Genomic DNA, 115,343 nt, shown 5'->3' on the forward strand with positions numbered 1-115,343 from the left:
CCAGCGCGGACCGCCAGTGCGCCAAGGCTTCCCGGGGGTCCTGGCGGTCGATCCAGCGCAGGTAGTCGCCGAAGGGGCGACGGGTGGGCAGCGGCTGGCCGGCGTGGGCGGCGAAGACGTCGTTGAGGACCTGGAAGACGCTCCAGCCGTCGAGCAGCACGTGGTGGAAGGTCCACACCACCCGCAGCTCGGTGTCGCTGATCCTGGCCAGCACGATCCGTTGCAGCGGCGGCTCATCGAGCGCGATGCCGGCGGCCCGGTCCTCGGTGAGCAGCGCGTCCAGCTCGGCCTGGCGCCGCGCTTCGGTGAGCTCGCGCCAGTCCAGGTGCCGGACCGGGACCCGGACCTGGGTACGCACCACCTGCACCGGTTCGGGCACGCCCTGCCAGACGATGTGGCTGCGCAGCACCGGCAGCCGGTCGCTGACCTGCTGCCAGGCCTCGGCCAGCCGCCGCGGATCGGGGATGCCGTCCAGGCGGAAGGTGAGCTGCTGGAAGTAGACGCCGGTGTCGCCCTGGGCCAGGCGGTGGAACACCATGCCGGCCTGGGTCGGGGTGAGCGGGTAGATGTCCTCCACGTCCCGGCCATCCCCGGCCAACATGTCCACAGTGGACTGGTCGAGGCGGGTCAGCGGGAAGTCGGACGGGGTGCGGCCACCGGCGCCGGGCCGGGCGCAGTGGTCGATGATCTCGCCGAGCGCGGTGAGCAGCTCCTCGGCCAGGCGGCGGACGGTGGCCTCGGTGTGCCGGTCGGTGGAGTAGAACCAGCTGAACTCCAGGAACTTGCGGTCCACCCGGCCGACCACGTCCAGCAGGTGCGGGCGGGTGGCGGCCGGATCGGCGTCCAGGGCCAGCTCGCTGTGCAGCCCGTCGAACAGCGCGGTGGCCGGCGCGTCGAAGGCGCCGAGGTAGTTGAAGCTGATCTGCGGGCTCGGCGGACCGGCCAGCCGGTCGGTGAGCCGGTGCAGCGCGCCGTAGGACAGGCCGCGGTGCGGCAGCGCGCGCAGCTGCTCCTTGACCCCCTTGAGCGTGGCCGCCCACTCGTTGTCCGGTGTGGACAGAGCGACCGGGAACATGGTGGTGAACCAGCCGACCGTGCGGGAGATGTCCAGGTCCGCGAACAGCTCCTCGCGGCCGTGGCCCTCCAGGTCGATGAGCACCCGGTCCTGTCCGGTCCACCGGGTGAGCACCCGGCTGAGTGCGCTGAGCAGCACGTCGTTGACCTGGGTGCGGTAGACCGGCGGCACGTCCTGGAGCAGCGCGCGGGTCCGCGCCTCGTCCAGCCGCACGGTCACCACCTCGGTGCTGGCCACGGTGTTCGGGCCGGTGCGCTCGACCGGGAGGTCGGTCCGGCCGTCGATCGCGGACCAGTACTCGGCATCGGCGTCGAAGCCACCGGCGGCGGTGTGCTCGCTGAGGCGGATCGCCCAGTCCCGGAACGAGGTGGTCTTCGCCTCCAGCCGGATCCGCTCGCCGCGAACGGCCTGCTCGTAACCAGCGGCCAGGTCCTCCAGCAGGATGCGCCAGGACACACCGTCGACCACGAGGTGGTGCACGGCCAGGAACAGTCCGCGCCGGCCGTCCGGCAGGTCGCGGATCTCCGCGCGCAGCAGGGAGTCCCCGTCCAGGGTGAGCGGCCCGCCGGCGACCGCGGTGTCCCCGACCGGCGCGTTGTGCTGCTGCCAGCCGGATTCGGTGCGCCGGTAGCGCATGCGGAGGGCGTCGTGCTGTTCGACCAGCGCGGACAGGGCCGCCTGCAAAGCACGGTCGTCGATGCCCTCGGCGAGGGCCAGGGTGAGGTGCTGGGCGAAGTGCTCCGGCCGCTCGGGCTGGATCTCGAACAGCCAGTGCTGGATCGGGGTCAGCGGCGTCTCACCGGTGACCGGGCCCTGCCCGATCCGGCGGGTGGCCACCGCGGTGACCTGCGGGGCCAGCGCGGCGATGGTCTGGTGCAGGAACACCTCGCGCGAGGTGAGGTGCAGTCCGGCGGCACGGGCCTTGGCCACCACCTGGATGCTCAGGATCGAGTCGCCGCCGTGGGCGAAGAAGTTGTCGGTCACGCCGATCCGGTCCAGGCCGAGCACCTCGGCCCAGATGTCGGCGAGCACCCGCTCGGTGGCGTTGCCGGGGGCCACGTACTCGCCACCGGCGACCGCGGCCCAGTCCGGCGCGGGCAGCGCACGACGGTCCAGCTTTCCGTTGGGGTTCAACGGGAGCCGGTCGAGCTGGAGCACCGCGGCCGGCACCATGTACTCGGGCAGCCCGCTGCCGACGAAGGCGCGCAGCTCGGCGGAGTCCACCGCGGTCTCGGCCACCACGTAGCCGACCAGGCGCTGGTGCCCGCCGTCGGTGCGGGCCACCGCTACCGCCTCGATGACCGCCGGGTGCCGCAGCAGCGCGGCCTCCACCTCGCCGAGCTCGATCCGGAAGCCGCGGATCTTGACCTGGTCATCGGCCCGGCCCAGGTACTCGATGTCGCCGTCGGCGTTCCAGCGCACCACGTCCCCGGTGCGGTACATGCGTTCGCCGGGCGCGCCGTAGGGGTTGGCGATGAACCGGTCGGCGCTCAGGCCGGGCCGGTGCAGGTAGCCGCGGGCCAGGCCGCGCCCGGCCAGGTACAGCTCGCCGGGTACCCCGATCGGCACCGGACGCAGGTTTCCGTCGAGCACGTAGGTCTGGATGTTGCTGACCGGCTTGCCGATCGGCGGCGTACTCAGCTGCTCGCTGCCGTCGGAGTACCAGGCGGTGGCGTAGACGGTGGCCTCGGTCGGGCCGTAGATGTTGGCGATCCGCCCGCCCGGCAGTGCGGCCTGGATCTCCCTGGTGGCGTGCGCGGACAGGCCCTCACCGGCCAGCACCACGTGCTCGGCGGAGACGGTCACCGCGCCCTGCGCCAGCACCTGGGCCAGTGCCGAGGGCACCGCGCTGACCAGGCTGGCCCGCCACGGTTCGGCCCGCTCCTCCCCCAGTGCCAGCACATTCGCGACCACCTCGATGCGGCCGCCCAGCACCAGCGGGCAGAAGATCTCGAACACCGAGACGTCGAAGTTGAGCGAGGTGGAGGCGACCACCGAGGACAGCGCGGCCGGGCCGAAGTCGCGGGCGGCCCAGGCGGTCAGGTCGGCCAGGCTCTCGTGCGCGATCACCACGCCCTTGGGGCGGCCGGTGGAGCCGGAGGTGTAGATGCTGTAGGCGGCGTGCGCCGGATCCAGCGGGAGCAGGCGGTCCGCATCGGTGATGTCCACATCGGACAGTGCGGTCAGCTCGTCCGCGATCCGGTCCAGCTCCTCGGCGGTGAGCACCAGGATCGGGTTGGCGTCGGCGAGCATGAACTCGATCCGGTCGGCCGGGTAGGCCGGGTCGATCGGCAGGTAGGCCGCGCCGGACTTCAGGATGGCCAGCAGCGCGACGATGGTCTGCTCGGTGCGCGGCATGGCGATGCCGACGAACCGCTCCGGCCCGGCGCCCTGGCCGATCAGCCAGCGGGCCAGCCGGTTCGCCCGCCGGTTCAGCTCGGCGTAGGTCAGCTCGCGGCCGGCGTGGGTGACCGCGACCGCCTCCGGGGTGCGCGCGGCCTGGCCGGCGAACAGCTCCGGGTACAGCGCGGGGTCAACCTTCAGCGCGGTGTCGTTCCAGCCGCGCAGCACCTGCTGCCGTTCGGCATCGGTGAGCAGCGGCAGCTCGCCGAGCGGGGCCTCCGGGCTGGCCAGGATGCCGTTGAGCAGGACTTCCAGGTGCTCGGTGAGCCTGGCGATGGTGCTGCTGTCGAACAGGTCGGTGTTGTACTCCACCGCCACGGTCAGCCCGTCGGCGCGCGGCCAGAACTCGCACACCAGGTCGAACCGGGACCGTGGGCGCGGCAGGTCCTGCTCGGCCAGGCGCAGCTCACCGATGGCGCGGGGCCGCACGATCGCGTTCTGCAGCACCACCAGGGCCTGCACCAGCGGGGTGCGGCTGGCATCCCGGTCCAGGCGCAGCTCCTCCACCAGGCGGTCGAACGGGGCGTCCTCGTGCGCGAAACCGGCCAGCACGGTCTCCCGCACCTGGGCCAGGAACTCGGTGAACGGCAGCTTACTGTCCACTGTGGACCGCAGCACCACGGTGTTGACCAGGAACCCGGCCAGGCGTTCCAGCTCGGCGCGGTTGCGGCCGGAGGTGGCGGTGCCGACCGCGATGTCGGACCGGTTGCTGTAACGGGCGAAGAGCACCTGCACCGCGGCGGTGAGCAGCATGAACAGCGTGACCCCTCGCTCACGGCCCGCCGAGGTGAGCTTGTCGACCAAGGTGGCCGGCAGCAGGTGGCGGTGCACCGCGCCGGGGTTGGTGCGCACCGGCGGGCGCGGGCGGTCGGTGGGCAGCTGCAACGGCTCCACCCCGGCCAGCCGCTCCCGCCAGTAGGCCAGCTGACCGGCCAGTTCCGGGCTGCTGAGCCGGTCCTGCTGCCAGGCCGCGTAGTCGGCGTAGCGCACCGGCAGCTCGGGCAGCCGCGGCTCCCGGTGCTCGGTGGCGGCCCTGTACAGCTCGGCCAGCTCCTCCACCAGCAGCGCCACCGAGGCGCCGTCGGTGACGATGTGGTGCTGGCACAGCAGCAACACCTGGTCCTCGGCGGCCAGCCGGACCAGCAGGGCGCGGGTGAGCGGGCCGCGGCGCAGGTCGAAGGGCCGGTCCAGCTCCTCGGCCAGCACCGCGTCCAGGGTCGCCGGATCGGCCTCGGCGGTGGCCAGCGGGATGACGCCGGTGGCGGCCACGACCTGTTCGGGCACGCCGCCGGACTCGGTGAAGGTGGTGCGCAGCGACTCGTGCCGGGCGGCCAGGGCATCCAGGGCGCGGCGCAGCGCGTCGGCGTCCAGCGGACCGGTCAGGCGCAGGCCGACCCCGGTGTTGTACTCGGTGCCGCCGGTCAGGTTGTCCAGCACCCACATCCGGTGCTGCGCCGAGGACAGCGGCAGCGGCCGGCCCACCGGCGCCGCCGGGATCATGGCACCGTCCACAGTGGACGGCTCGGGCAGCGCGGCGGCCAGCTCGCGGATGGAGCTGGTCTCGAACAGCAGCCGAGGGGACAGCTCGACGTCGAAGGCGGTCCTGATCCGGGCCAGCGCGCGGAAGGCCAGCACCGAGTCGCCGCCGAGGGCGAAGAAGTCGTCGGTGACCCCGATCTCGGGCAGGCCCAGCACCTCGGCCCAGATCCCGGCCAGCACCCGCTCGGTCCCGGTGCGCGGCGGGATCGCGGACTCCCCGCCGGGCAGCGGCCCGGTCGGCGCGGGCAGCAGGTTGCGGTCGAGCTTGCCGTTGGGGCTCAACGGGAGCGTGGCCAGCACCAGCAGCACGGCGGGGACCATGTGCGCGGGCAGCGTCTCGGCCAGCACGGTACGCAGGTGCGCCGGGTCCGGCTCCTGCCCCTTGGCCGGGACGATGTAGCCGATGAGCCGCTTGAGGCCCTGGTCCTCGCGGGCCACCACCACGGCCTCGGCCACCGTGGGCTGCTGCCGGAGCAGGCTCTCGATCTCGCCCGGCTCGATCCGGAAGCCGCGGATCTTGACCTGGTCGTCGGCCCGGCCGCGGAACTCCAGGTCACCGGCCTCGGTCCAGCGCACCAGGTCGCCGGTGCGGTACATCCGCTCGCCCGGCGCGCCGAACGGGTTGGGCGGGAAGCGGTCCGCGGTCAGGCCGGGCCGGTTCAGGTAGCCGCGGGCCAGCCCGATGCCCGCGAGGTACAGCTCGCCGTCAGTCCCGGCCGACACCGGGTTGAGCGACTCGTCCAGCACATAGGCCCTGGTGTTCCGGATCGGGCGGCCGATCGGCGGGATGCCGCCGGGCGTCAGCGGATCGCTCCAGGTGGCGACCACGGTGGACTCGGTAGGACCGTAGGAGTTGATCATGCGACGGCCGGGCGCCCACCGGTTGACCAGCTCGGCGGTGCAGGCGTCGCCACCCACGATCACGGTGCGGAAGTCCGGCAGCGCAACGCCTTCCGGGATGGTGGCCAGGGCCACCGGCGGGATCAGCGCGTGCGTGATGCGGCGCTCGGCGAGCACCTCGGCCAGGTGGTCGCCGAGCAGCGGGCCGGGCGGCGGCACCACCAGCGTCGCCCCGGCAGGCAGCGACATGCACAGCTCCAGCACCGAGGCGTCGAAGCTGGGCGAGGAGAACTGGAGCACCCGGTCACCCGGATTGACCTGGTAGTGCTCGATTTCCGCTGCCGAGAAGCCGGCCAGCCCAGCATGCGTGACCACCACGCCCTTGGGCTTTCCGGTGGAGCCGGAGGTGTAGATGACGTAGGCCGGATGGTCGAAGGCCAACGGGCACAGGCGGTCCGCGTCGGTCGGCGCGGTGTCCGGCAGGTCCTCCGGGGTGGCGGCCAGGAAGTCCTCGTCGATTACCAGCGCGGGCGCGGCGTCGGCCAGCATCAGCCGGATCCGCTCGGCCGGGTAGGCCGGGTCGACCGGCAGGTAGGCGCCGCCGGCCTTGAGCACCGCCAGCTGCGCCACCACGATGTCCACCGAGCGCGGCAGCAGCAGCGCCACGATCCGCTCCGGCCCGACCCCGAGCCCGATCAGCCGATGGGCCAACCGGTTCGCCCGGTGCTCCAGCTCGGCGAAGGACACCGGGCCCTCGTCGTCAACCAGCGCGGGCGCCTGCGGGGTGCGGGCGGCCTGGTCCTCGACGAGCTGCGGCAGGGTCGCCTGCCTGACCGCACACGCCACACCGGTCGACTCAGTCGCGGTGAGTGACGACGGCAGGGCGTGAGCGGGCAGGGACACCTCGCGTGCGGACATGAACTCAAAACCTTTCAGGCGCGGCAAAAACCACGCCAGCAGACGGCGTATGCTGGGGCAGGGCGGAACTGCGGTGAAGCGGGCCGGATCGCGCCGCTAACAGCGGTTGCTACCGACCTCACGCCGGGCCAGTCGGCCGGAAACCTGAATTCGATCGAGGACTCCGGTCACCGGGTCGCGAAGAAAACGACCAGGGTGCACGAGTTGTCCCGATTCCCAGTCCTGCTGGGCGAACATGAGCCCTTCGTGCGGGGTGAGCCTGGCGACGATCTCGCCGTCGATGGCCAGTCGCAGCGTGGCGTCCTCGGCCGGGGTGACGGTGTACTCGGTGTCGCCGTTGCGGTAGCTGCCGAAGATCTCCGGCGGCACGGTGGCCCGCTGCCCCGGCACCTCCAGCCGGTAGCTGCCCACCTCGATGCCTGCCCCGGCCAGCTCCTCCACCAGTTCCGCCCACAGGCCGATACCGGTGTTGCCGTTGCTGGTGAAGGCGATCGCCTGGCCGCTGTCGGCGTTGACCCGCAGGTGCGCGTCGGTGCCGTCGGCGTTGCCGTCGTGACCCACCCACTCCCGCACGCCCTCACGCCAGACGCCGAAGCCGAGGCCCCAGCCGTCGGCCAGGCCGATCGGATCGGCTCCCGGCTGGATGCGGCGCATCTCCGCGGCCAGCTCGGCTGGCAGCAGTTCGGGCAGTCCGGTGGTCTCCGGATCCAGTTGCAACAGACCAAAACGGAGCAGGTCGGCGGCACTGATCGCGAGCGCGCCGGCCGGCGCCTCGCCCAGCACGAGTGACTGCACCACCGGCCTGGTGCGCCCGTGCGAGGTGTTGACCGCGTGCCCGCTGGCGACGTTCGCCGAGGTCAGCGGGTTGGGCGCGACCACGAACGACGGCCTGATGCCCAACGGGCGGAGCAGGATCGACTCGATCGCCTCCCACCAGCTCATGCCGGTGACCTCTTCGATGAGCCGTCCGACGACGGCGTAGCCGAGGTTGGAGTAGGAGAACCCGGCACCCGCGGGCAGCACCAGTTCGGGGGTGCGGCAGTGCTCGGAGACATAGCGGCGCAGGGACATCGTGGCAGCGACGGCCGAGTCCGGGCCGGAGGCCAGTCCGCTGGTGTGGCTGAGCAGCTGGCGCAAGGTCAGTGGAGCGCCCAGTTCGGGCAGATGTTCGGTGGCCTCGGTATCGAGCTCGAGGTCATCGTCGGCCACCAGCAGCATCGCCAGCGTGGCGGTGAATGCCTTGGTGACCGAGCCGATCGGGAAGGCGGTGGCCGGATTTACCGGCTGTCCCCCACCGTAGCGCAGTTCGCCGGCCTGGGCAGTGTGGGTTTCCCCGTTGACGTGCACGGCGAGCTGAGCGCCGGGGACCTGGTGCTTGCGAACCAGGGTGGACAGGGTGCGGGACAGCCACTCGGCCTCAATGGTGACTTGTGCCACGCAGGCGTCGCGGTATGACGACATGGAACGACAGACCCCTCATCGGTGACATGACTCATCGGGCCGCGACTCCCGAAGGCAGATCAAACGCATAACGGGGGCAAGAATGCAACACGACCCCCCGTGGTCAATACCGCCAGACGGACTAGCGACCGCCAGGCGACAAGAGACCCGGCACACATGGGCCAACTATCAGTAAATAAATTGGGCCGAGAAGCACAATAGAACGAAACAAGATTGAGCCAAGCGGGTGCGTTTAGGTCCCTTTTTCGGGGACAAAGCGGTAACTCTCCGAAGTCAGAACCACCCAGAGTGACGGTCATCTCGCCCGATCATGTTCCTCTCTAGGTAAGGGCCTGTGACTGTGACGATCGCGGCACGGTTTCCGGTTAACGCACTGATTTCGATCTGTACTGAAGCAACAGGCCTCAACGACACTTGATTAGCGATTGACCTGGGCATTGCCGCCAGACGGGCTGGCGGCATCATTCCCGGATGGCCGGTCGGTTCGAGGGCGTGCAGGCGGGGACCAGCCACGGTGGCGTGCACTTCAACCAGGTCCCGCAGCAGGCAGGCGGGCCGCGGCGGTACGGCGTGGTGCCGTCCAGGGTGGACTGCTTCCAGGACCGGGCGGTCGCCGGCAGGCTGACCGGGACCAGCGTGCTGTCCGGACTCGGCGGCGTGGGCAAGACCCAGCTCGCCGCGCACTACGCGGAGTCCATGGCGGACCGGGTCGCCCTGCTGGTCTGGATCACCGCGACCTCCCGGCAGGCGGTACTGGCCGACTACGCGATGATCATCGCCGACCTGACCGGCTACGAGTCCGCCGACCCGCTGTTGCCCGCCAAGCGTTTCCTGTCCTTACCTGGCGAACTCACTGGAGTCGTGGCGCACACCTGAGGCCCGTCGGTCCAGCTGACCGATGAGCTCGACCCGGCGGGACCGGCGAAACCCTTGCTGGAACTGGCGAGTGTGCTGGATGCCAACGGAAATCCGCCGCGGTGTTCACCAGCGAAGCCGTTTGCACCTACCTGGATTGGGTCCGGTAGGTCAGTTCTCGCAACCGGGCCCGCACCCTGGCCAGTCCCTCGGCGGTCGGCTCGATCAGCACCCGTCGCCGGTCGCCGGGATCCGGCACGCGGACCACGCACCCGGCCGTCGTCAGCCGGTCGATCATCCGGGAGACCGACCCGGAGGTCAGGCCGACGTGCGCGGCGAGACCGGTGGCGGTGTTGGGGCCGTGTTGGTTGAGGGCGTGCAGGCAGTCCAGGTCGGTGAGGGTGACGCCCGTGTCGGCGGCGATCTCGGCGTTCAGCTGGGCGGTGGTGTTGCCCCAGTCCGGGAGGGCGGCCAGGACCTGTTGAGCAGCTTTGCCCATGCGCTTCTTGAGGATGCCGTGGCGGCGCAGTACGCGGTACTGCCCGCGGCGGCGCGGGACAGCGATGTGGTGGCGGGGTGCGGGGCGGTGCTGGTGGCGGCGCGGTCGGTGGCCGAGCTGGCCGGGATCGGTTACGTGCACGCCGAGTTCTGCCCGGCCGCGTTGCCGTGCTCGCGGCTCGCGCCCGCGCCGTGGCCGGGGTGGCCGCGCGAGACGGGTGACCCCGATCAGCTGTGGGCGGCGGACGCGCGGCGCTGGAACGAGGTCCGGGGGCCTGCGCTCAACGCGCACCGGGTTGCCGCTGGGCTGGCTCCGGTGGCGGCGGTGCGCGAGCACGTGCTGACCGAGCAGCCGTTGCTGGCCGCCGACCCCCTCCTGGCACCGGGTCCTCCCGCGGCCCGCCAGATGGGCGCCTGGCTGTTGCCGGATGAGCGGGCGTTACCGGCCGACGTTGAATCCTTTATCCGGGCGGGCGAGCCGCCGATCTACTTCGGGCTGGGCAGCTACTCCGGGGTCGACGGCGCGGACGCCGGGCCGGCGATGGTGGCGGTGGGGCGGCGGGCGATCATTTCCTGTGGCTGGGCGGGGTTGGCGGGGCCGGGAGGTGCCGCCGACTGCCTGGTGATCGGCGAGGCCAACCACCGGGGTCCTGTTCGAGCAGGTGGCCGCCGTGGTGCACCACGGCGGCGCGGGCGCCACCAGCACCGCTGCCCGGGCCGGGGCGCCGCAGGTCGTGCTGCCTCAGCACTACGACCAGCACTACTGGGCCGGGCGGGTCGAGGCGCTCTGGATCGGCGCGGCGACCCCGGACCTGCGATCACTGGACGTCGCGCTGAGCCGGGCGCTGTGTCCGGAAATTGCCAGCCAGGCCCGCGAGGTGGGCGCCGACGGTGCGCGGAAGGCCGCGCAACTCGTGTTGACAAGGAGTACGCACGTTACCTGTAGATAAAAAGTTTGAAGCGAATACAAATGTGAATACACAAACGTGATACACTCACAAAAAAGTTTAGCGTTCACCCAGGAAAAAGCGTCGCGACCGGGGAGGCCAGGGAGAACGAGACCCGCAGACCATCGGAACACAAAAGATGTCCACCGCCAAGTCGGCGAACTTGTACTCCGATCAGGGTGACACCCGATGTCATCCACCGCCATCGACCTCGGGAATGCGATGAACACTCAGCTCCAGGTACACCACCTGACGCACACCAGCACCCGTGAATTCAAGGTCTACCTCATCGATCCGGAGCCGGTCGTGGCCCAGGGGCTGCGCGCCGCGTTCTGGGACCAGTCCGACATCTACCTCTCCGGGTGGGCAGGCAGCTGGGAGCAGGCCGCCAGGGGTATCGCGGTCGAGACCCCGGACGTGCTGCTGGTCGAGATCGCCGCCACGGGTCCTACCGGAGACGGAGTCGAGGTCATCCGCAAGGCGGCCAGGGTGTTCCCCCGTATCCCCTTGCTGGCCTTCTCCAATGACCGGAACCAGGTGGTCAGGGCGCTGGAGGCGGGGGCGCGCGGGTTCGTGCTCAAGTCCTCCGGCAGTGCGGAGCTGATCAACGCGGTGCGCGGCGCCGGCAACGGCGGCACCCCGATCTCCACCTCGCTGCTGCCGCAGCTGGTGGCCAGGGTGCGTGACGGCGGCAGCACGCCGAGGCTGTCCGCGCGGGAGCTCCAGGTGCTGCGGCTGGTGGCCACCGGGAATCGCACCGGGGAGATCGCGCAGCGGTTGTCGGTGACCGAACCGACGGTGAAAACGTACTTGCAGCGCATGTTCACCAAACTCAAGGTCAGCGACCGCGGTGGCGCGGTAGTGGCAGCGCGAGCGGCGGGGCTGCTCCCTTAAGCGAAATACCGGCAAAACGGCGGCCTGGGCCGCTCCGGCGGCAAAACCGCACGAAGCGACCCAGGACACGAAGCGTCATGCGCGCTGTGCGTCCCTTTTCATGGAGAAACTGGCCGCCAGCAGCGCGACACCGATCACCGCGACCACCACGTTGGCCGCGGGCTGGTACTCACTGAAGGTCCTCATCAGGAACCAGTCCTTCCCGTTGACCTGACGGGAGATGAAGGACCCCACCCCGTTCACCAGGGCGATCCACCCGAAAACCTCCAGCGTGACGCGCATGTCCACTCCCCTGCTCCGCGACCCGTGACCGAGCCGCTGGACTTCCCTGCATTGCCTGCTCAACGCTAGGCAGCGGGGGCATGCGCCCGAGTCCACAGCGAGGCGGATCCGGCCATCACCTGCCAGTCGTAGGAACCGGGCTCAGGCGTCCTGCTTGCGCAGCACCTCGAAGATGCTGGCGAACCCGTTCTGGCCGTACCCGGCGTCCACCGCGCGGCGGAAGATCGTCGCGACCGTGGCCGGCAGCGCGGTGTCCACGCCGGAGTCCCGCGCGGTCTCCAGCACGTGCTCGGCGCTGGCGGTGTTCATCAGCAAGGACGCGTCCGCGCCGGGGTAGTCGCGGGCGTCGACCTCCTTCGAGGTCTCCTCCATGAAGATCGGCCCGATGTCGGCGGCGTTGCGCGCGTAGGGCAGGTACTCCATCGCGCTGATCCCGTTGGCCTTGGCCATGGCCAGCGCCTGCACGTGCGCGGTCATGTTGGTCCAGAAGATGGTGGCCATGAGCTGGTAGTACAGCGGGGCCAGGCCCTGGTCCTCGCCGCGGTAGTCCGCCGCGGTGATGACCTCCAGGGTCTCCCGGTGCGCCTCGAACAACTCCTTGGGGCCGCTGTAGAAGCTGGCCGCGCCCTCGGTCGCGATCAGGTACGGCGGCACCTGCACGCCGCCGGTCAGGTAGGCCGCGCCGTGCCCGATGGCCCATTCGGCCGCGGCCCTGGACTTCGCGGGCGTGTCGGAGCTGAGGTTGATCAGCACCACGCCGTCCAGGGCGTCGGTGGCCTGTTCCAGGATCGCGTACATCGCGGTGTGCTCGGTGAGGCTGAGGATCACCGGTCCGCCGGCCTTGAGCGCCGCGGCCACCGTCTCCGCGCGCACCGCGCCCTTGGCCACCAGCGCGTCGGCCTTGCTCGCGGTTCGGTTCCACACCGTCACCTGGTAGCCGCGGTCCAGGTAAGCCGCGGCCATGGCCTGCCCCATCGGCCCCAGACCCACGATCGTCACTGCCTTCCCCACAGGGATTCCCTCCTCTAGAACGAACGCTCTACTTAGTGATCGAACCGTAGCACACACTAGAACGAACGCTCTACTTAGTAGGATGGGGCGGTGACTGAGGCACTGGGCACCCGCGACCGGATCGTGCACACCACGTCGAAGCTGATGCAGCGACAGGGGTACGAGGGCACCGGCATCAAGCAGATCGCCAGGGAGGCCAGCGCCACGCTGGGCTCGGTATACCACTTCTTCCCCGGCGGCAAGCAGGAGCTGGCGGTGGCCGCGGTCCGGCACGCGGACGAGGAGTTCGCCGAGATGCTCACCGAGATCCTGGGCGCGCACGAGGATCCGGCCGAGGCGGTGTACCAGGTGGCCGCGATGAACGGGACCTACCTGCGGGACTCCGGCTGGGAGGAGGGCTGCCCGGTCACCGCGACCGCGCTGGAGACCGCGGGCCGGGTGCCGGAGATCCAGCGGGCCTGCGCGGAGACCTTCGCGAACTGGGAGCGGCTGGTCTTCGAGAAGCTGAAGTCCAGCGGCTACCGCGAAAAACTGGCCCGGGAACTGGCCGGCACGGTGATCAACGCGCTCAGCGGCGCGGAGGTCTCAGCCCAGGTCACCCGCAGCGTGGAACCGCTGGAGACCACCGGCCGCCACCTCAAGCGTCTGATCGAGTCCTACCGCTAGGTCTGACGGCTCAGGCGTCGGCGAAGTTGGCCAGGCTGTGCACGGCTTCCCACAGCCAGCGGGCGTGGTCGTAGCGCGGGCGCAGGTCGGCTGGGGGTTCGGGCAGCTCGTCGTGCAGCAGGACCTCGGGCACCCAGGTGACCGCGTAGGCCACCCGCAGGTTGAACAGCACCGCGTTCCAGTGCCGCAGCGTCTCCGGGTTGTCGTGCAACACGATCGGCGCGCCGTCGACGGGCAGCACGTTGATCGCGTGGTCCACGCCCTGGCGCAGCCAGCAGAGGAAGTCGGGCTCCCACAGCAGTCTGGCTTCCTCGGGCAGGTCCTCCTCCAGGTTCATCCGGAGCAGGAACTCCAGCGCGGGTTCGTTGCTGGGGCCGGTGGGCAGGGGCAGGCCGAGCTCGGCGCCGAGCGGGTAGTCGGTGGTGTACTGCGCGGTCCGCCAGTCGATCAGCGCGGCGAACTCGGTCAGCCGCTGACGTAGCCATTCGACCTGGTCAGCCCCGCAGTACCCGATTATCGTGCTGTCGACCCGGTCCCAGAAGATCACCACTTGTCCCTCGTTCGCGTGGGTCCCCACCCCATGTTCATTCATACACCTGGCCGCCGTTCGTCGGTTCCGCGGCCACTGTGTGCATCGCCACCATGACCGTATGAAGTGGCATCTGCCCAGCTCGGCTCTTGCGGTTGTGACAGTTCTGGCCTCCCTGCTGACAGTTCCGGCGCCGGTGCAAGCGTTTACCGATGACTGGCGGGGGCCGTTGAGCACCCGCGGCCGGTACGTGGTGGATGCGGACGGAAACCGGTTTCGACTGCGCGCCGGGAACTGGCACGGCGCCAGCGGCACCTACAACGGCAGCGGCGAGGTCACCGATCCGGCCAACCACCACGCCGGGGAGATGAGCGCCGGCATTCCGCTCGGCCTGGACCGGGCGCCGCTGGCCGAGCTGATCGGCAGCTTCCAGGCGTTGGGGCTCAACAGCATCCGGCTGCCGTTCTCGAACCAGATGATCCACGAGACCGCCCCGGTGCCCGATCGGGCAGTGGCGGCGAACCCTCAGCTGCGCGGAAAGACGCCCCTTGGTGTTTATGACGCGGTGGTGGCCGCGCTGACCGCGGCGAGGTTCGCGGTGTTCCTGAACAACCACACCACGACCAGCCGCTGGTGCTGCGGGGTGGACGGCAACGAGCGCTGGAACACCGCGCAGACGGCGCAGCAGTGGGAGCAGGACTGGCTGTTCATGGCCGGCCGCTACCGGTCCAACCCCCGGGTGGTCGGCGCGGACCTCTACAACGAGGTGCGGCGCAACGTGCTCGACGATCCCAACTGGGGCCTCGGCGATGCCAGGGACTGGCACGCGGCGGCGCAGCGGGCGGGCGACCGGATCCTCAGCGAGGCCAACCCGGAGCTGCTGATCGTGATCGAGGGGATCAACTGGTTCGGCATCCCGGTCAACGGCCTGCCGCATGGGCGGCCGACCCTGGAGCCGGTGCGCACGCTGTCGAACACCTTGGTGCGCTCGGGAAAGCTGGTCTACGCGGCGCACTTCTACGGCTACACCGGGCCGAACCACAGCGGGGCCACCGGGATCGGCGAGACCAGCGATCCGCGCTACCAGGACCTGAGCCGGGCCGAGCTGGCGGAGGTGTTGCGGCGGCAGGCTTTCTTCGTCACCGAACAGGGTCAGCACTTCACCGCGCCGGTGTGGGTCAGCGAGTTCGGCGTGGGCGGCAGGGAGGAGACCGGCGCGAAACCCAGGGCCTGGTTCGAGAACTTCGTGGACGAGCTGGTCAAGGCGGACGCGGACTTCGCCTACTGGCCGCTGGTCGGCTGGCATGAGAACCGGCGCGGCAACGGCTGGGCGCTGGCGCACTGGGACGCGGCGGGCAAGCGGATGTTCCTCGACGACGGCGACGACTGGCGCGCCCCGGCTTGGCGCAGGCTGATCACCGCCGCTGGCCGGACCGGGCCGGTTCCCGTTGTGCCGCAATGGCGGCAGCTGGCCATCGACCACGGCGACCTGGTGCAGTCGGTGCGGATGCGCGGGCTGCCGGACTGGGACCCGGGCGCGCGCAAGGCGGTCTGCCCGGACGGTCAGCGACTGATCGGGCTCAGCCACACCGGCAACCGCGGCCTGTGCACCGACTCCGGCGGCACGCTGCCGGTGCCCGCCGGCCACCAGGTGGTGACCGACGAGCGGTTCGTGACCGCGGACTGGGCGAGCGGCTACACCAAGTTCCAGTGCCCGGCCGGTCAGCCGGCCATCGGCTACAGCGTGCGCGGCGCGGCGGTCTCGGCGCTGCTGTGCGCCCCGGCCGGCCGGTCGGCAGGCGGGCCGGACCGCACGGTGTGGTTCGACCGGGGCGACAACCGGGCGAGCACCCGGGGCGGGGAGTTCGCGCCCGGGCGGCACAAGGGTCAGTGCGGGGACGGCGAGGTGCTGGCCGGGGTGGCCTGGACCGGGCGGATCGGCTCGGCGCGCACCCCGGACGCGCTGCTCTGCCGGGGGTTCGCGGAGCCCTCGAGCTGACGACCGGCGACAAACTTGACGTCGCTCTGACGTACCGAATATTTGATGCGCACGGGGCTGGGATTCACGTCACTTGTTTAGGCTCGAACCTGGCAGAAACTGCCTGTTATGGTGATTTTCGGTCGAGAGAGGGAGTGGCGCAGCTCTCACCCCTCGGCCGACTGAGTAGCCCGTCACCCTAACGGGCTATCCACTGGGGACTGGGGATGGGGTGAATCCTGCATGGCCTTGGCCGAGCGGGACGGACAGCTGGACTTCCTGCGACGATTACTCGCCGACACGGCGGAAGGCCGGGGCCGGGTCGCGATGGTGACCGGGCCGGTGGCCAGCGGCAAGACCGAGTTGTTGCACGTGTTCGGGGAGAACGCGCGCGCCGCCGGTGCCCTGCTGCTGACCGCGACCGGGACCCGCGCGGAGCGGAACATGCCGCTCGGCCTGCTGCGCCAGCTGCTGCGGGGTGCGGCACTGGCGCCGGAGGCGCTGGCCAGGGTGCTGGCGCTGCTGGACGAGGGCCAGGCCACCGCCACCCGCACCGAACCGGACAACGAGGTGACCGAGCGGGTCCAGGCGCGGATCGCGCACGACCTGGCCGACACGCTGCTCGCGCTGTCCCAGGACTCGATGCTGGTGCTCAGCATCGACGACGTGGACCACGCGGACGTGGCCTCGGTCCGGGTGCTGGTGGACCTGACCCGCAGGCAGCGCGCGCACCGGGTGCTGGTGCTGTTCACCGAGCTGACCGGCGCGGCCCCGGCACACCCCGCCTTCCGCACGGAGTTGTTGCGGCAGCCGCACTTCCGGCGGCTCCGGCTGACCCCGCTGTCGGTGCGCGGGGTGGCCGAGATGCTGGCGCAGGAGCTGCCCGGCGCGGTGCACCTTGCCGCCGACTGCCACGAGCTGACCGGCGGCAACCCGCTGCTGGTGCGCGCGCTGGTGGAGGACCAGCACTCCGCGCTGACCCCCGGCGGGTTCAGCGTCGGCGAGGCGTTCAGCCAGGCCGTGCTGGCCTGCCTGCACCGCAGCAACCCGTCGCTGCTGCGGGCGGCGCAGGGCATCGCGGTGCTGGGCGACACCGAGACCGAGCCGCTGGCCGGGCTGCTGGAACTGGCTCCGCAGACGGTGGCGCAGGCGGTGGACACCCTGCTCGGGGCCGGACTGGCCCGGCGCGGCGGGTTCCGGCATCCCGCGGTGGGCGCCGCGGTGCTGGCCGACCTGTCCGCCGCCGGCCGCGCCGAGCTGCACCTGCGGGCCGCGCACCGGCTGCACCTGGCAGGCGAGCCGCCGACGCCGATCGCCGAGCACCTGCTGGCCGCCGGAGGCATCAGCGGGCAGTGGGCAGTGCAGGTGCTCTGGTCCGCCGGCGAGCACGCGCTGACCGAGGACCGGGTGGAGTACGCGGTGGAGTGCCTGGAGCTGGCGCACCGCAGCAGCACCGACGACCAGAACCGGGCGACCATCCGGATGATGCTGGTGGGCCTGGCCCGCAGGGCGAACCCGGCGGTGGTGGCCCGGCACCTGGCCGAGCTGACCGAGGCGCTGCGCAAGGGCACGCTGAACACCAGGGACGCGCTGACCTCGGTGCGCTGCCTGCTGCTGCACGGCCGCAACGACGAGGCCGCCGAGGCGCTGAACCAGCTGAGCGCGACGGTCGGGCAGACCGACCGGCAGACCGCGCTGGAGCTGGCGGTCACCCGGGAGTGGATGTACAGCATGCACCCGCCGCTGCTGTCCAGGCTGCCCGAGGCCGAGCTGGCGCCCGAGGCGATCGCCCTGGGCGCGGTGCGGGACCCCCGGCTGCAGACCGGGCTGGCGCTGCGCCGGGTGATCGCGGACGGTCCCGAGGAGACCGCGATCATGGACGCCGAGCAGGTGCTGCAGGGCTCCCGGCTGTCCGAGAAGACCTTCGACGCGCTGGTCTCCGCGCTGATGGTGCTCTACTTCGCCGACCGGCTGGACAAGGCGCTGCCCTGGGCGGACGCCCTGCTGGCCGAGTCGGCCGAGCGCAACGCGCCGGGCTGGCACGCCATGTTCGCCTCGGCCAGGGCCGCGATGGCGCTGCGCCAGGGCGACCTGCCCGGCGCCGAGCTGCACGCCCGCGCCGCGCTGCGGCACACCACCCCGCACACCTGGGGGGTGGCGGTAGGGGGTCCCCTTGGCAGCCTGATCGTGGCGCTGACCGAGATGGGCAAGCTGGCCGAGGCCGAGGAGCTGCTCAACCTGCCGACCCCGGACGCGATGCTGGAGTCGACCTTCGGCCTGCAGTACCTGTCCGCGCGCGGCCGCTGCCACCTGGCCGCGGACCGGCTCTACGCGGCGCTGGGCGACTTCCGGCGGTGCGGGGAGCTGATGGCCGAGTGGGGCATGGACCGCCCCTCGTTCGTACCGTGGCGCAGCGACGCCGCCGAGGTGCTGATCCGGCTGGGCAAGCAGCACGAGGCGCGGGCCCTGCTGGAGGAGCAGCTGGCCATGGACTGCGGTGGCCGGCCGCGGATCCGAGGGGTCGCGCTGCGGCTGCTGGCCTCGATCAGCGAGCCGCACCGGCGGACCCAGCTGCTCACCGAGGCGGTTGAGCTCTCCCGTGCGGGTGGCGACCGGTTGCAGCTGGCCAGGGCACTCGGCGAGCTGAGCAGGGCGCAGCTGGACGCGGACTCCACCCAGGCGCGGATGACCCTGCGCCGGGCCTGGCACCTGGCGCGGGAGTGCCAGGCGGCGCCGCTGTGCGAGGAGCTGGTGCCCGGTCAAGCCGGCGTCGAGGCCGAGGCCCCGCCCGCCCCGGTGGAGGTGGACGCGGATCGGATGACCGCGCTCTCCGACGCCGAGCAGCGGGTGGCCGCGCTGGCCGCACAGGGGCACACGAACCGGCAGATCGCCAGCAAGCTCTGCATCACGATCAGCACGGTCGAGCAGCACCTGACCCGGGTGTACAAGAAGCTGAACGTGACCCGGCGGGCTGACCTACCGGCTGGGCTGCACAGTCCAGACGCGGCGGTAAGTGCATAAAACCCCCAGGGGTGGCGGGACGGCGAATGGGTTCTTAGGGGCTCGTAGGGGTTAAAAGTAGGGGGGATCCCCGGCCTACGATTTTCCGGAATCAATTCGCCGTTCATTCGCCGTCGCATTGTGCGGCGAGACCCCTGGGGGTTGTCATGCCCGCCTACAAAAATGAAGAAGGAATTCTGGTCGGCAAGGTCGAACCCTGCCGCATGGTCGATCTGCCCGAGCACAACGACCCGCGCGGCAACCTGTGCGTGGTGGAGGCGGGCAAGGAGATCAAGTTCGACATCAAGCGCGTGTACTACCTGTACGACCTGCCCGCGACCACCATCCGCGGCGCGCACGGGCACCGCAACCTGGAACAGCTGATCGTCGCGGTGCACGGCAAGTTCGACATCACCGTCGACGACGGCGAGTACCGGGATCGTTTCCACCTGGACAATCCCAGTCGCGGTCTCTACGTCGGCCCGATGGTGTGGCGGAACCTGATTAACTTCTCCCCCGGCGCGGTCGGACTGGTACTCGCCTCCACGCACTACGACGAGGCCGACTACTACCGCGAGTACGCCGACTTCCAGCGCGACGCCAGGAAACTCTGATGACCGTTCCCTTTCTCGACCTGAAGGCGCCGCACGAGGAACTGCGCGCCGGTCTGGACGCCGCCTACCGCCGGGTGCTGGACTCCGGCTGGTTCCTGCTGGGCCCCGAGCTCGCCGCCTTCGAGGCCGAGTTCGCCGCCTACTGCGAGGCCGAGCACTGCGTGGCCGTGGGCAGCGGCTGTGACGCGCTGGAGCTGGTGCTGCGCGCCCTGGACATCGGCCCCGGCGACGAGGTGATCGTGCCCAGCGCGACCTTCATCGCCAGCTGGCTGGCCGTCTCCGCGGTCGGCGCCACCCCCGTCCCGGTTGAGCCGGACGAGCAGACCCAGCTGATCGACCCGAAGCAGGTCGAGGCGGCGATCACCGCGCGCACCAAGGCGATCATGCCGGTGCACCTGTACGGCCAGCCGGCGGACCTGGACGCCCTCGGCGAGATCGCCGCGGCGCACGGGCTGCACGTGGTGGAGGACGCCGCGCAGGCGCACGGCGCGCGGTACAAGGGCCGCCGGGTCGGCGCGGGCTCGCTGGCGGCGGGGTTCAGCTTCTACCCCGGCAAGAACCTCGGCGCGCTGGGCGACGGCGGCGCGGTGGTGACCTCCTCGGCCGAGCTGGCCGACAAGCTGCGGCTGCTGCGCAACTACGGGTCGCGGGTGAAGTACCAGCACGAGATCCAGGCGACCAACTCCCGGCTGGACGAGCTGCAGGCCGCGATGCTGCGGGTCAAGCTGCCGGCGCTGGACCGCTGGAACGCCCGGCGGCAGCAGATCGCCGAGCGTTACCTGCGCGAGCTGGCCGGGATCGACGGCCTGGCGCTGCCGGCGGTGGCGGAGTGGGCGGAACCGGTGTGGCACCTGTTCGTGGTGCGCTGCCGGCACCGCGCGGCGGTGCAGGAGCGGCTGACCGCGGCCGGCATCGGCACGCTGATCCACTACCCGGTGCCGGTGCACCGGTCACCGGCATACGCCTCGGGGGCCTGGGGCGAGCTGCCGGTGGCGGACCGGCTGGCCGAGCAGGTGCTGAGCCTGCCGATCGGCCCGCACCTGCCGGATGAGCAGGTGGACGCGGTGATCACGGCGGTCCGGGCCGCCTTCGCCGCCGAGTAGGGGCCGCGGCCCGGATGTGTGCCGGCACCCGGGCCGCACCCCCAGCACCGGGTGCCGCGCCGGTCTCGGCCCGGCCCCAGCCCTCAGCTCCGGCTCTCAGCCCCGGCCGAGGTCGGCGATCTTGCGGGCCAGCAGCGCCCGTTCCTTCTCGTTGCCGCACAACCGGATCGCCCGCGCCAGCTCCGCCCGCGCCTCCTCGGCGCGCCCCAGGCGGGTGAGCAGCTCCCCGCGCACGCTGGGCAGCAGGTGCGAGGTCGGCAGGGCCTTCGCGGCCACCAGCTCGTCCACGATCGGCAGCGCCGCGGCCGGGCCCTGCGCCATGGAGACCGCGACCGCCCGGTTGAGCTCGACCACCGGCGAGGGCGCGACCCGGGCGAGTGCTTCGTAGAGCAGCACGATCCGCGCCCAGTTCGTCGCCGCCACCGACTCGGCCACGGCATGGCACTCGGCGATCGCGGCCTGCACGCCATAGGCGCCGAGCCCGCGGCCGACCCGCTGGGCGCGGGTCAGCGCGGCCCGGCCCCGGCGGATCGCGGCCTGATCCCAGCGGCCGCGGTTCTGATGTTCCAGCAGCACCGGTTCGCCGTCCGGGCCGATGCGGGCGGGGAAGCGCGCGGCGGTCAGTTCCAGCAGCGCGAGCAGTCCGAGCACCTCGGGCTCAGTGGGCATCAGCCGCGCGAGCACCCGCGCCAGGCGCTGGGCCTCGCCTGCCAGGTCGACCCGGATCAGGTCGCTGCCGGAGCTGGCCGAGGACCCCTCGGTGAAGATCAGGTAGACCACGCTGAGCACCGACCCCAGCCGCTCCGCCCGCTCCCGTCCCGACGGCACCTCGAACGGCACCCGCGCCGCGGCCAGGGTCTTCTTCGCCCTGGTGATCCGGGCCTGCACGGTCGCGGTCGGCACCAGGAACGCCCTGGCGATCTCATCGCTGGCCAGGCCGCCGACCACGCGCAGGGTCAGGCTCACCCGCGCTTCCCTGGACAGCACCGGGTGGCAGGAGATGAACATCAGCGCCAGCACGTCGTCGTCGAGCTGGTCCGGATCCCACAGCACGTCACCGGTGTCCGCGGGTTCGCTGCCGGCGTACGCTCCGCCGTCGTCCAGGTCGCGGGCGAAGGCGGCGTACCGGTGGTCGAGCGCGGCGCGCCTGCGGAAGGCGTCGATGGCCCGGCGCCTGCCCGCGGTGAGCAGCCACCCCGCCGGATTGCGCGGCACCCCCTCCCGCGGCCAGGTCACCAGCGCCTCGGCCAGCGCCTCCTGGGCGAGGTCCTCGGCCAGCGCGAAGTCGCCGGTGCCGCGGGCGAGCGCGCCGACGATCCGCGCCGACTCGATCCGCCACACCGCGGCCACCGCCGCCCGCCCGGTCGGTTCAGCCATCGCTCAGAGCTGCCCAGTCGCCTCGCGCCACGCCCGCTCCTTCTGGATCCACACGTTGTCCTGCGGGAACTCCTCGATCGAGGTGATCCGCCGGATCTCGCACTTGGCCCCCGGCCCGGTCATCGGCGCCCGCCGAGCCCACTCCACGGCTTCTTCCCTGGACGCCACGTTCACGATCCAGAAGCCGCCGAACAGCTCCTTGGTCTCGCCGTAGGGACCATCGGTGACCACCGGCGGCTCGGTCGAGTAGTCGACGACCACCCCGTCGGCGGTGTCCAGCCCCTCGGTCGCGACCAGGACACCGGCGCGGATCATCTCGTCGGCGAACTTCCCCATCGACTCCATGATCTCGCCGAAGTCGACGTCCTGGTACGCCTGGAAGGTCTCGTCGGTGGCGCGCATGATCAGCATGAACTTCATGGTGGAACTCCCTGGGTCGGTCGGGGTCCGGTGGACCCGTTCACTCCTAGGTCGAACGGGGTGGGCGGGGGATCGACAGGGGGTGGGGATTTTTTGGGCGGCTTGGGGAGCGTAGGGCGGGACCGGTGGATCTGCCGGTGGCGAGGCTGGGTGATCGGCTGAACGGCTGGCGGGGCTTGTCTCCTTTGCCGCTCGCTGCGCTACCCCGCCGTCCTGCCTCTCCTGTCCTGCCTCTCCCACCACGTCCCCTCCCCCTCCCATTCGCTCCCCTCCCCTACCTCCCGCCAGCTTCCCTTTAAGACGACCGGTCATATTGAGACGACCGGTCATATTCAAGAGCGGCCACCGTCGGGCTGAATATGACCGGTCATCTCAATGTGACCGGTCGTCTTAAAAGGCAGGGCTTGAGAAGAGGGGGCGAGAGGGCGGGCGGAGAGGCGGGCGGAGAGGGGCGGGCGGAGAGGCGGGCGGAGAGGGGCGGGCGGAGAGGGGCGAGAGAGAGAAGAGCGGAGAGAAGAGGGGCGGGATTGAGAGGAGGTGGGAGCGAGAGGCAGGGCGGGAGCGAGAGGGGCGGCAGTGAGCCGGCGCTGGAGACGGAGCCCTCCACCCAAGCCAAGGGCCCGGACGCATCCCCGCGTCCGGGCCCCATCAACCAATCCAGCCAATCCGGCTACGGAGCCACCACAACCGACCCCTTCAGCGGCAGCTGCGCCGACGACCCGCCAACCTGCACCGTCCGCACCCCCGCCCCCGTGACCCACCGGTCAGCAGCCGAGTTCCAGTACTTCAACCGCTGCGCGTCCACCTTCACCGTGACCCGCTTGCTCTCCCCCGGCAGCAGCTCCACCTTCGCGTACCCCGCCAGCGCCTTCTCCGCCTGCGGCGCGCTCACCAGCGGGCTCGCGCCCAGGTACACCTGCGGCACCTCCTTGCCCTTCCGGATTCCGGTGTTACGCAAGGAGAAGCTCACCTCCAGACCATCCGCGACGACCTTGGTCGCCAGGTCCGTGTAGGTGAACGAGGTGTAGGACAGCCCGTGGCCGAACGGGAACAGGGGCTTGACCTTCTGCTTGTCGTACCAGCGGTAGCCGACCTGGATGCCCTCGGTGTACTTCTGCTCGTTGCCGATCCCGGGGTAGCGCTCCGGGTTGTTGGCGACGGGGTGGCTGTTCTCGTCCAGCGGGAAGGTCTGGGTGAGCTTGCCGCTGGGGTTGGTGTCGCCGAACAACAGTGCCGTGGTGGCCTCGGCGCCGGTCTGGCCGGGGTACCACATGTCCAGCACCGCGGCGGTCTTGTCCAGCCAGGGCATGGTGATCGACGAACCCGTGTTGAGCACGACCACGGTGTTGGAGTTCGCCTTGGCCACCTCGGTGATCAGCTTGTTCTGGCGGCCGGGCAGGGACAGGTTGGCCCGGTCGTAGCCCTCCATGCCGTCGTCGTAGGCGAAGACCACCGCGGTGCGGGCGGTCTTGGCGGCCTGCACCGCGGCCACGATGGCGGCCTCGGCGGCCTCCGGGGTGACCCAGGACAGCTTGACCGACAGCGAAGACGCCACCGGGGCCGAGCCGGACATGGTGATCTTGTGGGTGCCCGCGGTCAGGTGGACCACCGCGCTGGTGATCTTGCCGTAGACCTCGCCCGCTTCGATCGGGGTTTGGTTGCCGATCTGCACCGTGGCGAAACCGCCGGTGGCCTCGATGGCGATCCGGTAGTCGCCGGTGACCGGCGCGGTCAGGGTGCCCTCGTAGAACTGGCCCGCGGTGCCCGGCTGGAGCACCGTGCCGGTCGGGAACGCCGGGGTCAGCGTGCCTGCCGGGATCGGCGAGCCGACGAGCTCCTCACCGGCGGAGTAGGTCACCGTGGCGCCTGCTCCGGCGCGGGCGCGGATGGTGTCGATCGGGGCCTTGGCGCTGTCCGGCACCACGTGCGCGCTGCCCAGGCCGGTGACCTTGGGGTCCTTGGCGCGCGGGCCGATCACCGCGATGCTGGCGCCGTCACCGGCGAGCAGCGGCAGGGCCTGGTTCTGGTTGCGCAGCAGCACACCGCCAGCTTCGGCGACCTGCTGGGTGACCGCGTTGGCGGTGGCCAGGTCGCGGGCCGGCCGGGGGCGCGGGTTGGCGCCGATGAGACCGTGCCGGTCCAGCTGGCCGACGATCCTGCTCACCGCTCTGTCCAAAGTAGACATCGGGATCTGGCCGTTCTGCACGGCTTCCTTCAGCTTCTTGCCGAAGTGCAGGCCGCCGGGGATGCCGTGTTCGACGCCCTGGCTCCAGTCGATGCCCAGTTCCTGGTCCAGGCCCTTGCTGATCGAGTCAGTGCTGTGCGTGGCCAGCCAGTCCGACATCACCCAACCCTGGAAACCCCACTGCTCGCGCAGGATCGAGGTGAGCAGCTCCTGGTGCCCGCAGGACGGGGTGCCGTTGACCTTGTTGTAGGCGCACATCACCGAGCTGACGCCTGCCTTGACCGAGGCCTCGAACGCGGGCAGCTCGATCTCGCGCAGGGTCTGCTCATCGACGGTGACGTTGATGTTCTGCCGGTTGTGCTCCTGGTTGTTCGCCGCGTAGTGCTTGGCGGTGGCGATCAGGCCCTGGCTCTGGATGCCCCTGATCTGCGCGGCCGCGGTGCGCGCGGAGACCAGCGGGTCCTCGCTGAAGGTCTCGAAGTTCCGGCCAGCCTGCGGCACCCTGATGATGTTCATCATCGGGCCGAAGACCACATCCTGTTGCAGCGCACGGCCATCGCGACCCATGACCTCGCCGTACTTGCGGGCCAGCTCGTCGTCGAAGGTGGCGGCGAGCGCGACCGGCGCCGGCATCGCGGTGGCCGGCTGGTTGTTCAGCCGGATACCCGCCGGGCCGTCGGCGGAGCGGATCTCCGGGATGCCCAGCCGCGGCACGCCGGGCAGCGAGCCGACGCTGAACGGGCCGGTGAAGGCGACCGTCCAGTGCACGAACGAGAGCTTCTCGTCCAGGGTCATCTGGGCGACCAGCGGGTGCGTCCCGGTGCGCCCACTGGTCGGCGCCGCGGTGGCTCCGGTGCTCGCCACCAGGGTGGTGGCGGCCGTCAGGGCCAGTGCGGCCAACAGCTTCTTGCTGCGTCTCACTTCACGACTCCCACGAACAGACCGCGGCCGGACGGGCCGCCTTCGACGAACTCCACGACGCAGCCGGCCCGCTCGAAGGCGGTCTCGTACTGCTCGCGGGTGAACAGGGTGATGACGTGCGTGTCGGTGAAGTGCTCGATGCCCTTGTCCGGCTCGGCGACCGTGTAGTGCACGTCCATGTGGGTGTAGTCGCCCTCGCGGCGGGAGTGCGAGACCCTGGCGATGGTGCGGCCGTCCACCCGGACCACGTCGCCGCCGACGTAGCCGTCCAGGAACTTCTCCGGCGTCCACCAGGGCTCGATCACGATCACGCCGCCGGGCTCGGTGTGCCGGGCGAAGGCGGCCAGCGCGCGGTCCAGCTCGTCCTGGTCGGCCATGTAGCCGATGGAGCTGAACATGCAGGTGACCGCGTGGAAGGTGCGGCCGAGGTCGAACTCGCGCATGTCGCCCTGGTGCACGGTGACCTCGGGGAAGCGGTCACCGGAGATGCGCACCATGGCCTCGGAGAGCTCAAGTCCCTCCACGTGGCCGAAGAGCTCGGTGAACGGGCCGAGGTGCGCGCCGGTGCCGGAGGCCACGTCGAGCAGGTCGGTCGCGTCCGCCTTGCGGGCGGTGATCAGCCCGTGCACCTGGGCGGCCTCGGCCGGGTAGTCCTTGCCGCGGCCTCGGTAGATGGCGTCGTAGACCTCCGCCAACTCGGTGTCGTACATGGGTTTCCTTACGCTGAGGGGACCGGGGCACGGTGCCGGGCGGCCAGGCGCTCCAGCTCCGGGACGATCTCGTTGGGTTTGGGGTCGGCGAGCACCTCACCGCGCAGCCTGGCCGCGCCCTCGCTGAAGGCGGGGTCGGTGAGCAGACGGATGAGCTTGTCCCGCAGGGCTTCCGCGGTCAGCTCGGCCGGGCGCACGTACAGACCGGCGTTGATGCCCTCCAGCTGCTGGGCCTTGAGCACCGCGTCGAACATCTCCGGCAGCAGCAGCTGCGGCACGCCGTAGAGCATCGCGGTGGCCGCGGTGCCCGCGCCGCCGTGGTGGATGATCGCCGAGCAGGTGGGCATCAGAGCGTGCAGCGGCACGAACTCCACCAGCTTCAGGTTCTCCGGCACCTCGGTGAGCTCGGCCTGCTGGGCCGCACTCATGGTGGCGATGATCTCGATGTCCAGGTCGGCCATGGCCGTCACCAGGTCGGTGAAGGAGACCGAGTCACCGCCGAGGCTCTCCCGCGCGGACACGCCGAGGGTGATGCACACCCTGGGCCGGGAAGGCTTGACCCGCAACCACTCCGGCACCACCGCGGGCCCGTTGTAGGGCACGTAGCCCATGGGCACGATGGGCTGGCCCACCGCCAGCCGGGTGCTGGCCGGGGTCTGGTCGATCGTCCACTGGCCGCTGACCAGCTCCTCGTCGAAGGTGATGCCGAGGCGTTCGCAGGTCCAGCCCAGCCATTCGCCCAGCGGGTCGTCCTGGTGCGGTTCGGGCTGCTGCTCGTGCAGCTCCAGGAAGCGGTTCCTGGTGCGGGTGAGCACATCCGGGCCCCAGAGCAGCCGGGCGTGCGCGGCCCCGCTGGCCCGCGCGGCCAGGGACCCGGCCCAGGTGAACGGTTCCCAGATGACCAGGTCCGGCTGCCAGGAGCGGGCGAAGGCGACCAGCTTGTCGACCATGGAGTCGTTGTTGGCCAACGAGTAGAACATCGGCGTCATCATGGTGTACATGCCGAGCATGTAGTCCCAGGTGAGCACCTCCGGCCTGGTCTCGGAGAAGTTGATCTCCGGATGGTCGGCCTGTTTCTCGCTGGTGGCCTGCTCGCGGGTCTGGTGGATGACGTGGTCCTCGCCGACCGGGACCGCGGTGAGCCCGGCGTGCGTGATCGCGTCGGTGAGCGCGGGCTGGCTGGCGATGCGGACCTCGTGGCCCGCGGTGCGCAGCGCCCAGGCCAGCGGCACCATGCTGAAGAAGTGGGTGTTGTGCGCGAAGGAGGTCATGAGCACACGCATCGGCGGCTCCTTCCGAAGCGGGGGCGGCTAGGCCGTGACGGGGAGGCTGAGTGGGCCGCGCAGGACCGGGGAGCGCCTGCGGCGCAACAGCTTGCCGGTCTGGCGCAGCTTGGGGGCGTGTTCGGCGAGCACCCGCAGCGCGGTCTCGGCCTGCACCCGCAGCAGCGGGGCCAGCAGTCCACAGTGGAATCCACCGGTGAAGGACAGCGGCGCGGGACCGGGCGCGCGGGTCAGCTCGAACTCGTCGGCGTCGGCGTAGAGCCCCGGGTCGCGGCCCGCGGCCCCGGCGAGCACCACCAGCTGGCTGTCCTTGGGGATCTCGATGCCGGCGAACTCGGTGTCGGCCAGGGCGACCCTGGTGTGCAGCTGGACCGGGGCGTCGTAGCGCAGCGTCTCGGTGACCGCGTCGGCGGCCAGGCCGGGGTCGCCGGCCAGCTTCGCCCACTGCTCGGGGTGGGCCAGCAGCGCGTGCACCGCGTTCACCAGCAGCGTGGTGCCGATCTCCACCCCGGCGGTGGCGGTGATCACCGCGGCGTGCCGGGCCTCGGGCACCGTGCAGCCCATGTCGGACAACAGCTTCGTCACGTTGGCCAGTGCGGCCAGCAGGGCCCTGGTCGGGCCGAGCGGCTGCGGGCACACCAGGGAGTCCAGGGTGGGCCGCAGGTCGGCGCACAGGCTGGCGAAGTGCGCGCGGTCGGCGTCGGGGATGCCGAGCAGGTCCGCGGTGAGGTCCACCGCCAGCGGCGCGGCGAAGTCGGTCACCAGGTCGAACCGGCTGTCCCGGTTGCCGATCCTGGCCTCGGCCAGGCGGCGGACGTGCGGTTCGTGGATGTGCACGGCCTGTTCGCTGAGCAGGTTCGCGGCGCGCTCGGTGATCCGGGCGTGCTCGGCCGCGCCAAGACCGAGGAAGGTCTCGTCCAGCGGGAGCACCTGCGGCACCGGCGGTTCGCCGTCGGCCTTGCGCAGGCCCAGCCTCGGGTCGGTGAGGATGGTGCGGCCCAGGCCGGGGTCGGCGGTGACGAACGCGCCGAGCAGGCTCTGGTGCAGCACACCGCGTTCGCGGACCATGGCGTGGAACGGGGTGGGGTCGTCGGCCTGGGCGCGCAGGATGAGCGCGTACGGGTCGCCGGTGGTGCCGAAGTGCCACTGGAGCCCTCGGGTCATCTGCAGGTGCAGGCCCAGCTGGCTCGGCGTGCGGTCGGACATCACGCCTCCTTGGCGCAGAAGGAGATGAGCTGGTCGGAGATCTCGTTGACGACGTCCGACTGGTGGTGGTTGAGGTAGAAATGGCCACCGGGCATGGTGCGCAGCGCGAACTCGCCGCGGGTGTGCTCGCCCCAGGTGGTGGCCTCGTCGAGGTTGACCCTGGGGTCCGCCTCGCCGACGATCGCGGTGATCGGGCAGGACAGTGGCACCCCGCCCTGCCAGCGGTAGGTCTCGGCGGCCTTGTAGTCGCTGCGGATCGCGGGCAGCACCATGCGCAGCAGCTCCTCATCGCCCAGCAGCGCGGAGTCGGTGCCGGAGAGGCGTTGCAGCTCGGCCACGATGCCGTCGTCGCTCTGCTGGTGCACGCGTTCGTCCCGGTGCCGGGAGGGGGCGCGGCGGCCGGAGGCGAACAGCGCGGCCGGGACCACGTCGAACTCCTGCTCCAGCAGGGTGGCGACCTCGAAGGCGATGCTCGCGCCCATGCTGTGCCCGAACAGCGCCAGCGGCTGGTCGGTCCAGGCGAGCAGGGGTTTGACGATCTCCCTGGCGAACTCCTGCACGTTCTCGATCCGCGGGTCCAGCCGCCGGTCCTGCCGTCCCGGGTACTGCACGGCCAGCACCTCGATGGAGGGGGTGAGCGCGGCCGAGAACGGGTAGTAGTAGCTGGCCGCGCCACCGGCGTGCGGGAAGCAGGCCAGCCGCACCTTGCTGTCCTCGGTGGGGTGGAATCGGCGCAGCCAGAGGCCGTTGTCGCCGGTGTCTGCTGTCATCGTGGTTCCTGTTCTTACTTCGCGTTTCCGGCGACGGTGACGGACGAGGCGAGCCAGTCCACAATGGACTGTGCGGTGGCCCCGGCGTGCTGCTGGGTCATGGTGAAGTGGTTGCCCGGCACATCGGCCACGGCGTGCGGGAAGGGCCAGTGCGAGCGCCAGTCCGCCTCGCCGGTCCACTCCCCCATCGGCTCGCTGGCCCGCACCAGCAGGGTGGGCACGGGCAGTGCGCTGGGCTGCCACCCGGCGAGGTGCCGGTAGTAGGCGCCCATGGCGGTGAGCCGGGTGTCGTCAGCGGTCACGTAGTCGCCCTGGTTGCCGAGCATCCATTCGGTCATCTCCCGCTGCCACACGCCGATCGGGCCACTGTGGTCGGGTTCGTAGACGTCCAGCAGCACCAGTCCGGCGGGCGGGGTGCCGCCCTCGGTCAGGTGCACGGCGAGCTGGTGCGCCAGGATCGCGCCCGCGGAGTGTCCGATGAGGACGAACGGGCGGCCGTCGGCGTGGGCCAGCACGGCCTCGGCCTGCAGGCTCAAGGCGGCGGTCAGCGTGGCGGGCAGGGGTTCGCCGTCGAGGTAACCGGGCAGCGGCAGCGCGGCCATCGGACACTGGCCGCGCAGGGCGGTGGCCAGCCGGGCGAACTCGTGCGGGCCGGAGATGGCCGCGGTGCCGCTGCACCCGATGAGCACCGGTCCGTCGCCGTCGGCGGCCAGCCGGACCGGGCGGACCAGGTCGGCGCGGTCGCTGGTCTCGTCGAAGCTGGGCCGGAACGCGGCGGTGTCGGCGAGCAGGTCCATGAACTGGGCGATCCGTCCACTTCGGACGGACTCCTGGTACAGGTTGGCCAGGGTGCTGGACTTCTGGACCGGGGTCTCGTTGGCACTGACGCGCTCCCGCAGGTGGGCGGCGAGCTCGGCCGGGGTGGGGTGCTGGAGCAGCAGGCCGGGCGCGAGCTGGACGCCGGTGGCCGCGGTCAGCCGGTTGCGCAGCTCGACCGCGGTGAGCGAGTCGAAGCCGGACTCCAGGAAGGCGCGGTCGGTGGCCACGTCCTCGGCGGCGGCGTGGCCGAGCACGGCGGCGGCGTGCCCGCGGACCAGGTCCAGCAGGCGGCGCTGGGCCTCGGCCGGTTCAAGTGCGGCCAGCCGTTCGGCGAACCCAGGTTCGGGCGCGGGCTGGGCGGCCGGTTCCGGCTTGGCGCGGCGTTGCGCGGCCAGTCCGGGCAGCAGCTCGGCGAGGGCGGTGAGGTCCTGGTTCTCCACCGCGGTCCAGAACTGCTCGTCCGCGGTGATGCCCGCGGCGGGTTCGAGCCAGTACCGCTGGTGCTGGAAGGCGTAGGTGGGCAGCTCGACCCGGTTGCCGCCGCGGACCGCGGGCGCGAAGTCCACCGGCACACCCCGGGTCCAGGCCTCGGCGAGGGAGGTGTGCAGCCGCAGCAGCCCGCCCTCCTCCCGGCGCAGCGAGCCGACGGTGACCGCGGGGGTCTCGGCCCGGTCGGCGGTCTCCTGGATGCCCACCGCGAGCACCGGGTGCGGGCTGGTCTCGATGAAGGTGCGATGCCCGGTGGCGAGCAGCCCGCGCACGGTCTCCTCGAAGCGCACGGTCTGGCGCAGGTTGGTGTACCAGTACTCGGCGTCCAGCGCGGCGGTGTCGATCGGGCCCGCGGTGACGGTGGAGTGGAACGGGATGTCCGAGGTGCGCGGCGACAGTCCACTGAGGACGGTCAGCAGCTCCTCGCGGATCTGTTCGACGTGCGCGGAGTGCGAGGCGTAGTCCACCGGGATCCGGCGGGCCTTGACGTCGGTGTCGGCGCAGTCGGTGAACAGCTCCTCCAGCGCGTCCGGATCCCCGGCCACCACAACGGAGGAAGCGCCGTTGACCGCGGCCACCGAGATCCGCCCGTCCCAGCGGGCCAGCCGCGCCTCGACCTCGGCGACCGGCAGTGGGATCGACATCATCCCGCCCTTGCCCGCCAGTGCCCGGATCGCCTTGCTGCGCAGGGCAATCACCTTGGCCGCATCCCGGAGGGACAGCGCGCCGGAGACCGCGGCGGCGGCGATCTCGCCCTGTGAGTGGCCGACCACTCCGGCAGGCTCGACACCGTGCGACCGCCAGACCGCGGCGAGGGAGACCATGACCGCCCAGAGCGCGGGCTGGACCACATCGACCTGGTCGTAGTCGTTGTCGCGCAGGACATCCAGCAGGTTCCAGTCGACGAACTCCTGGAGCGCGTCGGCGCACTCGGCGATGCGGGCGGCGAAGACCGGGGAGGAGTCGAGGAGTTCGACGGCCATGCCCCGCCACTGGGAACCCTGGCCGGGGAAGACGAAGACGACCTTGCCTGGCCGGGCGGCGCTGCCGCGGACCAGGGCGGGGGTGATCTCGTCGGTGGCGAGGGCGTCCAGGGCGGTGAGGTCGCCGATCAGGACGGCGCGGTGCTCGAAGGCGCTGCGGGTGGTGAGGGTGTGCGCGAGGTCGAGCGGGGCGGGGGTGTGCTTGGCGAGGTGGTCGCGGAGGCGGGTGGCCTGGGCGCGGAGGGCGGCGGCGGTCTTGCCGGAGAGCAGGAAGGGCAGCGCGGTGGCTTCGGCGGGCACGGTGCACGCGGCGGCAGCGGTCGGCGCGGTGGGCGTGGCAGCGTCGGCGGGCGCGGCGGCAGCGGTCGGCGCGGTGGCCATGGCGGCCGCGGGCTGGGCGGCGGCGCTGGTCTCATTTTCCACGGCCGCCGGTGCCTGTTCCAGGATGACGTGCGCGTTCGTGCCGCTCACCCCGAAGCTGGACACCCCGGCCCGTCGCACCTCCCCTGTCCACGGCTGCGGCTCGGTCAGCAGCGACACCGCGCCCACCGACCAGTCCACCTGCCGCGAGGGCTCGTCCACGTGCAACGTCTTGGGCAGCACCCCGTGCCGCATCGCCATGACCATCTTGATCACACCGGCGACCCCGGCCGCGGCCTGGGTGTGCCCGATGTTCGACTTCACCGAACCCAGCCACAGCGGGCGCTCCCGCTCCTGACCGTACGCGGCGAGCACCGCCTGCGCCTCGATCGGGTCGCCGAGGCGGGTGCCGGTGCCGTGCGCCTCCACCACGTCCACCTGGGCGGGGGTGAGCTGCGCGTCGGCGAGGGCGGCGCGAATGACGCGTTGCTGGGACGGGCCGTTCGGGGCGGTGAGGCCGCTGGAGGCGCCGTCCTGGTTGACCGCGCTGCCCTTGAGCACCGCGAGGATCGGGTGGCCGTTGCGCTGGGCGTCGGAGAGGCGTTCGACCAGGAGCAGGCCGACGCCCTCGCCCCAGCCGGTGCCGTCGGCGGCGTCGGCGAAGGCCTTGCAGCGGCCGTCGGTGGCCAGGCCGCGCTGGCGGGAGAACTCGACGAAGATCTGCGGGGTGGCCATGGTGGTCACGCCACCGGCAAGGGCCAGCGTGCACTCGCCCTTGCGCAGGGCTTGCGCGGCCAGGTGCAGCGCCACCAGCGAGGAGGAGCACGCGGTGTCGATGGTGAGCGCGGGGCCCTCCAGGCCGAGGGTGTAGGCGATGCGGCCGGAGGCGACGCTGCCGGAGTTGCCGGTGCCGAGGTAGCCCTCGACGCCCTCGGGGACCTCGTGCAGGCGGGCGGCGTAGTCGTTGTAGATCACCCCGGCGAACACGCCGGTCTTGCTGCCGCGCAAGGTGGCCGGGTCGATGCCGGCCCGCTCGAAGGCCTCCCAGGAGGTCTCCAGCAGCAGGCGCTGCTGGGGGTCCATGGCCAGGGCCTCGCGCGGGGAGATGCCGAAGAAGGCGGGGTCGAAGTCGGCGACGCCGTCCAGGAACGCGCCGTGGCCGGTGTAGGTGCGGCCGGTGGCGGACGGGTCGTCGTCGAGCAGGTCGGGCCAGCCGCGGTCGGCCGGGAACCCGGTGACCGCGTCCCCGCCCTCGGCCAGCAGGTCCCACAGCTGCTCCGGTGAGCCGATGCCGCCGGGGTACCGGCAGGCCATGCCGATGATGGCGATCGGCTCGTGCTCGGCCGCGCGGACCTCGGTCAGCTCCTGGCGGGTCTGCCGGAGGTCCGCGGTGACCTGCTTGAGGAAGTGCCTGAGCTTGTCCTCATTGGACACTGTGGTTCCCTTCTCCCCAGTAGGAATCCCCGTTACGAGATTCCGAACTCCTTGCCAATGAGGTCGAACAGGTCGTCGTCGGTGGCCGCTTCCAGGTCTTCGGCGGCCGGGGTGCCGTTGGCCTCGGTCCACTTGGCCAGCAAGGACTTCAGCCGGAGGGTGATGTGCGCCCGGGACTCCTCGTCCGGGGCGATCCCGGACAGGTCGTCTGGCACGATCACCGACAGGCTGGCCTCCAGCCGGTCCAGCTCGGCCAGCAGCGGACTGCCGCCCGCCGGGGCCGTGGACTGGGGCACGCTGTCGTCCAGGTGCGCGGCCAGCGCCTCCGGAGTCGGGTGGTCGAAGACCAGCGTGGCGGCCAGGCGCAGGCCGGTGGCCGCGTTCAGCCGGTTCCGCAGCTCGACCGCGGTGAGCGAGTCGAACCCGAGCTCCAGGAAGCCCTTGCTCTCCTCGACCGCGTCCGGCGAGGAGTGCCCCAGCACCGCGGCAACCTGCCCGCGGACCAGGTCCAGCAGCACCTCGCGCCGCTGGGCGCCGGTGCGGCTGTGCAGTCGCTGCGTGAGCGCCGTGGCGTCCGGGGCCGCGCCGGCCGCCGTTCGGCGACCGGGCTTGCGGACGAGCCCGCGCAGCAGGGCGGGCACCTCGGCCTGTGCCCGCAGCGCCGTGGTGTCCAACCCGATGGGCACCAGCACCGCCGATTCCACTGTGCTGGCCGCGTCCAGCAGTGCCAACCCCTGTTCTGAAGACAGGGGTGCCATGCCGGCCCTGGCCAGCCGCCCCAGTTCGGCCTCGTCCAGGTGGCCGGTCATGCCGCTGGCCTGCGCCCACAGGCCCCAGGCCAGGGACACGGCTGGTTTGCCCAGCTCACGGCGGTAGGCGGCGAGTCCGTCCAGGAAGGCGTTGGCCGCGGCGTAGTTGCCCTGGCCAGCGCCGCCGAAGGTGGCGGCGGCGCTGGAGAACAGCACGAACTCGGTGACCTCGCCGGTCAGCTCGTGCAGGTTGACCGCGGCGTCCACCTTGGGCCGCAGCACCGCGGCCAGCCGGTCAGGGGTGAGCGCGGAGAGCACGCCGTCGTCGAGCACCCCTGCCGCGTGCACCACGGTGGACAGGGGTTGATCAAGGGTGCCCAGCAGCGCGGCCAGCGCGTCCCGGTCGGCGGCGTCGCAGGCCTCGATCCGGACCTGCGCGCCGAGCGCGGTCAGCTCCGCGTGCAGTTCCGCCGCGCCGGGGGCGGCCGGGCCGCTGCGGCTGGTGAGCACCAGGTGCCGCACGCCCCGGCTGGTGACCAGGTGCCGGGCGACCAGCGCGCCGAGGGTGCCGGTACCGCCGGTGACCAGCGCGGATCCGCCTACCGTCGGGGCGGCGGCGGTCTTGGCCACGCGGGCCAGGCGGGGTGCGGTGAGCTTGCCCTGCCGGATGGCCAGCTGCGGTTCGCCGGTCTGCGCGGCGGCGGCGAGCTGCCGGGCGGAGTCGGGGCCGTCCAGGTCGAGCAGCTGGAACCGGCCCGGTTCCTCGGCCTGCGCCGAGCGGATCAGGCCCCAGACCGCGGCAGCGGCTGGATCGGTCACGTCCGCGGCCGCGCCCCTGGTGACCACCACTAGGCGGGAGCCGGCGAAGCGGGCGTCGGCCAGCCACCCCTGTGCCGCTTCCAGGGCGATAAGGGTGGTGGTGTGCGCGACCTTGGCCATGGGTCCGTCCACTGTGGCCAGTGGCAGGAATACCAGCTCGGGAACCTCGGTCAGTTCCGCCAGTCCGGTGTGCTCCTGCACCCGGACCCCTGCGGCGCGCAGACCGGCCGCGACGCCCAGTGCGTCGCCGAGCACGGCGGCGCGGCCCAGCGGCGTGGTGGGTGCGGGCACGGTGACCCAGTCGAGCTGGAACAGCGAGTCGTGGTGCCCGCCGCCGAGGGCGTCGGCGGAGAGGGCGCGCAGCACCAGGGAGTCGACGGTGGCCACCGGGTTGCCCTCGGGGTCGGTCACCGCCAGCGCGATGCCGTCGTTGTCCACCTTGGACAGTCGCACCCGCAGGCTGGTCGCGCCGGTGGCGTGCAGGCTGACCCCGGTCCAGGCGAAGGGCAGCCGGGCCTGGTCTGCGCTGAAGAAGCCGCCGAAGCCGATGGCCTGCACCGCCGCGTCCAGCAGGGCCGGGTGCAGCGCGAAGGCGTTGTCGTGGTGGTCTTCGGGCAGGGTGACCTCGGCGAAGACCTCGCCGCCCTTGGTCCAGGCGGCGCGCAGGCCCTGGAAGCTGGGGCCGTAGTCGTAGCCCGCCTCGCTGAGCCGGTGGTAGAGGTCGTCCAGGGCAACGGGTTCCGCGCCCGCGGGCGGCCAGGCGCCGACCGCGACCGGGGTGCCGAGGCCTGGCAGCAGGGTGCCGCTGGCGTGCAGCTGCCAGGGCTCGTCCTCGCCGGTCTGGGAGTGCACGGTCAGCGCGCGGGCGCCGGAGTCCTCCGGTTCGCCGACGGTGAGGTGCAGGCGGACCGCGCCGTCCTCGGGCAGCACCAGCGGCGCGGCCAGGGTCAGCTCCTCCACCCGGTCGCAGCCCGCGGCGATGGCGGCGTGCAGGGCGAGCTCGACGAAGGCGGTGCCGGGCAGCAGGATCGAGCCGAGCACGGCGTGGTCGGCCAGCCACGGGTGGCTGCGCACCGAGATCCGGCCGGTGAACAGCAGCTCCTCGCTGCCGGGCCGGGTGATCGCGGCGCCGAGCAGCGGGTGCTCGGCGGCGGTCAGGCCGAGCTCGGCGGCGTCGGAACCGGAGCGGACCGGGGTGTCCAGCCAGTAGCGCTCGCGCTGGAAGGCGTAGGTGGGCAGGTCTATCCGCCTGGCCCCGGTGAGCAGCCGGCCGAAGTCGACCGGCAGGCCGCGCACAGCGGCTTCACCGAGGGAGAGCAGGAACCGGGCGAGCCCGCCTTCCTCCCGGCGCAGCGAGCCGAGCGTGACGGCGTTGCTGCCAGCCGCTTCCAGGGTCTCCTGCAGGCCGACGGTGAGCACCGGGTGCGGGCTGGCCTCGACGAAGTAGCGGTAGCCCTGTGCGGCCAGCGCGCGGGTGACCTCGGCGAACCGGACGGGCTGGCGCAGGTTGGTGTACCAGTACTCCGCGTCCAGTGTCGCGGTGTCGACCAGCTCGCCGGTGACGGTGGAGTGGAAGGGGATCTCCGGGGCGCGCGGCCGGATCGGGGCCAGGACGCGCAGGATCTCCTCGCGGATCTCCTCCACGTAGGCGGAGTGCGAGGCGTAGTCGACCGGGATCTTGCGGGCCCGGATGTTCCCGGCCTCGCACTCGGCGAACAGCTCGTCCAGCGCGTCCGGCTCACCGGCGACGACCACCGAGGAGGTGCCGTTGATCGCGGCGACCGAGATGCGGCCGTCCCAGCGGGCCAGTCGTTCCTCGACCTCGGCGACCGGCAGCGGCACCGACATCATGCCGCCCTTGCCGGCCAGTGCCCGGATCGCCTTGCTGCGCAGGGTAACCACCCGGGCGGCGTCCTGAAGGGACAGTGCGCCGGAGACCGCGGCCGCGGCGATCTCACCCTGGGAGTGGCCGACCACCACCGAGGGTTCGACGCCGAAGCTGCGCCACAGTGCGGCCAGGGAGACCATGACGGCCCACAGCGCGGGCTGCACCACGTCCACCCGGTCGAAGCCGGGGCCATTGCCGCGCAACACTTCCAGCAGGTCCCAGTCGGTGAACTCGCGGAGCGCGCCCGCGCATTCGCCGAGCCGCTCGGCGAAGACCGCGTTGGTCTCGGCCAGCTCGACGGCCATGCCCAGCCACTGCGATCCCTGACCGGGGAAGACGAACGCGACCTTCTCCCCCGGTGCGGCCACGCCAGTGGTCAGGCCGGGCCACGGTTCGCCGTTGGCGAGCGCGTCCAGGCCGGTGCTCAGCTCGGTGGTGTTGTCCGCGACCAGGATGGCGCGCTGGTCGAAGGCGGTGCGGGCGGTGAGCAGGGAGTGCGCCAGGTCGGCGAGACCGGTGTCCGGGTGTGCGGCCAGGTGTGCGGACAGCGCGCGGGCCTGTCCGCGCAGGGCCTCAGGGGTGCGGGCGGTGAGCCGCACCGGCACCGGTCCATCCACAGTGGACTGCTCGGGGGTGTCGGTCGCGGGCGGCTGTTCGATGATGACGTGCGCGTTGGTGCCGCTGATGCCGAAGCTGGACACCGCGGCCCGGCGCACGCCTTCCGGCCAAGGTTGGGCCTCGGTGAGCAGCGAGACCGCACCGGCGGACCAGTCGATCTGTGGGCTGGGCGCGTCGATGTGCAGGGTCTTGGGCAGCAGGCCGTGCTGCATGGCGAGCACGCTCTTCATCACGCCGGCGACCCCGGCGGCGGCCTGGGTGTGCCCGATGTTGGACTTCAGCGAGCCCAGCCACAGCGGGCGGTCCCGGTCCTGGCCGTAGGTGGCGATCAGCGCCTGGGCCTCGATCGGGTCGCCGAGGGTGGTGCCGGTGCCGTGCGCCTCCACCAGATTGACGTCCGAAGTGGACAGTCCGGCGTTGGCAAGCGCCTGGCGGATGACGCGCTGCTGGGACGGGCCGTTGGGCGCGGTGAGGCCGTTGGAGGCGCCGTCCTGGTTGACCGCGCTGCCCTTGACCACGGCCAGGATGGGGTGGCCGTTGCGCTGGGCGTCGGAGAGGCGTTCCACCAGCAGCATGCCGACGCCCTCGGCGAGGGCGAAGCCGTCCGCGGCGGCGGCGAAGGCCTTGGAGCGGCCGTCGCGGGCCAGTCCGTTCTGGCGGCTGAACTCGAAGAACATGTCCGGCGTGGACATGATCGTGACGCCGCCGGCCAGGGCGAGGGAGCATTCGCCGTTGCGCAGGGCCTGCACCGCCCAGTGCAGGGCGACCAGCGAGGAGGAGCAGGCGGTGTCCACGGTGACCGCGGGGCCTTCGAGGCCGAAGGTGTAGGACACCCGGCCGGAGAGCACGCTCGCGCCGTTGCCGGTGGCCAGGTAGCCGGACAGGTTCTCCGGCGCGCCCGCGAGCAGCGGCGCGTAGTGCTGGCCGTTGGTGCCGGCGAACACACCGGTCCGGCTGCCACGCAGGGAGTCGGGGTCGATGCCCGCGCGCTCGAAGGCCTCCCAGGAGGTTTCCAGCAGCAGGCGGTGCTGCGGGTCCATGGCCAGGGCTTCGCGCGGGGAGATGCCGAAGAAGGCCGGGTCGAACTCGCCGGCCTCGTGCAGGAAGCCGCCGTGGCCGACGTAGCTGGCTCCGGTGCGTCCGTTGGGGTCGATCAGCGCGTCCAGGTCCCAGCCGCGGTCAGCAGGGAAGCCGGTGATGGCGTCGCCACCGGACTCGACCAGCCGCCACAGCGCTTCCGGGCTGGTCACGCCGCCGGGGAAGCGGCAGGCCATGCCGATGATGGCGATCGGCTCGTCGTCGGCGGCCGCGGTGACCACCGGTCCGGCGATCTGCGCGGCGTGGCCGATCAGCTCGCCGCGCAGGTGCTCGGCGAGCACGGTGGCGGTCGGGTAGTCGAAGACCAGGGTGGCGGGCAGGGTCAGGCCGGTGACGGTGTTGAGCCGGTTGCGCAGGTCGACCGCGGTGAGCGAGTCGAAGCCGAGCTCGCGGAAGGCGCGGTTGACGTCGACGGCCTCCGGGGAGGCGTGTTCGAGCACGGCGGCGAGCTGGGTGCGGACCAGGTCGAGGACGAGTTTCCCTTGGTCCGCCTCGGAAAGTCCGGTGAGGCGCTGCACCAGCGGGGAGGCTTCGACGGCCTCGGGCTCGACTTCGGGCCGGGCCTGCGGGATCTCGTCGAAGAGGTGGCTGGCGCGGGCGGCGGTGAAGCCGGGGACGAAGCGGTCCCAGTCGATGTCGGCGACGGTGAGCACCGGCTCCTCGTGCTCGATCGCCTGGCGCAGCGCGGACAGCGCCAGCTCGGGGTCCATCGCGGTGACGCCACGGCGGCGCAGGAACTCGCCGTAGCTGTCCTCGGTGGTGGTGTCACCGCCGTCCCACGGGCTCCAGGCGATCGCCACGCCGGGCAGGCCGCGGCCACGCCGGGCTTCGGCCAGCGCGTCCAGGTAGGCGGTGCCCGCGGCGTAGGCGCTCTGGTTGCCGCCGCCCCAGATCCCGGCGACCGAGGAGCAGAAGACCACGGTCTCGACCGAGTCGTCGAGCAGGGCGTCCAGGTGGGTGGCGGTCGCGGTCTTGGCGTTGACCACGGCGGCGAAGGAGCCCAGGTCGCTGTCGGCCAGGGACTTCAGCGGCACCACCGGCGGGGCGTGCACCACGGTGGCCGGCTGGTGTTCGGCGAGCACGGTGCGCAGCGCGGCGCGGTCGCCGACCTCGCAGGCGGCCAGGGTGACCGTGACACCGTCGGCTTGCAGTTCGGCGCGCAGGTCTTCGGCGGTGTGGTCGTGCTGACCGGCCAGCACCAGGTGCTCGATGCCGTTGCGGGCCAGCCACTTCGCCACCAGGGAGCCGAGCGCGCCGGAGCCGTCGGTGACCAGTGCGGTACCGGTGGGCTGCCAGCTGCGGACCGGACTCGCCGAGCCGAGCGGGGCGGGGGCGAGGCGGCGGGCGAAGATCCCGGCGGCGCGGATGGCCACCTGGTCCTCCTCGGCCGCGGCGAGCACGGCGTGCAGCCGGTTGACCGCGGTCTCGTCGAGGCGTTCGGGCAGGTCGACCAGGCCGCCCCAGCGCTCGGGGTGCTCCAGCGCGATGACCCGGCCGAGGCCCCAGACCTGAGCCTGGGTGGCGCTGCGCAGGAGATCCGTGGCGGAGGTGGAGATCGCGCCGCGAGTGGCGCACCACAGCGGGGCGGTGATGCCGGCGTCGCCGAGGGCCTGGGTGAGCACCACGGTGCCCGCGAGCCCGGCGGGCAGCGGGTGTTCGGCCAGCGGGGACTCGTCGAGGGCGAGCAGCGAGAGCACCCCGGTGGGCGCGAAGTCCAGTGCGGCCAGGCGATCGGCGAGGACGGCGCGGTCCAGGGAGCCGCCGATCTCCAGCACCCGCGCGCTGGGTAGCACGGTCTCGGTGTGGCCCTCGGGCTGCACCACCAGCCAGTCGCCGGTGAACGGGGCGGCGGGCAGGGTGACCGGCCGCCACTCCACCCGGTACCGCCAGCCGTCCACAGTGGACTGTTCGCGGCGCTGGCGGCGCCAGGCGGCGAGCACCGGCAGCACGCCGGTGAGCGCCTCGGCCTCGGCGCCGAGGGTGGCGGCCAGGGTGTCCAGGTCCTCGGTCTCGACGGCGGTCCAGAACTCGGCGTCGGCCGGGTCGGTGGTGTGCTCGACGGCGGGGGCGCCGTCCTCCAGCCAGTAGCGCTTGCGCTGGAAGGCGTAGGTGGGCAGGTCCACGTGCGCCGAGCCGCCCCACAGGGTCTCCCAGCGCACCGGCAGGCCGCGGACCTGGCCCTCGGCCAGCGAGGTCAGGAAGCGGTCCAGGCCGCCCTCGTCCCGGCGCAGCGAGCCGACCGCGGCCGCTTCCACGGTCTCCTGGATGCCGAAGGTGAGCACCGGGTGCGGGCTGGCCTCCACGAAGAACCGGAACCCGGACTCGCCGAGCAGCCGGACGGTCTCCTCGAACCGGACGGTCTGGCGCAGGTTGGTGTACCAGTACTCGGCGTCCAGTCGAGCGGTGTCGAAACGCTCGGCGAAGACGGTGGAGTAGAACGGGATCTCCGCCGCGCGCGGCTCCAGTCCACTGAGGACGGTCAGCAGTTCGGTGCGGATGCTTTCCACGTGCGCGGAGTGCGAGGCGTAGTCCACCGGGATCTTGCGGACCCGGATCTCCGCGGTCTCGCAGTCGATGAACAGCTCTTCCAGGGCGTCCGGATCGCCGGCGACCACCACGGAGGCGCTGCCGTTGACCGCGGCCACCGAAATCCGCCCGTCCCAGCGGGCCAGCCGGGCCTCGACCTCGGCCACGGGCAGCGAGATCGACATCATGCCGCCCTTGCCCGCGAGAGCCCGGATCGCCTTGCTGCGCAGGGCAACCACCTTGGCCGCATCCCGCAGCGACAGCGCGCCGGAGACCGCGGCCGCGGCGATCTCACCCTGTGAGTGGCCGACCACTCCGGCAGGCTCGACCCCGTTGGCGCGCCACAGCGCGGCCAGGGAGACCATCACCGCCCACAGCGCGGGCTGCACCACGTCGACCTGCTCGAAGTCACCGCTGCGCAGGACGTCGAGGAGGTCCCAGTCGGTGAACTCGGCGAGGGCTTCGGCGCATTCGGTGAGGCGGGCGGCGAAGACCGGGGAGGTCTCCAGGAGCTCGACGGCCATGCCCAGCCACTGCGAGCCCTGGCCGGGGAAGACGAAGACGACCTTGCCGGTGCCGATGCTGTCGCCGGTGACCAGGTTGGCGGCGGGTTCGGCGTTGGCGAGGGCGGTGAGGGCGGTGCGGAGCTCGGCGCGGTCGCGGGTGATGGCGACGGCGCGGTTCTCGAAGGCGGAGCGGCCGAGGGCGAGCGCGCGGCCCAGGTCGGCCAGGGGGAGGCCGGGGTTGGCGTCGAGGAAGGAGAGCAGGTTGCTGGCCTGGGCGCGGAGGGCTTCGGGGCCGCGGGCGGAGAGGGCCAAGGGGAGCACCGGCGCGGAGGCAACGGCGGCTTCGGCCTGGACAGCGAGGCCGACCGGGACCTGGGCAGCGGAGGCAGCGGCCGGGGTCGCGGATGCTGCCGGGGCTTGGGCGGCGCTTGTGGCGGCGGAGGCGAGCGGGGCCGGGGTGCCAGCCTCGGCCGCAGCTGGGACCGGGGCCTGCTCCAGGATCGTGTGCGCGTTGGTGCCCGAGACGCCGAAGGACGAGACCGCCGCCCGACGCGGCCGGCCGGTCTCCGGCCACTCGCGCGCCTCGGTCAGCAGCGACACCGCGCCCGCCGACCAGTCCACGTGCGGCGTCGGCTCGTCCACGTGCAGCGTCCTCGGCAGCACCCCGTGCCGCAACGCCATCACCATCTTGATGATGCCGCCGACCCCGGCCGCGGCCTGGGTGTGGCCCAGGTTCGACTTCAGCGAGCCCAGCCACAGCGGCTGGTCGGCCGACTTCTCCTTGCCGTAGGTGGCAAGCAGGGCCTGGGCCTCGATCGGGTCGCCGAGCACGGTGCCGGTGCCGTGCGCCTCCACCGCGTCCACTTCGGACGGTGTGAGCTGCGCGTTGGCCAGGGCGGCGCGGATGACGCGGCGCTGGGACGGGCCGTTGGGGGCGGTCAGGCCGTTGGACGCGCCGTCCTGGTTGACCGCGCTGCCGCGCACCACCGCGAGGACCGGGTGACCGTTGCGCTGGGCGTCGGAGAGGCGTTCCACCAGCAGCATGCCGACGCCCTCGGACCAGGAGGTGCCGTCGGCGGCCGCGGCGAAGGACTTGGCGCGGCCGTCGGGGGCCAGGCCGCGCTGGCGGGAGAACTCGACGAACGCGCCGGGGGTGGACATGATCGCCACGCCACCGGCCAGCGCCAGGGTGCACTCGCCGTTGCGCAGGGACTGCACGGCCAGGTGCAGCGCGACCAGCGAGGAGGAGCAGGCCGTGTCGATGGTGACCGAAGGCCCTTCCAGGCCAAGGGTGTAGGACACCCGGCCGGAGACCACGCTGCCGGAGTTGCCGGTGCTGAGGTAGCCCTCGACCCCGGCGGGCACGCTGTGCAGGCGGGCCGCGTAGTCGTGGTACATCAGCCCGGCGAACACGCCGGTGCGGCTGCCGCGCACGGTCGCCGGATCGATGCCGGCGCGCTCGAAGGTCTCCCAGGCGGTCTCCAGCAGCAGGCGCTGCTGCGGGTCCATGGCCAGGGCCTCGCGCGGGGAGATGCCGAAGAAGCCGGGGTCGAACTCGTCAGCGGTGTGCAGGAACCCGCTCTCCCGCACGTAGGAGGTGCCGGGGTGTTCGGGATCGGGGTGGTAGAGGGCGTTGAGGTCCCAGCCGCGGTTGGCCGGGAAGCCGGAGATCGCGTCGCCGCCGCCCGCCACCAGCCGCCACAGGTCCTCCGGCGAGCTGACCCCGCCGGGGTAGCGGCAGGCCATGCCGACGATGGCGATCGGCTCGCGGTCCTCGGCCTCCACCTCGTGCAGGCGCGCCTTGGTCTGCTGGAGGTCCGCGATGACCCGCTTCAGGTAGTCGCGGAGCTTGTCCTCAGTCGTCGGCGACATGCCGCCCCCTCGGTCAGTAATGGTGAGGTCGTGTGTGGTGGATCTTGTGCGTGAGCGTCGGAGTTCAGGTCGTTCCTGGCGGTGCTGCCGGGGCAGCCTCGTGCTGGGCGTACTCGGTTGCCCCGGCAGCGCCGCCAGGGGCGGCCTGGGCCCGGCGATCGCGTGCAAGATCCACCACACACGACCTGCGGTCAGTGGACGCCGAGCTCGGAGTCGACGAGGGCGAACAGCTCGTCGTCGGTGGCCAGGTCGAGCTTGGCGGTGGGGGTCTGGTCGGGCGTTTCGTCCACAGTGGACAGCAGTGCCCTGAGCTTCGCGACGGCTTCGGCGCGGGTGTCCCCGGTGAGCGCGGTCAGGCTGGCCGCCAGCCGGTCCAGTTCGGCCAGCACCGGTGGCGCGGCCTGCTCGATCGGCAGCTCCTCCAGGAGGTAGCCGGCGAGTGCGGCCGGGGTGGGGTAGTCGAAGACCAGGGTGGCCGGCAGGCGCAAGCCGGTGGCCGCGGTGAGCTGGTTGCGCAGTTCGACCGCGGTCAGCGAGTCGAAGCCCAGGTCCTGGAAGGCCCTGCTCTCCTGGACCGCACCGGCGGAGCCGTGGCCGAGCACGGCGGCGGCCTTGGCGCGCACCAGGTCGATCAGCGCGGTGGCCCGGTCGTCGGGGTCGAGTCCGGCCAGCCGCTGGCGGAGGTCACCGGTGTCGGCGGCCTTGCGCGGCTTGGCCTTGATGAGTCCGCGCAGCAGCGGCGGCACCTCGTCCCGGCTGGTCTTGGTGGACAGGCGCATCGGCACCAGCACCGGTTCGCCGGAGCCGAGCGCGGCGTCGAACAGCGCCAGCCCGTCCGTTGTGGACAGTGCGTCGACGCCGCCCCTGGTGAGCCGGGTGGAGTCCACGCCGTCGGCCATGCCCTGCGCCCACAGGCCCCAGGCCAGCGAGACGGTGGGCCTGCCCTGGGCGGCGCGGGCACGGGCGAAGGAGTCCAGCACCGCGTTGGCGGCGGCGTAGTTGCCCTGGCCCGCGTTGCCGAAGGTGGCCGCGGCCGAGGAGAACAGCACCAGGGTGGTCTCCGGGTCGGTCAGCTCGGCCAGGTTGCGGGCGGCGTCGAGCTTGGGGCGCAGCACGGTGTCCAGGCGCTCGGGGGTGAGCGCGGTGAGCATGCCGTCGTCGAGCACGCCCGCGGTGTGCACCACCGCGTTGACCGGATGTTCGGCGAGCAGGGCGGCCAGGGCGTCGCGGTCAGCGGTGTCGCAGGCGGCGACGGTGACGTTGGCGCCCAAGGAGACCAGCTCGTCGCGGAGTTCAGCCGCGCCCGGGGCGGCCAGGCCGCGGCGGCTGGTGAGCACCAGGTCGCGGACGCCGTGGCCGGTGACCAGGTGGCGGGCGAACAGCGCGCCCAGGCTGCCGGTGGCCCCGGTCACCAGGACCGGTCCGGTCAGCTGGGCCGCGGAACCGGTGGCGCGGGCCAGTCGTGGCGCGAACACCTTGTCCGCGCGGACCCGCAGCTCGGGCTCGCCGGTGGCCACGGCCGCGGCGACCAGGTCCGGGTTGTCGGTGTCGACCAGCACGAACCGGCCGGGCTCCTCGGCCTGGGCGGCGCGGATGAGGCCGTGCACCGCGGCCGCGGCCAGGTCGGTGTCCGCGTTGGCGGTCACCACGACCAGCCGGGACAGTGCCAGCTCCGGATCGGCCAGGAAGTCCTGGGCCGCCTTGAGGATGTGCGCGGTGGCCGCGCGCACCTCGGACTCGGTGCTGTGCACCACCACCGCGTCGGCCAGCTCACCGTCCGCTGTGGACAGTTCAGTCCAATCGACGCGGAACAGCGAGTCCTGGCTGTCCCGCGCGGTGCGCAGCGCCTCGGCGGAGACCGGTCGCAGCACCAGGGAGCCGATCGAGGCGACCGGTGCGCCGGTGGGGTCGGACAGGGTGAGCGAGACGGCGTCGGCGGCGACCGGGGTGAGCCGGACCTGGACGGTGGAGGCGCCGGGCTGGTGCAGGCTGACGTCGTTCCACAGGAACGGCAGCCGGGCCTGGCCGGTGTCCGCGATCAGGGTGCCCAGGCCGACCGCGTGCAGGGCGGCGTCCAGCAGGGCTGGGTGCACGCCGAAGCGCGCGCCGTCGTTGTCCGGCAGGGCGACCTCGGCGAGCACGTCGTCGCCGTGCTGCCAGGCGGCCTTGAGGCCCTGGAAGGTGGGGCCGTAGTCGTAGCCCCATTCGGCGACCCGGTCGTAGAGGTCGGACACGTCCAGTGGCACCGCGTCGGCGGGCGGCCAGGCGTTCTCGGCGGTGGCCGGTGCGCTGTCGGTGGTGAGGATGCCGCTGGCGTGCCGGAGCCAGGTCTCGCCGGTGCGGGAGTGCAGGGTCAGGCCGCGGCGGCCGGTCTCGTCGGGGGCGGTGACCGCGAGCTGGAGCTGGACCGCGCCATCGGCGGGCAGCACCAGCGGGGCCTCGATCGTCAGTTCGCTCACGGTGTCCGCGCCGACCTGGCGACCGGCGTGCAGGGCCAGGTCGACGAAGGCGGTGCCGGGCAGCAGCACGGTGTCCAGCACGGTGTGCTCGGCCAGCCAGGGGTGGGTGCGCAGGGACAGGCTGCCGGTGAAGACGAACCCGTCGCTGCCGGGCAGTGGCAGGGCCGCGCCGAGCAGCGGGTGCTCGGCCGCGGTCAGCCCGAGCCCGGCGGCGTCGGCGAGCGCCGCGCCGTCCAGCCAGTAGTGCTGGCGCTGGAAGGGGTAGCCGGGCAGGTCGATGCGGCGGCCACCGGCCACAGTGGACAGATCGACCTCGGCGCCGCGGACCAGGGCCTCGGCCAGGCCGGTGAGCAGGGCCTCGGGCTCGGCGCGGTCCTTGCGCAGCAGCGGCAGGAAGGCGGCGTCCAGGGTTTCCTGGCCCAGCGCGGAGAGCACGCCGCCGGGGCCGATCTCCAGGAAGGTGCGCACCTCGTCCTCGGCCAGGCAGCGCAGCGCGTCGGCGAAGCGGACCGCCTCGCGCACGTGCCGCACCCAGTACTCCGGGCTGGTCAGCTCGGCGGAGACCGGCTGGCCGGTGAGGGTGGAGACCAGCGGAATATTCGGCAGGGCGTAGGAGATGGTCTCGGCGACGGCGCGGAAGTCGGCGAGCATGCCGTCCATCAGCGGCGAGTGGAAGGCGTGGCTCACGGTGAGCCGCCGGGTCTTGCGGCCCTGCGCGGCGAACCGCTCGGCCAGGGCGAGCACCGCGGCTTCCTCGCCGGAGAGCACCACCGAGTCCGGGCCGTTGACCGCGGCGATGGCGACTCCGTCGGTCAGCTCGACCTCGTCCTCGCTGGCCTGCACCGCCACCATCGCGCCACCGGCGGGCAGGGCCTGCATCAGGCGGCCGCGGGCGGCGACCAGCTTGGCGGCGTCGGCCAGGGAGAACACCCCGGCCACGTGCGCGGCGGCCAGCTCGCCGATGGAGTGCCCGGCCACCACGTCGGGGGTGAGGCCGAGGGACTCGACCAGGCGGTAGAGCGCGACCTCGATGGCGAACAGGGCGGGCTGGGTGTAGCCGGTCTGGTGCAGCTCCTCGGTGTCCAGGACCTCGCGCAGCGGGCGGGACAGGTGCCGGTCGAGCTCGGCGCAGGCAGCGTCGAAGGCGTCGGCGAAGACCGGGAAGCGGGCGGCCAGCTCGGTGCCCATGCCCAGGCGCTGGGAGCCCTGGCCGGAGAAGAGGAACGCGGTGCGACCCTCGGCCACGGTGCCCTGGACCAGGCCGAGCGCCTGCTCGCCGTTGGCGAGGGCGGTGAGCGCCGCGGTCAGCGTTTCCTTGCTGTCGGCCAGGATCACCGCGCGGTCGCTGAGCTTGGCCCGGCTGGTCAGGGTCGAGTAGGCCAGGTCGGCCAGTGGCGCGTCGACCTGGCGCAGGTTGGCGGCCTGGGCGCGCAGCGCGTCGAGTCCCTTGGCGGACAGCAGAACCGGCGCGATCGACGGGACCGGGCTGCGTTCGGCGGGCTCGGCGGCGGGGGCCTGTTCCAGGATGACGTGGGCGTTGGTGCCGCTGACGCCGAAGCTGGACACCGCGGCCCGGCGCACGCTGTCCCGCCACGGCTGTTCCTCGGTGAGCAGCGCGACCGATCCGGCGGACCAGTCCACGTGTGGCGAGGGCTCGTCCACGTGCAGGGTGCGCGGCAGCACGCCGTGGTTGAGCGCCAGCACCATCTTGATCACCCCAGCGATGCCCGAGGCGGCCTGGGTGTGGCCGATATTGGACTTCAGGGAGCCCAGCCACAGCGGGGTTTCCCGGTCCTGGCCGTAGGTTGCGAGCAGAGCCTGGGCCTCGATCGGGTCGCCGAGGGTGGTGCCGGTGCCGTGCGCCTCGACCACGTGCACGTCCGAAGTGGACAGTCGAGCGTTGGCGAGGGCGGCCTGGATGACGCGCTGCTGGGCGGGACCGCTGGGGGCGGTGAGGCCGTTGGAGGCCCCGTCCTGGTTGATCGCGCTGCCCTTGACCACGGCCAGCACGCGGTGGCCGCGGCGCTGGGCCTCGGAGAGGCGTGCCACCAGCAGCACGCCGACGCCCTCGCCCCAGCCGACGCCGTCCGCGGCGGCGGCGAAGGACTTGCAGCGGCCGTCGGGGGCCAGGCCGCTCTGCCGGGAGAACTCGGTGAACGCGCCGGGGGTGGCCATCACCGCGACGCCGCCGACCAGGGCCAGCTCGCACTCGCCGGTGCGCAGCGACTGCGCGGCCAGGTGCAGGGCGACCAGCGAGGAGGAGCAGGCGGTGTCGATGGTGACCGCGGGACCGGACAGGCCCAGGGTGTAGGCGATCCGGCCGGAGGCGACCGCGGTGGCGCCGCCGGTGAGGAAGTAGCCCTCGGAGCCGGTGCCCGCCTGCTGCAGGCCAACGCCGTAACCCTGGCCGGAGACACCAGCGAACACGCCGACCGCCTTGCCGCGCAGGGAGTTCGGGTCGATCCCGGCGTGCTCGACCGCGGTCCAGGACGCCTCCAGCAGCAGGCGCTGCTGCGGGTCCATGGCGGCGGCCTCGCGCGGGGAGATACCGAAGAAGCCGGCGTCGAACTCGGTGGCGTCGTAGAGGAAGCCGGCCTCGGTGGCCTGCGGGCCGGTGCTGTCCGCGTCGTAGATCGAGGCGGGGTCCCAGCCCCGGTTCTCCGGCAGGCCGCCGACGGCGTCCACACCGCCGGTGAGCAGCCGCCACAGGGCCTCTGGGCTGTCCGCGCCGCCGGGCAGCCGGCAGCTCATGCCGACGATGGCCAGGGGTTCGCGGGTGGTCGCCTCGCGCTGACGCAGGCGTTCGTTCTCCTTGAGCGAGGCGCGCAGGGCCTCGACGACCTTGTCGGTCGGGGTAGCCATCTTGGTCTCCACAAGCTCAGTCAGGTCAGGAGTCGGAGCCCTGGAGGGCCAGGCGCACCAGGTCGTCGGCGTCCATCTCGTCGAGGTCCTCGCCGTCGTCCACAGTGGACTCAACTGGTTCGCCACCGTCGGCCAGGCGCAGCAGCGTGTCGAGCAGCCCGGCCTCCCGGAGGCGGGTCAGCGGCAGGGTGGCCAGTGCGGCCCGGATCCGCTGTTCGGACTCGTCAACGCCGTCGACAGCCGGGAACAGCCGGCCGCGCAGGAACTCGGCCAGCGCGCTCGGCGTGGGGTGGTCGAAGGCCATCGTGGCCGGCAGCTTCAGGCCGGTGGCCGCGGTGATCCGGTTGCGCAGCTCGACCGCGGTGAGCGAGTCGAAGCCCAGCTCGCGGAAGGCCCGCCCGGCGTCCACCGCGTCGGTGGAGTCGTGGCCGAGCACCCCGGCGACCTGGGTCCGCACCAGGTCGACCAGCGCGCGCCGCTGCTCCAGCGGGGAGGCCGCGGCAAGTCGTTGGGCCAGCCCGGAATCGGCTTCCGGCTCTGGCTCGGCGAGCAGCTCGCGGACCTCGGGCAGCTCGCTCAGCAGCGGGCTGGGCCGGACCGAGGTGAAGGCCGGGGTGAACTTGGTCCAGTCCATGTCCGCGATGGCGATCGCGGTCTCGTCCTCGTCCATGGCCCGCTGCAGCGCGGCGATGGCCAGGTCGGGGCGCATCTCCAGGATGCCGCGGCGGCGCAGCTGCTCCCCCGCGTCACCTTCGGCCATGCCGCCCTCGGCCCAGGCGCCCCAGGCGACCGCGAGTGCGGGCTGCCCGGTGGCGCGGCGGTGCTGGGCGAGCGCGTCCAGGTAGGCGTTGCCGGCGGCGTAGCCGGTGTGGCCCGCGCTGCCCCACACGCCGGAGTTGGAGGAGAACAGCACGAAGGCGTCCAGGTCACCGGCGAACTCGGCCAGGTGCGCCGCGCCCGCGATCTTGACGGCGGTGACCTCGGCCAGCTCCTGCTGGGTCACCTCGGTGAGCGCGGTGGCCTGCGGCACCCCGGCCACGTGCATGATCGCGGTGACCGGGTGCCGGGCCAGCAGGTCGCGCACGGCCTCCCGGTCGCTGATGTCGCAGGCCTCGACGGTGGCCTTGGCGCCCAGTTCGCCGAGCTCGGCGGCCAGCTCGCTCGCGCCGGGCGCGGCCAGGCCGCGGCGGCTGGTGAGCACCAGGTGGTCGGCTCCGTTGCGGGCCAGCCAGCGGGCCACCTGCGCGCCGATCGCGCCGGTGCCGCCGGTGACCAGCACGGTGCCGGTGGGCCGCCAGTCCCGCTTGGTGGCTCCGCGTGGGGCGTGCACCAGGCGGCGGGCGAGGACTCCGTTGGCCCGCACCGCGAGCTGGTCCTCCTCCCCTGCGTTCGCCAGCAGCGAGACCAGGCGGTTGAGGTCGGTCTCACCGGGGTTGCCGGGCAGGTCAACCAGGCCGCCCCAGCGGCGGGCGTGTTCGAGCGCGGCGACCCGGCCGAAGCCCCAGACCTGGGCGGCCACCGGCGCGCGCACCGGGTCGGCCGGTCCGGTGCCGACCGCGCCACTGGTGACGGTCCACAGTGGAGCGTCGATGCCGGCGTCGCCGAGGGCCTGGGTGAGGGTGACGGTCAGGCGCAGCCCCCTGGACACCTCGGGGTGGGCCGAGGTGTCCAGGCCCAGCAGGGACAGCACTCCGCTGGGCGCCACGGGAAGCGTGGCGAGCTGCTGGGCGAGCCCGGCGCGGTCAACGCGGTCGAGCACCAGCTCGGCGACGTCGGCGCCGCGGGCGCGCAGTGCGGCCAAAACCGCGGTGGTCAGGGGGTGGTTGGCCGCGGGAACGACGAGCAGCCAGGTGCCGGAGAGTTCGGCGGCGGCGGGTTCGGTGAGCTGACGCCAGGTGACCCGGTACCGCCAGCCGTCCACAGTGGACTGCTCACGGCGGCCCTTGCGCCAGGCGGACAGCGCGGGCAGCACGCCACTGAGCGGTTCGACGCCGGTGCCCAGGGTGCTGGCCAGCCGGTCCAGGTCCTCGTTCTCCACGGCGGACCAGAACTCGGCGTCGGCCGGGTCGGCGGCGGTGGCGACCTGCTCGGGTTCGAGCCAGTACCAGCGGCCCTGGAAGGCGTAGGTGGGCAGGTCGATCCGCCGCGCGCCGGGGAAGGCCGGACGCAGGTCGACGGGCAGGCCGCGGGTCTCGGCCTCGCCGAGGGAGAGCAGGAAGCGGTCCAGGCCGCCGTCCTCGCGGCGCAGCGAGCCGACCGCGACCGCCCCCACCTCGTCCAGGGTCTCCTGGACGCCGAAGGTGAGCACCGGGTGCGGGCTGGCCTCGACGAAGAAGCGGAAGCCGTCCTCGGCCAGCAGCCGGGTGGTCTCGGCGAAGCGGACGGTCTGGCGCAGGTTGGTGTACCAGTACTCGGCGTCCAGCCGCGCGGTGTCGATCAGCCCGGCGGTGACGGTGGAGTAGAACGGGATCGCCGATGTCTTCGGCTCCAGTCCACTGAGGACGGTCAGCAGTTCGGTGCGGATGCTCTCCACGTGCGCGGAGTGCGAGGCGTAGTCCACCGGGATCTTGCGCACCCGGATCTCCGCGGCCTCGCACTCGGCGAACAGTTCGTCCAGCGCGTCCGGGTCACCGGCGACGACCACCGAGGCGGGGCCGTTGTGCGCGGCGACCGAGATCCGGCCCTCCCAGCGGGCCAGCCGCGCGGCGGCCTCCTCACCGGACAGCGAGACCGACATCATGCCGCCCTTGCCCGCGAGAGCCCGGATCGCCTTGCTGCGCAGGGCAACCACCTTGGCCGCATCCCGCAGCGACAGCGCGCCCGACACCGCGGCGGCGGCGATCTCACCCTGTGAGTGGCCGACCACTCCGGCAGGCTCAACGCCATAGGAACGCCACAGCGCCGCCAGCGACACCATCACCGCCCACAGCGCGGGCTGCACCACGTCGACCCGGTCGAAGTCACCGCTGCGCAGGACATCGAGGAGAGCCCAGCCGGTGAACTCGGCGAGCGCCTCGGCACATTCGGTGATGCGCGCGGCGAAAACCGGCGAGGTCTCCAGCAGCTCCACGGCCATGCCGCGCCACTGCGAGCCCTGGCCGGGGAAGACGAAGACCACTCGGCCGTCCACCCCGGAGACACCCTGCACCAGCGCGGGGTCCGGCCGGTTCGCGGCGAGTGCGCCCAGACCGGCGCGCAGCGCGTCCCGGTCGATGGCGGCCAGCAGCGCGCGGTGCTCGAACCGGGTGCGGGTGGTGGCCAGCGAGAAGCCGAGGTCGGTCAGCGGAAGCTCGGGGTTGTTGTCCACAAAGGACAGCAGTCGTTCGGCCTGGCCGCGCAGGGCTTCGGCACCCCGGGCGGAGAGCAGGATCGGCGGCACCGCGACCGGAACCCGCTCGGGCTCAACGATGTCGGCGGCGGGGGCCTGTTCCAGGATGGTGTGCGCGTTGGTGCCGCTCATGCCGAAGCTGGAGATCCCGGCCCGGCGCGGCTGCCCGGTCTCCGGCCACGCCAGCTGTTCGGTGAGCAGCGACACCGCGCCCGCCGACCAGTCCACGTGCGGCGAGGGCTCGTCCACGTGCAGGGTCTTGGGCAGCACCCCGTGCCGCATCGCCATGACCATCTTGATCACACCGGCGACCCCGGCCGCGGCCTGGGTGTGCCCGATGTTGGACTTCACCGAACCCAGCCACAGCGGGCGGTCCCGGTCCTGACCGTAGGTGGCGAGCAGGGCCTGGGCCTCGATCGGGTCGCCGAGCGAGGTGCCGGTGCCGTGCGCCTCCACCACGTCCACCTGGGCCGGGGTGAGGCGGGCGTCGCCGAGCGCGTCGGCGATGACCCGGCGCTGGGACGGGCCGTTCGGCGCGGTCAGCCCGTTCGACGCGCCGTCCTGGTTGATCGCGGTGCCGCGGATCACCGCGAGGATCTGGTGGCCGTTGCGCTGGGCGTCGGAGAGCTTCTCCAGCACCAGCATGCCCACGCCCTCGGCGAAGCCGAACCCGTCGGCCGCGGCGGAGAAGGGCTTGCAGCGGCCGTCGGCGGCCAGGCCGCCCTGGCGGGAGAACTCGACGAGTGAGTTGAGGCTGGACATCACGGTGACGCCGCCGGTGAGCGCGAGCCCGCACTCGTTGTTGCGCAGCGCCTTCACCGCCAGGTGCAGGGCCACCAGCGAGGAGGAGCAGGCCGTGTCGATGGTGACCGAAGGCCCTTCCAAGCCGAGGGTGTAGGACACCCGGCCGGAGATGAAGCTGGTGGCCGCACCGGAGAGCAGGTGGCCCTCCAGGTGCTGCGGGGACTGGTCCAGTCCCGGGGTGTAGCCGGAGAACCACGCTCCGCTGAATACCCCGGTCCGGCTGCCGCGCAAGGAGACCGGGTCGATCCCGGCCCGCTCGAAGGCTTCCCAGGAGGCTTCCAGGATCAGCCGCTGCTGCGGGTCCATGGCCAGCGCCTCGCGCGGCGAGATGCCGAAGAACCCGGCGTCGAACTTGCCCGCGTCGTAGACGAACCCGGCCTCGCGGGCGTAGTAGGTGCCGGGGTTGTCGGGGTCCGGGTGGTACCGGCCCCCGACATCCCAGCCGCGGTCGGCTGGAAAGCCGCCGACCGCGTCACCGCCGCCGGAAACGAGGTTCCACAGGGATTCCGGACTGTCGACCCCGCCAGGCAGGCGGCAGCTCATGCCGATGATGGCCACGGGCTCGTGCCCGGCCTCCTCGACCTCACGCAGCCGCTTGGTGGTCCGGTGCAGGTCGGTGGTGACCCGCTTGAGGTACTCGCGGAGCTTCTCTTCGTTCGACATCAAGCATCCCCAGTTCGTCAGACCCTCCGCGAGTCTCCGTCCTAAACGGACTGCCCGAACTCCTTGTCAATGAAGTCGAACAGGTCGTCATCGGACGCGGACTCGATAACGTCCACATCGTCGTCACCCGGCTCGGCCGCCGCGCTCCACATGGCCGCCAACGCCGTCAGCCGTTGGGCGATCGCGGAGATCTCCGCGGGCGCCACCCCGGCCAGCCCCGCCTCCAGCCGGTCGAGCTCGGCCAGCAGCGGTGCCGCGGCCGGCTCGTCGGGCAGGAGTTCGGCTCGCAGCAACTCCGCGAGCGCGAGCGGGGTCGGGTAGTCGAAGACCAGCGTGGCCGGCAGGCGCAGCCCTGTGGCCGCGTTCAACCGGTTCCGCAGCTCGACCGCGGTGAGCGAGTCGAACCCGAGCTCCTTGAACGCTCGGTCCGCGCTCACCGCGTCCGGTCCGGCGTGTCCGAGTACGGTGGCGACGTTGCCCCGCACCAGGTCCAGCAGCGCCCGGTCCCGCTCCGCCGCGGGGAGTCCGGTCAGCCGCTGCACCAGGGCAGACACTCCGGCGCCTGCCGATCCGGCCTCCGCGGTCCGGCGCGCCGGGTTCCGCACCAGCCCCGTGAGCGGGGAAGGCACGGATCCCGCCTGTCGCAGGACCGCGGTGTCCAGGCCCATCGGCACCAGCACCGCCTCGTCAAAGCTAAGTCCGGCGTCGAGCAGCGCCAACCCCTGTTCTGAAGACAGGGGGGTCATGCCCGAACGGGCCATCCGCCCCAGTTCGGCCTCGTCCAGGTGGCCGGTCATGCCGCTGGCCTGCGCCCACAAACCCCAGGCCAGTGCCTGTCCGGGTACCCCTTGCGCGCGCCGGTGCGCGGCCAAGCCGTCCAGGAAGGCGTTGGCCGCGGCGTAGTTCGCCTGGCCAGCGCCGCCGAAGGTGGCCGAGGCGGAGGAGAACAGCACGAAGGCGTCCAGCTCGCCGGTGAGCTCGTGCAGGTTGACCGCGGCGTCCACCTTGGGCCGCAGCACCTTCGCCAGACGCTGCGGGGTGAGCGCGGAGAGCACGCCGTCGTCAAGCACCCCTGCGGCGTGGATCACACCGGTGAGCGGGTGCTCGGCCGGGATGCTGGAGAGCAAGGCGCTCAACGCGTTCCGGTCCGCGGCATCACAGTTTTCGATGCGAACGACGGCACCCAGTTCCGACAGTTCCGCGGCCAGTTCGGTGGCACCGGGCGTGTTCAGGCCGCGACGGCTGGTGAGCAGCAGGTGCCGCACCCCGTGCCGGGTGACCAGGTGCCGGGCCAGCAGCGCGCCCAGGGTGCCGGTACCGCCGGTGATCAGCACGGTGCCGTCGGTGCGCAGGCCGCGCGGGATGGTGAGCACCAGCTTGCCGACGTGCTTGGCCTGGCTGAGGAAGCGGTAGGCATCCTTGGCCCGGCGCAGGTCCCAGGTGCGCACCGGCAGCGGCCGCAGCACCCCCTGCTCGAACAGGGGCAGCAGCGCGGCGAAGATCTCCGCGATCCGGTCCTCGCCGGCGTCGGTGAGGTCGAAGGCGCGGTAGGCCACGCCGGGGTGCTCGGCGGCGACCTGGTCGGCGTCCCGGATGTCGGTCTTGCCCATCTCCACGAACCGGCCGCCGCCGGGCAGCAGCCGCAGCGAGGCGTCCACGAACTCGCGGGCCAGCGAGTCCAGCACCACGTCGACACCCCTACCGCCGGTGACCGCGCCGAACTCCCGCTCGAAGTCCAGGGTGCGGGAGCTGGCGATGTGGTCCTCGGCCAGGCCGAGGGCGCGCAGGGTGTCCCACTTGCCGGTGCTGGCGGTGCCGAACACCTCGGCGCCCCAGTGCTTGGCCAGCTGCACCGCGGCCATGCCGACGCCTCCGGCGGCGGCGTGCACCAGTACCTTCTCCCCCGCGCCCAGCCCGGCCAGGTCGTGCAGGGCGTAGTAGGCGGTGAGGAAGACCACCGGCACCGAGGCTGCGGTCTCGAAGCTCCAGTCCGCCGGGATCCGGGTGACCAGGCGCTGATCGGCGACCACGTAGGGGCCAAAAGCCCCGGCCAGCAGGCCCATCACCCGGTCGCCGGGCCGGAAGCCGGTGACGCCCGGTCCGACCTCGGTGATCACACCGGCGCCCTCGGTGCCCATCAGCGCCTTGTCCGGGTACATGCCAAGCCCGATCAGCACATCGCGGAAGTTCAGGCCCGCGGCGCGGATCGCGATCCGGACCTGGCCCTCGGCGAGGGGTTCGAGGACCTCGGGGCAGGGCAGCAGGGCCAGGTTCTCCAGCGTGCCCTCACCGGCCACGTCCAGCCGCCAGGCGTCCACATCGGACGGTGCCACCAGTGCCTCGGTGCTGGCTGCCCGCGCGAGCCGGAAGGCGTGGATCTGCCCGGCGCGCAGGGCGAGCTGGGGTTCGCCGGAGTGCAGGGCGGCGGGCAGGGCGGCGTAGGAGTCGTCGGCCTCGTCCAGGTCGAGCAGCTGGAACCGGTCCGGGTTCTCCGACTGGGCCGAACGGAGCAGTCCCCACACCGCGGCGCCCGCGAGGTCGGTGACGTCCTCGCCGTGCCGGGTGGACACCGCACCCCTGGTCACCACGACCAGCCGGGCCTCGTGCTCCTGGGCCAGCCAGCCTTGCACGAGTTCCAGCGCGCGGAGGGTGGCCGCGTGGGTGGTCTCGGTGCGCGGCCCGCTGAGTGCGGGGAAGGCGACCAGGGTCAGCTCGGGCGGGTTCGCCGCCAGTTCGGCCAGGTCGGTGTGGTTGGTGACCGCGCTGCCGCTGCTGGCCAGCGCGGCGCCCACCTTGAGGTCGTCCCGGCCCAGCACCGCGACCGGCATCGGCGCCGACGGCGTGGGGAGTCCACTGAGGACAGTCCAGTCGAGGCGGAACAGCTTGTCCAGGTTGCTGTCCCTGGCCGCCAGCGCGTCGGCGCTGACCTGCCGGAGCTGCAAGGACTCCACGGCCGCGACCGGAGCGCCGGTTGGGTCGGCGACGGTGATCGCGATCGCGTCCTCCCCGGCCGCGCGCAGCCGGACCCGGAGTGCGGTGGCGCCCTCGGCGTGCAGGGTGAAACCGTTCCAGGCGAAGGGCAGGCGCGGGGTCTCCGGGTCGGCGAAGAAGTCGCCGAGGCCGATGGCCTGCACGGCCGCGTCCAGCAGCGCCGGGTGCAGGCCGTAGCGGCCCGCGTCCTCGGCCTGCGGCAGCTCGACCTCGGCGTAGACCTCCTCGGCAGTGCGCCAGGCCGCGCGCAGGCCCTGGAAGGCGGGGCCGTACTCGTAGCCGCGGTCGGCGAACCGGCCGTAGATGTCCTCCACCGGAACCGGGGTGGCGCCGGCGGGCGGCCAGGCGGTGAGCTCCTCGGTCGCACCGGCCGTGCTGGAGAGCAGGCCGCTGGCGTGCCGGGTCCACGGCTGATCCGGGTCGGCGGACTCCGGGCGGGAGTGCAGGGTCAGGGTCCGCGCGCCGTTGGCATCGGGTGCGCTGAGCACCAGCTGCACGGCCACGCCACCGCTGGCGGGCAGCAGCAGCGGGGCTTCCAGGGTCAGCTCGTCCAGGCGGTGGCAGCCGACCGCGTCCCCGGCGTGGCAGGCGAGCTCGACGAACGCGGTGCCGGGCAACAGGACCGTGCCGGAGACGGCGTGGTCGGCCAGCCAGGGGTGGGTTTGCAACGAGAGCCTGCCGGTGAACAGGTAGCCGTCGCTGTCGGCGAGCGCCACGGCCGCGCCGAGCAGCGGGTGCTCGGCGGTGTGCAGGCCGATGGCGCTGGCGTCGCCGGCCCGGCCGGAACCGGGGCGCGGCCAGTACCGCTGCCGCTGGAAGGCATAGGTGGGCAGGGTGAGCAGGCGGCCGCCGCCGACCCTCGGCGTGAGGTCGACCCGGTGGCCGCGGACCTGGAGCTCGGCCAGGGACAGCAGGAACCGGTCCTGGCCACCGTCCTCGCGGCGCAGCGAACCGGTGGCCACGCCCCGGTCGCCGAGGATCTCGTTGAGCCCGAAGGTCAGCACCGGGTGCGGGCTGGCCTCGACGAAGGCGGTGAAGCCCTGGTCGGCGAGGCCGCGCACGACCTCCTCGAACCGGACGGTCTGGCGCAGGTTGGTGTACCAGTACTCGGCGTCCAGCTCGGTGGTGTCGATCAGCTCGCCGGTCACCGTGGAGTGGAAGGGGATCGCCGAGGTCTGCGGCGACAGTCCGCTGAGGACGGTCAGCAGCTCTGCGCGGATCTGCTCGACGTGCGCGGAGTGCGAGGCGTAGTCCACCGGGATCTTGCGGGCCCGGATGTCAGCGGCCTCGCACTCGGCGAACAGCTCGTCCAGAGCCTCGGGGTCACCGGCGACCACGATCGCGGTGGGGCCGTTGATGGCGGCCACCGAGATGCGGCCGTCCCAGCGGGCCAGCCGGTCCTCGACCTCGGCCAGCGGGAGCGGCACGGACATCATGCCGCCCTTGCCGGCCAGCGCCCGGATCGCCTTGCTGCGCAGGGCAACGACCTTGGCCGCATCCCGCAACGACAGCGCGCCAGAGACGGCAGCCGCGGCGATCTCCCCCTGTGAGTGGCCGACCACTCCGGCAGGCTCAACGCCATAGGAACGCCACAGCGCCGCCAGCGACACCATCACCGCCCACAGCGCGGGCTGCACCACGTCGACCCGGTCGAAGCCGGGACCGTTGCCGCGCAACACCTCGAAGAGGTCCCAGTCGGTGAACTCGGCCAGCGCACCGGCGCAGTCGGCCAGCCGCTCGGCGAACACCGGCTCGGCCTCGGCCAGCGCCAGGGCCATGCCCAGCCACTGCGAGCCCTGGCCGGGGAAGACGAACGCGACCTTGCCCGGCGCGCCCGCCAGGCCCTGGACCAGGGCGCCGGAGGGCTCGTCCTGGGCCAGGGCGGCGAGCCCGGCGCGGAAGTCGGCGCGCTCGGTGGCCACCAGCACGGCGCGGTGCTCGAAGCGCCCGCGCTGTTCGGCCAGTGACCGGGCCACGTCGACCGGGGCCGAGTCGGGGTGGTTGTCCAGGAAGTCGAGCAGGCGCTCGGCCTGCCCGCGCAGGGCTTCCGGCGTGCGGGCGGCCAGCAGCCACGGCTGCGGTCCGTCCACTGTGGACGGGGTGACCGGCTCGTCGGCGGGGGCTTCCTCCAGGATGGCGTGCGCGTTGGTGCCGCTCATGCCGAAGCTGGAGATCCCGGCCCGGCGCGGTTCGCCGGTGCTCGGCCATTCCTGGGCCTCGGTGAGCAGCGAGACCGCGCCCGCCGACCAGTCGATCTGCGGCGAGGGCGCGTCCACGTGCAGCGTCTTGGGCAGCAGGCCGTGCCGCATGGCCAGCACCATCTTCATCACGCCCGCGATACCGGCGGCCGCCTGGGTGTGCCCGATGTTGGACTTCAGGGAGCCCAGCCACAGCGGGGTTTCCCGGTCCTGGCCGTAGGTGGCCAGCAGGGCCTGGGCCTCGATCGGGTCGCCGAGGGTGGTGCCGGTGCCGTGCGCCTCCACCGCCTCGACCTGGTGGGCGGACAGCCCGGCGCTGGCGAGCGCCTGCCGGATGACCCGCTGCTGCGCTGGGCCGTTCGGCGCAGTGAGGCCGTTGGAGGCGCCGTCCTGGTTCACCGCGCTGCCGCGAACCAGGGCCAGCACCGGGTGTCCGTTGCGGCGGGCGTCGGAGAGTCGTTCGAGCACCAGCATGCCCGCGCCCTCGGCGAGGGCAAAGCCGTCCGCCGCGGCGGCGAAGGCCTTGGACCGGCCGTCCCGTGCCAGTCCACGCTGCCTGCTGAACTCGAAGAACATGTCCGGGGTCGACATGATCGTGACTCCGCCCGCCAGCGCGAGGGAGCACTCGCCGTTGCGCAGCGCCTGCGCGCCCAGGTGCAGGGCGACCAGGGAGGCCGAGCAGGCGGTGTCCACGGTGAGCGCGGGGCCTTCGAGGCCGAGGGTGTAGGAGATGCGGCCGGAGAGGATGCTGGCCCCGTTGCCGATGGCCAGGTAGCCGTCGAAGTTGTCCGGGCCGTCCAGCAGCAGCGGCGCGTAGTGCTGGCCGTTGGTGCCGGCGAACACGCCGACCGCCTTGCCGCGCAAGGAGTCCGGGTCGATGCCCGCGCGCTCGAAGGCTTCCCAGGAGGTTTCCAGCAGCAACCGGTGCTGCGGGTCCATCGCGGTGGCCTCGCGCGGGGAGATGCCGAAGAAGGCCGGGTCGAACTCGTCGGCCTGGTGCAGGAAGCCGCCCTCGCGGGTGTAGGAGCGGCCGCTGCTCTCCGGGTTCGGGTCGTAGAGCGCGTCCAGGTCCCAGCCGCGGTTGACCGGGAAGTCGGAGATCGCGTCCACGCCCTCGGCGACCAGGCGCCACAGGGCTTCCGGGGAGTCCACGCCGCCGGGGAAGCGGCAGGCCATGCCGACGATGGCGATCGGGTCGTCGTCCAGCACCGCGACCGTGGAGGCCTCGGCCGCCGCGCTGACGCCGAGGATCTCGCCGCGCAGGAAGTCGGCGAGCACGGTGGCGGTCGGGTAGTCGAAGACCAGCGTGGCCGGGAGTTTCAGGCCGGTCGCGGTGTTGAGCCGGTTGCGCAGGTCGACCGCGGTCAGCGAGTCGAAGCCCAGCTCGCGGAAGGCGCGGTTGACGTCGACCGACTCCGGCGAGGGGTGTTCCAGCACCGCGGCCAGCTGGGCGCGCACCAGGTCCAGCACCACCTGGGCCTGGTCGGTCTCGGACAGGCCGGAAAGCCGTTGGGCCAGCGGGGATCCGGTCTGCTCCGGCTCGACCTCCAGCTCGGCGACCTGGGGCAGGGCGGAGAGCAGCGGGCTGGGCCGGGCGGCGGTGAAGCCGGGGTGGAAGCGGGACCAGTCGATGTCCGCGATGGTCACCGCGGCCTCGTTGTGGTCGAGCACCTGGCGCAGCGCGGTCAGCGCGGCGGCCGGGGCCAGCGCGCGGACACCGCGTCGGCGCAGCTGCTCGCCCATGGCCTCGACGGTGGCGCCGCCGTCCCACGGGCTCCAGGCGATCACGTTGGCGGGCAGGCCGTTGCCGCGGCGGTACTCGGCGAGCGCGTCCAGGTAAGCGGACCCGGCGGCGTAGGCGGCCTGGTTGCCACCGCCCCAGACCGCGGCGACCGAGGAGAAGAAGACCACGTGCTCCGGTTCGATCGGCAGCGCCTCAACCGCGAGCACGTCGGCGGTCTTGACCGCCACCACGGCGGCGAACTCAGCGAGGTCAACACCGTCCACTTCGGACGGATCGACCACCGGCGGCGCGTGCAGCACGGTGCTGACCCCGGCGGCCTGGGCCAGGTTGGTGTGCGCGGTGACGCCCAGCTCGGCCAGTTCCTCGACGAGTTCCGGTGCGGCGCCGGGGAGCACGAGGGTGCTGACGCCCTGGGTGGCCAGCCAGCGGGCGGCTTCCGCGCCGAGCGGTCCGGCCGCGCCGGTGACCAGCGCGGTGTCGCCGGGCTGCCAGGTGCGGGCGGCCTTGCCGGTGAGCGGGGCAGGGGTGAGGCGGCGGCCGAACAGCCCGGCCGGGCGGACCGCGACCTGGTCTTCGGTCCCGGACAGTGCCGCCACGAGCTGGACTCCGGTCCGCTCGTCCAGCACCTCGGGCAGGTCGACCAGACCACCCCAGCGGCCGGGGTGCTCCAGTGCCACCACGCGGCCGAAGCCCCAGACCTGGGCCTGCTCCGGGCTGGTCAGCACGTCCGAGCCGCCGATGCCGACCGCGCCCCTGGTCAGGCACCACAGCGGAGCCGGGGCCCCGGTGTCGCCGAGGGCCTGGGTGAGCAGCAGGGTCTGGGCCAGTCCGGCGGCCAGTTCGGGGTGATCGGGGTGCGGGGTCTCGTCCAGGGCCAGCACCGAGATCAGTCCGGCGGCCTCGGCGATGCCCGCCGCGCGCAGGGTTTCCGCGATCTCCGCGCGGTCGCCGTGGACGGCGATCTCGGTGACCTGTGCGCCGTGTGCAGTGAGCGTGTCGGCGAGTCCGGCGGGCGCGGGTCCCGCGATCAGCCAGTTTCCGTTGAGGGTAGGGGCGTTAGGGGTGTTGAGCGGGGTCCAGGTGACCCGGTAGCGCCAGCCGTCCACGGCGGCCAGCTCCTTGCGCTGGCGGCGCCAGGTGGACATGGCGGGCAGGACCTCGTGCAGCGGGGTGTCGCCGTCCACGGCCAGCGTGGCGGTCACCTCGTCCAGGTCGGCGCGGTCCACCGCGTCCCAGAACCCGGCGTCGGCGGGATCAGTGGCTGCTGCCGGGGCCAGCGGTTCGAGCCAGAACCGCCTGCGCTGGAAGGGATAGGTGGGCAGTTCGCGGCGGCGGGCGCCCGAGCCGGCGAAGACGACCTGCCAGTCCAGCCCCAGGCCGCCCACGTAGGCCTCGGCCAGCGAGGTGAGGCAGCGGGTGAGGCCACCTTCCTCGCGGCGCAGCGAGCCGACCACCACGGCCTCGCCGCCCGCGGCGTCCACGGTGTGCTGCACGCCGACGGTGAGCACCGGGTGCGGGCTCATCTCGATGAAGAACCGGTAACCCTGTTCGACCAGGCCGCGCACGGTGTCCTCGAACCGCACGGTCTGGCGCAGGTTGGTGTACCAGTACTCGGCGTCCACGATGGCGGTGTCGATCAGCTGGCCGGTGACCGTGGAGTGGAACGGGATCTCCGCCGAGCGCGGCTGGATCGGGGCCAGCACGCGCAGGATCTCCTCGCGGATCTCCTCGACGTAGGCGGAGTGCGAGGCGTAGTCCACCGGGATCTTGCGGGCCCGGATGTCAGCGGCCTCACACTCGGCGAACAGCTCATCGAGGGCCTCGGGCTCACCGGCGACCACCACGGTGGCGGGGCCGTTGACCGCGGCGACCGAGATCCGGCCGTCCCAGCGGGCGATGCGAGTCTCGACCTCGGTGCGGGGCAACGGCACCGACATCATGCCGCCCTTGCCGGCCAGCGCGCGGATCGCCTTGCTGCGCAACGCCACCACGCAGGCCGCGTCACGCAGGGACAGCGCGCCGGAGACCGCGGCGGCCGCGATCTCGCCCTGGGAGTGGCCGACCACCGCGGAGGGGTTGACGCCGAAGGAGGCCCAGACCGCGGACAGCGAGACCATCATGGCCCACAGCGCGGGCTGCACCACGTCCACCCGGTCGAAGCCGGTACCGTTGCCGCGTAAGACTTCGAGGAGGTCCCAGTCGGTGAACTCGGCCAGCGCTTCGGCGCACTCGGTCATCCGGGCGGCGAACACCGGCGAGGAGTCCAGCAGTTCCAGGGCCATCCCGGCCCACTGCGAACCCTGACCGGGAAAGACGAAAGCGACCTTGTCGCTGGCGCGGGCGGTGCCGCGCACCAGGGTTCCAGCGGTGCCGTCGGCGGCAAGGGCGTCCAGCGCGGAGCTGAAGCCGTCCCGGTCGGCGGCGATGACCACGGCGCGGTGCTCGAAGGCGCTGCGACCGGTGGCCAGCGAGTAGGCGGTGTCCAGCACGGACAGCTCAGGCTCACTGTCCACAGTGGACTTCAGTCGGACGGCGGTCTCGCGCAGCGCCTCGGGGGTGCGGGCGGAGAGCAGCCAGGGCAGCACCTGAGGTTCGCTCTGCGCAACAGGTTCCGGCTCGGGGGCGGCCTCGATCACGGCGTGCGCGTTGGTGCCGGAGACGCCGAAGCTGGACACCGCGGACCGGCGCGGACGCCCGGTCTCCGGCCAGGGCTGGGCCTCGGTGAGCAGGGACACCGCGCCGGCGGACCAGTCGATCTGCGGCGAGGGCTCGTCCACGTGCAGGGTCTTGGGCAGCACGCCGTGCCGCATGGCCATGACCATCTTGATGATGCCGCCCGCGCCCGCGGCGGCCTGGGTGTGCCCAATGTTGGACTTCAGCGAGCCGAGCCACAGTGGCTGCTCGTCGGTGTGCTCGCGCCCGTAGGTGGCCAGGAGTGCCTGTGCCTCAATGGGATCGCCGAGCTTGGTGCCGGTGCCGTGCGCCTCCACCGCGTCCACCTCGGCGGCGGTGAGCCCGGCGTCGGCGAGGGCCTGGCGGATCACCCGCTGCTGGGAGGGACCGTTGGGGGCGGTCAGTCCGCTGCTGGCGCCGTCCTGGTTGACCGCGGTGCCGCGCACCACGGCGAGGATCGGGTGGCCGTTGCGCTGCGCGTCGGAGAGCTTCTCCAGCAGGATCATGCCCGCGCCCTCGGCCCAGGAGGTGCCGTCGGCGGCCGCGGCGAAGGACTTGCAGCGGCCGTCCGGGGCGAGGCCGCGCTGGCGGGAGAACTCGACGAAGGCCGCGGGGGTGGCCATCACCGCGACGCCACCGGCCAGCGCGAGAGAGGTCTCGCCCTTGCGCAGCGAGCGGACCGCGAGGTGCAACGCGACCAGCGAGGAGGAACACGCGGTGTCGATGGTGACCGAAGGCCCTTCCAGGCCAAGGGTGTAGGACACCCGGCCGGAGACCACGCTGCCGGAGCTGCCGGTGGCCAGGTAGCCCTCCACGCCCGGCGGCACCTCGTGCATGCGCGGCGCGTAGTCGTGGTACATCAGGCCCGCGTACACGCCGGTCTTGCTGCCGCGCAAGGAGCTCGGGTCGATCCCGGCCCGCTCGAAGGCCTCCCAGGAGGTCTCCAGCAGCAGCCGCTGCTGGGGGTCCATGGCCAGGGCCTCGCGCGGGGAGATACCGAAGAAGTCCGGGTCGAACTCGTCGGCGTCGTGCAAGAAGCCGCTTTCGCGCACGTAGGCGGTGCCGGAGCGGTCCGGATCGGGGTCGTACAGGGAGTCCAGGTCCCAGCCTCGGTTGACGGGGAACGGCGTGATGCCGTCCCCGCCCGCCGCGACCAGGTCCCACAGCTGTTCAGGGCTGCTGACCCCGCCGGGGAACCGGCAGGCCATGCCGATGATCGCGATCGGCTCCTGGTCCTGGGACTCCAGCTCGGCCACCCGTCGCCGCGCGTCGCGCAGGTCGACGGTGGCCCGCCGGAGGTAGTCCAGGAGCTTCTGCTCGTTTTCGTTCGACACTGCCCTCAGCCCCCAAAGCCGATACGGGTTGTTGTTGCGCTACAGCAGACCGAGCTCGCGGTCCAGCACGTCGAACAGCTCGTCCGCGGTCGCGGTCTCCAGCGCCTCGTCCGCGCGCTGTTCGTCACCGGGTGTCTCGTTCCATTTCGCCAGCACCGCCTGCAACCGGGCGGTGACCGTGGTGCGGGTGGCCTCGTCGGCAGGCAGCGCCTCCAGGGCAGCGGCCAGCCGGTCGAGTTCGGCGAGCACCGGCGCTGGTGCCCCTGCCGTCGCTCCCCCGCTCACGGGGGCGAGCTCCTCGTCCAGGTGCTGGGCGAGGGCCTTCGGCGACGGGTAGTCGAAGATCAGCGTGGCCGGCAGCCGCAGCCCGGAGGCGGCGTTGAGCCGGTTGCGCAGTTCGACCGCGGTCAGCGAGTCGAAGCCCAGTTCCAGGAAGCCCCTGGTGGCGTCGACCGCTTCGGCTGCGCTGTGTCCCAGCACGGCCGCCGTGTGGGTGCGCACCAGCTCCAGCAGCACCCGGCCGCGTTCGGCCGCCGGGGCGCTGGCCAGCCGGTCCCGCAACGACGGTCCCTGTTCGGCCGTGGCGGAAACGGCCTCCAGGGTCCGCCGAACCGGGGTCCGGACCAGACCGCGCAGCAGCGGCGGCGCCTCGCCCTGGAACACCGTGGTGTCCCAGCGCATCGGCACCACCGTCGCTGCGTCAACGGTGCGGGCCGCGTCGAAGAGAAGCAACCCCAGTTCCGAAGTCAGGGGGGTCACCCCTGTCCGGGCCATCCGCTGCTTGTCCGCCTCCGCGAGACCCGCGGCCATGCCGCCTTCGCCCCACGGTCCCCAGGCCAGCGAGACCCCAGGCTTGCCCTGTTCCTTGCGCTGCTGGGCGAGGGCGTCCAGGTAGGCGTTGGCGGCGGCGTAGCTGCTCTGCCCGGCCTGGCCGAGGGTGGCCGAGGCGGAGGAGAACAGCACCAGGTCGACCTCGGGGTCAAGCAGCTCGGCCAGGTGCCGGGCGGCCTCGACCTTGGGGCGCAGCACCGCGTCCACCCGCTCCGGGGTGAGCGCGGTCACCACGCCGTCGTCGAGCACCCCGGCGGTGTGGATCACCGCGGTGAGCGGGTGTTCGGCGATCAGCGCGGCAACCGCGTCCCGGTCGGCCACATCGCAGGCCACCACATCCACCGTCGCGCCGAGCCCGGTCAGCTCGTCCCGGAGTTCCGCCGCGCCCGGTGCGGCCAGACCGCGGCGGCTGGCCAGCACCAGCCGGCGCACCCCGTGCTCGGCGACCACGTGCCGGGCCAGCAGCGAGCCGAGGCTGCCGCTGGCACCGGTGATCAGCACCGCCCGCTCGGCATCCCACTGCGGCGCAACGCCTGCCGCGACCGCCTTGGCCAGGCGGGCCGCGAACAGCTTGCCGTTCTCGATCTTCAGCCAGGGCTCGTCCGCGTACAGCTCGGCCGACCCGTCGGTCTCGATCACCTGGAACCGCCCGGGGTTCTCCGACTCGGCCGAGCGCATCAGCCCGGCGGCGGCCGCCCCGGCGAGGTCCCCGGTCCGGGTGACGAGCACCATGCGCTCGTCCTCGGGCCGTTCGGCCAGCCAGTTCTGCACCAGGGCGAGGACCTCGTGCACCACCGGCCCGGTTTCCCCGCCAGGGCACGGCACCAGCGTGGCCTCGCGGCCTCGCGCGGTGGCCTGCACCGGGATCCAGTCCAGCCGGAACAGGTCCTTCTGCGTGCGGGCGGCCTGGATCTGCTCGGCCGCAACGGGTCGCAGGGTCAGCGACTCGACCGTGACGACCGGGTTGCCCGCGGTGTCGGTGGCCTCGATGGTCACCGTCTCGCGCCCGGCCGGGGTCACCTTGACCCGCAGCGCGGCCGCCCCGGCCCCGTGCAAGGTGACACCGGAGAAGTTGAACGGCAGCCAGCCGCCCTCGGGCAGCACGCCGAGGCCGAGGCTGTGCAGCGCCGCGTCGAGCAGCGCCGGGTGCAGCCCGAACTTCCCGGCCGGACCGGGCAGCGCGATCTCGGCGTACACGGTCTCGCCGTCCCGCCAGGCCGCGCGCAGGCCCTGGAACACCGGCCCGTAGTCCAGACCACGGGCGCTCATCGACGGGTAGAGCTGGTCCACCGCAACGCTTTCCCCGGCAGGCGGCCAGGTCAGCGCGGGCGGGGTGGCCGGGCCGGTGCCGAGCAGGCCGCTGGCGTGCCGGGTCCACTCGGCGTCCTCGTCCAGCCGGGAGTGCACGGTCAGCGATCGCTGCCCGGACTGGTCAGCGCCCACGGTCAGCTGCACCCGCACGCCACCCTGCTCGGGCAGCACCAGCGGGGCCTCCAGGGTCAGGTCCACCAGCCGGTCGCAGCCGACCTGGTCACCGGCGGCAATGGCCAGCTCGACAAAAGCCGTGCCGGGCACCACGACCGAGCCGTGCACCACGTGGTCGGCCAGCCAGGGCTGGGCCCGCCGGGACAGCCGCCCGGTGAGCAGCACGCCGCCGGAGTCGGGCAGCGGGATGGCCGCGCCGAGCAGCGGGTGGTCCACATCGGACAGTCCGGCCGCGCTGACGTCGGCGGGGGCCGGGGCGTCCAGCCAGTACCGGCTGCGCTGGAACGGGTAGCTGGGCAGGTCCACGCGGGCGCCGCCCTTGCCGGCGAACACCGCGGCCCAGTCCGGGGAGTGGCCGTGCACGTGCGCGGTGGCCAGCGCGGTGTGCGCGGCGGCCAGTTCGGCCCGGTCCTTGCGCAGCACCGGGACCAGCACCGGTTCGGCCTCGGCCAGGCAGTCCTGGCCCATCGCGGAGAGCACCCCGTCCGGCCCCAGCTCGACGAACACGCCGACCCCGGCATCGGCCAGCGCGCGCATGCCGTCCAGGAACCGCACCGCGTCCCGGACGTGCCGCACCCAGTACGCCGCGGTGGCCAGCTCGGCCCCGGCGAGCGCGCCGGTCACCGTGGACACCATCGGCAGCACCGGCTCGCGGTACTCCAGTTCCTCCGCGACCGCCCGGAACTCGGCCAGCATCGGGGCCATCCGCGGCGAGTGGAAGGCGTGGCTGACGGTCAGCCGCCGGGTCTTGCGCCCCTGTGCGGCAAGGAGCTCGGCCACATCGGCCACCGCCTCCTCGTCACCGGAGACGACCACCGCGGCCGGGCCGTTGACCGCGGCGATGCCGACCTGGTCCCCGCGTCCGGCCAGCAGCGGCAGCACCTCGTGCTCGCCCGCCTGCACCGCGACCATCGCGCCACCGGCGGGCAGCGCCTGCATCAACCGGCCGCGCGCGGCGACCAGCTTGGCCGCGTCGGCAAGGGAGAACACCCCGGCCACGTGCGCGGCGGCCAGCTCGCCGATGGAGTGCCCGGCCAGGAAGTCCGGTCGCAGGCCCCAGGACTCGACCAGCCGGAACAGCGCCACTTCCAGCGCGAACAGCACCGGCTGGGTGTAGCCGGTCTCGTTGATCAGCTCGCCGCCGTCGAAGGCGACCTCCAGCACCGGCCGGTCCAGGTGCTTGTCCAGCTCGGCGCAGGCGGTGTCGAAGGCTTCGGCGAACACCGGGAACTCCCGGTACAGCTCAGCTCCGGCCCCGACCCGCTGGGCACCCTGGCCGGTGAACAGGAAGGCCAGCTTGCCGTTGCGGTTGGTGCCGGTGACCAGCTCCGCGGCCAGGTCGCCGCGGGCCAGCGCGCGCAGGCCGTCCAGCTGGGCCTCGCGGTCACCGAGCACGGCGGCCCGGTGCTCGAACACGCCCCGGCTGGTGGCCAGCGCCGCACCGAGGTCGGCCGAGCTGACACCGTCCACAAAGGACAGAAGCTGGGTGGCCGAGTCGGCAAGGGCCTGCGGGGTGCGGGCGGAGAGCAGCCAGGGCAGCTCGCCCTCGGAGGCGGGCACGGGTTCCTCGGCGGGGGCCTGTTCCAGGATGGTGTGCGCGTTGGTGCCGCTCACCCCGAAGCTGGACACGGCCGCCCGGCGGATGCCTTCCGGCCAAGGCTGGGCCTCGGTGAGCAGCGACACCGCGCCCGCGGACCAGTCCACGTGCGGCGAGGGCTCGTCCACGTGCAGGGTCCTGGGCAGCACGCCCTTGCGCATCGCCATGACCATCTTGATGATCCCGGCCACGCCCGCGGCGGCCTGGGTGTGCCCGATGTTGGACTTCAGCGAACCCAGCCACAGCGGGATTTCCCGCTCCTGGCCGTAGGTGGCCAGCACGGCCTGGGCCTCGATCGGGTCGCCGAGCCGGGTGCCGGTGCCGTGCGCCTCCACCACGTCGATGTCCGAAGTGGACAGTCCGGCGTTGGCGAGGGCCTGGCGGATCACCCGCTGCTGGGACGGCCCGTTGGGCGCGGTGAGCCCGTTGGACGCGCCGTCCTGGTTGATCGCGCTGCCCTTGACCACGGCCAGGATCGGGTGGCCGTTGCGCTGGGCGTCGGAGAGGCGCTCGACCAGCAGCATGCCGACGCCCTCCGACCAGCCGGTGCCGTCGGCGGCGGCGGCGAACGGCTTGCACCGCCCGTCCTCGGACAGCCCGCGCTGCCGGGAGAACTCCACGAACGCGGCCGGGCTGGACATCACGGTGACCCCGCCGGCCAGCGCCATCGTGCACTCGCCCTGCCGCAGCGACTGCGCGGCCAGGTGCAGCGCGACCAGCGAGGAGGAGCAGGCGGTGTCCACGGTGACCGCGGGGCCTTCCAGGCCGAGCACGTAGGAGACCCGGCCGGAGGCGACCGCGGTGGCGCTGCCGGTGAGGAAGTAGCCCTCCGCGCCGGTGCCCGCGTTCACCAGGTCCGCGCCGTAGCCCTGGGCGGAGACGCCGACGAACACGCCGGTCTGCCCGCCGCGCAGCGAAGCCGGGTCGATGCCCGCGCGTTCGACCGCGGTCCAGGAGGCCTCCAGCAGCAGGCGCTGCTGCGGGTCCATCGCGGTGGCCTCGCGCGGCGAGATGCCGAAGAAGGCCGCGTCGAAGTCGGTGGCGCCGTCGACGAACCCGCCGGAGTCGGTGGCGGACAGGCCGGGCCGTCCGCCGGTGCCCAGCAGCTGGTCCAGGTCCCAGCCGCGGTCCTGCGGGAAGGTGCTGATCGCGTCCACCCCGCCGTCGACCAGCTGCCACAGCGCCTCTGGCGAGTCGACCCCACCGGGGAAGCGGCAGGCCATGCCGACGATCGCGATCGGCTCATCGTCCACAGTGGACGCCGTGACGACCTGCTGGTCCGGGGTGTCCCCGGTGAGCTGGGCGTCCAGCTCGCGGGCCAGTGCGGCCGGGTTGGGGTGGTCGAAGACCAGGGTGGTGGGCAGGGTCAGGCCGGTGGCGGTGGCCAGCCGGTTGCGCAGCTCGACCGCGGTCAGCGAGTCGAAACCCAGCTCCCGGAAGGCGATCGCGGGTTCGACCGCCTCGGTGGTGGCGTGCCCGAGCACCGCGGCGACCTCGGTGCGCACCAGCTCCAGCAGCGCCCGCTCGCGGTCGGCCGCGGTGCGCCCGGCGAAGGCGTCCACCGGGGTGCCCGCGACCACCTGTTCGGCCGCGAGCAGCAGCTTGACCTCGGGGATCTCGCTGATCAGCGGGCGGTCCCGCATCGCGGTGAAGCCGGGCGCGAACCGGGCCCAGTCCACCTCGGCCACGGTCACCGTGACGTCCTCGGCGTCCATCGCCTGCTGCAGCGCGGAGATCGCCAGCTCCGGGTCCAGCGCGGGCAGGCCGAGCCGCCGCAACTGGTCGGCGGCCGAGCCGTCGGCGACCATGCCGCCGCCGTCCCACGGCCCCCAGGCCACCGCGGTGCCCGCCTTGCCGTCCGCGCGGCGGCGCTGCACCAGCGCGTCCAGGTAGGCGTTGGCCGCGGCGTAACCGCCCTGGCCGCCGCTGCCCCAGGTGCCGGCGATCGAGGAGAACACCACGAACGCGTCCAGGTCCCCGGTCAGCTCGTCCAGGTTGCGCGCGCCGTCGACCTTGGCGCGCAACACCTCGGCCAGCGCGGCCTGGTCGGTGTCCATCAGCGCACGGAACTCCACCGCGCCCGCGGTGTGCACCACGGCATCCACCGGCTGCCCGGCGAGCAGCGCGGCCAGCGCGTCCCGGTCCGCGACATCGCAGGCGGCCAGGGTGATCCGGGCGCCGAGCGCGGTCAGCTCTGCCTGAAGTTCAGTGGCACCAGGGGCTTCCGCGCCGCGGCGGCTGGTGAGCACCAGGTGCTCGGCCCCGTTCCCGGCCAGCCAGCGCGCGACCCGTGCACCGAGTCCGCCGGTGCCGCCGGTGACCAGCACGGTCCCGGCAGGCCGCCAGTTCCGGCGGCTCACCGCGGGCGCGCGGTCCAGTCGTCGCACGTGCGCCCCGGAAGCGCGCACCGCGACCTGGTCCTCCGTACCCGCGGCGAGCACACCGGCGATCCGCGCGAAGGCCCGCTCGTCCAGCCGCTCCGGCAGGTCCAGCAGACCGCCCCAGCGCTGCGGCAGCTCCAGGCCGACCACCCGGCCAAGACCCCACACCAGCGCCTGCTCCGGGTCACGCACCGGGTCGGCCTTGGCCACCGACACCGCGCCCCGAGTGAGCAGCCACAACGGCGCGTCGATCCCGGCGTCGCCGAGCGCCTGCGTCAGCGTCAGCGTCTCGGCCAGGCCCAGCACCGCCAGCACACCATCCACTTCGGACAGTTGAGCGGCCAGTCCGGCCCGGTCCACGCCGGGTTCCAGCACCAGCTGCTCGATCCGCGCACCCTGTCCGGCCAGTCCCTCGGCCAGTTCGGTCTCCGGCGCGGTGCTGACCAGCAGCCAGTTCCCGGACAGCTTCCCGGTGAGTGCCTTCGGCCGCCAGTTCACCCGGTACCGCCAGCCGTCCACAGTGGACTCGGTCTTGCGCCGCTGCCGCCAGGCGGCCAGCGCGGGCAGCACCTCGCGCAGCGGGGCGGCGTCCACGTCCAGCACCGAGGCCAGCTCGGTCAGCTCCGCCTTGTCCACCGCGGCCCAGAACTCGGCCTCGACACGGTCGGTCTCGGCGATCTCGGCGGGTCCGGCCGCCAGCCAGAACCGCTCCCGCTGGAAGGCGTAGGTGGGCAGCTCGATCCGCCGCGCCCCGGACCCGGCGAAGTACCCGGTCCAGTCCACCGCGATCCCGCGCACGTGCGCCTCGGCCAGCGCACCGGCCACGGCCAGCGGCTCCGGCCGGTCCGCCCGGAGCGCGGGCACGAATGCCGCCTCCGCCAGGCATTCCTGGCCCATGCCGGACAGCACCCCGCCCGGTCCCAGCTCGATGAAGGTGCGCACACCCTGCTCGCCGAGCGCCCGCACGCCGTCGGCGAAGCGCACGGCCTCCCGGACGTGCCGAACCCAGTACTCCGCGGTGCCCAGCTCCGCACCGGCGATCGCGCCGGTCACGTTGGACACCACCGGAATCTCCGCCGTGCCAAAGGTCACGGCTTCGGCGACCGCCCGGAACTCCGCCAGCATCGGCTCCATCAGCACCGAGTGGAAGGCGTGGCTCACGGTCAGCCGCTTGCTCTTGCGCTCCCCGAGCCGCCCGACCACCTCGGTCACCCCGGCCTCTGCACCCGAGACGACCACGGAGGCCGGCCCGTTGACCGCGGCGATGTCCACCGCGAGGCCGTCCAGCAGCGGCCGGACCTCCTCCTCGGTGGCCTGCACCGCCAGCATCGCGCCCCCGCTGGGCAGTGCCTGCATCAACCGGCCGCGCGCGGCCACCAGCTTCGCCGCGTCGGCCAGCGGCAGCACCCCGGCCACGTGCGCGGCGGCCAGCTCGCCGATGGAGTGCCCGGCCACGAAGTCTGGCCGCACACCCCAGCTCTCGAACAGCCGGAACAGCGCGACCTCGATCGCGAACAACGCGGGCTGGGTGAACTCGGTCTGGTGCAGCTCTTCGGTGTCCAGGATCTCGCGCACCGGCTTGCCCAGGTGCCGGTCCAACTCGTCGCACACCGCGTCGAAAGCAGCGGCGAACACGGGGTAGGCGGCCAGTCCCCGGCCCATCCCCAGGCGCTGGGAACCCTGGCCGGAGAACAAGAACGCCACCTTGCCGGCCACCGGCGAACCGAGCACCAGCCCGGCGGCCGAGCGGCCTTCGGCGAGCGCGCCCAGTGCGGCGGCCGGGTCCTCGGCGACGATCACGGCGCGGCGGTTGTGCGTGGCGCGACTGCTGAGCAGCGAGTAGGCCAGGTCGAGCGGGTTCGCGGAGGCCAGGACCGGGCGCAGGGCGGCGGCTTGGGCGCGCAGGGCAGTCTCGCTGCGGGCGGAGACCGCGATCGGCAGCACGGCCGGGGCAGTGGCGTCGATCGGGGCGGCGGCCGGGACCGGGGCAGTGGCGCTGATCGGGGCGGCGGCGGTCTCCGGGGCCTGTTCCAGGATGGTGTGCGCGTTGGTGCCGCTGATGCCGAAGGCCGACACCGCGGCCCGCCGCGGCCTGCCCACCTCCGGCCAGGTGACCTGCTCGCTCAGCAGCGAGACCGCGCCCGCCGACCAGTCCACGTGCGGCGAGGGCTCGTCCACGTGCAGCGTCTTCGGGGCCACACCGTGCCGCAGCGCGAGCACCATCTTGATCAGTCCGGCGATACCGGCCGCGGCCTGGGTGTGCCCGATGTTGGACTTCACCGAGCCGAGCAGCAGCGGGTGCGCCCGGTCCTGGCCGTAGGTGGCCAGCAGGGCCTGGGCCTCGATCGGGTCGCCGAGCTTGGTGCCGGTGCCGTGTGCCTCCACCACGTCGACGTCCGAAGCAGCCAGTCCGGCGTCGGCAAGCGCGGCCCGGATGACCCGCTGCTGGGCCGGTCCGTTGGGGGCGGTGAGGCCGTTGGACGCGCCGTCCTGGTTGACCGCGCTGCCGCGGATCACCGCGAGCACCGGGTGCCCGTTGCGCTGCGCGTCGGAAAGGCGCTCGATGAGCACCATGCCCACGCCCTCGCCCCAGCCGGTGCCGTCCGCGGCGGCCGCGAAGGCCTTGCAGCGGCCGTCGGGGGCCAGGCCGCGCTGGCGGGAGAACTCGACGAACACGCCGGGGGTGGACATCACCGTGACGCCGCCGGCCAGCGCCATGCCGACGTCGCCGCGGCGCAGCGCCTGCACCGCCCAGTGCAGGGCGACCAGCGAAGCCGAGCAGGCGGTGTCGACGGTGACCGCGGGGCCTTCCAGGCCGAAGGTGTAGGAGATGCGGCCGGAGATCACGCTGGCCGCGTTGCCGGTGCCCAGGTAGCCCTCCACGCCCTCGGGCGCGGTGCTGAGCAGTCCGGCGTAGTCCTGGCCGTTGGTGCCGACGAACACCCCGGCCTTGCTGCCGCGCACCGTGGCCGGGTCGATGCCCGCGTGCTCGAAGGCCTCCCAGGAGGTCTCCAGCAGCAGCCGCTGCTGCGGGTCCATGGCCAGCGCCTCGCGCGGCGAGATGCCGAAGAAGGCGGCGTCGAAGTCGGTTGCGGTGTCGAGGAAGCCGCCTTCGCGGGCGTAGCTCTTGCCGGGGCGATCGGGGTCCGGGTCGTACAGGTCGGGGTCCCAGCCGCGGTCGGCAGGCAGGCCGGTGAGCACGTCCGCGCCCTCGGTGAGCAGCTGCCAGTAGTCCTCGGGGCTCATCACGCCGCCGGGGAACCGGCAGGCCATGCCGACGATCGCGATCGGCTCATCGTCCACAGTGGACATCGTGACCGCGGCGGCCTCGGTGACCGCGCCGAGCAGCTCCGCCAGCAGGAAGTCGGTGAGCGCCAGCGGGGTCGGGTAGTCGAAGACCAGGGTGGTGGGCAGGGTCAGGCCGGTGGCGGTGGCCAGGCGGTTGCGCAGCTCGACCGCGGTCAACGAGTCGAAACCGGCCTCGCGGAAGGCCTTCTCCGGCTCCACCGCCTCCGCCCCGGCGTGGCCGAGCACGGCGGCGACGCTGGTGCGGACCTGTGCCAGCAGGAACCCGTGCCGCTGCGCGACCGGGAGCTTGCCGAGCTTGGCGGCCAGCGCGGAGTCCGCCTGCGGCGCGGCCGGGGCGGCCACCGGCTTGCCGCGGTGCAGTTCGGGGATGTCGCTGATCAGGCGGCTCGGGCGGACCGCGGTGAAGGCCGGGCCGAACAGCTCCCAGTCCACGTCGACGATCGCGACCACGGTGTCCTCGCGGTCCAGGACCCCTTGCAGGGCCTCGATCGCGGTGTCCGCGGCCATCGGCGGCAGCCCGGCGCGGCGCAGCCGCTCGCCGATCGCGGCGTCGGCCATGCCACCGTCGGCCCATGGCCCCCAGCCGATGGAGGTGGCGGGCAGGCCCTGGGCGCGGCGGTGTTCGGCGAGGGCGTCCAGGTAGGCGTTGGCGGCGGCGTAGTTGGCCTGGCCCGCGGTGCCGACCATGCCGGTGACCGAGGAGAACAGCACAAACGCGTCCAGCTCGCCGGTCAGCTCGTGCAGGTTGCGGGCGGCGTCCACCTTGGGGCGCAGCACGGTGTCCAGGCGGTCCGGGGTGAGGCTGCCGATCAGCCCGTCGTCGAGCACCCCGGCGGTGTGGATCACCGCGTTGACCGGGTGCTCGGCCAGCAGCGCGGCCACCGCGTCGCGGTCGGCGGCATCGCAGGCGGCCAGGGTGACGGTGACGCCGAGGGCTTCCAGGTCGGCGGCCAGTTCGGTCGCGCCGGGGGCGTCAGCGCCGCGGCGGCTGGTGAGCACCAGGTGCTCGGCGCCGTTGCGGGCCAGCCAGCGGGCGACCCGTGCGCCGAGCGCGCCGGTGCCGCCGGTGACCAGCACGGTGCCGCGCGGCCGCCAGGACCGCCGGGGGGCAACGGCGTCGGCGTGCGCGAACCGCCGGACGTAGCTGCCGGAGGGCCGCAGGGCGAGCTGGTCCTCGGCGCCGGTCAGGGCACCGGCCAGGCGGGACAGCGAGCGCTCGTCCAGCTCGGCAGGCAGGTCGATGAGGCCGCCCCAGCGTTCGGGATGTTCCAGCGCGGCAACAAGTCCGAGGCCCCAGACCTGGGCCTGCTCGGGGTTGGGCAGCTGCTCGCCGCCGACCGAGACCGCACCCTGGGTGAGGCACCACAGCGGGGCCGGGCACCGCGCGTCACCGAGTCCGCGCACCAGCGCGAGGGCCTGGTGCACGTCGCCGACGGAGAGCACCCCCGCGAGGTCGAGGACTCCGGCGACGTTGACCGCATCGGCCGCGTCCGCGACCTCGCGCACCTCAGCGCCCGCCGCGGTGAGCGCCCCGACCAGCTCGGGCTGGGCGGACCCGACCACCAGCCAGGTTCCGTTCAGCGGCTTGTCCACAGTGGACTTCGGCTGCCAGTTGATCCGGTAGCGCCAGCCGTCGGCGACCGAGCGGACCGGGGCCTTCGGGGTCAGCTCCAGCCAGAAGCGTTCCCGCTGGAAGGCATAGGTGGGCAGCTCGATCCGACGGCCGCCCTCGAACAGCGCGGTCCAGTCGACCCGGACGCCCCTGGTGAACAACCGGCCCAGCGCGGTGACCGCGGCCGCCGCCTCCGGCCGGTCCTTGCGCAGCGCGGGCAGGAAGGCCGCACCGGGCGCGGACTCCGGCCCCATCGCGGAGAGCACGCCGTCCGGCCCCAGCTCCAGGAAGGTGGCCACCCCGGCCTCGGCCAGCGCGCGCACCCCGTCGGCGAAGCGCACCGCGCCCCGGACGTGCCGCACCCAGTACTCCGCGGTGCCCAGCTCCTCCCCCGCGACCGCGCCGGTCACGTTGGACACCACCGGAATCCGCGCGGGCGCGTAGCTCACGCTCTCCGCGACCGCCCGGAACCCGGCCAGCATCCCGTCCATGTGCGGAGAGTGGAAGGCGTGCGAGACCCGCAGCCGCTTGACCTTGCGCCCCTTGGCTTCCAGCCCCGCGGCGACCTCGCAGGCCGCGTTCTCGTCGCCCGCGATCACCAGGGCGTTCGGCCCGTTGATCGCGGCGATGTCCACCGCCAGCCCGTCCAGCAGCGGCGCGACCTCCTCCTCGGTGGCCTGCACCGCCAGCATCGCGCCCCCACCGGGCAGTGCCTGCATCAACCGGCCCCGCGCGGCCACCAGCTTCGCCGCATCGGCCAGCGACAGCACCCCGGCCACATGCGCGGCGGCCAGCTCGCCGATGGAGTGCCCGGCCACGAAGTCCGGCCGCACACCCCAGGACTCGTACAGCCGGAACAGCGCGACCTCGATCGCGAACAGCGCGGGCTGGGTGAACTCGGTCTGGTGCAGCTCCTCGGTGTCCAGCACCGCGCGCAGCGGGCGGGCGAGGTGCTGGTCCAGTTCGGCGGCCACCGCGTCGAAGGCGGCGGTGAAGGCCGGGAAGGTCTCGGCCAGCTCCCGGCCCATGGCCAGGCGCTGGGCGCCCTGGCCGGTGAACAGGACAGCCAGCTTGCCGGGGGTGACGGCGCCGGTGTGCACACCGGGGGCGTCCAGGCCCTCAGCGAAGGCGGCCAGGGCGTCGCGGGCCTCGGTGAGGCCGGTGGCGGCGAGCACGGCGCGGTGCTCGAAGGCGGGGCGATTGGCCAGCGAGAAGCCGAGGTCGAGCAGCGAAGCCGAGTCGCCGTCCACAAAGGACACGAGCTGGGCGGCCTGGGCGCGCAGAGCTTCGGGGGTCTTGGCGGAGAGGGCGAGCGGAACAGTGGCCACGCGGTGTGCCAGAACAGCCATCGGAGCCTCAACCGGCGGCGCGGCCTCGATGATCGTGTGCGCGTTCGTTCCGCTGATCCCGAACGAGGAAATCCCCGCCCGGTGCGGGTTCCCGGTCTCCGGCCAGGGCTGCGGCTCGGTGAGCAGCGCCACCGAACCGGCTGACCAGTCCACGTGCGGCGAGGGCTCGTCCACGTGCAGGGTCTTGGGCAGCAGCCCGTGCCGCATCGCCATGACCATCTTGATCACGCCGCCGACCCCGGCCGCGGCCTGGGTGTGCCCGACGTTGGACTTGAAGGAGCCCAGCAGCAGCGGGTTCTCCCGCTCCTGGCCGTAGGTGGCCAGCAGGGCCTGGGCCTCGATCGGGTCGCCCAGCTTGGTGCCGGTGCCGTGCGCCTCCACCGCGTCCACTTCGGACGGTGTGAGCTGGGCGTCGGCCAGCGCGTCCCTGATCACCGCTTCCTGGGCCAGGCCGTTCGGCGCGGTGAGCCCGTTGGAGGCGCCGTCCTGGTTGACCGCGCTGCCGCGCACCACGGCCAGGATCGGGTGGCCGTTGCGCTGCGCGTCGGGCAGGCGCTCCAGCAACAGCATGCCCGCGCCCTCGGACCAGGAGGTGCCGTCCGCGGCGGCGGCGAAGGACTTGCAGCGGCCATCGGGGGCCAGGCCGCGCTGGCGGGAGAACTCGACGAAGGAGTTGGGCGTGGACATGACCGCCGCGCCACCGGCCAGCGCCAGCGTGCACTCGCCCTTGCGCAGCGACTGCACGGCCAGGTGCAGCGCCACCAGCGAGGACGAACACGCCGTGTCCACGGTGACCGCGGGGCCTTCCAGCCCGAAGGTGTAGGCGACCCGGCCGGAGACCACGCTGCCCAGGTTGCCGGTCAGCAGATAGCCGGAGACCTCGGCCGGCGCCTCCTCAGGGCGGTTGGCGTAGTCGTGGTACATCAGGCCCGCGTACACACCGGTCTTGGTGCCGCGCAAGGACTCCGGGTCGATGCCGGCCCGCTCGAAGGCCTCCCAGGAGGTCTCCAGCAGCAGCCGCTGCTGCGGATCCATGGCCAGCGCCTCGCGCGGGGAGATGCCGAAGAAGCCGGGGTCGAACTCGGCGGCCTCGTGCAGGAACCCGCTCTCCCGCACGTACACGCTGTCCGGGCGCTCACCGGTGGGGTCGTAGAGGGCGTCCAGGTCCCAGCCGCGGTCGGCCGGGAACGGGGAGATGCCGTCACGGCCGCCGGCGACCATGTCCCACAGCTGTTCCGGGGTGGCCACGCCGCCGGGGAAGCGGCAGCTCATCGCGACGATCGCGATCGGCTCGTGCTCCTGCGCCTCGATCTCCTGGAGCCGGGCCCTGGTGCGGTGCAGGTCGGCGGTGACGCGCTTGAGGTAGTCGACGAGCTTCTGCTCAGTGGACTCAGACACTGCCGAACTCCTTGTCGATGAAAGCGAAGATCTCGTCGGCGGTGGTGACCGCGTCCAGTTCCTGGTCGAACTCGGCCGTTGGCGGCTCAGGTTCGGGTTCCTCGGCCGGGGCGGCCGGGGCGGGGGCGAGCTGGGCGAGCAGGTGCTCGGCCAGGCGCGCCGGGGTGGCGTAGTTGAAGAGCAGGGTGGGCGGCAGCCGCAGCCCGGTGGCGGTGTTGAGCCGGTTGCGCAGCTCCACCGAGGTCAGCGAGTCAAAACCCAGTTCCTTGAACGAGGACTCGGCCTCCACCGAGGCATCCCCGCTGTGGCCGAGGACCCCGGCCGCGTTGACCCGCACCACGTCGAGCACCAGCTGCGCCCGCTTCTCCTCCGGCGCGGCCACCAGTCTGTCCACAAAGGACTGCTCGGTGGCCGCGGTCGCGGCGGCCCGCCGGGTGCGCTTGGGCGCGATGAGCCCGCGCAGCAGGGCGGGCACCTCGCCGTTGCGGAGCGCGCTGGTGTCCAGCTTCAGCGGCACCGGCGCGGCCTCGGCTGCGCCCAGTGCCAGGTCGAACAGGGCCAGGCCCAGTTCCGGTGGCAGCGGGGCCATGCCTGCCCTGGACATCCGGTTGCGGTCGGCCTCGGCGAGCCGGGCGGCCATCCCGCCCTCGGCCCACGGTCCCCAGGCCAGGGACAGCGCGGGCTGTCCAGCGGCGTGGCGGCGCTGGGCGAGGGCGTCCAGGGCGGCGTTGGCCGCGGCGTAGTTTGCCTGGCCCGCGCCACCGAGCACGCCGATCACCGAGGAGAACAGCACAAACGCGGTCAGCTCCCGGTCCTGGGTCAGCTCGTGCAGGTTGACCGCGGCCTCGACCTTGGGCCGCAGCACGGTGTCCAGGCGCTCGGGGGTGAGCGCGGCCAGCACGCCGTCGTCGAGCACCCCGGCGGTGTGGATCACCGCGGTGACCGGATGCCTGGCCAGCAGGTCGGCGAGTGCGGCCCGGTCGGCGGCATCGCAGGCCTCGATGGTCACCTCAGCGCCCAGGCCGGTCAGCTCAGCCTCAAGTTCCTCTGCGCCAGGGGCTTGCGGGCCGCGGCGGCTGGTGAGCAGCAACCGGCGCACGCCGTGCGTGCTGACCAAGTGCTTGGCCAGCAACCCGCCGAGCGCGCCGGTCGCGCCGGTGATCAGCACCAGCCCGTCGGGGTTCCAGCCCTGCTCGGCGAACTCGGTGATCTTGGCCAGCCGGGGGGCGTGCGCGATCCCGTTGCGCAGGGCCAACTGCGGCTCGGTCGAGCCGAGTGCGGCGGGCAGCGCGGTGGCGGAGGCGGCGTCCAGGTCGATGAGCTGGAACCGGTCCGGCTGCTCGGTCTGCGCGGTCCGCACCAGGCCCCACACCGCGGCCCCGGCCAGCTCCGGCGAGTCGGCGAGCACCGCGTCCCTGGTCAGCACGACCACCCTGGACTCGCTGCGCTGCAACACCGCCAGCACCTCGGCGGTGACCGCGCGCACCGAGCCCTCGGGGCAGGTCAGCACCACCAGATCCGCGTCACCGGGCTCGGTCCGCTCCTCGACCTGGAAGCCCGCCGCCCGCAGCGCGACCCCGGCCTTGAACTCGTCCCCGCCCAGCAGCGCCACCTTGCCCGGCGTCACGGGCGACTCCGGCAGCGCGACCACCGGCCAGTCCACCCGGAACAGCGAGTCCAGCTCGGGCCGCACCCGCAGCGCGTCCGGGGACACCGGCCGCAGCACCAGGGAGTCGATCGAGAGCACCGGCGCGCCGGTCGGATCGGTCACCGCGAGGGACACCGCGTCCGGACCAGCCGGGGCCAGCCGCACCCGCAGCGTGCTCGCACCGGTGGCGTGCAACCGCACCCCGGTCCAGGCGAAGGGCAGCGGCGGGTTCGCACCCTCGGCCGCGGCGACCAGCCCGTGCAGGGCGGCGTCCAGCAGCGCGGGATGCACCCCAAATCCGTCCACAGTGGACGCAACGGTGACCTCGGTGAAGATCTCCTCCCCGCGCCGCCACACCCCGCGCACACCCTGGAACTCCGGCCCGTAGCCATAACCGCGCTCGGCGAGCCGCTGGTAGAACCCGTCCAGGTCCACCGCGTCCGCGCCAAGGGGCGGCCACTCACCCAGTTCCAGCGGGGCGTCCGCGTCCACCGCGAGCACACCGCTGGCGTGCCGCGTCCACTCCCCGTCCGCGAGCCGCGAGTACAGCTCCAGGTCCCGCCGCCCGTCCTGCTCGGCGGCCAGCACCAGCTGCACCTGCACCACACCCTGCTCGGGCAGCACCAGCGGCGCGGCCAGGGTCAGCTCCTCCACCGCCGCGCAGTCGGCCTCGTCCGCCGCCCGCAGCGCCAGCTCCACCAACGCGGTTCCCGGCACCAGTACCGAGCCCAGGATCTGGTGGTCCACCAGCCAGGGGTGCGTCCGCCGGGACAGCTGCCCGGTCAGCACCACACCGCCGGTCCCGGCGATCGGCACCGCCGAGCTCAGCATCGGGTGCACCGAGGAGTCCACAGTGGACGAGCTCGGGGCCAGCCAGAACCGCTGCCGCTGGAACGGATAGGTCGGCAGCTCGACCAGCTGCCCGCCCGAGGTCAGTCCCGCGAGGTCCACCGGCACGCCCCGGCACACCAGCCGGGCCAGCGCCTGCCAGGCCGCGTCCGGCTCGGGCCGGTCCTTGCGCAGCAGCGGAATCAGCGCGGCATCGCCGGTCAGACAGTCCTGCCCCATCCCGGACAGCACACCATCGGGCCCCAGCTCCAGGAAGGTGCGCACCCCGGCGTCCTCCAGCGTCCGGATGCCGTCGGCGAACCGGACCGCCTGCCGCACGTGCCGGACCCAGTACTCCGCGGTGCCCAGCTCGTCCCCGGCCAGCTCGCCGGTCACGTTCGACACCACCGGAATCCGCGCCGGCGCGAAGCTCACGCTCTCCGCCACCGCCCGGAACTCCGCCAGCATCCCGTCCATCCGCGGCGAGTGGAACGCGTGGCTCACAGTCAACCGCTTGGTCTTGCGCCCCTGCGCCTCGAACACCGCCGCCACCTCCAGCGCGGCGGCCTCATCCCCGGCGATCACGGTCGAGGTGGGTCCGTTCAGCGCCGCGATGCTCAGCTCGGCCGACCGACCGGTCAACAGCGGCTGCACTTCGTCCTCGGTCGCCTGCAGCGCGATCATCGCGCCACCGGCCGGCAACTCCTGCATCAACCGACCCCGCGCCGCCACCAGCTTCGCCGCATCCGCCAGCGACAACACCCCGGCCACGTGCGCCGCGGCCAGCTCGCCGATCGAGTGCCCGACCAGGTAGTCCGGTCGCACCCCCCAGGACTCGACCAGCCGGAACAGCGCCACCTCGATCGCGAACAGCGCGGGCTGGGTGAACCGGGTCTGGTGCAGCTCCGCCGACTCCAGGACCTCGGCGAGCGGTCGGGGCAGGTGCTTGTCCAGCTCCGCACAGGCCGCGTCGAAGGCCGCCGCGAACACCGGGATCTCGGCCAGCTCCCGGCCCATGCCGAGCCGCTGGGAACCCTGACCGGAGAACAGGAATGCCACCCGGCCATCGACCACGGAGTCCTGGATCACGCCCGGTTCCCCGGCGGCCACGGCGGTGAGCCCGGCGCGGAGGTCGCCGAGCACCACGGCCCGGTGCTCGTGCAGCGCACGGCGGGCCAGGGTGTGCGCGAGGTCGGCGGGCTCGACCGCGACCGGGAGCAGCGACTCGGCCAGCTCCCGCAAGGCTTCCGGCGTGCGTCCGGAGAGCACCACCGGCCCGGCGGGCACGGATGCGGCTTCGGTGGCAGTGGCACCGGGTGCCTGCTCCAGCACCACGTGCGCGTTGGTCCCGCTGATGCCGAACGAGGAAACCCCGGCCCGGCGCGGCGCACCGGTCTCGGGCCACTCCCGGGCCTCGGTCAGCAGCTCCACCGCCCCGGCCGACCAGTCGACCCGCGGCGAGGGCACGTCCGCGTGCAGGGTCCTCGGCAACACCCCGTGCCGCATCGCCTGCACCATCTTGATCACGCCACCGACCCCGGCCGCTGCCTGCGCGTGCCCGATGTTGGACTTCAGCGACCCCAGCAGCAGCGGCGTCTCCCGCTCCTGCCCGTAGGTCGCGAGCAGTGCCTGGGCCTCGATCGGGTCGCCAAGCGCGGTGCCGGTGCCGTGCGCCTCCACCGCGTCCACTTCGGACGGTCGGAGGCCGGCGTCGGCCAGCGCGCCCCGGATCACTCGCTGCTGGGCGGGGCCGTTGGGCGCGGTCAGCCCGTTCGACGCGCCGTCCTGGTTGACCGCGGTGCCGCGCACCACGGCCAGCACCGGGTGCCCGTTGCGCTGGGCGTCGGAAAGCCGTTCCAGCAGCAGCACGCCGACCCCCTCGGCCCAGGCGGTCCCGTCGGCCCCGGCGCCGAATGCCTTGCAGCGGCCGTCGGGGGCCAGGCCGCGCTGGCGGGAGAACTCGACGAACATCCCCGGCGTGGGCAGCACCGCGACGCCACCGGCCAGCGCCAGCCCGCATTCCCCGCGCCGCAACGACTGCACGGCCAGGTGCAGCGAGACCAGCGAGGCCGAACAGGCGGTGTCCACGGTGACCGCGGGCCCCTCCAGGCCGAAGGTGTAGGCGATCCGGCCGGAGAGCACGCTCGCGGTCGCGCCGGTGAGCAGGTGCCCGGCGAACTCCTCGGCCGCCTCGTGCAGCCGGGGCCCGTAGTCCTGGGTCATCGCGCCGACGAACACGCCGGACTGGCTGCCGCGCAACGAAATCGGGTCGATCCCGGCCCGCTCGAACACCTCCCAGGTGGTCTCCAGCAGCAGCCGCTGCTGCGGGTCCATGGCCAGCGCCTCGCGCGGGGAGATGCCGAAGAACTTGGCGTCGAACTCGGTCGCGCCGTCCAGGAACCCGCCCTCGCGGGCGTAGGAGGCCCCGGCGTGCGCGGGATCGGGGTGGTACAGCCGGTCCAGGTCCCAGCCACGGTCGGCCGGGAACGGCGAGATGGCATCCACCCCGTCGCTGACCAGCCGCCACAGGTCCGCCGGGGAGGTGACGCCGCCCGGGTAGCGGCAGCCCATGGCCACGATCGCTATCGGCTCGTCCTCGCTGACCCGCGCCGGCGCGGCGACCGATTCCGTCGCGCCACCGTCGAGGTGGGCGGCGAGGGCGAGCGGGGTCGGGTAGTCGAAGAGCAGGGTGGCCGGCAGCGCGCGACCGGTGGCCTGGCTGAGCTGGTCACGCAGTTCAACCGCGGTCAACGAGGCGAAGCCCAGTTCCTTGAAGCTGCGGTCCGCGGCAACGGCCTCGGCCGAGGGATAGCCCAGCACCACGGCGGCGTGCGCGCGCACCAGCTCCAGCGAAGATCGGCCGCGCACCGGCGCGGGCGACGCCACCGGCACGCTGTCCAGCCAGTACCGCTCGCGCTGGAAGGCGTAGGTGGGCAGCTCGACCCGGCTGCCGTCGCCGAAGACGGTGAAGTCGACCGCGACCCCGCGGGTCCAGGCCTGTGCCAGACCGGTGATCAGCGCCTCCACCTCGCCACGGTCCTTGCGCAGCAACGGAATCCCGGCACCCAGCGCGGCCAGCACGCCGTCCGGCCCCAGCTCCAGGAAGGTGGACACGCCGGCCTCGGCCAGCGTCCGCATCCCGTCGGCGAACCGGACCGCCTGCCGCACGTGCCGGACCCAGTAGTCCGCGGTGCCCAGCTCGTCCCCGGCCAGCTCGCCGGTCACGTTGGACACCACCGGAATCCGCGCCTGGCCGTAGCTGATGCTCTCGGCCACGGCCCGGAACTCCGCCAGCATCGGGTCCATCAGCAGCGAGTGGAAGGCGTGGCTCACGGTCAGCCGCTTGGTCTTGCGGCCGGTCAGCTTCCCTGCCACCTCGGTCACCGCGGCCTCGGTTCCCGACACCACAACGGCTTCCGGCCCGTTGACCGCCGCGATGTCCGCGTCCAGCTCGGCCAGCAGCGGCGTGACCTCGGCCTCGGTCGCCTGCACCGCCAGCATCGCGCCACCACCGGGCAGCGCCTGCATCAACCGGCCCCGCGCCGCCACCAGCTTCGCCGCGTCCGCCAGCGAGAGCACCCCGGCCGCGTGCGCCGCGGCCAGCTCGCCGATCGAGTGCCCGGCGAGGTAGTCCGGTCGCACCCCCCAGGACTCCACCAGCCGGAACAGCGCCACCTCGATGGCGAACAGCGCGGGCTGGGTGAACTCGGTCTGGTGCAGGTCCTCGGTGTCCAGGACCTCGGTCAGCGGCCGGGACAGGTGCCGGTCCAGCTCCGCGCAGGCCTCGGCGAAGGCGGTGGCGAACACCGGGAACGCCCCGGCCAGCTCCCGGCCCATGCCCAGCCGCTGCGATCCCTGACCGGAGAACAGGAACGCGAGCCCGCCCTCGGCGACCGTGCCGCGCACGACCCCGGCGGCCACCCCGTCCTTGGCGAACCCGGCCAGCGCCGCCCGGAATCCGGCGCTGGCCCCGGCGACCACCACGGCCCGGTGCTCGAACGCGGTCCGCGTCCCGGCCAGCGCGCCGGCCACCGCGCGGACATCGATTTCCACACTGTCCACAAAGGACGCCAGTCGATCGGCCTGGGCGGCAAGGGCCTCCGGGGTACGACCGGACAGCACCCACGGCAGCACCTCAGCTTCGACCGGCCGCCCCTTGGCAACCGGCGCGACCGGCGGTTCCGCGAGCACCAGGTGGCAGTTGGTCCCGCCGATGCCGAAGGAGGACACCCCGGCCAGCACCGGTGCGTCCCGCCACTCCCCCAGCTCGGCCTGCACCCGCAGCTTCAGCTCGGCAAAGGCGATCTCCGGGTTCGGCGTCTCGAAGTTCAAGCTGGGCGGCAGCTGCCGGTGCCGGATGGCCAGCACCGTCTTGATCAGCCCGACGATCCCGGCCGCGCCCTCCAGGTGTCCGACGTTGGTCTTGGCCGAGCCGACCCGCAGCGGCTCCGCGCGGTCCGCGCCGAGCACCGCGCCCAGCGCGCCGGCCTCGATGGGGTCGCCGACCTTGGTGCCGGTGCCGTGCAGCTCGACGTACTGCACCTCGGCCGGTTCCACCCCGGCGTCCCGGTAGGCCAGGCGCAGCACTTCTTGCTGGGCAAGGCCGTTGGGGGTGGTGAGCGCCGCGGACTCGCCGTCGTTGTTGACCGCGCCTCCCTTGATCACCGCGAGCACCTGGTCGCCGTCGGCGAGCGCGGCGGCCAGTGGCTTCAGCAGCACGAAGCCGCCGCCCTCCCCGCGCACGTAGCCGTTGGCGCGGGCGTCGAAGGTGTGGCAGCGGCCGTCCGGGGACTGGCCGCCGAACTTCGCGGTGGCCATGGTGGTCTCCGGCACCAGGTTCAGGTTCACCCCACCGGCCAGGGCCAGCGTGGACTCGCCGCGGCGCAGGCTTTCGCAGGCCAGGTGCACGGCGACCAGCGCGGAGGACTGGGCGGAGTCGACCGCGAGACTCGGGCCGTGCAGGCCGAGGGCGTAGGAGAGCCGGTTGGCGATGATGCCGCGGTGCAGGCCGGTGACGGTGTGCTGGGTGATCGCCTCCGGGCCGCCGCGGTAAACCAGGGTGGCGTAGTCGTCCCAGATGGTGCCGACGAACACGCCGGTGCGGCTGCCCGCCAGCCGCTCGGGGAGCAGTCCGGCGTGCTCGAATGCCTCCCAGCCCAGCTCCAGCATGAGCCGTTGCTGCGGGTCCATCGCGGCGGCCTCGCGCGGGGAGATGCCGAAGAAGCCGGGGTCAAAACCGTCCACCTGGTCCAGGAATCCGCCCCAGCGGGTGTTCATCCGGCCCGGAACCGAGGGATCCGCGTCGAAGAACTTGTTGGCGTCCCACCGGTCCGAGGGCACTTCGGTGATCGCGCTGCGACCCTCGGTGAGCAGCCGCCAGAACTCGGCCGGGTTCGCCGCGCCGGGTAGCCGGCAGGACAGCCCGATGACCGCGATCTCCCGGCCCGCAACAGTGGTGTTGTCCGACATAGGTGCCCCAGCCCGCCCGTCATCGCCATTACCGACACAAGAAACTCGCGACTTTTGGCGACGTTATCCCGGCGGTCACCCCTACCCTCAACCCCTAACTTTTCCGGGGGAGGCCGGGGTGCGGTTCAGGCGGTTGCCCAATTAGTCGGCGGTGACCAGCACCTACGGGCATCCACGCAGGTCCAAGCACGGTAGGGGCGGAAGGAGGCACCCCAGTCCGGCGATGTTTCCGCGATGTTTCCGGCCGACTCGCCGAACCAAGACAACCATGAGAACAATGACTTGCCAAGTCCCGAGAGCCAACTCACAAAGAACTTTTCTAAATTGGATTTCTGATGAACCGCTCGCCTTTATAGTGCACGTGTGGCTTCTGGAGAACCGAGACTGCTCGCCGTCAGCGACCTGCACGTCGCCTACCCGGAGAACCGGAAGCTGGTCGAGGAGCTGGTGCACCCTGCTCATCCCGGCGACTGGCTGATCGTGGCCGGTGACGTGGGTGAGCTCTTCGCCGACATCGAGTGGACGCTGTCCCTGCTGGCGCGGCGGTTCGACACGGTGATCTGGGTGCCCGGCAACCATGAGCTGTGGACGCCGAAGGAGGATCCGGTGCAGCTGCGCGGGGACCAGCGCTACCGGCGGCTGGTCGAACTGTGCCGCGAGCTGGGCGTGCACACGCCGGAGGACGAGTTCCCGGTGTGGCGGGGCGCGGGCGGGCCGGTGGCGATCGCGCCGCTGTTCCTGCTCTACGACTACACCTTCCGCACCAACCCGGCCGACGACAAGGCCGCCGCGCTGGCCGGGGCGCACGCCGCCGGTGTGGTGTGCAGCGACGAGTTCCTGTTGCACCCCAACCCTTATCCCAGCCGGGACGCCTGGTGCCGGTCCCGGCTGACCATCACGGCGCGCCGCCTGGACGCGCACGACCCCTCGGTGCCGCTGGTGCTGGTCAACCACTGGCCGCTGGTGCGCGATCCCACGTTCGTGCTGCGCTACCCGGAGTTCGCGCTGTGGTGCGGCACCGAGCGCACCGCGGACTGGCACCGCCGCTACCGCACGGTCGCCGCGGTGTACGGGCACCTGCACATCCCGCGCACCACGCACTACGACGGGGTGCGGTTCGAGGAGGTCTCGATCGGCTACCCGAGGGAGCGGAAGATGTACGGCGGCCTGCCGCGCGGCCCGCTCCGCCAGATCCTGCCAGCGGAGGAGAACCCGTGATCGCCCAGCTGCTGCCGCCCCCGGTCGTCACCGTCGAGACCAGCGCCGATCGGTCCACTGTGGACCTGTTCCCGGCCGAGCTGGCGCTGGTCGCCAAGTCGGTGCCCAAGCGGCAGGCCGAGTTCAGCACCGCCCGCTGGTGTGCCCGGCAGGCGCTGAGCTTCCTCGGCGTCGAGCCCGCGCCGATCCTGCCGGACGAGCGCGGTGCCCCGCAGTGGCCTGCCGGGTTCGTCGGCAGCATCACGCACTGCAACCGATACCGGGCGGCCGCGGTGGCCATGGACACCGACGCGCTCAGCCTGGGCATCGACGCCGAGCCGAACGAGCCGCTGCCGGAGGGCGTGCTGGAGGCGGTGTCGCTGCCCGAGGAGCGGGCGATGCTGCGCGCACTCGGTGCGGAGGCCCCGGTGTGCTGGGACCGGTTGCTGTTCAGCGCCAAGGAGTCGGTGTACAAGGCCTGGTACCCGCACGCCCGCAAGATGCTCGGCTTCGAGGAGGCCCGGCTGACCATCTCCGCCGACGGCTCCTTCACCGCCACCCTGCTGGTGCCCGGCCCCACCGTGGCCGGGCAGCCGCTGACCGGGTTCACCGGGCGCTGGCTGGCCAAGAACGGCATCGTGCTCACCGCGATCCAGCACTGACACCACTAGGTCAGATCAGCTTTGACGCCTCCGTTTCCGGAAGGTCGTGGCCACCAGCCCGCTGCCGCCCAGCAGGAGCAGCAGGCCCCAGGCGACCAGCGGCCCGGTCTCATCACCGGTGTCGGCCAGCTTGCCGGGGTTCGGCTTGCCCGCGGTCACGGTGAGGTTGACCGTGTCGGTGTTGTTGGTCAACGTGGTTTCCACCTGCCCGTCAAGGGGTTTGGTGGTCGCGGTGCTCACCAGCGAGGCCCCTGGGGTCTTCGCGGCGGTCACCACCGTCACCGGCGGGGTCCTGCCGCCGGGCAGCAGCACGTCCGGCCGGGTGCACACGACCTGCTGGCCGTTGACCGAGCACGTCCAGCCGTCGCCGGTCACCGAGGTGATGGTCAGGCCGGGCGGCACGGTCTGCCGGTACTCCTGGCTGGCCGGGCCGGGGGTGTCCGGGCCGTCACCGAAGCCGGACGGCTGGGTCTCGGTCACGTTGTAGTTGCCCGGCGGCAGGTTCGGGAACGACCAGGAACCGTCCGAAGTAGACGTTGTGGTCTTGTTCACCGGCTTGCCGTCGGCGTCGGTGCCGGTCAGCGTGACCGTCACCCCGGGAATCGGCGTGCCGTCGTCCTCCACCACGTTGCCGGAGATCCCGGCTGGCGGCAGTTCGCCGAAGTCGTAGCCGGTGGCCGCCTGGCCGAGGCTGAGGGTGACCCCGGTGACGGTGTCGTCGCCGAGCTCGCCGCGAGCGGAACCCGCCCGGTCCTTGCCGTCGAGGTAACCGTCGGGCTGGGTTTCGGTGACCGTGTAGCTGCCGGGCCGGAGCCGGTCGAAGGTGTAGCCGCCGTCGGCGGCGGTGGTCGTGGTCAGGTTGACCGGGTTGCCCGCGTCGTCGGTGCCGGTGAGCTTCACCGTCACGCCGGGGATCCGGGCCTCGCCGGTGTCGCGCACACCGTTGCTGTTGGCGTCCACGTACACCTGACCGGCCAGGCTGCCGGTGGGCAGCTCGGCGAAGTTGTTGCCAGGACTGGATCCGCCGGGTGGCAGTGTGACCGTGAAGGTGTCGTTCCCGGCCGCGGCGGCGTGTGTGCCGGGGGTGTCCTTGCCGTCGTGGTAGCCCGGCGGCTGGGTCTCCTTCACCTGGTAGGTGCCGACGGGCACGTTCGGGAAGGAGTACTTGCCGTCCGCACTCGTGGTCGTGGTCAGGCGACCGGGTTCCCGGCCAGGTCCTGACCGGTGAGGGCCACCGCAAGCCCGGCGATTCCGGCATCATCGAGGGAGTTCAGCGCGCCGTTGTCGGTGCGGTCGCTGGACACCGTGCCGGAGACCGAGCCCAGCGGCGGCCGGTAGCCAAAATCCGCGGTCAGCACATCCTGACCGGCGTTGAGCTTCACCGAGGTCTTGTTGTCCTTGGTGGCATCGGGTTCCCCGGTCTGGGTGTGCCCGGCGGGTAACGTGGCCGGGTCCACCCGCACGGTCCAGTCGAAGGCGGGCAGCCGCTCGAACAGGTACTTGCCGTTGGCGTCCGTGGTCGCGGTCTGCACCACGTTGCCCTGCGGGTCGAGCAGTTGCACCTTCACCCCGGCGATCCCGGGTTCGCCGGGGTCCTGCTTGCCGTCGCCGTCGATGTCGGTGTAGAGGGTGTCGCCGATGCTGCCGGTGCCCAGGCAGGTGGTGAAGAAGTTGACCCGCACCGCGTGGCTGTCGGACACCGAGTTGGCCGGCGCGGTCAGCGGCGGGATCGGCGGCGGGTAGCTGGGACCCGCTTCGGCGGCCTCGTCGTCGGGGCCGTTGGAGTACGCCAGCACGAACTCGGTGACCGGTTCGTTGGTCCGGCCGCGCAGCGTGCCCGCCGGGTCGTCCGGGGTGACGTCGCCAACGGTGTTGAGCTGGTAGGGGCCGCCGACCGCGGTGCCGCCGGTGATCACCGGGCGGATAACGCCGAGCGGGGCCAGCGTGACGCCGACCGGCAGGCCCTGGCGGTTGGCGGTGAACAAGATCTGGTCCTGGAAGGAGTTCCACGGCTCCTCGGCCGGGGAGGCGCCCAGGCCCGAGTAGTCGATGTCGCCGACGGAGAAGTCGGGCAGCAGCACCGGGTGCGAGAACTTGAACCGGAACGTCATGGTGTCGCCGACGTTGAGGCTGTTCATCTCGATGGTGAGGAAGCCGGGCCCGAAGGCGCCGTCGGTCTCGGTGTAGGTGCGCGGGTCCCAGCCGAACAGCCGGCCGTTGGCGTTGGCCTCACCGGTGTCCTGCAACGGGTTCGAGTCGTCGCCGTTGCGGTTGGCCGGGTCGCTGAGGGAGATGTTGAGGTCGAGGCCGGAGCCCGCGATGTTGGTGGCCTTGGTGCTGGTGGAGTTGCGCGGCCACTTCACCGCGCCGTTGGCGCCCCAGGTGATCGGCACCGCGGTGGTGCCTGCCGGGCAGACCGGCGGCTGTGCCTGTGCCGTGGGCGGGGCGAGGCCGCCACCGGCGATGGTCAGCCCGCCCACCAGCAGTGCCGGGGTGATGCCCGCCGCGACCCTGCTCCGCCAGCGTCTGTGCCGCCGGCTCTCACCAGTTGCCACCGAGAACCTCCCGTACGCTCGCGGCGCCACGGACAGCGCGCCGGCACGATCATCAGGGCTGGTCAACCGGACCTCTCCCGGAGAGCCCCTAACGGGTAACGCGTTCCCCTGGTCCGGTTACCGTGCCTTGCCGAATCCGATCCGTTACCAAGTTTCCGGCGCAATGAACAATATGGTCCACAATGGACTCAAACTGCCGCGATCGGATGAATCCGGTGGCGGGGAGGCCGAGTGCTCCCGGCACTCGGCGGCGGGCTGTGCTAACCCTGGCCACGCACAGCGAACGCTAATCACGACGAGCACACCGGGGAGATCACCGAATGCCGTCTGGCCGAGCCGGGGCGCGTCTGGCCCTGTTGACCTTCGGAGTGGCCACGCTCGTGTCGGCGCCCGCCGTGGCTTCGGCCGCGCCCGCCGACGAAGCCCTGGACCCTCCCGTCCTCTCCCCCGCCGCCCGGCCGGCCACCCAGGTGGTCGCGGCCGAGGCGCTGGCCAGGATCGCCGAGACCCAGCGCCGCCTGGCCGCGGTGGAGGCCGCGTTGACCAGGTTCGACCAGAGCGTGCGCGCCGGTGACCTCAAGGCCGCGCGGACCGCGCTCACCGGTGTCGAGCAGCTGTGCGCCGAACCGCAGCCCGACCCGTCCGCCGCCGGGGCCGCGCGCGGCTGGACCGGGGTGGTGGCCGCCTCCGCGGACCGGCTGCAGCGCGAGCACCTGCGCCGCCGCGCCGAGCTGTGCGCGGGCCTGCCCCAGTTGACCGAACGGTTGGCCGAGGCCCAGCTCCGGCAGCGGATGGACCGGGTCGCCGCCGCCCTGCCCACGCTGAGGTCGGGCAGCAGGGACGCCGAGTCGGTGCGCCAGCTCAAGACCCTGTTGACCAAGGCGGCAGGCGCGCGGCTGTCCCCGAAGAACCCGGCCTACGGGCCCGGCACCACCGCCGCGGTGCGCGGGTTCCAGGCCGACCGGGCGCTGCCGGTGACCGGCCGGGTGGACCGGCTGACCTGGCGGGAACTGCTGGTCGCCAACGGTGGCCTGCCCGTGCCCGCGGTCTTCGGCGGCCGCGAGCCCTCGGAGCGGGCGGCCACCGCGGTGCGCGTGGCGCTGAGCCAGCTCGGGCTGCCGTACGAGTGGGGCGCGGTGAAGCCGGGTGAGAGCTTCGACTGCTCCGGGCTGACCAGCTGGGCCTACCGGCAGGCTGGGGTGGCGCTGCCCCGGCACTCGACCGACCAGGCGGTGGGGCAGCCGGTGGACCGCGCGGACCTGCGGCCCGGTGACCTGATCGTGTGGCAGGGGCACGTGGCGATGTACGTGGACCGGGGCCGGATGATCGAGGCCGGTGACCCGGTGCGGCTGACCCCGCTGCGCACCAGCAACGTCGGCATGCCGTTCCTGGGGTTCTTCCGGCCAACGGCATAGCCCGCTTGTCCAGGTAGGCCATGGTGCGCTTAGCTGATCGACATGGCCGACTCCTCGTTCCTCCGCCACCTGTCGACCGAGGCACCGCACCTGCTGCCCTGGCACCGGGTGCCGCGCACGGCGGTCAGCGCCCCGCACGGCACCACGGTGCTGGCGGCGGTCTTCGACGGTGGCGTGGTGATGGCCGGTGACCGCAGGGCCACCGCGGGGCACCTGATCGCCCAGCGGGACCTGGAGAAGGTCCGCCAGGCCGACGAGCACTCGGTGGTCGCCTTCGCGGGCACCGTGGGCATCGCGGTCGAGCTGGTCCGGCTGTTCCAGGTCGAGCTGGAGCACTACGAGAAGATCGAGGGCGTCTCGCTGACCCTGGAGGGCAAGGCCAACCAGCTGAACTCTATGGTCAAGGGCAACTTCGGCCTGGCCCAGCAGGGGCTGGCGGTGGTGCCGCTGTACGCCGGGTTCGACGTGACCAGGGGCATCGGGCGAATCTTCACCTACGAGGTGATCGGCGGGCGCACCGAGGAGACCACCTACGCCGCGGTCGGGTCGGGGTCGGTGTTCGCCAACAGCGCGCTGAAGAAGCTGTTCCGGCCGGGCCTGTCCGAGCAGCAGGCGGTGCGGGCCTGTGTGGAGGCGCTCTACGACGCCGCCGACGAGGACACCGCCACCGGCGGCCCGGACCTGACCCGCGGCATCTTCCCGGTGGTCGCGGTGGTCACCGCCGAGGGCTTCCGCCGGTACACCGACGAGGAGGCCGCCACGGTGGGCCGCACGGTCGTGGCAGACCGCACCACCCGCCCCGGCGGCCCCACCGCGGTCTGACCGCCGCGGGTCATGACATGGCGGCTTCGAGGACCGGGATGAGCTGGGCCTCCTCGTAGTCGAGGTGGCGTTCGAGCTCGTCGGTGAGGCGCTCGACCTCGGCCAGGACCACCGCGGGGTCGGCCTCCTGGTTGTCCAGGGCCGCGCGCAGCTCGGTGGTCAGCTGCTCGATCCGGACGTGCTCGGCGCGCAGCCGTTCGATGGTGGGCGCGAACTCGGGGAACTTGTCCGTGAGGAACGGGAAGATCGCCATGTCCTCCCCGGTGTGGTGGTTGTGCAGCCCCGCGCACAGCGTCAGGCAGTTGATCCGCAGCTGCACCCCGAGCGTCCGTCCCGACTTGGCGAACTCGGTCCGGATCAGCTCCAGCTCCCGCCGGAACGCGTTGTGCACCAGCTTGAGCGCCTCACCAGGGGAGCCGGCGTTCGGCGGTCCCCCGGAGACGGCCTCCAGGATGACCACCGGAATCACCCTGGTGGTCTTGGCCTGGTACTCGGCCCAGCCGGCGTCGGCTTCCACGGCGCGGGCGAAGGCCTGGTCGCGGGCGTCCCCGGTGAGCACGGTGGCCTTGGCCTCGTAGGTGAACACGCCGTCCTCGACCGTCAGCAGCGGGTTGGCCACCAGGTTGTGGAACCAGTCCGGGTGCTTGGGCGAGCCACCGGCGCTGCCAATGATCATGTTGCGGCCGTCCCCGTCCGGGTAGTAGCCGACCGGGTTGGTGTGCGGCTGCCCGCTGCGGGCGCCGGTGGTGGTGATGAGCAGCAGCCGGGAACCCTCGAAATAGCCGCCGACGCGGCCGTTGTTGGCCCGGAACTCCTCGATGACCTGCTTGTTGAAATCCATTGTTCTCCATTCTTCGGGCATGACTGATCACCGCTCGTGATGACGAGCGGAAAGAAAAAGGGCAGCCGTCAGCGCGGCGGGTGGTACGGAATGCGCACGGCGGTCAGCGCGATCGGCGCAGCCGTCAGCGCTACTGGCACGTGCGGGAGCGGGCGAGCGTCAGCGCAGCTCAGCGAGCTGGTGGCGCGCGAAAGCGACGGGAGAAGACACCGTCAGGAGAAGAACAACTGGGCGGCGGGCCTCTGGCCCACCCTGGCCTCACGCGGAGGCCGGGAACCCAACTCGGTAGTGGCTCAAGGCCGACCCGGCAGTCACGGGGATGACCTTAACCGGATAAACGCTATCCAGGCAACCGGGTGTGCGCCGGCGCGCATTTTTTCCGGTGCCGGAGCTGCCGGAAGGCCAGCAGGGCGAGCAACGCCAGGAACACCACCGCCATGTGCCCGTCGGGACGCGGGCGGAGGGGATCGGGCGGCAGCATCTCCTGGCCGAAGCCCAGCACGCAGAACACCGCGGCGCACACCGCGAACACGGTCAGCTGACGGTCGGTCAGGCCGGCCACGCGCTGGGGCGTGAGCTTGTCCAGGCCCAGCGTGAGCAGGTCGCGGAAGCGGCGGTCGGCGGCCATCGACCACACCCAGAGCACCAGTCCGGCGACCGGCAGCACGATGAGGTCGGCCAGCAGCCGCGGCGGCAGCGGGCCCGGCCCGGCCAGCAGGTTGCCGAGTCCGGCCACGGCCCCGCTGATCAGTCCCAGCGGCAGCAGCGCCCAGAGCCAGCGGCCGAGGAACTTGGCGAGGAGGACCCGTTTGCGCGGCCCCTGGCGCACCGGTGGGACCGCGGGCGCCTGGATCAGCGGGAGCGGCGGCTCCAGCGCGGGCTGGTTCAGGTAGAAGTGCACGCCGCCCTGGATCATCCCGGCCTGCACCGAGTTGCCGGCCACCGGTCCGTTGACCGTGTTCGAGCTCGGCGGAACCTGCTCAGTCATCATGCCCCCTGGCGTGAAGGGCTCATCGTAGAGTCAGTCCAGCGAGAAGACGTACGCGTCGTCGTGCACCCGTTTCACGGTCACGTTCAGCTCCCCCAGCTCCGCGGACTGGGCCCGCCGGAACGCCGGGTTGTTGCGCGGCCGGTTGTGCACCACCACCGTGCGCACCCCTAGCTGCCGCAGGTGCGCGACGCTCTCCCGGTCCGGGAAGTTCTTGGTCTTCTTGCGCAGCTCGTCGGTGATCCTGGGCAGGAAACCGCTGCCGCCGTTGGCCAGCACTGGGAAGCCGTCGGTGGAGAAGAACATGGTCTGCTGGTCCTCGATCTGCTCCGAGGGCAGGATCAGCGCCGGGGAGCGCAATGTGCTCATCGCGACGGGGGCGGCAGGCACCTCGGGGTGGGCGGTGCGGTTGGCGCCTTCGCCCAGCACCAGCAGGGCGGGCAGCACCAGGGCCACGGCGAGCAGCGGCCGGGAACGCCGGGTCTGGGCGGCACGCTCGGCGAGGTGGGTGACGCCGCCGGCGGCGAGCAGGCCGAGCAGCAGGGTGGTCCACAGCACCAGGCGGCTGGGGGTGCGGATGGCGTCCCAGGCCGGCAGGTAGTGGTAGAGCAGCAGATACGTGTACTCGCCGTCGCCGATCACCTTGGTGCCCAAGGCCAGCACCACCGAGACCGCGGTGCCGACGGCGAGCCAGAAACGGACTTTGCGGGACCAGGCCGAGACCAGCAGGCCGAAGACGGCCAGGGTGATCAGGACGATGCCGACCAGCAGGGTCATCTCGGCGGGGGCGGCCAGGTCGGCGCGGCCGCGTTCGCTGACCTCACCCCAGATCGCGGACTCGCCGGGGGCCAGGAAGAAGCCGTACCAGGGCGGGCTGTGCACGTCGACGTCCCACAGGCTGCGGCGGGCGTCCGGGTTGGCTGCCAGGACTCGCAGGTAGGGCAGGCCCATCAGGACCGAGACGGCGGCGAAGGCCAGGCCGCCTGCCAGGTCCGCGCCGAGCAGGCGGCGGGGGAAGGGCGGGCGGCCGGTGGTGAGCCAGCGGATCGCGGAGACCAGGACCACACCGGCGAGCACGTAGGCGAAGGGCAGGCCGACGCCGAAGCCCAGGGTCAGCTGCCAGGCCGCGACCAGCCAGCCGGCCAGTGCCCAGCCGGGGCGGGCGCGGCCGGTCTGGTAGCCCTCGCGCAGGCTGAAACCGTGGCCGCGGGCCAGCATGGCCAGGGCCAGCACGATACCGCCGGTGGACAGGATGTTCAGGTGGCCGCCGTGCGCCAGCCGCCACGGCGCGAAGGCGAAGGCGAAACCCGCCACCGCGGCGCCTTGCCAGCTCGCGCCCAGCTGCCTGGCCAGCGCGTACCCGCCGGCGCAGGCCAGCGCGTAGGCGAAGATGTACAGCAGGTTGTACCGGATCAGCGCGGCCTCCGGGCCTTCGCCGATCAGACCGGCCGGGGCGTAGCCGAGCAGGCTGTCGCTGAAGGCCAGCGCGTCCTTGGCCGGGAAGAACGCGTTGGTCTGCCACAGGTTGCCGGGGTCGGTGAGCAGCGCGTGGCCGTTCCAGGCGACCTGCCAGGCCTGCAGCAGCGGGTCAGCGGTGTCCTGCGGGATGGTGGTGCTCAGCCCGGCCAGCGTCGGCCAGGTCATCACCATCGCGACGACCAGGGCGAAGGCGCTGGCCAGCACCGGTTCGGCGGTCAGCCAGCCGCGCAGCCGGGCTGCGAAAACCGCCCCCGAGGTGGCCTGGGGGCGGTCTGCCAGCGCGGTCGTGGACCGTTCGTATTTGTTCACCACCGTGAAATACGCTCCGGATTGCCGTGAGGTTGCCTAGGCGGACCCGGCAGCCTACTGATCTCACATCACGGAGTTGAGACGAGTGGCGAACCGGCGGCGGTAGGCGTCCAGCACCACCGCGACGATGATCACCCCGCCGGTGATCATGGTGCGCTGGAAGTCGGAGACGCCCAGCAGGATCAGGCCGTTGCTGAGCACGCCGAGCAGGCAGGCGCCGAGCAGGGTGCCGATCATCGAGCCGCGGCCGCCGGTGAGGCTGGCCCCGCCGATGACCACCGCGGCGATCGCGTTGAGCTCGTAGCCGGTGCCCAGGATCGGGCTGGCGATGTTGAGCCGGGCCATGTAGACCACCGCGGCGATGCCCACGCAGACCCCGGCGATGACGAACACGCTGACCTTGATCCACCCGGTGCGGTGCCCGGCCAGCCGGACCGCCTCCTCGTTGGTGCCGACCGCGTACACCAGCCGCCCGTACACGGTGCGGCTCAACACGAACCAGCCCAGCGCGACCAGTGCCAGCGCCACCACGAACACCGCGGGCAGGCCGAGGAAGGTGGCGGTGCCGAACAGGGTCAGCTCGCGCGGCAGGTTGTAGATGGTCTGCGCGCCGGTGTACTCCTGGGCCGCGCCGCGGGCGACGTAGAGCATGCCCAGGGTGACGATGAAGGCGGGCACCTTCCAGCGTTCGGTGACGGCGCCGTTGACCAGTCCGCACAGCGCGCCGACCAGCACCGCGGCCAGCACGCCCAGCAGCAGCCCGGTGCCGGGACCGAGCGCGTCCCAGGTCATCAGGCTGCCCGAGACCACCGCGCACAGCGCCAGCACCGACCCGACCGACAGGTCGATGCCGCCGACCAGCACCACGAAGGTCATGCCGACGGCGAGGATGGTGTTGAGGGTGATCTGGGTCATGATGTTGCGGATGTTCTGACCGGTGCCGAACTGCGGGGCGAAGACCAGGAACACCACGACCAGCAGCAGCAGCGCCACGCCGATCCCGGCCTCGCCGAGCACCTGGCCCAGCACCCGGTTGCGCGATCGTGGCGGCGCGGGCGCCTCCGTGGTCAGCAGGTCGGTCATCGACTCGGCCCGTCCTCTTCTTCGGTGGTGGTCAGGTAGCCCGAGTAGGCCAGGGCCAGGATCTTCTCCGGGTCGAACTCCGCGCGGGTCAGCTCCCCGGCCAGCCGGCCGCGGGAGAGCACCAGGATCCGGTCGCAGATGCCCATCAGCTCGGGCAGGTCGGAGGAGACCACCAGCACGCCCTTGCCGCCGTCGGCGAGCTCCAGCAGCAGCCGGTGGATCTCGTAGCGGGCGCCCACGTCCACGCCCCTGGTGGGTTCGTCCACGATGAGCACGCCCGGGTCGGCCAGCAGCCACCGCCCTAAGAGGACTTTCTGCTGGTTGCCGCCGGAGAGCGCGCGCACCGCCTGCCGGACGCCGGAGGTGCGCACGCCGAGCCGCCCGACGAGGGTGGCGGCCACCTCGTCCTCGACCTTCCGGTTGCGCAGCCCCCAGTGCGAGACCAGCGGCAGCGCGGCCAGCGAGGTGTTCGCGGCCACTGTCATGTCCAGCAGCAGGCCCTGGTCCTTGCGGTCCTCACCCAGCATGCCTAGTCCATTGTGGACGGAGCGGACCGGGCGGCCGTTCGGGATCGGCTTGCCGCACACCAGCACCCGGCCACCGGCCCGGCGGTCGGCGCCGTAGAGCGCGCGGACCGCCTCGGTGCGGCCGGAGCCGACCAGCCCGGCCAGGCCGACCACCTCGCCGGCGTGCACGACGAGGTCCAGCTCCCCGGTCCCGCCGTAGACCCGCAGCGACTCCGCGCGCAGCAGCTCAGCGCCGCGGGCGCGGGCGGCGTCCTCGCGGGCCGGGAACTCCTGGTCCAGGTCCCTGCCCACCATCAGGCGCACCAGGTCGGCCGCCTCCGTCCCGGCGGCGAGCTGGCTGGCCACGCTCTTGCCGTTGCGCAGCACGGTGATCCGGTCCGCGATGGCCAGCACCTCGGCCAGGTGGTGGGAGATGAACACGATCGCGGCGCCCGCCGCGGCCAGCTCGCGCAGGATGGCCAGCAGCCGGGCGGACTCCGCGCCGGTGAGCGCCGCGGTGGGCTCGTCGAGCACCAGCAGCCTGCTGTCAGCGGCCAGCGCGCGGGCGATCTCCACCAGCTGCCTTGCGGCCAGGCCGAGGCGGCCGACCGGGGTGCGCGGGTCGACCGAGAGGCCGACCCGCGCCAGCAGCTCGACGGCGTCCTGGCGGATCTTCTTCTTGTCCACCAGGCCGAACCGCCGGGGCAGGTGCTCGAAGAACAGGTTCTCCGCGACCGACAGCTCGGGCAGCAGCGCCAGTTCCTGGTGCACCACCCTGATCCCGGCGCGCAGCGCGTCGGCCGGGCCTGCCGGGGCGTGCGGGGCGCCGTCGAAGGTCATCTCGCCCTCGTCCGGCTGGTCCATGCCGGAGAGGCACCGGACCACGGTGGACTTGCCCGCGCCGTTCTCCCCCACCAGGGCGTGGATCTCGCCCGGCGCGACCTCGAGGTCGACACCGGACAGCGCGATCACCCCGGGGTAGCGTTTGCCGAGTCCGGACAGGCGCAGCAGCGGTTCCCGCACGAGCACCCGGTCCGCCTCAGCCCGCGGAGGACTTGGTCTTGACCTCGACCGGGGTCTTCTGCCAGCCGGTGACCTTCTCGCCCTTGACCATGCGGATGGCCTGGTCGATGCCGCGGGCGGCCTGCGAGGTGGCGTGCTGCTCCACGGTGGCCACCACGGAACCGTTCTGCAGCAACGGCTTGATCGCCGGGATGTTGTCGAAGGAGGCGACCTTCACCTTGCCGCCGAGCCCGGCCTCCTCGATCGCCTTGACCGCGCCGAGTGCCATGCTGTCGTTGGCCGCGAGCACGCCCTTGACGTCGGCGTTGGCGGTGAGCAGCGCGCCGAGCACCGAGTGCGCCTGGTCGGTCTCCCAGTTGGCGGTGCGGGAGGCGGCCAGCACCAGCTGGTGCTCCTGGATGGCGTCCTTGAAGCCCTTGACCCGCAGCTCGCCGTTGGCCGCGCCGGGGATGCCCTCCAGGATGATCACCTTGCTGCGCGGGCCGAGCACCTTGGCCAGCTCGACCCCGGCCAGCCGGGCGCCCTCGCGGTTGTCCGGCCCGACGAAGGGCACGTCCAGGTTGGCCTGGCGCAGCGCGCCCGCCTCCAGCTCGACGTCGATGTTGACCACCTTGATACCGGCGTCCACGGCCTTCTTGACCGAGGCGATCAGCGCGGTGGAGTCGGCGGGGGCGAGCACGATCGCGTCCACCTTCTGCGTGACGCACTTCTCGACCTCGGCGACCTGACCGTCCACATCGGTCTCGTTCGGGATGCCGCTGGCGGTCAGCTTGATGCCGCCCTGGCCGGCGACGTAGTCCTCGGCGCCCTTCTTCATGTTCTTGAAGAACTCGTTCGCCAGGGACTTCATCACCAGGCAGATCTTGGGGTCACCACTGGACGGGGGCACGGTCAGCCCGTTGCCCTCCTGGCCGCAGGCGGCCGCGGTCAGGGCGATGGCGGCCGCGGCGGCGACGACAGAGGATTTCCTCGGCACGGACGAACTCCTTGGGGGGGCTTCGCGAATGATGGCTGGTTGTCAGCGCTCGGCGGAGTGGGGCAGGGGGATGGCAACCGGTGGCGCGGGGGCCGAGCAGCCGCCGCCGGCGGGGTCAGGGCAGCCGCAGGAGCCGCGGCGCAGCAGGGAGGTGGGCAGCACGATCCGTTTGCCTGCCGGGTTCTCCGCGTCCAGCAGCAGTTTCACCGCGGTCTGGCTGAGCGCGGCCAGCGGCTGGCTGACCGTGGTGAGCGCGGGCACCGGGTAGGCCGAGCCCGCGATACCGTCGAAGGAGGCGATGGCGATGTCCTCCGGCACCCGCAGTCCCAGCTCCAGCACCGCCCGCAGCACCCCGACGGCCTGTTCGTCGCTGGTGACGAAGATGGCGTCCGGGCGCTGCGCCGAGGTCAGGCCGGTGAGCAGCTCGGTGGCCGCGGTGTAGGCCGACATCCGGCCAAAAGGCGTGTGCAGCAAGGGAAGCGCGTCCGGATCGACCTCGGCCGCGATCAGCGCGGACCGCCAGCCCAGCACCCGGTCGTCGGTGGGTGAGGCGCAGTGCGGCCCGGCCACGCAGGCGATCCGCCGCCGCCCGTGCGACAGCAGGTGCTCCACCGCCATCCGCGAGCCGCCGATGTGGTCGGCGACCACGGTGCCCGCGGCCAGCCGGGGCAGCTCCCGGTCGACCAGCACGCACCGCACCCCTGAGGACACCAGGTCCTCGACGCACTGGGTGGGCGCGCAGGCCGGGATCAGCATCAACCCGTCGATCTTGCGGTCCAGCAGGGTGCGCACCTGCTCCGCCTCCCGGTCGGGGTCCTCCCGGGAGTTGGCCAGCAACAGCGAGTGCCCCGCGGCGAAGGTGTCCTCGGCGATCTGGGCGGCCAGCTCGGCGAAGAACGGGTTGGCGTTGTCCGGCACCAGCAGGCCCAGCGTCCGGGTCCGGCTGGTGCGCAGCGAGCGGGCGACCGCGTTGGGCCGGTAGCCCAGCTCCTCGATCGCGGCCAGCACCCGGTCCCGGGTGGCGGGCGCGACGTTGCGGGGACCGGCGTTGAGCACGTAGCTGACCACCGACTCCGAAGTGCCGGCAAGCCGCGCGACATCGCGCCGAGTAACCACGAACCGCTCTTTCAACTCGTGTTGATGACGCCGGAACGAGATCACGGATTGGTGTCGGAGCGCAACCCGCCTGATTCGAAACCCTACGACCGGACGGTATGGCCAACGCTCGCGGGGGCCTATTCCGGTAATGGGCCAGCTCGGAATCGCGTTGCGCCCCCCTGCCGCACCTCTTAGCGTGGCCGGATGCCCGCCAACCTCCTCGCGCTCGGCTTCGACGCCAAGGACCCCGCCGGTCTCGCCCGCTTCTGGGCCGGCGTCCTGGGCTGGGAGACCGCGCCGGACGCCCTCGGCGGCATCGCGCTGCTGCCCAGCGACGACACCGGCTTCCGGATCCGGTTCCTGCCGACCGAGGCGGACAAGCTCGGCCCGAACCAGACGCACTTCGACCTGACCAGCACCTCCGCCGAGGACCAGCAGGCCACGGTCGCGCGGGCGCTGGAGCTCGGCGGCCGGCACATCGACATCGGCCAGCGCCCGGAAGAGGGCCACATCGTGCTGGCCGACCCCGAGGGCAACGAGTTCTGCGTGATCGAGCCGGGCAACAACTTCCTGGCCGACTGCGGGTTCATCGGCGCGCTGTCCTCCGACGGCACCCAGGAGGTCGGCTACTTCTGGAGCGAGGCGCTGGGCTGGCCGCTGGTCTGGGACCAGGACCAGGAGACCGCGATCCGCTCGCCGCACGGGGGGCCCAAGATCACCTGGGGCGGGCCGCCGGTGGCGCCGAAGCTGGGCAAGAACCGGCTGCGCTTCGACCTCACGCCGCCGGTGGACAGCGACCTGGCCACCGAGGTGGCGCGGCTGGTCTCGTTGGGGGCCCAGCGGATCGACCTCGGCCAAGGCGAAGTGGACTGGGTGCCGATGGCCGACCCGGACGGCAACGAGTTCTGCGTGCACCCGGCCTGACGGCCCGGACCACCGCGCGGTCCGGGCCGTCGGCACCGGCTGGACGCTTACGCGGCCGCCAGTTCCCGGTCGTACACCGTGGACTCGATGCTCGACGGGCTGAAGCCGCCCGCGAACAGCTGGTTCACCCGCGCCGCCTCCTGGGCGTTCGGGTTGGGGTTGCGGCAGCTGGTGCCCGCGCTGCCGCCGGACATCAGCTGCGAGCACACGCCGTTGTAGTTGTCCGGCAGGCCGAGGATGTGCCCGATCTCGTGCGCCATGATGCGCAGCGCGTAGTGCCCGGCGTTGACGTCGTTGCGGTCGATGTAGACCAGGCCGCGGCCCAGGCCCTGCGGGTAGGCGCGGCTGCCGCCGCCGGTGGTGACCCGGATGGTCATGGTGGCCGCGCCGCCGGAGACCAGGCGGACGTTGGGCACGCGCTGGTTCCAGATCTGGGCCGCCTGGTCCGCGGTGCCCCGGTACTCACCGGCGCCGCTGGCGTTGTAGTAGACGGTGCGGGCCTGCGGGGCGGCGATCGCCGAGGGGGTCAGGCCGATCAGCGTGATCAGGGACAGCAGGGTGGCTGCCAGGATTCCGAGTACGCGTTTGGCTGTCATCTGGGCTCCTTGCTGGCAGGGGGTCGCAAGAAGTCGCGCTATCTGGGCAGGGATGCAGTCGATTGCGCGATCAATTCAATTTAAGTCGCGCCGCTAGTTCGGTGGATATCAGACTTTGGTATCAGGCCTGGTGATGACTCATCGCGTCGGCCAGGTGCCGGGCCAGACGGGCGGCCTGGTCGCGGTCCAGGACCAGGGTCCAGGAGTCCGCGGGCAGGGTGGCGGTGAGCGTGGTGTCACCCGCCGGACCCGGGCTCAGGGACAGACAGCCCTGGACGCACGGGGTGTTGGTGCGCAGCGACTTGGCCAGTGTCCGCGCGGCCTGCGGGGACAGCGCGAAGTCGTACTGCTGGGTGCAGCCCAGGCGCAGGTGCAGGCCGGCGGGGGTGTGTGCCAGCTGACTCACGCAGGTGCCCCGGCTGTCCTGAGCGGTCCAGGTCCGGTAGAAGGCGGGCAGGTGCCAGGTGCGCATCAAGCACAGTATTCGGGTAGGACTGTCCCGATGCGACCCGGAGGTGCCGTGCACGTCTACTCGATCCCGCTGCGCACCCGGTTCCGCGGCATCACCGTCCGAGAAGGGCTGCTGCTGCCCGGACCGGCGGGCTGGGGCGAGTTCTGCCCGTTCGAGGACTACGACGACGAGGTCTCCGCCCGCTGGCTGGCCACCGCGGTGGAGGCCGCCGAGCTGGGCTGGCCGGAGCCGGTGCGGGAGCGGATCCCAGTGAACTGCACGGTGCCGGTGGTCTCCGCCGAGCGGGCCTTCCGGCTGGTGCGCGAGTCCGGTTGCGGCACGGCCAAGGTCAAGGTGGCCGACCACCCGGACTCGCTGGCCGAGGACCTGGAGCGGCTGGCCGCGGTGCGGGACGCGCTGGGGCCGGGCGGGGCGGTCCGGGTGGATGCCAACGCGGTGTGGGACGTGGACACCGCGGTGCGCTGGATCAAGCGGATGGCCGTGGCGGCCGGTGGGCTGGAGTACGTGGAGCAGCCCTGCCGGACCGTCGAGGAGCTGGCCCAGGTGCGGCGGCGGGTGGACGTGCGGATCGCGGCGGACGAGTCGATCCGGCGGGCCGCCGACCCGCTGCGCGCCGGCGTGCGGGAGGCCGCGGACATCGCGGTGATCAAGTGCACGCCGCTGGGCGGGGTGCGGCAGGCGCTGCGGGTGGCCGAGGCGACCGGGCTGCCCTGCGTGGTGTCCTCGGCGCTGGAGAGCAGCGTCGGGCTGGCCGCGCAGCTGGCGCTGGCCGGTGCGCTGCCGGAGCTGGAGTTCGCCTGCGGACTGGGCACCCTCTCGCTGTTCACCGGCGACGTGACCAGGGAGTCGCTGCGGCCGGTGGACGGTTACCTGCCGGTGCCGCGCGCCGCGCCGCGGCCGGATCCGGACCTGCTGGCCGAGCACGCCGCGCCGCCGGAGCGGGCCGAGCACTGGAGAAAGCGGTACGAGCGGGTGCTGGCCGTCCTGAACCGGACACGCTGAGGTACCGAAACGGCCAAGACCGGGGTGTCGATGGGTGCCCCGACCGATTGTGTCCGTTTACGATCGCCTCGTGTTCGCTGACGAGCGCCGACAGGTGATCCTGGAGCTGGTTCGCTCCAACGGCGCTGTCTCGTTGCGCGAGCTGGCCCGGATCGTGAAGACCAGTGAGGTCACCGTCCGCAGGGACCTGCGCCAGCTGGAGGGCGAGGGCCTGCTGACCCGGCGGCACGGCGGCGCGGTGGCCACCGACCGCCCGGCCTATGAGCCCACGCACACCGAGAAGACCCACGTGGCCAGCGACGAGAAGGCCGCCATCGCCGACCTGGCCGCCGAGCTGGTCGCGCCGGGCGATGCCATCGTGCTCGGCGCGGGCACCACCACCCAGGCGCTGGCCCGCCGCCTGTCCCGGCTGGCCGAGCTGACCGTGCTGACCAACTCGCTGCTGGTGGCGCAGGCGCTGGCGCGTTCCAGGGGCATCGAGGTGATCATGCCGGGTGGCACCCTGCGCGGCTCGATCTTCGCGCTGGTCGGCACCGCCGCCGAGCAGGGCCTGGCCGGGCTGCGGGTGCAGCGCGCCTTCCTCTCCGGCAACGGGCTCACCGCCGCGCGCGGCCTGTCCACCCCCAACGTCTCGGTCGCCGGCACCGACCGGGCCATGGCCTCGGCGGCCGACGAGATCGTGGTGCTCGCCGACCACACCAAGATCGGCGTGGACACCATGGTGCAGACCGTGCCGCCGGAGTCGATCACCCACCTGGTCACCGACGGGGCCGCGGACGCCGCCGAACTGGCCGCCCTGCGCTCGCTCGGCGTTCAGGTGCACGTCACCGGTACAGAAACCACATAGTTATGCGATTGCCGACGGAAACCGATCAATTTCGTTCATAGTGACCACCGACCCAGGGGCAACTGGCGATTTACCGCCCAGTCCATGATCCACAAAGGAGTGGACAATGACTGCTTTGCAGGTTCGATCCCTCAAGTCCAGCGCGGTGCTCGTTGCGGCGGCCGCACTTGTGCTGGCCGGCTGCGCGAACCCGGAGAACTCCGGCAACCCCGGCACGACCGGCGGCGGCGGTGAGCAGGTGACGAAGTCGGCCCAGCCGGAGGGCGGGAGCACCTGCAAGATCGAGGCCTACGGCACACCGAAGATCGACCTCAAGGACGCGGTCGTCGGCTTCTCCCAGTCGGAGAAGGAGGCCAACCCGTTCCGCATCGCCGAAACCGCCTCCATCAAGGCCGAGGCCGAAAAGGTCGGCGTCAAGCGGATGCTGACCACCAACGCCAACTCCGACCTCGGCAAGCAGATCTCCGACATCCAGTCCATGCTCGCCCAGGGCGCGCAGCTGCTGATCGTGGCCCCGCTGAACTCCGACGGCCTGGAGCCCGCCCTGCGCGCCGCGCGGGAGAAGAAGGTCCCGGTGCTCACCGTGGACCGCAAGCTCAACGCGGCCAAGCCGTGCGTGGACTACCTGGCCTTCATCGGCTCGGACTTCGTCGACCAGGGCAAGCGCGCCGGTGAGTCGATGATCAAAGTGACCGGCGGCAGCGCCAAGGTGGCCATCCTGCTCGGCTCCTCCGGCAACAACGTCACCACCGACCGCACCAACGGCTTCAAGGACGCCATCAAGGGCACCCCCGGCGTCACCGTGGTGGCCGAGCAGACCGGCGACTTCTCCAGGGAGAAGGGCCAGACCGTGGCCGAGCAGCTGCTGCAGTCCAAGCCGGAGATCAACGCGATCTACGCGGAGAACGACGAGATGGCCATGGGCGCGATCAACGCGATCCGGGCGGCCGGCAAGAAGCCGGGCACGGACGTCAAGGTGGTCTCGGTGGACGGCACCAGGGACGCGGTGCAGGCCATCGTGGACGGCAACATCAACGCCGTGATCGAGTCCAACCCGCGGTTCGGCCCGCTGGCCTTCGCCACCATGCAGAAGTTCCTGGCCGGTGAGGCGATCCCGGAGAAGATCATCATCTCGGACAAGGCCTACGACGCGGCCAACGCCAAGGCAGAGGTCAACGGTGCCTACTGAGGCCGTGCCCGGTCTGACCCCGGCCGTCTTGACGGCGGCCGGGGTGGGCAAGCACTTCGCCGGTGTGCACGCACTGCGCGAGGTGGACTTCACCCTGCGCGCCGGCCAGGTGCACGCGCTGGTCGGCGAGAACGGCGCGGGCAAGTCCACCCTGATCAAGGTGCTCACCGGGGTGTACCGCCCGGACGGCGGCGAGATCCGCTTCCTCGGCGAGCCGGTCAGCTTCGACCGGCCCGCCGCGGCCCAGGAGGCCGGCATCTCCACGGTGTACCAGGAGGTCAACCTGGTCCCGTCGATGTCGGTGGCGCACAACCTGTTCCTCGGCCGGGAGCCGCGCGGCCGCTTCGGCACGGTGGACTTCGGGCGGATGCGCCGGGAGTCGGCGAAGTTGCTGGCGGAGCTGGGCATCCCGGTGGACCCGCGCCGGGAGCTGAGCTCGCTCGGCCTCGGCGTGCAGCAGATGGTGGCCATCGCGCGCGCGGTGCAGACCGAGGCGCGCGTGGTGATCATGGACGAGCCGACCTCCTCGCTGGAGCCGCGCGAGGTGGAGACCCTCTTCCAGGTGGTGCGCAGGCTGCACCAGCGCGAGGTGTCGGTGGTCTACGTCAGCCACCGGATGGAGGAGCTCTACACCATCTGCGACTCGGTCACCGTGCTGCGCGACGGCCGCACCGTCCACAGTGGACCAATGAGCGAGGTGAGCAGGCTGGAGCTGGTCGCGCTCATGCTGGGCCGCGAGGTGGCGCAGGTGCGCAGCGAGGGCACCACCGCCTTCTCCGACAGCCACACCGGCGGCGACGACTCGCGGCAGCCGGTGTTGCGCGCCAAGGGTTTGCGCAAGCGCGCGGTGCTCACCGGGGTGGACCTGAGCGTGCAGCCAGGGGAGGTGGTCGGCCTCGGCGGACTGCTCGGCTCCGGCCGCACCGAGACGGTCACCGCGCTGGCCGGGCTGCTCACCCTGGACGGCGGCGAGATCAGCGTGGCGGGCAAACCGCTCAAGGGCGGGTCCACCGCGGCGGCGATCCGCGCGGGCATGGTGCTGGTGCCGGAGGACCGCAAGGCCGAAGGCATCATCCCGCACCTGTCTGTGCGGGAGAACATCGTGCTGGCCGCGCTGCCCCGGCTGTCCAAGGCCGGGATCACCTCGCGCGCCCGGCAGGACAAGGTCGTCGACATCTTCATGAAACGCCTGCGCATCAAGGCTTCCAGCCCTGAGCAGCGGGTCAGCGAGCTCTCCGGCGGCAACCAGCAGAAGGTGATGCTGGCCCGCTGGCTGGCGGTGGAGCCCAAGGTGCTGCTGCTGGACGAGCCGACCCGCGGCATCGACGTGGGCGCCAAGGCCGAGGTGCAGGCGCTGATCGAGGAGCTGGCCGAGCAGGGCCTGGCCATCGTGATGGTCTCCAGCGAGCTGGACGAGCTGGTCGCCGGCGCGGATCGGGTGGTCGTGCTGCGCGAGGGCGGATCAGTGGCCGAGCTGCGCGGCGACGAGGTCACCGCCGACGGTGTGCTCAACGCGCTCGCCGAGGCCAGAGAGGACAGCGCATGACAACCGCGACGGCCCCGGCGGCCGCCCCCGGCCGGGCCAGGGCCCTCGGCCTGGTCCGCGACTACGGCGTGTACTTCGCGCTGGGCCTGCTGTTCCTGGTGAACCTGGTGGTCACCGACAACTTCCTCACCGCGGACAACCTGCGCACCCAGGCCGTGCAGATGGTGCCGACCCTGGTGGTCGCCCTCGGCATGGCGCTGGTGATCGGCACCAAGGGCGTGGACCTGTCGGTCGGCTCGGTCATGGCCATCACCAGCGCGCTGCTGCCGCTGTACCTGGGCTACGGCGCCGGGCTGTCGGCAGGCGTGTGCCTGCTGGCGGGCGCGGCGGCCGGGCTGCTCAGCGGCTACCTGGTCGCTTTTGTCGGCGTGCAGCCGATCGTGGCCACGTTGGCGCTGCTGGTCGGTGGGCGCGGGCTGGCGCTGGTGCTGGCCGGCGGGCAGCTCAAGGACATCCGCAACCCGCAGCTGCGCGAGCTGGGCGCGGGTTCGGTGCTGGGCATCCCGTACACGGTGCTGATCGCCGCGGTGCTCGCGGTGCTGGTCGGCCTGCTGGTCTCCCGGACCACGTTCGGGCGGCAGGTGGTGGCGATCGGCGGCAACCCCAAGGCGGCCCAGTTCGCCGGGCTGCCGGTCAAGCGGGTGCTGGTCGCGGTGTACGTGGTCAGCGGCATGCTGGCCGCGATCGCCGGAGTGCTGGCCACCGCGCGGCTCTCGGCCAGTGACCCGTCCCGGCTGGGCGAGCTGATCGAGCTGGCCGCGATCACCGCGGTGGTGGTCGGCGGCACCCCGCTCACCGGCGGCCGGGTGCGCATCCTGGGCACGGTCGCGGGCGCGGCGCTGATGCAGCTGATCGTGGCCACCCTGATCAAGAACGATGTGCCCGCCTCGCTGGCGCAGATGGCCCAGGCACTGATCATCGCGGCCGCGGTGCTGGTGCAGCGAGAAGGGAACGGTTCCCGATGACTCCCGAAGGCCCGCTTGCGGGGCCGAGCATCAAGACCGCCCCCGCGACCGCCCCACCCGCCGAGGCTGCCCGCCGCGGCGAGCAGGCCGCCCGGATCGTCCAGCGCCACGGCGCCCTGATCGTGCTGGCGGTGCTGCTGGCGGTCGGCGGCGCGACCTTCGACACCTTCCTCACCGCCTACAACCTGGGCAACCTGGCCGTGCAGGCCAGCTTCCTGGCGGTGATCGCCCTCGGTATGACGATGGTGATCATCACCGGCGGCATCGACCTGTCGGTCGGCTCGGTCTACGCGCTGGCCGGGGTGCTGGCGGCTTATGGCGCAAGGGAATGGGGCCTGGCGGGCGCGCTGCTGCTGCCACTGGCGGTCAGCGGCACCATCGGTCTCGCCCAGGGTTTGCTGGTGGGCAAGGCGAAGATGGCCCCGTTCATCGTCACCCTTGGCGGCCTGCTCTTCGCCCGCGGCCTGCTGCAGTTCCTCACCGAGGAGGGCAGCCAGACCTATCTGGTGCCGCAGACCGAGACCGCGTTCCTGGAGCTCGGCCAGGGCAGGCTGTTCGGCATCGGCTTCCCGGTGCTGATCGCGCTGGCGCTGTTCCTCATCGGCGGCCTGGTGTTGCAGCGCACCCGCTTCGGCATGCGGCTGTTCGCCATCGGCGGCAGCGAGGACGCCTCCTCGCTGATGGGCCTGCCGGTGGCCCGCACCAAGGTCAGCGTCTACGTCATCTCCGGCCTGTTGGCCGGCTTGGCGGGCACGCTGAACGCGGCGCAGCTCGGTTCCGGCGTCACCGTGATCGGCGTGGGCCTGGAACTGGAGGCCATCGCCGCGGTGGTCATCGGCGGCACCCTGCTCACCGGCGGCGTGGGCTCGGTGAGCGGCACGCTGGCCGGGGTGGCGCTGCTGTACGTGATCCGGGACGTGATCAACCAGGTCGGCGGCTTCGACTCCAGCATGCAGGCCGTGGTCAACGGCGCGTTCCTGGTGGTCGTGGTGGTCATGCAGACCCTGCTGTCCCGGGCCAGACGCAGGTAGCGCAAGCACTTCCCGAACGGCCCGAGCCCCCCGGTTCGGGCCGTTCGCCGTTGTACGGCCCCAATCTCGGGCTACCCTCCGCGCCGTGGAGGAGACCCCGGTTCCGGTGGCGGACATGACGATCAGCGTGCGCAGCCGCCGCGACGTCGTGATCGTCGATCCGGAGCGGTTCCTGGCCGCCGCCCGGCAGGGCTGCCGGGACCTGTACCCGGAGGCCACCGAGGCCGAGGCCGACGCGCAGGTCGCGGGCGTCCGCGACGCGGTGTTCCTGTTGCTCGACCGCGACGGACAACTCGCCCCCTGGGACCGGAGCGCCGGACCCGAGCACGGCCCCCGCCCAGACGGGCTCGCAGCCGCGGGCTTCAACCAAGCCATCGTGCTCAACGAGGGCCACGGGTTCGCAGTTACCCAGAAAAGGGGACGTGGCAGACGAGTGACAGCGACTGCCATGTCATCGATTGCGTGCTGGATGCGTGTTGCATGATGCCGAGTTTAGGATTTTCCAGCTGAAGAAACCTTCAGGTAACGCTTGTCATATCGGGTATGCGCGTATACCAATCAGTAGCCGTCCAGACCGGTTTTGGCCAGCTCAGCGCAACTTTGGTCTCACCATACGGACGTTTCGACAACCAAAGGTCCAGAGCCGCCAAATGGCCTAATTGTTCTGGCGTTCGGCTCAGTTCTTGCGTCAAAAGTGCAGGTCAGCTCGCAGTTCTTGCGCTGTCAAGGGCCTTTAGGGCGGATCTCGGCGCGATTCTTGACGCAAGTCCTATCTGTTATCAGTGATGTCGGCCGGAACACGTAACAGAACCTTGTACTGAGCGATTATTTTTACGGAGCCGCAATGGCGGCCCTTCCTTTCCATCGCACGTGTGGTCACGGACGCGTGCATGAACGGGGTTTTCGTGAGTTCTCTTCGTGTGCTTCGCCCTGTCTTGCTACGGGTCGCGGCCGCCACCGCGTTCGTGCTGACCCTCAGCATGACCCCGGTGGCCTCGGCCGCGGACACACCCGCCCGGATCGACCTCAACGTCCTCGTCGTCACCGACGGTGGATCCTCCGCTGAGGCCTTCCGCGCCGCCCTGGTCAACGAGGGCGTGCCCAGCACCGTCGTCCGGCTCGCCGACCCGCAGCGACCGGTGCTCACCGCCGCCTACCTCGCCGACACGGTCAACTCCACTCCCCGGGCCAAGTTCCAGGCCGTGGTGCTGCCCAACGAGGCGCCCGCCGGGCTCGCCCAGGCGGAGCTGGACGCGCTGGCCGCCTACGAGAGCCGCTTCGGCATCCGCCAGGTCAACGCCTTCACCTACCCCAGCCCGCGGGTCGGCATGAACACCCCGCACTACGCGGGCCAGCTGGACGGCACCACCGCGCAGCTCACCGCGAGCGCGCTGGGCGGGGCCTTCCGCAACCTGCGCGGGCCGGTCGCGATCGAGAACGGCGACCCCGCGGTGTGGGAGGCCTACGGCTACCTCACCAACCCGGTGCCTGACGACCCGGCCACCGGCTCCACCTTCACCCCCTACCTCACCGGCGTCTCCCCCGACGGCAGCCAGCAGGGCGTGCTGGCCGGGGTGCTCAAGCAGGGCGCCCGTGAGCAGCTGACCCTCAACGTGGCCTACAACAGCGAGCAGGCCCAGTTCAAGGTGCTCCAGCACGGGCTGATCAGCTGGCTCACCAAGGGAGTCCACTTCGGACACCACCGCTCCTACCTGAGCGTGCACATCGACGACGTCTTCGACGGCGACGACCGCTGGAGCAGCGAGCACAACTGCACCCCCGGCGACATCGACTGCCAGGGCGACGTGCCGAAGCCGCCCGCGATCCGGATGAACCCGGCCGATGTCACCAAGGTGGTGCAGTGGCAGCAGCAGCACGGGTTCAAGCTGGACATGTACTACAACGCCTACGGCAGCGACGAGGTGGTCGCCGCCCAGGGCTCGGACCCGCTGACCACCGCGCTGCTGCAGAACAAGGGGCAGTTCCGCTGGGCCAACCACACCTACTCGCACAAGTTCCTCGGCTGCGTGCAGGACACCTCGGTGGTGCCGTGGCGGTGCGCGACCAACCCGGACGGCTCGGTGAAGTGGCTGCCCAAGGCCGACATCGTCACCGAGATCAACAAGAACCACCAGTGGGGCGTGAACAAGGGCCTTGCCTTGCAGCGCAACGAGATGCTGGCCGGTGAGCACTCCGGCACCAAGATCCTCCCGCAGCAGCCGCTGGACAACCCCAACTACGTGGCCGCGCTGCGCGAGACCGGGGTGGCCTGGATCGGCCTGGACGCCTCCCGCGAGCCCGCGCTGCGCCAGGTGGGCACCGCGCAGGGCGTGCCGCGCTACCCGATCTCGGTGTACTACAACGTGGGCACCAAGGCCGAGATGGTCGACGAGTACAACTGGGTCTACACCTCCCGCGCCAACGGCGGTTCCGGCATCTGCGAGGACAACCCGCAGACCACCACCTGCATCCAGCCGTTGGGCGCCAACGGTTTCGACTCCTACATCCTGCCCACCCAGGTCCGCCTGGGCATGCGGTTCATCCTCGGCAACGACGCGCGGCCGCAGTACGCGCACCAGTCCAACATCGCCGAGGAGCGGCTGCTCTACCCGATGGTCGAGGGCATGTTGTCCAGCTACCGCACCACGTTCGCCGCGAACGCGCCGATCGTGAACCCGAGGCTGTCGGACGCGGGCACCGTGCTGAAGCGGCAGAACGCCTGGCGGGCCGCGGTCGCCGCGGGCAAGATCTCCGGCTACCTGCTCAACGGCCGGGTGCACACCATCGCACCCAGCGGGCTCGACGTGCCGGTGACGGTGCCGGAGGGCACCCGCACGCCCGGCCTGCTCGGGCTGCCCGGCCCGCTGTGGGGCCAGGCCTACGCCGGTGAGCGCTCGGACTGGCGGCGCAGCACCGGTGGCACGTTCACCCTCGTGCTGCCGGCCTGACTCCGATGGACGTCGCGCTGATGACCGAGGGCACCTACCCGCACAGCTTCGGCGGGGTGAGCGTGTGGTGCGACCAGCTCGTGCGCGGGCTGCCGCAACACCGGTTCCACCTGCTGGCGCTGGTCTCCACCGGGCAGGAGCCCACCGCGTGGGAGCTGCCGCCCAACGTGGCCTCGCTGACGCTGGTCCCGCTGTGGGGCGCCGACCACCACGGCCGCAGGCCGGGGCGGCGGGCCCTGCGCGGGTTCGGCGAGCTGTTCCGGGAGCTGCTGGCCACGCTCACCGTGGCCGAACTGCCGGACAAGGCGGCCCGCTTCACCACCGTGCTGCGCGCCCTGTTCGACTACAGCCAGCAGAGCGACCTCTCGGCCAGCCTGCGCGATGAGGACGCGGTGCGGGCGATGATGGCCGCCTGGCGGGACTGGCCCGCGGAGCTGGGCAAGCCGCCGACGGTGGCGGACGCGGTGACCGCGGTCGAGCTGCTGGAGCACTCGCTCCGGCCGCTGGCCGCGCCACCGGTCCTGGCCGACGTCTCGCACTGCGTGGCCAACGGTCTGGCCGCGCTGCCCGCGCTCACCGCCAACTGGTGCCACCAGACCCCGCTGCTGCTCACCGAGCACGGGATCTACCTGCGGGAGCGCTACCTGGGTTATCGCAGCTCGCCCTACCGGCACCCGGTGAAGGCGCTGCACCTGGCCTTCTTCCGGCAGGTGTGCGAGCTGGCCTACCGCACCGCGGCGCTGGTGGCGCCCGGCAACATCTACAACAAGCGCTGGGAGGAACGGCTGGGCACCGACCCGGCCCTCATCCGCACCGTCTACAACGGCGTCGACCCGGCCGACTTCCCGGCGGTGGAGGCCGAACCCGAGGTGCCCACGCTGAGCTGGGCGGGCCGGGTGGACCCGATCAAGGACCTGGAGACCCTGATCAAGGCCTTCGCGCTGATCTGCGAGCAGGTGCCGGAGGCGCGGCTGCGCCTGTTCGGCGGCACGCCCAAGGGCGGCGAGGCCTACGCCAACCGCTGCCAGGAGCTGGCGAACAGCCTGGGCGTCGGGGAGCGGGTGTTCTTCGAGGGCCGGGTGGCGGACATCAGGGACGCCTACGTGGCCGGGCACGTGGTGGTGCTCTCCAGCATCTCCGAGGGCTTCCCGTACACGCTGATCGAGGCGATGACAGTGGGCCGCGCCTGCGTGGCCACCGACGTCGGCGGGGTGCCGGAAGCCGTGGGCGACACCGGGATCGTGGTGCCGCCACGGGATCCGGCGGCCATGGCGCAGGCCTGCGTGCGGCTGCTGGCCGACCGGGACCTGCGGCACGCGATGGCCGCCGCGGCCCGGCACCGGGCGCTGGAGCTGTTCACCGTGGACAAGGCGGTCGGCACCTTCGACGAGCTCTACACCGGGCTCGGCGTGGTCACCGAGCAGGCGCGCGCGCTCACGGCGGCCGCGTCATGAGCGCGGGCACCGTGCCCGAGCTGGAGCACATCGGCGTGCTCGGCGTCCCGCGGACGCTGCCGGATGTGCGCACCCTGGACATCCCACCGCGGCTGCGCGAGCTGGCACACCGGTTCGAGTCCTTGTGCGCCAACGCGGTCGACCCGCTGGAGGTCGCCGCCGGACTGGAGGCCGACGGGCTCTCCGACCAGGCGGTCAAGGCCCGCTACGGCTGTCCCGACGTGTTCTCGCTGGCCGAGGAGCTGTTCCGGCTGGTGCCGCGCGCACCGGCGGAACCGGCCCCGCAGCCCGAGGTCTGGGCGGCCAATCCGAAGCTGCACCTGCTGCGCGGCGTGCTCTTCGCGCTGCCCGGCCTGGGTTACACCGCGGCCACCCCGCTGCTGGTGCGACCGGCGGCGCTGGCAGTGCTGGTGGGCTCGCTGGTGCTGTCCTGGACGCTGAGCCAGGGCCTGTCCTACCTGGGCTACGTCCGGCTGGGCCAGGGCCGGGCGGCGGCGTCGTACTCGGTGCTGCGCAACGGGTTGTTCGCCTGCGGCGCGCTGGTCGCGCTGCTCTCCACCGGGCTGGCCGTGGCCAGCGACGCGGGCTGGGCGGTGCTGGCCCTGGGCATCGGGCAGGGCGTGTACCTGCTGGCGGCCACCGTGCTGCTGGTGCGCGGCGCGGAGCTGTTGCTGCTGCTGGCCTTGACGCCCGCGGTGCTGGCCGGTGGCCTGCACCTGCTCGGCGGGCACCGGCTGCTGCCGCACTGGGCCGAGCTGCTCGGCCTGATCGGCTCGGTGCTGCTCACCACCGGGTTCGCGATCTGG

General features: G+C 72.4%; 51 protein-coding genes and 3 pseudogenes (2 of these 54 cut by a window edge). 23 read left to right on the forward strand and 31 right to left on the reverse strand.

From position 1 onward, the window contains the following. Positions 1–6,775 carry the beginning of a non-ribosomal peptide synthase/polyketide synthase gene (locus ACWDY5_RS13765; RefSeq protein ID WP_449722556.1) on the reverse strand. 11,882 nt of this gene lie to the left of the window's left edge, so 6,775 of the gene's 18,657 nt are visible here — the first part of the coding sequence; the start codon lies at positions 6,773–6,775; its stop codon lies beyond the left edge, outside the window. A gap of 96 nt (positions 6,776–6,871) precedes the next feature. Then, positions 6,872–8,236, reverse strand: coding sequence for a serine hydrolase domain-containing protein (locus ACWDY5_RS13770; RefSeq protein WP_449722557.1), 1,365 nt, complete (start codon positions 8,234–8,236; stop codon positions 6,872–6,874). A gap of 471 nt (positions 8,237–8,707) precedes the next feature. Here ACWDY5_RS13770 and ACWDY5_RS13775 point away from each other — a divergent pair, with 471 nt between their 5' ends. Then, the gene (locus tag ACWDY5_RS13775; RefSeq protein ID WP_449722558.1) at positions 8,708–9,112 is read left to right on the forward strand and encodes a hypothetical protein; all 405 of its coding nucleotides are present in this window, start codon (positions 8,708–8,710) and stop codon (positions 9,110–9,112) included. Positions 9,113–9,239: 127 nt separating this feature from the next. Here the strand turns inward: ACWDY5_RS13775 and ACWDY5_RS13780 are convergent, their stop codons facing one another. Beyond that, positions 9,240–9,731 carry a MarR family winged helix-turn-helix transcriptional regulator gene (locus ACWDY5_RS13780; protein ID WP_449722559.1) on the reverse strand — a complete coding sequence of 164 codons (492 nt, stop codon included), beginning with the start codon at positions 9,729–9,731 and terminating at the stop codon, positions 9,240–9,242. Between the two features lie 508 nt (positions 9,732–10,239). On the opposite strand from ACWDY5_RS13780, the gene ACWDY5_RS13785 reads away from it, so the two are divergent. Together ACWDY5_RS13785 and ACWDY5_RS13790 are read left to right on the forward strand one after the other, a co-directional pair. Next, positions 10,240–10,539, forward strand: a complete 300-nt coding sequence (locus tag ACWDY5_RS13785) for a glycosyltransferase (protein WP_449722669.1) — start codon at positions 10,240–10,242, stop codon at positions 10,537–10,539. Positions 10,540–10,725: 186 nt separating this feature from the next. Then, entirely contained in the window at positions 10,726–11,430 is a 705-nt protein-coding gene (locus ACWDY5_RS13790) for a response regulator transcription factor (RefSeq protein WP_449722560.1), read from the forward strand. A 75-nt stretch (positions 11,431–11,505) separates the two neighbouring features. Here ACWDY5_RS13790 and ACWDY5_RS13795 read toward each other — a convergent pair whose 3' ends face one another. After that, a complete protein-coding gene (locus ACWDY5_RS13795; protein ID WP_449722561.1) occupies positions 11,506–11,712 on the reverse strand; it encodes a hypothetical protein in 207 nt (68 codons plus the stop codon). 141 nt (positions 11,713–11,853) lie between these two features. Further along, positions 11,854–12,711 carry an NAD(P)-dependent oxidoreductase gene (locus ACWDY5_RS13800; RefSeq protein WP_449722562.1) on the reverse strand — a complete coding sequence of 286 codons (858 nt, stop codon included), beginning with the start codon at positions 12,709–12,711 and terminating at the stop codon, positions 11,854–11,856. 102 nt (positions 12,712–12,813) lie between these two features. Here ACWDY5_RS13800 and ACWDY5_RS13805 point away from each other — a divergent pair, with 102 nt between their 5' ends. Then, positions 12,814–13,389, forward strand: coding sequence for a TetR/AcrR family transcriptional regulator (locus tag ACWDY5_RS13805; RefSeq protein WP_449722563.1), 576 nt, complete (start codon positions 12,814–12,816; stop codon positions 13,387–13,389). 10 nt (positions 13,390–13,399) lie between these two features. On the opposite strand, the gene ACWDY5_RS13810 is transcribed toward ACWDY5_RS13805, so the two are convergent. Continuing rightward, complete coding sequence (locus tag ACWDY5_RS13810) at positions 13,400–13,936, reverse strand: DUF2017 family protein (RefSeq protein WP_252478938.1); 537 nt, start codon at positions 13,934–13,936, stop codon at positions 13,400–13,402. Between the two features lie 211 nt (positions 13,937–14,147). On the opposite strand from ACWDY5_RS13810, the gene ACWDY5_RS13815 reads away from it, so the two are divergent. The 4 genes from ACWDY5_RS13815 (at position 14,148) to ACWDY5_RS13830 (ending at position 20,613) form a co-directional block, all read left to right on the forward strand. Beyond that, positions 14,148–15,917, forward strand: a complete 1,770-nt coding sequence (locus ACWDY5_RS13815; protein WP_449722564.1) for a glycoside hydrolase family 5 protein — start codon at positions 14,148–14,150, stop codon at positions 15,915–15,917. A gap of 222 nt (positions 15,918–16,139) precedes the next feature. Next, positions 16,140–18,917 carry an AAA family ATPase gene (locus ACWDY5_RS13820; RefSeq protein ID WP_449722565.1) on the forward strand — a complete coding sequence of 926 codons (2,778 nt, stop codon included), beginning with the start codon at positions 16,140–16,142 and terminating at the stop codon, positions 18,915–18,917. Positions 18,918–19,063: 146 nt separating this feature from the next. Beyond that, on the forward strand, positions 19,064–19,510 hold the full coding sequence (locus ACWDY5_RS13825; protein WP_252478941.1) for a sugar 3,4-ketoisomerase: 447 nt from the start codon (positions 19,064–19,066) through the stop codon (positions 19,508–19,510). Then, positions 19,510–20,613 carry a DegT/DnrJ/EryC1/StrS family aminotransferase gene (locus ACWDY5_RS13830; RefSeq protein WP_449722566.1) on the forward strand — a complete coding sequence of 368 codons (1,104 nt, stop codon included), beginning with the start codon at positions 19,510–19,512 and terminating at the stop codon, positions 20,611–20,613. The genes ACWDY5_RS13825 and ACWDY5_RS13830 overlap by 1 nt, the downstream gene beginning before the upstream one ends. A gap of 96 nt (positions 20,614–20,709) precedes the next feature. On the opposite strand, the gene ACWDY5_RS13835 is transcribed toward ACWDY5_RS13830, so the two are convergent. From ACWDY5_RS13835 to ACWDY5_RS13900, 14 genes and pseudogenes are all read right to left on the reverse strand, one after another. After that, positions 20,710–21,990 carry an RNA polymerase sigma factor gene (locus ACWDY5_RS13835; protein ID WP_449722567.1) on the reverse strand — a complete coding sequence of 427 codons (1,281 nt, stop codon included), beginning with the start codon at positions 21,988–21,990 and terminating at the stop codon, positions 20,710–20,712. A gap of 3 nt (positions 21,991–21,993) precedes the next feature. Next, the gene (locus ACWDY5_RS13840; protein WP_449722568.1) at positions 21,994–22,410 is read right to left on the reverse strand and encodes a YciI family protein; all 417 of its coding nucleotides are present in this window, start codon (positions 22,408–22,410) and stop codon (positions 21,994–21,996) included. 670 nt (positions 22,411–23,080) lie between these two features. Beyond that, positions 23,081–25,516, reverse strand: coding sequence for a beta-glucosidase (locus tag ACWDY5_RS13845; RefSeq protein ID WP_449722569.1), 2,436 nt, complete (start codon positions 25,514–25,516; stop codon positions 23,081–23,083). Then, positions 25,513–26,226 (reverse strand): class I SAM-dependent DNA methyltransferase, encoded by a 714-nt coding sequence (locus ACWDY5_RS13850; RefSeq protein ID WP_449722570.1) that lies wholly within the window; start codon positions 26,224–26,226, stop codon positions 25,513–25,515. The genes ACWDY5_RS13845 and ACWDY5_RS13850 overlap by 4 nt, the downstream gene beginning before the upstream one ends. Before the next feature lie 8 nt (positions 26,227–26,234). Continuing rightward, positions 26,235–27,509 (reverse strand): activator-dependent family glycosyltransferase, encoded by a 1,275-nt coding sequence (locus ACWDY5_RS13855; protein ID WP_449722571.1) that lies wholly within the window; start codon positions 27,507–27,509, stop codon positions 26,235–26,237. Positions 27,510–27,536: 27 nt separating this feature from the next. After that, positions 27,537–28,715, reverse strand: coding sequence for a cytochrome P450 family protein (locus ACWDY5_RS13860; protein ID WP_449722572.1), 1,179 nt, complete (start codon positions 28,713–28,715; stop codon positions 27,537–27,539). Next, the gene (locus tag ACWDY5_RS13865) at positions 28,715–29,485 is read right to left on the reverse strand and encodes a thioesterase II family protein (RefSeq protein WP_252478949.1); all 771 of its coding nucleotides are present in this window, start codon (positions 29,483–29,485) and stop codon (positions 28,715–28,717) included. Before ACWDY5_RS13865 ends, ACWDY5_RS13860 begins: the two co-directional genes overlap by 1 nt. Positions 29,486–29,499: 14 nt before the next feature. Continuing rightward, positions 29,500–33,570 (reverse strand): annotated as a pseudogene (locus ACWDY5_RS13870) (type I polyketide synthase); the annotation flags it as partial. Positions 33,571–33,602: 32 nt separating this feature from the next. Next, on the reverse strand, positions 33,603–43,826 hold the full coding sequence (locus ACWDY5_RS13875; protein ID WP_449722573.1) for a type I polyketide synthase: 10,224 nt from the start codon (positions 43,824–43,826) through the stop codon (positions 33,603–33,605). Between the two features lie 11 nt (positions 43,827–43,837). Then, positions 43,838–48,979: an SDR family NAD(P)-dependent oxidoreductase gene (locus ACWDY5_RS13880; RefSeq protein ID WP_449722574.1), complete on the reverse strand. Its 5,142-nt coding sequence runs from the start codon at positions 48,977–48,979 to the stop codon at positions 43,838–43,840. Between the two features lie 13 nt (positions 48,980–48,992). Beyond that, positions 48,993–53,765, reverse strand: a complete 4,773-nt coding sequence (locus tag ACWDY5_RS13885) for a type I polyketide synthase (protein ID WP_449722575.1) — start codon at positions 53,763–53,765, stop codon at positions 48,993–48,995. A 38-nt stretch (positions 53,766–53,803) separates the two neighbouring features. Then, positions 53,804–64,690, reverse strand: a pseudogene (locus ACWDY5_RS13890) (type I polyketide synthase); the annotation flags it as partial. Positions 64,691–64,990: 300 nt separating this feature from the next. Next, positions 64,991–78,619 (reverse strand): annotated as a pseudogene (locus ACWDY5_RS13895) (type I polyketide synthase); the annotation flags it as partial. 37 nt (positions 78,620–78,656) lie between these two features. Next, positions 78,657–86,609, reverse strand: coding sequence for a type I polyketide synthase (locus ACWDY5_RS13900; protein ID WP_449722576.1), 7,953 nt, complete (start codon positions 86,607–86,609; stop codon positions 78,657–78,659). 363 nt (positions 86,610–86,972) lie between these two features. Here ACWDY5_RS13900 and ACWDY5_RS13905 point away from each other — a divergent pair, with 363 nt between their 5' ends. Further along, positions 86,973–87,827, forward strand: a complete 855-nt coding sequence (locus tag ACWDY5_RS13905) for a metallophosphoesterase family protein (RefSeq protein ID WP_449722577.1) — start codon at positions 86,973–86,975, stop codon at positions 87,825–87,827. After that, positions 87,824–88,468: a 4'-phosphopantetheinyl transferase family protein gene (locus ACWDY5_RS13910; RefSeq protein ID WP_449722578.1), complete on the forward strand. Its 645-nt coding sequence runs from the start codon at positions 87,824–87,826 to the stop codon at positions 88,466–88,468. Before ACWDY5_RS13905 ends, ACWDY5_RS13910 begins: the two co-directional genes overlap by 4 nt. Before the next feature lie 15 nt (positions 88,469–88,483). Here ACWDY5_RS13910 and ACWDY5_RS13915 read toward each other — a convergent pair whose 3' ends face one another. Both ACWDY5_RS13915 and ACWDY5_RS13920 read right to left on the reverse strand, forming a co-directional pair. After that, entirely contained in the window at positions 88,484–89,662 is a 1,179-nt protein-coding gene (locus ACWDY5_RS13915) for an SdrD B-like domain-containing protein (protein WP_449722670.1), read from the reverse strand. Further along, complete coding sequence (locus ACWDY5_RS13920; protein WP_449722579.1) at positions 89,659–91,023, reverse strand: SdrD B-like domain-containing protein; 1,365 nt, start codon at positions 91,021–91,023, stop codon at positions 89,659–89,661. Before ACWDY5_RS13920 ends, ACWDY5_RS13915 begins: the two co-directional genes overlap by 4 nt. Before the next feature lie 368 nt (positions 91,024–91,391). On the opposite strand from ACWDY5_RS13920, the gene ACWDY5_RS13925 reads away from it, so the two are divergent. Next, entirely contained in the window at positions 91,392–92,438 is a 1,047-nt protein-coding gene (locus tag ACWDY5_RS13925; protein WP_449722580.1) for an NlpC/P60 family protein, read from the forward strand. 42 nt (positions 92,439–92,480) lie between these two features. Beyond that, positions 92,481–93,260 (forward strand): proteasome subunit beta, encoded by a 780-nt coding sequence (gene prcB, locus ACWDY5_RS13930; protein WP_449722581.1) that lies wholly within the window; start codon positions 92,481–92,483, stop codon positions 93,258–93,260. 10 nt (positions 93,261–93,270) lie between these two features. Here the strand turns inward: prcB and ACWDY5_RS13935 are convergent, their stop codons facing one another. The 7 genes from ACWDY5_RS13935 to ACWDY5_RS13965 all read right to left on the reverse strand — a co-directional run bounded on the left by ACWDY5_RS13935 (position 93,271) and on the right by ACWDY5_RS13965 (position 101,581). Beyond that, the gene (locus tag ACWDY5_RS13935) at positions 93,271–94,101 is read right to left on the reverse strand and encodes a nitroreductase/quinone reductase family protein (RefSeq protein ID WP_449722582.1); all 831 of its coding nucleotides are present in this window, start codon (positions 94,099–94,101) and stop codon (positions 93,271–93,273) included. A gap of 340 nt (positions 94,102–94,441) precedes the next feature. Further along, positions 94,442–95,089, reverse strand: a complete 648-nt coding sequence (locus ACWDY5_RS13940; protein ID WP_449722583.1) for a hypothetical protein — start codon at positions 95,087–95,089, stop codon at positions 94,442–94,444. A gap of 33 nt (positions 95,090–95,122) precedes the next feature. Beyond that, entirely contained in the window at positions 95,123–96,877 is a 1,755-nt protein-coding gene (locus ACWDY5_RS13945; protein ID WP_449722584.1) for a hypothetical protein, read from the reverse strand. Between the two features lie 63 nt (positions 96,878–96,940). Further along, complete coding sequence (locus tag ACWDY5_RS13950; protein ID WP_449722585.1) at positions 96,941–97,960, reverse strand: ABC transporter permease; 1,020 nt, start codon at positions 97,958–97,960, stop codon at positions 96,941–96,943. After that, positions 97,957–99,495 (reverse strand): sugar ABC transporter ATP-binding protein, encoded by a 1,539-nt coding sequence (locus ACWDY5_RS13955; RefSeq protein ID WP_449722586.1) that lies wholly within the window; start codon positions 99,493–99,495, stop codon positions 97,957–97,959. Before ACWDY5_RS13955 ends, ACWDY5_RS13950 begins: the two co-directional genes overlap by 4 nt. A gap of 10 nt (positions 99,496–99,505) precedes the next feature. Continuing rightward, positions 99,506–100,465 carry a substrate-binding domain-containing protein gene (locus ACWDY5_RS13960; RefSeq protein WP_449722587.1) on the reverse strand — a complete coding sequence of 320 codons (960 nt, stop codon included), beginning with the start codon at positions 100,463–100,465 and terminating at the stop codon, positions 99,506–99,508. 42 nt (positions 100,466–100,507) lie between these two features. Then, the gene (locus tag ACWDY5_RS13965; protein ID WP_449722588.1) at positions 100,508–101,581 is read right to left on the reverse strand and encodes a LacI family DNA-binding transcriptional regulator; all 1,074 of its coding nucleotides are present in this window, start codon (positions 101,579–101,581) and stop codon (positions 100,508–100,510) included. 186 nt (positions 101,582–101,767) lie between these two features. Here ACWDY5_RS13965 and ACWDY5_RS13970 point away from each other — a divergent pair, with 186 nt between their 5' ends. Further along, complete coding sequence (locus ACWDY5_RS13970) at positions 101,768–102,487, forward strand: VOC family protein (RefSeq protein WP_449722589.1); 720 nt, start codon at positions 101,768–101,770, stop codon at positions 102,485–102,487. A 47-nt stretch (positions 102,488–102,534) separates the two neighbouring features. On the opposite strand, the gene ACWDY5_RS13975 is transcribed toward ACWDY5_RS13970, so the two are convergent. Further along, positions 102,535–103,083: a snapalysin family zinc-dependent metalloprotease gene (locus ACWDY5_RS13975; RefSeq protein WP_252478969.1), complete on the reverse strand. Its 549-nt coding sequence runs from the start codon at positions 103,081–103,083 to the stop codon at positions 102,535–102,537. Positions 103,084–103,204: 121 nt separating this feature from the next. Beyond that, on the reverse strand, positions 103,205–103,555 hold the full coding sequence (locus tag ACWDY5_RS13980) for a hypothetical protein (RefSeq protein ID WP_449722590.1): 351 nt from the start codon (positions 103,553–103,555) through the stop codon (positions 103,205–103,207). A 30-nt stretch (positions 103,556–103,585) separates the two neighbouring features. Here ACWDY5_RS13980 and ACWDY5_RS13985 point away from each other — a divergent pair, with 30 nt between their 5' ends. From ACWDY5_RS13985 to ACWDY5_RS14030, 10 genes are all read left to right on the forward strand, one after another. Next, the gene (locus ACWDY5_RS13985; RefSeq protein ID WP_449722591.1) at positions 103,586–104,557 is read left to right on the forward strand and encodes an o-succinylbenzoate synthase; all 972 of its coding nucleotides are present in this window, start codon (positions 103,586–103,588) and stop codon (positions 104,555–104,557) included. 70 nt (positions 104,558–104,627) lie between these two features. Beyond that, positions 104,628–105,404, forward strand: coding sequence for a DeoR/GlpR family DNA-binding transcription regulator (locus ACWDY5_RS13990; RefSeq protein ID WP_449722592.1), 777 nt, complete (start codon positions 104,628–104,630; stop codon positions 105,402–105,404). Positions 105,405–105,510: 106 nt separating this feature from the next. Next, positions 105,511–106,593: an ABC transporter substrate-binding protein gene (locus ACWDY5_RS13995; protein WP_449722593.1), complete on the forward strand. Its 1,083-nt coding sequence runs from the start codon at positions 105,511–105,513 to the stop codon at positions 106,591–106,593. Beyond that, positions 106,583–108,139, forward strand: coding sequence for a sugar ABC transporter ATP-binding protein (locus tag ACWDY5_RS14000; protein WP_449722594.1), 1,557 nt, complete (start codon positions 106,583–106,585; stop codon positions 108,137–108,139). Before ACWDY5_RS13995 ends, ACWDY5_RS14000 begins: the two co-directional genes overlap by 11 nt. Then, positions 108,136–109,104, forward strand: coding sequence for an ABC transporter permease (locus tag ACWDY5_RS14005; RefSeq protein ID WP_449722595.1), 969 nt, complete (start codon positions 108,136–108,138; stop codon positions 109,102–109,104). The genes ACWDY5_RS14000 and ACWDY5_RS14005 overlap by 4 nt, the downstream gene beginning before the upstream one ends. Further along, positions 109,101–110,135, forward strand: coding sequence for an ABC transporter permease (locus ACWDY5_RS14010; RefSeq protein WP_449722596.1), 1,035 nt, complete (start codon positions 109,101–109,103; stop codon positions 110,133–110,135). Before ACWDY5_RS14005 ends, ACWDY5_RS14010 begins: the two co-directional genes overlap by 4 nt. An 85-nt stretch (positions 110,136–110,220) precedes the next feature. After that, positions 110,221–110,619, forward strand: a complete 399-nt coding sequence (locus ACWDY5_RS14015; protein WP_449722597.1) for a hypothetical protein — start codon at positions 110,221–110,223, stop codon at positions 110,617–110,619. A 451-nt stretch (positions 110,620–111,070) separates the two neighbouring features. Next, positions 111,071–113,083 carry a hypothetical protein gene (locus ACWDY5_RS14020; protein ID WP_449722598.1) on the forward strand — a complete coding sequence of 671 codons (2,013 nt, stop codon included), beginning with the start codon at positions 111,071–111,073 and terminating at the stop codon, positions 113,081–113,083. A 5-nt stretch (positions 113,084–113,088) separates the two neighbouring features. Further along, positions 113,089–114,537, forward strand: coding sequence for a GT4 family glycosyltransferase PelF (gene pelF / locus ACWDY5_RS14025; RefSeq protein ID WP_449722599.1), 1,449 nt, complete (start codon positions 113,089–113,091; stop codon positions 114,535–114,537). Then, positions 114,534–115,343 carry the 5' portion of a hypothetical protein gene (locus ACWDY5_RS14030; protein WP_449722600.1) on the forward strand. 648 nt of this gene lie beyond the right edge of the window, so the window shows 810 of its 1,458 coding nt (coding positions 1–810); the start codon lies at positions 114,534–114,536; its stop codon lies beyond the right edge, outside the window. Before pelF ends, ACWDY5_RS14030 begins: the two co-directional genes overlap by 4 nt.

The organism is Crossiella sp. NPDC003009 (assembly GCF_053591555.1).

What these genes read in the sequence shown, in the direction of transcription:
- ACWDY5_RS13770 (WP_449722557.1), bottom strand. Translation starts at nt 8,236, where the DNA reads ATGTCGTCATACCGCGACGCCTGCGTGGCACAAGTCACCATTGAGGCC.
- ACWDY5_RS13775 (WP_449722558.1), top strand. Translation starts at nt 8,708, where the DNA reads ATGGCCGGTCGGTTCGAGGGCGTGCAGGCGGGGACCAGCCACGGTGGC.
- ACWDY5_RS13790 (WP_449722560.1), top strand. Translation starts at nt 10,726, where the DNA reads ATGTCATCCACCGCCATCGACCTCGGGAATGCGATGAACACTCAGCTC.
- ACWDY5_RS13795 (WP_449722561.1), bottom strand. Translation starts at nt 11,712, where the DNA reads ATGCGCGTCACGCTGGAGGTTTTCGGGTGGATCGCCCTGGTGAACGGG.
- ACWDY5_RS13820 (WP_449722565.1), top strand. Translation starts at nt 16,140, where the DNA reads ATGGCCTTGGCCGAGCGGGACGGACAGCTGGACTTCCTGCGACGATTA.
- ACWDY5_RS13825 (WP_252478941.1), top strand. Translation starts at nt 19,064, where the DNA reads ATGCCCGCCTACAAAAATGAAGAAGGAATTCTGGTCGGCAAGGTCGAA.
- ACWDY5_RS13830 (WP_449722566.1), top strand. Translation starts at nt 19,510, where the DNA reads ATGACCGTTCCCTTTCTCGACCTGAAGGCGCCGCACGAGGAACTGCGC.
- ACWDY5_RS13835 (WP_449722567.1), bottom strand. Translation starts at nt 21,990, where the DNA reads ATGGCTGAACCGACCGGGCGGGCGGCGGTGGCCGCGGTGTGGCGGATC.
- ACWDY5_RS13840 (WP_449722568.1), bottom strand. Translation starts at nt 22,410, where the DNA reads ATGAAGTTCATGCTGATCATGCGCGCCACCGACGAGACCTTCCAGGCG.
- ACWDY5_RS13850 (WP_449722570.1), bottom strand. Translation starts at nt 26,226, where the DNA reads ATGTACGACACCGAGTTGGCGGAGGTCTACGACGCCATCTACCGAGGC.
- ACWDY5_RS13855 (WP_449722571.1), bottom strand. Translation starts at nt 27,509, where the DNA reads ATGCGTGTGCTCATGACCTCCTTCGCGCACAACACCCACTTCTTCAGC.
- ACWDY5_RS13860 (WP_449722572.1), bottom strand. Translation starts at nt 28,715, where the DNA reads ATGTCCGACCGCACGCCGAGCCAGCTGGGCCTGCACCTGCAGATGACC.
- ACWDY5_RS13865 (WP_252478949.1), bottom strand. Translation starts at nt 29,485, where the DNA reads ATGACAGCAGACACCGGCGACAACGGCCTCTGGCTGCGCCGATTCCAC.
- ACWDY5_RS13900 (WP_449722576.1), bottom strand. Translation starts at nt 86,609, where the DNA reads ATGTCGGACAACACCACTGTTGCGGGCCGGGAGATCGCGGTCATCGGG.
- prcB (WP_449722581.1), top strand. Translation starts at nt 92,481, where the DNA reads ATGGCCGACTCCTCGTTCCTCCGCCACCTGTCGACCGAGGCACCGCAC.
- ACWDY5_RS13935 (WP_449722582.1), bottom strand. Translation starts at nt 94,101, where the DNA reads ATGGATTTCAACAAGCAGGTCATCGAGGAGTTCCGGGCCAACAACGGC.
- ACWDY5_RS13940 (WP_449722583.1), bottom strand. Translation starts at nt 95,089, where the DNA reads ATGACTGAGCAGGTTCCGCCGAGCTCGAACACGGTCAACGGACCGGTG.
- ACWDY5_RS13950 (WP_449722585.1), bottom strand. Translation starts at nt 97,960, where the DNA reads ATGACCGACCTGCTGACCACGGAGGCGCCCGCGCCGCCACGATCGCGC.
- ACWDY5_RS13970 (WP_449722589.1), top strand. Translation starts at nt 101,768, where the DNA reads ATGCCCGCCAACCTCCTCGCGCTCGGCTTCGACGCCAAGGACCCCGCC.
- ACWDY5_RS13975 (WP_252478969.1), bottom strand. Translation starts at nt 103,083, where the DNA reads ATGACAGCCAAACGCGTACTCGGAATCCTGGCAGCCACCCTGCTGTCC.
- ACWDY5_RS13980 (WP_449722590.1), bottom strand. Translation starts at nt 103,555, where the DNA reads ATGCGCACCTGGCACCTGCCCGCCTTCTACCGGACCTGGACCGCTCAG.
- ACWDY5_RS13985 (WP_449722591.1), top strand. Translation starts at nt 103,586, where the DNA reads ATGCGACCCGGAGGTGCCGTGCACGTCTACTCGATCCCGCTGCGCACC.
- ACWDY5_RS13995 (WP_449722593.1), top strand. Translation starts at nt 105,511, where the DNA reads ATGACTGCTTTGCAGGTTCGATCCCTCAAGTCCAGCGCGGTGCTCGTT.
- ACWDY5_RS14005 (WP_449722595.1), top strand. Translation starts at nt 108,136, where the DNA reads ATGACAACCGCGACGGCCCCGGCGGCCGCCCCCGGCCGGGCCAGGGCC.
- ACWDY5_RS14010 (WP_449722596.1), top strand. Translation starts at nt 109,101, where the DNA reads ATGACTCCCGAAGGCCCGCTTGCGGGGCCGAGCATCAAGACCGCCCCC.
- pelF (WP_449722599.1), top strand. Translation starts at nt 113,089, where the DNA reads ATGGACGTCGCGCTGATGACCGAGGGCACCTACCCGCACAGCTTCGGC.